Genomic DNA, 115,343 nt, shown 5'->3' on the forward strand with positions numbered 1-115,343 from the left:
TTCTCACGCAAGGGCTTCTCTACCCGGTAACCGAAGGCTGCCATCACCGAGACGTCCCATGCACCATCCTCTAGCAAACCCTCTTCTTCCATAATCCGATGGACATCGTCTCGGCTGAAACCTTCGATCGGACAAGAATCAATCTCGATTTGAGCTGCCGCCGTCATCATGTTGCCAAGTGCAATATACGTCTGTTTGGATGCCCAGTCGAATAATGATCGTGGATTGTCCAGAATTCTCTGGTTATTTTGGAACTTTCCATAAGCCTGACTTGTTAGCTCAAATACGTCGTCCGGCATTCCTTTTGTTTCCTTCAACATGTATTCCGCATAGGGAGAATTATAACTGGCATCGGACCGGGCCAAAATAACAACAAAATGGCTTGCTGTTGCCAATTGCTTTTGAGCGCCGGAAGAAACTTCGGACAGACGCTTGCGCAGGTTCGGATTTTGTACAATCAGAAATTTCCACGGTTCAAGTCCAATGGAACTTGGAGATAATCTGCCGGTTTCCAATATAAATTGGAAATCCTCATCCGAAATTTTGCGGGTATCATCAAAGATCTTTGTTGCATGTCGGAAATGATAAGCCTTTAAAATGTCTTCCTTTTTCTTTGACTTTGCTGTAACTTCCATGGAGCTCCACGTCCTTTTTTATATTTTTTATGTTGAATCGTTAGTCTCTAATTTTGGATTCGCTTAAGTATTAGTTTAGAATCTATATCCTAAAATGAAAAGTACGCACATTATTGTTTCTCAGTTTCCAAAAGTAACTATTGTGTCCTAACAAGGAAAACAGCCGTTGCTGGATCATATATCTTCTCCCCAGACGGCATATTTTCACACATGAAGTTTACAGTTGCTCCATAAATTCATTTTCAGAAATGACGGTATATCCTTCTTGTCTCAGCAATGCTGAGGTGACACCCTCTCCAGCTACCTTGTGGTTGGCAAAACTCCCATCATAGATCATCTGTGTACCACAGGACGGACTGAACTCCTTCAATACCACACATGACACATTCAATTTTCGCGCCCAATCGAGCGTCTGATAGGCTCCCTTGATATACAGGTCCGTGACGTCCTTGCCACTTTTCTCGATCACTTTTGCAATGCCTGCCAGTACGTCCTTGCCTGTTCCACCGATAATTTCAGCCGGTTCCCGTGGAGTGGAGAATCCGCCAAGCAGCTCCGGACACACCATCTTCGCCTGCTCCTGCTCCACAAGCTCCTGAATTTTCTCATCCAGGCTCGCTGTTCCATTGTAACGGCAAGCTACCCCCGCCAGACAAGAACTCACCAAATATTTCATCATTATCTCCTTGTGTTCATTCTATTGATGAACTAAATTGTAACATGTAAGATCAAGCTCTATAACTCGCCTCTGGTGATCATCGTAATTTTTACATCTTCATTGTAGCGAACCCGTATAACATCTTTCGGCGACTCTAGTTTAAATATGGCAATCCCCGGATTATCAACTTCCCTATGAAGAGTGTATCCTTGGAGGTTAACGTTAAATACCTCTTTGATCATCGCCACTACCTGCTCCCTAAGGATAGACTCCTTTACGTCATAAATCTCCTGATGATACGCTTCTACTTCGTCCCAATTAGTAAAATCATTTCGATATAAATTCTCCCCAATTACAGAGTAAACTTTAGTTTCTTCTCCTACAATCATTTGAACTAAATAATGATCATTGAAACTAAGATTAATTACATCTCTCCCAATTTCATCATCTTTGGTACGACTTACCCCCCTAATTTTTAGAGAAGTTTCACCGAATACTGCCTTAACGGCATCCTCCGCATCTGCCAGCACTGCCTGAGATACCTGATCAGGACTAAGCTCGCCTGTAATCGAGATAGCCTGATCCTGTTGCCATACAATCTCCCCATAATTACTCTCATTCACTAATGTTAATGTCGTATGTGATATCGGCTCCAACTCCCCTTGCTTCATACTCACATAACGTTGAACGGATACAGGTTTAAGCGTTGGCGTGCTGCCTATACTTTGTAAAAGCGATGGAACTTGACGCAGGTAACGGTGCTCCAACTCGCTCGGCTGCATCTCTCTTCTCATTTCTACTTCACGCAGATTGCCTGTTGTCGCATCTAGCCATATCTGCGCATACTCCTTCTCACTTTCATTTCCAGCCTCTACATATATTCTGCCGGACACAGGCAAGTCTTCCACTTTCGTAATCTTCAGTTGCTTACCCAGATCATCTCGCATCGTAGTCGCAACATTCCTTCTCATTTTATCCGTTAACAGATCTATGCTTAGATGATCAGATAACTGTAACGCTGCTGTCGGATAGACCTGCTCGATCACAGGTTTCACCAGTTTTCCCTCATCCCAGCTCCATAGGAACAATCCAGCGGCAATAACCACCGCACCCGCGCCGGCAACAAGAGGCCCTCTTCTAAGGCGACGCTTGTGTGACACGTTGCCTACTTGCGGTCTAAACGGTCTGGGCGACCTATAACTTTGCTCCAAACCATCTCCCAGACTCCCCTCCTCCGACTTCTTCATCCACTCCACCTGTTGAAGCACCTTTTGCTTGTGATCCGCTGTAAAAGGAGACGATGCAAACGGTCCCTTCCGGATCTCCTTTTCCCATTGCTCATCCTTGTGTTTCATTCGCTTCGCTCCTCCCATTGTTTCCGTACCTTATTCTTACCTCGGGATAGTCTGGATTTTACTGTGCCTGAGCTGATTTTCAACATCTCAGCAATCTCACTCGTCGTAAGCTCATACTTCAGATTCAGCAAAAGAATCTCCCTAAACTTCTTCGGCAAAGCCAGAACAATATCCCAGATTTCATGGACATGCTCCTTACGCATCACTTCCATCTCAGCCGAAGGATGTGTAGGCTGCTCTGCAATCATGACTCTTTGGCTCGAACCCACACGCTCTGTCTCCATGGGTAAGGTCTCTCCCCACAGACTGCTACGAAAAAATTTGGATTTTCGATATGTAAAAGTCGTGTTTCTAGTAATCGTCAACAGCCATGTTTTCAGTGAGCACTCTCCGCGATAATGAGCAATCCCCGAGTACGCCCGAATAAAAACCTCCTGTGACAATTCATCTGCCTGTTCGGCACTTTTGGTCAGAAAATAAGCGTAATTCCACACGTCGTTTCCGTAGTCATCCATCATGCTGCTAAGTGTGTAATTGTCGATGGTCTGAGCCTGTGCCAGAAATTGATAATCCAACTGTTGTTCACCTCACTTAATATGACTGGATCTATTGTGGTTTGGTTCCCTGTTTTGGACATTATTTCTTATTATTGTAGCAAAATAAAAAACAGCGTGTTCAATATCACTGAACACACCGATTTATTCAAGCAATTCCGGTCATTTGAATGACCGATCAACTTTCTGATCGCTGTTACTCTCAAATTTCTCCTTAATCCTTCATACTTTAACCGCAGCAATCATCAGGAACATAGGTCTTCGATTTTCGTCTTGCATACCAGGAACCTGTTCAATCATTTCCGGTGATGGTTTGGACTCAGCCACCTTTTGAATGGCAAACCCGGCCTTAATAAGTTCATTGATATGTGTTGCCAGTGTACGATGATATTTAACCACATCCTGATTCAGAAAGTTCGCCACACGCTTCCCTTCATCGTGGTAATCATCCACGGGCCAGTGCAGGATCTCACCTGTGGGTCCGTAATGCCAATCCTGCGCAGCGCGAGCGGTGAAGATGGGATGTTCAGAGGAAAGGACAAACGTGCCACCTTGAACAAGACAGTCATTGATTTTGGCATACACCGTGTCTAACTGTTCAATATAATGCAAAGCCAGCGAACTGATCACAACGTCGAATTGTCCCGGTGCAAAATCAATATCTTCAATCGCCATTTGCTCGTACTGGATCTGTGGATCGTACGTCATCTCACGAGCACGCTGGAGCATATTCTCAGACAGATCTACACCAATTACTGAACTCGCTTGTTGCTCGCGTGCATACCGACAATGCCAACCAAAACCACATCCCAAATCCAGAACACGCTTGTCTTTTAAATTCGGCAGAAGTGTCTGCACTTCATGCCACTCTCCAGCAGCCTCCAGCCCTTGAACAGAACGAGCCATCTTACTGTAGTTATCAAAAAATTCCGATTCATCGTATTTATTTTGTTTCATCAAGAGATTCCTCCCGCCTTATAAAATATCAACCTACTCTACCACATAAACGATATTCAAACGCAAAAGTTGCCAAGAGAATTCAAGCCGTGTTATCATACAGAACGAACGTTCAGTATTATTTAATACAGAATGAACATTCAGTTTACTAACGGAGGTCATTATGAATACGAATTGGACGCATCCATTGGAAGGGCAATCGGTAGGCAAAGCTTTTATTAGCTACCTTGTGCCTTCTGTATTGGGGATGCTGGTGGTTGCTTTTAATTTTATTATCGACGGCATTATGGTGGGACACAAACTGGGCTCTACCGCGATGGCCGGGATCGGCATTGCCTCTCCTGTTTACACGCTTTTTGTTGCCATGTCACTGTGGATTGGTATGGGCGGGGCAACGTTGTACTCTAACGCGATGGGTAGAAAAGATATCACATCAGCCAAACAAATTTTTACCAAATCCATTATGCTCATAATGCTCGTTACGATGGCTATTGGTTATACTGCATTTACGTTTAAAGACAAGCTGGTATACTCCCTCGGTGCTAATGCCGAGACTTTCCCGTTTGCTTCGGACTACATGAATATCATGTTGTTGTTCGGATTTGTCTTTACCATTGAAAATGCACTCTCTGTTTTTGTTCGGAACGACGGGAATCCCAACACATCCATGTACGCTCAGATAACGTTTGCTGTGGCCAATATCGTCATTAATTATGTAACATTGTATGTGCTCGAATGGGGTGTACGCGGTGTGGCTATCGGTACAATTGTATCCGCTTCTCTTGCGCTACTTGTCCTGTTCACTCACTTTTTCAAAAAAACAAATAATCTCACGTTCACCCGGTTCAAATGGAATAATAAACTGCTGGCTTCCCTTCTACTTATTGGTTTCCCCAGCTTTCTGGCTGAACTTGGCATGTCGGTCTTCTCTGTCTCTCACAATATCTCCATGGACCGCATTGCGGGTACGGATGGTGTAGCTTCCTTTACCGTGCTGAACTACATTCATGGTGTTGTATTGTTGGCTTTCCTGGGTCTGGCATCCGCTGCCCAACCTCTGATAAGCTATTATCACGGTGCCAGTCAGGTTACACGGGTACAACAAACGATACGTTTAGCCACGAAAACGGCTCTGGCATGCGGTCTACTGTTACTGCTTATTGTTCAAATCGGTGCACCTTATTTCGTGCAAATCTTTGGAAACTTCAGTAGCGGCGTAACGGATAATGCCGTATACGGATTACGTATATTTACATTTGCTTATGTGTTTATGGGTGTTAACTTTGTCATGAGCACCTATTTTCAATCTGTAGGTAATGCCAAAATGGCCATCTGGATTACAGCTGCGCGTGAGATGATCATCATGATTGCACTGATTGCAGTCCTCCCTTCCCTCTTTGGTGTAACGGGTGTATGGCTTGCCGTACCGTTATCTGAGATGCTCGTTCTTGCAACTATAGCCGTATACTATAGAAAACGATCCCTTACGGAACGAATAAACGCGTTGCAGGCTGAATAACGTTATCAGATGAGTTAACGGCATTAGATGGGAGATAAATGAAACGTAGATAACATGCAGGAAGACCCCATAAATAATTTAACAAAAATCTAAACAAGCCCTGCACGATCCATAAAGATCGGTCAGGGCTTTGTTATGTTTTGCACTATATTAGATATAAGCAATTAGATACGTATATCGAATCGGCCATTGCTATCCGTTGTTGCGTTTGCAATTTCCTTAGGGGTAGCTACGCCCTTTCCATTGGCTGAGGGTTGGGCAGGTAGCGCCTCCTTAGCAACGGTTGTACCGGCTCTTTGAGAGCTTTGCTGTGCAATCTGCGCCTCAATCTGCTTGATCTGCTGTTCAAGCTGTTTGGTCTTTGTCTCCTTTGTCTTCTCATCGTCCTTGCTGGACTGGACTTTCTCCAGTTGAGCCTCAAGCTTCGTCTTTTGTTTCTCTAAACTACTTGAACTGTCCGAACTCGAAGATGTCGATATGTATGATGTTGTGGAGCTGGCTGCAGAAGATATATTCATTATGGTTCTCCTCCTCTTTACATGGCTTCACTATATCCCATCCCACTGAAACGTACGTTAAAATCAACTGAAAGGTTGCTGAACGAAGCTATGAGAGTCTGGAATTCAAATAGATGAAATACATATAGCAGCTTTAATCAATAGTCAGTCTAATCATACAGTGTAGGTCCTGGTGCACTCTGATCTGTAAAGTTAGTTGTTTCCCTGTGTAAATAAAAACAAAAAAGACACACTCGATATGATCAAGTGTGTCCTTCGATTGCTTGGCGGCGTCCTACTCTCCCAGGACCCTGCGGTCCAAGTACCATCGGCGCTAGAGGGCTTAACGGTCGTGTTCGGGATGGGTACGTGTGGAACCCCTCCGCCATCGCCACCAAACGCATAGCTTACATTTCAGAGTATCGTTCTCTGAAAACTAGATTCGAAACGAAACATGCGAATTAGACTTGCTATTGGATAAGCCCTCGACCGATTAGTACTGGTCAGCTCCATGCATTGCTGCACTTCCACCCCCAGCCTATCTACCTCGTCGTCTTCAAGGGGTCTTACATACTGGGAAATCTCATCTTGAGGGGGGCTTCACGCTTAGATGCTTTCAGCGTTTATCCCGTCCGTACATAGCTACCCAGCGGTGCTCCTGGCGGAACAACTGGTACACCAGCGGTACGTCCATCCCGGTCCTCTCGTACTAAGGACAGCTCCTCTCAAATTTCCTACGCCCACGACAGATAGGGACCGAACTGTCTCACGACGTTCTGAACCCAGCTCGCGTACCGCTTTAATGGGCGAACAGCCCAACCCTTGGGACCTACTTCAGCCCCAGGATGCGATGAGCCGACATCGAGGTGCCAAACCTCCCCGTCGATGTGGACTCTTGGGGGAGATAAGCCTGTTATCCCCAGGGTAGCTTTTATCCGTTGAGCGATGGCCCTTCCATGCGGTACCACCGGATCACTAAGCCCGACTTTCGTCCCTGCTCGACTTGTAGGTCTCGCAGTCAAGCTCCCTTATGCCTTTGCACTCTTCGAATGATTTCCAACCATTCTGAGGGAACCTTTGGGCGCCTCCGTTACTCTTTAGGAGGCGACCGCCCCAGTCAAACTGCCCACCTGACACTGTCCCCGCACCGGATTACGGTACCAGGTTAGAACCTAGATACGATCAGGGTGGTATCCCAACGTTGCCTCCACACAAGCTGGCGCTCATGTCTCTCAGGCTCCCACCTATCCTGTACAGATCGTACCCAAATTCAATATCAAGCTGCAGTAAAGCTCCATGGGGTCTTTCCGTCTTGTCGCGGGTAACCTGCATCTTCACAGGTATTAAAATTTCACCGGATCTCTCGTTGAGACAGCGCCCAAGTCGTTACGCCATTCGTGCGGGTCAGAATTTACCTGACAAGGAATTTCGCTACCTTAGGACCGTTATAGTTACGGCCGCCGTTTACTGGGGCTTCGGTTCACAGCTTCGGATTGCTCCTAACCACTCCCCTTAACCTTCCAGCACCGGGCAGGCGTCAGCCCGTATACTTCGCCTTACGGCTTCGCACAGACCTGTGTTTTTGCTAAACAGTCGCTTGGGCCTTTTCACTGCGGCCCCCTCGTGCTATTCACACTACCGGGGCACCCCTTCTCCCGAAGTTACGGGGTCATTTTGCCGAGTTCCTTAACGAGAGTTCTTCCGCGCGCCTTAGAATACTCTTCTCGCCTACCTGTGTCGGTTTGCGGTACGGGCACCTTCACCTGGCTAGAGGCTTTTCTTGGCAGTGTGAGATCATGACCTTCGCTACTACAATTTTCGCTCCCCATCACAGCTCAGCCTTACAATGTGCGGATTTGCCTACACATCAGCCTCACTGCTTAGACGGACATCCATCAGTCCGCGTCACTACCCTACTGCGTCCCCCCATTGCTCATAACGGCTTACGGTGGTACAGGAATTTCGACCTGTTGTCCTTCGACTACGCCTTTCGGCCTCGCCTTAGGTCCCGACTTACCCTGAGCGGACGAGCCTTCCTCAGGAACCCTTAGGCTTTCGGCGGATCAGATTCTCACTGATCTTTTCGTTACTCATACCGGCATTCTCACTTGTATAATGTCCAGCGCTCCTTACGGTACACCTTCAACCCTTATACAACGCTCCCCTACCCCTGATGCAAGCATCAAGCCATAGCTTCGGTGGTGTGTTTAGCCCCGTTACATTTTCGGCGCAGAGTCACTCGACCAGTGAGCTATTACGCACTCTTTCAATGGTGGCTGCTTCTAAGCCAACATCCTGGTTGTCTGTGCAACTCCACATCCTTTCCCACTTAACACACACTTGGGGACCTTAGCTGATGGTCTGGGCTGTTTCCCTTTTGACAATGGATCTTAGCACTCACTGTCTGACTCCCGGAAGTAAGTCTATGGCATTCGGAGTTTGACTGAGCTTGGTAACCCTTGCGGGCCCCGCACCCAATCAGTGCTCTACCTCCACGACTCTGTTTTCCGAGGCTAGCCCTAAAGCTATTTCGGGGAGAACCAGCTATCTCCGAGTTCGATTGGAATTTCTCCGCTACCCCCACCTCATCCCCGCACTTTTCAACGTGCGTGGGTTCGGGCCTCCAGTGCGTGTTACCGCACCTTCACCCTGGACAGGGGTAGATCACCCGGTTTCGGGTCTACGTCCACGTACTATGTCGCCCTATTCAGACTCGCTTTCGCTGCGGCTCCGGCTCTTCACCTTAACCTTGCACGGGAACGTAACTCGCCGGTTCATTCTACAAAAGGCACGCCATCACCCCTAAAACGGGCTCTGACTTTTTGTAAGCACACGGTTTCAGGTTCTATTTCACTCCCCTTCCGGGGTGCTTTTCACCTTTCCCTCACGGTACTGCTTCACTATCGGTCGCTAGGAAGTATTTAGCCTTGGCAGATGGTCCTGCCGGATTCATACGGGGTTTCACGTGCCCCGCACTACTCGGGATCCGTCTCGGAGGGAACAGACTTTCAATTACAGGGCTTTTACCTTCTTTGGCGGGCCTTTCCAGACCTCTTCGCTTAACCGGTTCCTTTGTAACTCCATGTGAGACGTCCCACAACCCCAAAGAGCAAGCTCTCTGGTTTGGGCTTCTCCGCGTTCGCTCGCCGCTACTGACGGAATCACTATTGTTTTCTCTTCCTCAGGGTACTTAGATGTTTCAGTTCCCCTGGTATGCCTCACACTAACCTATGTATTCAGTTAGGTGTAACTGGAAATTACCCCAGCTTGGGTTTCCCCATTCGGACACCCCCGGATCAAAGCTTGCTTACAGCTCCCCGAGGCAGTTTCGTTGTTCGCCACGTCCTTCATCGGCTCCTAGCGCCTAGGCATCCTCCGTGTGCTCTTAGTAGCTTAACCATATCGTTTGTGTTCGAGCTGTCACTCCGCTTGTTTTGGACTGCGTCCAAAGCCAAAAGTCGTTCCATTTCGATCACTCGCTCATGCAATCTACCGTTTTTATTGAAACTTGTTATACACAAGTTCAGCTAAAAAGGAATGTTCTAATTCGCATTTACTTTCGTTTCGATATCTAGTTTTCAAAGAACAAGCTCCATGCAAAAGCAAGCTGTTTGAGAGTTTGAGCTCTCAAAACTGAGCAACGAGTGAGTTAAAAGCTTTACGAAGTAAAGCTCGCTTCGGAAGCATGCTTCCTGAAGACTTGTATTTGAATGTTTCCACGCGGGAAACGATTCTCCATAGAAAGGAGGTGATCCAGCCGCACCTTCCGATACGGCTACCTTGTTACGACTTCACCCCAATCATCTATCCCACCTTCGGCGGCTGGCTCCTTGCGGTTACCCCACCGACTTCGGGTGTTATAAACTCTCGTGGTGTGACGGGCGGTGTGTACAAGACCCGGGAACGTATTCACCGCGGCATGCTGATCCGCGATTACTAGCAATTCCGACTTCATGCAGGCGAGTTGCAGCCTGCAATCCGAACTGAGACCGGCTTTTTAGGATTCGTTCCACCTCGCGGCTTCACAGCCCGTTGTACCGGCCATTGTAGTACGTGTGTAGCCCAGGTCATAAGGGGCATGATGATTTGACGTCATCCCCACCTTCCTCCGGTTTGTCACCGGCAGTCACCTTAGAGTGCCCACCCGAAGTGCTGGCAACTAAGATCAAGGGTTGCGCTCGTTGCGGGACTTAACCCAACATCTCACGACACGAGCTGACGACAACCATGCACCACCTGTCTCCTCTGTCCCGAAGGAAAGATACATCTCTGCATCGATCAGAGGGATGTCAAGACCTGGTAAGGTTCTTCGCGTTGCTTCGAATTAAACCACATACTCCACTGCTTGTGCGGGTCCCCGTCAATTCCTTTGAGTTTCAGTCTTGCGACCGTACTCCCCAGGCGGAGTGCTTAATGTGTTAACTTCGGCACCAAGGGTATCGAAACCCCTAACACCTAGCACTCATCGTTTACGGCGTGGACTACCAGGGTATCTAATCCTGTTTGCTCCCCACGCTTTCGCGCCTCAGCGTCAGTTACAGCCCAGAGAGTCGCCTTCGCCACTGGTGTTCCTCCACATATCTACGCATTTCACCGCTACACGTGGAATTCCACTCTCCTCTTCTGCACTCAAGTCACCCAGTTTCCAGTGCGATCCGGGGTTGAGCCCCGGGATTAAACACCAGACTTAAATGACCGCCTGCGCGCGCTTTACGCCCAATAATTCCGGACAACGCTTGCCCCCTACGTATTACCGCGGCTGCTGGCACGTAGTTAGCCGGGGCTTTCTTCTCAGGTACCGTCACCTTGAGAGCAGTTACTCTCCCAAGCGTTCTTCCCTGGCAACAGAGCTTTACGATCCGAAAACCTTCATCACTCACGCGGCATTGCTCCGTCAGGCTTTCGCCCATTGCGGAAGATTCCCTACTGCTGCCTCCCGTAGGAGTCTGGGCCGTGTCTCAGTCCCAGTGTGGCCGATCACCCTCTCAGGTCGGCTACGCATCGTCGCCTTGGTGAGCCGTTACCCCACCAACTAGCTAATGCGCCGCAGGCCCATCCCCAAGTGACAGATTGCTCCGTCTTTCCAGTTTCCTTCAGGCGAAGAAAACAACTATTCGGTATTAGCTACCGTTTCCGGTAGTTGTCCCAAACTTGAGGGCAGGTTGCCTACGTGTTACTCACCCGTCCGCCGCTAAGCATCAAAGAAGCAAGCTTCTTATCAACTCCGCTCGACTTGCATGTATTAGGCATGCCGCCAGCGTTCGTCCTGAGCCAGGATCAAACTCTCCAATAAAGTATTGAAAAGAGCGATAAGCTCATTTTGAATCTGACGAGATTAAAAATCTCATTTGTGCTCCAGTCGATCCAAGCCAAGGCTTGTTTCAAACTTTCGCGTTCATTCTGCAAGCAGAATGTTTACTCACTCGTTGTTCAGTTTTCAAAGATCAAACTTGTTTCGTTACCGAATGTCGTTCTCTTCAGCAACTCTTATATAATATCATGTCCGAACCAACTTTGCAAGCTCTTTTTTTAAGTTTCTTTCGAAGCTTATTTGATTCGCTTGCCGCACCGTGTTTCTCGTGTTTTTTGGCCGGAAATAGAATATACCATGCAGCATACGTACTTGTAAAGAGTTAATTTCTAAAAATATTAATTTTACAATCTAACCCTATTAAAGGCCCTTGAATTTACAATGTTATCCTATGTTCATTTGTGTTATCATGCACACTTGATCTTCACTATCTAATCTGTCTTTCTTCTATATATAAGAAGGTAACCCTCTCAACTCTCTTATTCGAGACGAAAGGGTTACCTTCTATAATAATCTATATTTATTTACGTTCTACTTTATATCCTTTATCCTCAAGCAATTTCACGATACCGTGTTCGCCCAGGTAGTGTGCCGCGCCAACAACAATGAAATACTCCTCGCCTTTGCCGTTTTTCAAGTAACCATCGATTTTGTCCGCCATACCAATGTTACGATCAACCAGCATTGCTTTGTTGTACTCCTCGTTCGTGGAGAAGCTGTTAGTCAGTTCTAGTAATTGCTCGTCATTACCCGTTTTCCACATCTCAGCCATCTGATTCACACTGTTATCCAACACGTCGAAGTTCTCGATTGTCGCTTTCAAAGTTTCCTCTTGTGTTTCTTTGGAAAAGTCGTTAAACATGCCAAGTTGAGATTGATAACTTTCCAACTCAATAACTGGGAGTTTGCGCTCGATTGCTTTCTGGATGAAATACAGATCCACTCCTGCTGACGCTTCGTATCCAGCCGTTGCGGACTTCAAACTTGCGAGTGTGCTCTCTGCTACCCATGGCTTAAATGCATCCAAAGCGTTAGGCTCTAAACCATTTTTCTTCAGTACATCGCCCAGCTTCGTATAGGTTTCACTGGAAATGTGATCTTTCAGTGTTGTTCCATCCTGATATGAACCCAGGCTTAGAACCAGCTTTTGCTGCTCTTCGTCAGCCGCTTTGCTAATATCAATCTCTACCCCAAGATAGTCAGCTTCCGCAAATGCTTCCTCAAACTCCGGACGCAATGGATAGAAGCTCTCATCCGCAATATGCATAGACCCTACCAGATAGACCGTGTTGCCATTGCTTTCCACTTCCCACATGAAGCCACGTCCACCCGTTTGAGCAGTTTCCGTTGCTCCACCTTTGGATACCAGCAGCACGGTGCGTGTTGCAGCATCCCAGCGCACTTCATAACCCGCTGCATCTCCAACGATGCGGATTGGAGCATACGTCACACCGTTGATACGTGTAAGTTTGCTTTTCAGTGTAATCGTTTTGCCATCAATCACAGCCGTAATCGTATCATCTGTCGCAGTTGTTAGCTTCACGTCCATCGCATCCAGTGTAGTCCGCAATGGAACCAAGGTTGTACCTTTATCTAGGATTGGTGCTCCTGTAGCATATTTCACTGCCTGGTCATTGACCTTGACAGAAGTTTCTTGTGGAGCAGCCATAGCCGGTACTGCAGATGTGAGCAAGCCTACCGAGATGGTAAGAGATAAGAGCGTGCGTTTCCAATTCTTCATATTATGTATTCTCCTTTATGAATATAATTTCCAATCATTTTGATAGAATGGACATACTTAGATACTACGGATAAAGGCGGGAATTGGTGCCACTCACAAACGGAGCAGCACTCTTTCCCTTCATTACTCTCAATAGATAAGAAATAACAGAAACGAATCCGTCACATAGTTTCGATGCTAGATATTCGCAAAGTCCAAGCTATTCCATGATAAATAGATACTGATTAGAGCCAGGAAAAAGAATGCTATAGAAACCTTCCGATTCCCCCGCAGCTTCACTCCATATGAGACGAAGAAAATAGCGATAGCTAGTTTAGAGATGCTTTGGTAGTAGCCCTGCTCTGAAAAGGCCGAACTGCTAAACACAATTGAAAGTAGCAGTGTAGAGAGAATTAGTGCTTTAAACCACAGCGGGTCCCTCCAGAACTGTATAAAGAACCCTTTTAACTGCTGCATGACCATCAGCCGCCGCCCTCTCCTGAACTCTACTTAGATCTTATAAGCCTTCATGGCCTTAAATAACTCTTTAAAGGTTGGACGTTTACCGTACATCAGCACACCTGTGCGATAGATTTTGGCTGCAAGCCATCCGAAGATGATAATGGACACAATGAGAATCGCTAATGAAGTTAGAATCTCCCAAGTCGGTGCAACTCCCGCACCGATCCGTACCAGAATCGCGGTCGGCGACGTGAATGGAATGAAGCTTGCGATTTTCAACAACAGAATGTTCGGCGTAGAAATACTGAAGATCGCAATATAGAAGGATACAAGCGACAACATCGTAATCGGCAGAACAGCCTGACCCAGTTCTTCCGTACGGCTTACCATTGAGCCAATGGCAGCGAACAACACGGCATACAGGAAGTAGCCCAGAATGTAGAATATGAGTCCATACACAATAACCGCAATATTCACATCACTCAGACTCATATTGAAATCACCTAACACTGCACGGTTATGCGGCAGCAGGATATTTCCGGCAACCACTGCTCCGAAGATCCCGATTTGCAGCATACCTACCATGAAAATACCGATGATTTTACCAAACATCTGACTGAGCGGGGATACACTCGTAATCAGAATCTCCATAATACGCGAGCTCTTCTCCGCTGTGATCTCTGAAGCAATCATGTTGCCTGTCATCATGGTCGAGGTGAACAGCAGGATGATCAGCAAGTACACCACAATATAGTTAATCGGGCTCATCGCACCTTCTGACTCAGCACCGGCCCCACTTCCATCCGTACTCAAGCTTTGCTCGGTGAGCTTCACAGGTGTTGTAATCAGTTCCTTCTGCTCCGCTGTGAGTACATCCTTCACAACCACATCCAGCTTCACACTCTGCAATGCAGCTTCAATGGATGCAATGATCTGAGGTGATACATCTTCTGCTGAATATAGAATGGGCTGTGGGAACTCCTGTCCAGCAACCGCTTCAAACTTCAGATAGCCATCGGTAAGCCCTGCTTCCGCATCCGCTGCAAGAGCCGCTTCATCCTTGTCTCCACTGGCAATGAATCGATAGGCCTGATCCCCTTGCGCCGACGAGAAACTCTCCAGTTTCTCGGAAACTTCAGGTTGCCCTGCGCTCAGAAGACCAATATTTACAGGATTGCTACTCGAAGCTCCGCCAATGGAACCTCCATTGAATAAGGTAATGAAATATGGAACATTGAGTCCGATTGAGATTAAAAGTGCAAGTACAATGGTCGTCACCATGAATGATTTCGTTTTAACCTTGTTTTTAAATGTAAAACCCGTAATCGTTCCCATTTTATTCATTCGACTCACCTACCTCACGAATAAAGATTTGGTTAAGCGTTGGTTCCTTCAGTTCAAAGTGTTCCACTGTCGTCTGAGTCATGGCTGTTCTCAAAATCTCTTGAGCTGCTTCCACCTGACTAATATGTATCAGGTAACCACGCTCATTCCGCTCGACTTTCTTCACACCAGGCAACTGTTCAAGCCCCTCCACACTTCCAACTGTACCCAGGAATACCTGCTCACGTGGATAACGGCTCTTAATCTCCTTGATCTCGCCTTGTACCACCGTGTTGGAACGATGCAGAATGGTGATCTGGCGACACAACTCTTCAACGTGTTCCATGCGGTGTGTCGAGAACAGAATAGCTGTACCTTCATCACGCAATTCCTTGACAGTGGATTTGAGTAATTCCACATTCACCGGATCCAGTCCGCTGAACGCTTCATCCAGAATGAGAATCTGCGGTCTATGCACTACAGCTGCAATAAAGCCCATCTTCTGCTGATTACCTTTGGATAACTCCTCAATCTTCTTATCGTAATATTCCGGAACTTCGAACCGATCCAACCAGTATTTGAGGCTTTGATCTGCATCCTTACCATTCATGCCACGAAGCCGTGCCAGATAATTAATCTGTTCGCTGACTTTCACCTTCGGGTACAATCCACGCTCTTCCGGAAGATAACCCATAATCTGCTGCAACTCTGTGTTGTAAGGCTTGCCATTGTACAGGATATTCCCCCCGTCCGGGTGAATCAGTCCAAGCACCATGCGCATCGTTGTTGTTTTGCCTGCACCATTGGCTCCGAGCAGTCCGTAAATCTCCCCTTCTTTTACATTGAGCGTAACTCCATTAACGGCTGTTTTGTCTGCATATTGCTTGACGACTTGCTTCAATTCCAATCGGTTCATCATTTATCGTCTCCCTTCGGTTATTTCCACTGTACGGGTGCATACCCGGCAATCCAGAACGCCAGCACTTCATCCAATTCCAAGTTGCGGATTTTCAATACCCGGTTATTCGATAGCTCCAGTCTCTCCTGCGCTTCGCTGACCCGGGTTGTAATGACACGAACCAGCCCTCTTTCTTCCAAAGAAGATTCCACAACACCCGGGATACTCTCTGGCCTTAAGTCTCCTTCATACCAGACTTCTTTCCACTGATCGAGCACCATATCTTTCTCGGCCATACCTAGTGACTGACCACGGTGCATCAAGACGATGTAATCCGCAAGTCTTTTGACTTCATCTGCTATATGTGTGGCAATCAGAATCGTGGTGTCCCCCTCAGCCATGAAGGTACGGAACTGCTCAACCATCACTTTCCAGGCAAAGGGGTCCAGTCCTGATGAAGGCTCATCCAAAAGCAATAATCTGGGGCGAGCTGCAATCGCAGCAGCAATCTCGAATTTCCGCCGCTCTCCCTTGGACATTTTGTTCAGCTTCACATCAACGGGTACTTCCATATCGTGAATCAGTTGATCGAACAACTTCATATCCCATCGCGGGTACCAGTAGGCCCGAAATTCAGCTGCTTCCTGTGCTGTTATCCGATTCTCTTCAAGCCCGGCATTGTCAGCCACAAAACCGATCTGTTGTCTCAGTTCAAGGGGAAGTGGTCCCTCATGTTCCTTCCCAAACCATATAATCTGCCCGGCATCTGGCAGCACCACTTGTTGCAGCATGTTAAGAAGTGTGCTTTTGCCAGAACCGTTATGACCGAGAATAGCAACTACATACCCTTCCGGGATGGTCAGATCAATCGGGCCAATTACTCTGCGTTTTCGCATCTTGGATACACCGTTCAACTGAACTGCTATGGGTTCCATGTATGAATCACTCCCTTACTTCGCGTAAATAGCCTTCAGGACTTCCCGGAACAGGCTCTCCATCTCTTCTTCCGTACAACCTACCGATTTTCCAGACTGCACCGCAGCCTGCATCGCTTCCTGTGCGGCCTTCAATCTATAATTTTCTCTATCGCCGGCTTCTACCTGGGCCACAAATGTACCTGTCCCCTGCTTCGTACGAAGCAGGCCTTCATTCTCCAGATCCTGATAGACCCGTCTAACCGTAATCACACTGCAATTCAGCGCTCCGGCGAACTCACGAATGGACGGCAAATGTGTTCCCTCCTCCAATTGACCCGTTATAATTAAAGATCTTAATTGATTTTCAATTTGGTGGTATAAAGGTTCAGCGCTATTTTCATTAATTTGAATGGGTATTTTCACATCTTGCACCTCGCCCTCCGGTACACTCCAGTCTGTTGCCTGACCGTGCCGGTCTCATCCTGTATTCGTACATAAGCTCAACTCTCATTTTAATTTAAATCCCGAAGAACCAGCTTCTTCAGCGTCAAGCGGCTAAACAACCATAATCCTGCGATTCCAGCCACCAGAGCAATCCACATGATCGGGGAAAGCAACCCCCATGATTTACTCGCATCCATCACCATTCGAAAGCCGTAACTGCCTGACATTCGAATCAATAAGGATATGCCAATCGCAAGGGGTACAAAAAGCGTACTGAGAACCAAGTATTTCTTGCCACTGTTCAGAAACTCTCCGTAAATATATAATCCTGTTACCAAAAGTCCATAACCTGTACAGGTCAGGCTAAAAGCTAGATATTGATCCCATCGGAATCCTTCGGCATGAAGGCTAACCACGTATAACGATCCGTAGAAAAAAATACCATTGTAAGCAAACGCCATTAGAGCTTGCTGTAACCTGGACCACATCACCGCTTGTTCAGGGATCGGGATTCTGCGATAGTAGGCCAACATCTGCGTATAGGAATCCTCCTGTATGTAACGGAAGGAGCGCCTGCAGAACATGAACCCTTGAAATGGCAACATGATTAAAAAGAAGGAATCCACTACAGGATTAATGAAATCTGTCTGTTGTTGTCCCAATAACATCACACCGCTCATGCCGCCAGTGTATATCATGAATATTGCAGACCATAGCCATTGGAGCTTATCCTTACTCGTCTGGTTGCGAGTCAACCACCACGCCTGCTTCCATTCGTTCATATGCATGCCTGCCTTTCAGTTGTCATTCACTCATCTTGCGCACTGTAATCACTGTGTTTACTGTATATATCAATATACACAGTATACAGACCGAATTCTGATCCCGTCAACCCCTAATTTTCCTGAATCAGGAAGATGGGATAGGACACAGTTCAAATTTACGTTAAAATAAATTATAGTCACGGATCAAAGAAAGGAAGATTACAACTATGGATTGGCTGGTCGAGATCGGGTTTGTGCTCCTTTTCCTTATCGTCGTTATCTGGTTGATCCTCCGGGATGAACCTCATCGTCATTCTGCCAAAAAAGGCAGACACCATAACAACGGTTATGCCGACTCTGCTTCGGGATATCCGGTCATTACAGGAGATGAATCCTACGATCGACATGTCAGACACACATCGGATCACAAACATCATGATTCAGATTTTTCATCAGGCATACATTCTCATCACAGCAGCGATAGTGGTAGCAGCGATTCTGGAGGAGATAGTGGCGGTGGAGACAGTGGGGGTGGCGGGGATTAAACATGATTCTCCGATCACAAAAGAAGGGCTGTACCCGTTATTGTGTAAACACAATTCGGGTACAGCCCTTTGCCGTTCTCTAGCACCTGTTAGAAGAAGAGGCCTTGCGATTAAACGAGGTTATAACCACTAGGCAGACTGCGGTTGGCGCGGATCGCACGAATCTCGGCCAGAGTCAGCCGCTCATTCGTGGAGATCAGGGATTCCACGTCATTGCCACGGATAAGATCATCCAAATCTCTCAAGTTGGTGTTGCCGCGGAAGACACGGAATCCCCCCTGAAAGTTAGGCCGTGTGAACACAACGAGTGTTGCATTGGAACTTGTTGAGAAAAAACGCAGGCTCTCCACCCCATCCAAAATATTGTCCAGGTTACGAAGACCCGTGTTACCACGATAGATGCGGCTTCTTCCTCTGTAGTTCTCTTCTGAATACACGGTAAGGCGTGGATACGTTTGACTGACATTGACTGTTTTTTTCATTTTGTTTCCCCCTCTCGAACTCATTCTATGAATGAATGAGAGAGGTAGCGTGGACGAATCTTCTGCTAGATTCGTCCATTTTCATATTTTCAGAAGATCATAGTGACGCACGCACGATTAGCCCGAGGTTGTGCCCCCACTTTTACACGCCGAGAATAGCTTCCCACACCGGACGCGTATGACCACCAGGATATAAGAGATATAGAAGTACATACACAACAACACCTGTTAATGCTGACCCGAACCAGATCATGGACGTGAACCTGCCCCAGCGGCGATGTGTTCCGAACTTCTTTTTAAACCCCAACACCAGTGTTGAAATACCGAATATCGCTGCCACGGTAGCCAGGATAATATGAAAAATTAGAAATATCCGATAAAAGATCTCCAGATCCGGGTCTCCACCCCAAGCCGTATTACCTACGAATATTGTGCGAGACATATAGATCACAAAGAAGATTAGAGCTGCAATCGCACCTGCTACCATGGCGGACTGATGAGCCTCGCGTTTGCCCCGAATAATCAGTACCCATCCAATCCCCACCAGTACTGCACTTATCACAATGAAAGAAGTACTGATCGTAGGTAGCCAAAAATACATATCCATCGTGTGTTCCCCCTCTTGTCAGAACATTGACTTAATTATTTGGCAGCCGGATTGAGTGGCCCCCCAGCGCCCCCTGCAGGATACGAATCATCATCATCTTCCTGCTTCTCTTTCCGATACCATTGGAAAAAGACATAGGCCAGCATGGAGGCGAAGATCCCTTCCTGAATAAACTTCATTACAATGCCGCCGACCTGCTGATCTTCCTTCGCGGAGGACAGGAAGTTGAAGAAGGCCGGTCCACCAAATGAGCGAAGTAAAGCCGTAGAATCCCCAGACACACAATACCGCATGGCTTCAGCCCATACTGCCGGGTTGCTGTACGTCTGATACAACGGCTCGGACGCAAAAATAATCAATCCACACGCAGGCGTGAGCAGCACCATATTCAGAAAAATAAAACCGATCTTGGATAGACCCGAAGCTTGTCTGCCTTCTGGTAACGGATTCAGCAATGTCCACCACATGAGCATCGAGGTGATAAACAGTGCCATATAATACAACCGGTGAACGGTAAAATTCAGCATAACGTAATCATGTACAATCGGTAAGTGATACAGCGAAAACAGCCCGTTAAAGATCACTGCCGCAACGATTGGATGAGCCAGGAACGATAGCTGGCGTGTTGGTAGCCAGCGTACGATTCTGCGCCATACCCAGATCGGCAAACCTTTCATCATCAGCGGCGGCGCTACCAGATAAGAGAACGCCATGCTTACCATGTGAAAACTAAACATCACGTGACCAAGCAGATTAAATGGTCCAGCTTGAGCCAGATAGAGGACAAACAGCCCTGTAATAAACATGATTTTCTGACCGGCAGTCGCAGGCTCTGCATCTTTTATTTGCTCGCTTAACGGTCCCACGAGCACTAAATACGCCGCAGCAATGATCAGAAATAAAGCCAATATAAGTGGACTCCATAAGTCGTTGAAGCTAAAATATTGCAACCCGAGCATACGGGAAACCTCCCCGTGACCTGATTTGGTTGTTGCCTTTATTTCTTTGTGAAGATTCATTCGCCAAAAAGGGGAAAAGACGGCGGCATTGCGCCGCCGCCATCTCTTTTACCACCAGACCCAATAAAGTGCCATAATGATGCACGTAAAGGCTACGAAGAAGCCAAAGGCCATGAACAGGATTGGCATCAAATGCCCTTTATCCTTCATGTGCATCCAGTAACCCAACTGAACGAATACCTGAAGAATAGCCATCACGAGCAAAATAATTATCGTAAAGGTTGTGTTGACCCCTCCGGCAGAAGCAGCCGCAAACGCAATCAGCGTGAGAATAATGGAGAAAACAAACACCACGACGTGTTTCTGTGGCCCTTCCGTCCGGTGACGGTGCTTCACAGGCTGTTGATCTGTCTTATCCTGTGCTGACATGTGTTACCCCACCTTTCCGAGCAGGTACACGACCGTAAAGATGAACACCCAGACCACGTCAATAAAGTGCCAGTACATTGCGGAGACGTATACTTTAGGTGCAGTTACGACCGTCAATCCTTTTTTGAACAGCTGCCCAATAATGATTCCGATCCACACAATACCGAAAGCAACGTGCGCTCCGTGGAACCCGACCAGTGTATAGAATGCTGAACTAAAGGCACTGGTAGTCATGCCAAACTCTTTATGTTTCACATACTCATAGAACTCGTATATCTCCAGCGCGAGGAATCCCATACCCAGTACCACTGTGATGCCAAGCCACAATGCCAGTGCATCTCGCTTGCCCTTATGCATGGCCTGAATTGCAAATACACTCGTCAAACTACTGACCAAGAGAATGAACGTTGCAGCGGCCACGAGTGGCAGGTGAAACAGTTCATTCGCCGTAGGTCCATCATTGGTTTGGCCACGAAGAGCCAGGAAGGTAGCAAAGAGCGTACCGAACAGTACCGTCTCTCCGCCAAGGAACAACCAGAAGGCAATTAGCTTGTTACGTCCCTCCAGCGTTGCTTTCTCCGGTTCATGCGGCAATTTGTCGTTCACCGGTTCGGCATGTGAGGTTGTCATGTTCTAGCCCCCTTCTCATCCTGATCCTCCGGTTCAATATGCCAGCCATGATCATCATAAAGTGAACGCAGTGCCATTGATCCAAATGTAATCAGAAGACCAATAACAACTACAATATAATTGTTAAACAATACATTCATAAACGCATTACCGAATTCATCCTTGCTGAACATCAGACCAAGTCCGGCAATAAAGATCCCCACAGACATTACAAACGGCAACGGCGTTGCTGATGGCATATGAATCGAACCCACGGGTTCTGCTGGTGTCATCTCCGTATGTCCTGCCATCTTTTCCTTCCAGTACGCATCAATTCCACGTACCAGCGGAGTCTGCTTGAAATTGTATTCCGGCGGCGGTGAAGGAATGGACCATTCCAAAGTACGACCGTCTTCCCACGGATCGTTTGGCGCACCAGCCGGTTTTCTCATGGTGATTACGATGTTCGCGAGGAATAAGATAACTCCCACACCCATCAGAAATGCCCCGACGGAGCTGACCAGATTGAGCAGATCAAAATCCTGATTCGGCAAATATGTAACGATCCGGCGCTGCATTCCCATCAGACCGAGGAAATGCTGTACAAAGAACGTTAATTGGAAACCAATCATAAATGTCCAGAATGTCCATTTTCCAAGTGTTTCACTCAGAATACGTCCGAACATCTTCGGCCACCAGTAATGCAGTCCCGAGAACAAGCCGAGTACAAGTCCCCCTACAATAACGTAGTGAAAGTGGGCTACAACAAAGTACGTATCATGGAACTGGAAATCCGCCGGAGCAGATGCCAGCATGACACCGGTAACACCACCCATAACGAAGGTTGGAACGAATCCAACAGCAAACAGGTTCGCCGCTGTAAAGCGGATCTGTCCACCCCACATCGTAAAGAGCCAGTTAAAGATTTTGATCCCGGTAGGTACGGCAATCAACATTGTCGAGATGGAGAATAGCGCGTTGGCTACATTACCTAGACCTGTTGTAAACATGTGATGCGCCCATACCATGAAGCCCAGGAAGGCAATCAGGATGGTGGCAAATACCATGGAGCTGTAACCGAACAGCCGTTTACGCGAGAAGGTCGGAATAACCTCCGAGATGATACCAAATGCCGGCAAAATCAAAATGTATACTTCCGGGTGCCCGAAAATCCAGAAGATGTGCTGCCAGAGTACGGGATTACCGCCCCCTGCTACATCGAAGAAATTCGCTCCCAGTATACGATCAAACGTCAAAAGTACAAGCCCTACCGTGATGGCAGGAAAAGCAAAAAGAATAATGGCAGATGTAATAAATGTCGTCCATGTAAACATCGGCATCCGCATGTAGGACATGCCTGGAGCACGCATTGTAATAATCGTTGCGAGAAAGTTAATGCCCCCGATGAGTGTTCCCAGACCCGCGATCTGAAGACCGATGGTATAGAAATCCACACCATGCGTTCCACTGTACTCACTGCCCGAAAGCGGCGTATATGAGGTCCAGCCCGCATCCGGTGCTCCTCCCATAACCCAGCTCAGGTTCAACAGCAGTCCCCCAAAAAGGAACGTCCAGAAACCAAGTGCGTTAAGAAAAGGAAAGGCAACGTCCCGTGCCCCGATCTGCAAAGGCACGACTGCATTCATAATGGCAAAAATAAGTGGCATGACACCAAGGAAAATCATCGTTGTTCCATGCATGGTAATCAATTCGTTGAAGACCTGTGCCGATACAAAATCATTCATAGGCTTCATCAGTTGAATCCGAATTAAAATGGCTTCAATGCCGCCGATTCCAAAGAAAAATCCACCCGCAACCAAATAGAGAATGGCGATTTTTTTGTGATCGACGGTGGTGATCCAATCCATCAAGCCCCTGTACCTCTTGACGCTATGCGCATGAGCCAAGGTTGTGTACCCCCTTCTTCGTCCTTGCTGTTCTATTCATAGTCCAATTTGTAGTTGGCCAGATATTCGGCAATTCCGTCGATTTCTTCATCCGTCAACCCAAGATCCTTGGGATTCGGCATGGTATTGCCCGGCTTCACGGATTGTGGATCATGGAGCCATTCTTTCATGTTATCCAGTACCGGACTACCTTCTTCCTGTCCCTCACGAGAATTCAGCAAAATGCCTGCGACAGATTCCTTGCCGCCGATTCCCGTCAAGTTAGGTGCTACTGGTCCACCTTGATCGCCAACAGCGTGGCAAGAAAGGCAGTTTGTTTTGAATTTCTCGGCTAATTGAGTATCTTCAGGAAGGACTGCAGGTGCTTTCATCTGATTCACCCATCTGTCAAAGGATTCCTGACTCACTGCTTTTACCTTAAATTCCATGAAGGCATGCGATCTGCCACATAACTCGGCACATTTACCGCGGTAAACGCCTTCATTCGGTGCAGAGAAACTGAACTTGTTAAGTGTTCCATCCGGGTTTGTGTCCATTTTGCCCGCAAGTGACGGCACCCAGAAGGAGTGAAGCACGTCAGCGGTTTTAAGTTCAAATGCGATTTTTGTTCCGGTCGGGATGATGAGATCTTGAGCGGTGGTTACGTCATATTGAGGATAAGTGAATTCCCACCAGTACTGATGCGAGGTGACTTGGACCTTAAGTGCATTTTTGTCATTGGACAGATCTTCGCCTTGTGCAAAAATCGTTTGGACTGTCGGTACTGCCAGCACAATAACCAGCAATAACGGAATGGCTGTCCATATTACTTCCAGCTTGAAATTACCTTCAACCTGTTCAGGCATGTCGGTCTGCCCGGATCTTCTACGAAACCGGATCAGAACATAGGCCGCTATAGCAAATACAATGATGAGCACCACGATCATAATCGTGATGGATAACTTCATCAGATCATATTGGCCTTGCGCCACAGGACCCTGAGGTTTCATTACCGACAAGTCTTCCCGCCCGCATGCGGATAGCAGCAAAGAGAACACCGCCAGCAAGGGGAGAATTCGCTTTGCAACCTGCCACTGTTTCATCATTGATCTACCCCACTTTTTTACGTTTTCGTAGATTACCGTTGTCGTTCAGTAGAAAGGCAACAAAAGGTACGTTTCAGCACGATACGCATAATCCTCTTCATCATACAGAACGCTTACAAAAATAACGCTTCCAGTACTCCCGTGATTTCCTGCTCAGGGCATGTCTGCGCATTCTTCCAATTCATTCTATATGCTTCAATCACTTATTAAATATAAGTTGAGGGTATGATTTTGTCAATCTTTGGACACATGTTCACAAATTGTTCACTTTATGTAAAAAACCGCTCTACAACTTGATTTGCAAACGATTTCAGTTAAAAGTATTACACTCTACATTTGAAAATTTTTGCCAAATTTCGGTGATAAAACTCGATTTATTGGTGATTTTTCTCACATTCAAAACATGCGATATTATGCAAAAGAAAGGTCCGATTTTATGGAAGACCTCTTCCATGTCCATTCAGAAAACATACCTATCGCTCCATACCGCTACATTCAAGCTCAAAACAGCATGGAGCATTCCTCCGAAAGGTTCAATTCATTTCCTCATCTTCACCTTCACCTTAATTCTTCTCATGTACCATTGGTCAGAATCAAGGGGCCATCCCCAGTAATCGCAACTGTATGCTCATACTGCACTCCCCAGCTGCCATCTACCGTCCTTACTGTCCATCCATCTTCATCCCATACAACGGCCCCGGAACTGCCTTTCGTAAATATGGGTTCAATGGTAATGACCATGCCCTCGGTGAGCATCGTGCCCGTTCTGCGTTTGCCATACGGCAACACATTTGGCGGCTCATGAATATATTGACCAATTCCATGACCGATGAGGGGCTTTACAATTCCGTAACGATACAATCTGGCTGTTCGTTCAATGGCACTTCCAATATCTCCGAGCGTATTCCCTGGAACTGCCTGGGCAATCGCCCGCTCAAGGGCCTTCTCCGTGCGTCTCATCAGCTTGCGAATGGATCTGCTTGGTTCACCAATGCCATATGTCCAGGCCGAGTCAGCAAGCCAGCCGTCTTTGTTCACCACCATATCAATGGTCACTACATCCCCACTCGCCAGTTCTTCTTCTCCCGGAAATCCGTGGCAGACCACTTCATTGACAGAGGCACATGTGGCGTACGGATATCCTTTATATCCTTTCTGCTCCGGTGTGGCCCCATGTGCTGCCAGAAACCCTTCCACCCGCTCGTTGATCTCCGCTGTCGTGATCCCAGGTATCATCCACTGCTCAATATGTTGGTGACAACTTCGCAAAATTCGTCCAGCTTCCCGCATGTAGCCAATCTCTTCTTTGGTTTTTAAAATAGGGTCCACATGCATTCATCCTTCCCGCTGTAGGTGTACTCCCATATATATGCAGCAGGAACGCAAAAAAAACCGTCTGCCGGAGCTTATCGCCCGGAAGACGGTTCTATTCATTATCGGAACAGTATAATCAGAGTTGTGTGTTGTTTCAGGACACGGAAGAATCCATCTTGACAAGCTCATGCTCAACCACAGAAGTCAATTCTTCCTCGTATCCACCCGTAATCCGGTATTTTCTCACGTACTCCTTCACGAATTTTTTTGGATCTTTAGGACGGAAAATCCGAGTCATTTCCCTCAAACTTTCTTTGACCTCATTGTGACCTTTCGTTGCCATTGTAATTCCCTCCCAAAACGTTGAAAGTGAATGCTCCGTTTAGAGAATGCCGAATAAGTCTTAAATGCCATCCATGAAGTTGTGTGCGCGGCTTAAAGCAAGCTTTAGGTCGGGAACCTCGCTAGAAAGCAAGTACCTGACACTATAAATACCCGATATGATTCGGAATGAATCATAATCTTATTGTATCATATTCGGAAGTATCTTACGACTTGACGATTTCCTCTAATAAATATAACGGTTTTCATGCCCAAAAAGTTTAATTCCGAATCATATGTTATGAATGCCACCATTCTATACGGAATTAATATATCCAGCATAACACTGAACTATTCGGGGGATATTATCACGGACAACCCATACAGTTAAATTAATGGTATCTAAAAGGAGGCGCCGTTTCATGGAACGCAAAGAACAGGATATGCTGCCCCTTTCACATGAAAAGGTGGAAGTCGACGGAGTATATATCAACGAAGCTGGACGTGAGGAACATCTGCATCGTGGGCAACACTTCCCGGCAGATCCCGTTCTCGGCAAGTCAGAATGGAAGCTGACGGAGTATGCTTTTGATAATCATCATGAAGGACGTACCGATGAAAGATTGGTTCCCAAGGAAAACGATACAGATAAAATGGGCAAGATCACAAACCCTCGCAGACAGATCGAGGGCGGAAGATAATATTGTTTGATTTGTTAGTCGGATAAATTCACAGGTTCAGTTCTGTCCATCTCCTTCATAGCCTAATAAAAAAAGGTTAAAGGAGGCTGGACCGGATGTCCCCCATGAAATCGTCTAGCGGTCTGGATGAAAATATTGCCGGTATGCTCTGTTATCTGTTTACCTTTGTAGGCGGGATTGTTTTTCTCGCGGTAGAGAAGCGGAGTCGGTTCGTGCTATTTCATGCGCTGCAATCCGTAACCGTCTTTGGCATCATTATGGTTGGGCATGTATTATCGACTTTTCTTCCCTTATTTGGACCATTGGTGGCATCCTTGTTATCCCTGCTCGGTGTGGTGGTCTGGCTCATCATGGTGGTCACCAGCTTGCAGGGGAAATGGCTAAAGCTGCCGTGGGTTGGCGATTTTGCAGAGAAACAGATGCGCCATCTGTAACTTTAGGAAGACATGATGCAAAAGAAAAGACGATCCCCCCTTTCAAACAGGGTGTGGATCGTCTTTTAATTATATATCGGCTTCTATATACATTCGTTGTTTAGCATGTAAAGGTGACTTATTCATGTGATTGAACATTCACAACATAAATGATAGATGTCATAAACCATTCATGCTGTAAATCACGATGTATCAACCTGCTTAAATGTTCATCTTGTTAAGGTTAATTTCCAAGACGTTAACATAACAATCATGCTGGATTATAGGTCTAGTTCGGCTATTAAGCCGACTTATCTGCTTCTCCAAGGATGGCATCTGCTTGTTGCTCAGCCATTTTGGCAGCTGTTTCCTTGGTGCCCAGACCGTTGAACAGCAGGTTCATGAAAATCGCTGTGAAGCTTCCTGCTATGATGCCGTTACCGAGCATAATCTGAGCCCAGTCCGGTGCACCAGCGAACAACTCAGGTACAACGGTAACTCCCAGCCCCATGCCTACAGAACAAGCAATGACAAACAGATTTTCATGACGATTCAGATCGACCTGACTACCGATAATTCGGATACCGGATGATACCACCATGCCGAACAAAGCCACCATAGCTCCACCAAGAACTGCCCCTGGAACGAGCTGTGCGAGAGCCGCAATCTTTGGCACAAATCCGATGACCACCAGGATTCCACCAGCCACAACAATGACATCACGTGTCTTCACACGTGTCATCTGTACCAGCCCTACATTTTGCGAATACGTTGTATACGGGAATGAGTTGAAAATACCACCTAACACAATGGCCAGGCCCTCTGCACGATACCCACGGGCCAGATCCTTGGAGGACAGGTCCTTGTCCAAAATTTTGCCCAAAGCCATAAATACACCTGTGGATTCAGCCACGCTGACAATCGCCACCAGAATCATTGTCAAGATAGGCACAATCTCAAAGGTCGGTGTACCGAAGTAAAACGGCTGAACAACATGGAACCAGCCTGCATCGCGAATAGGAGCAAAATTAACCTCGCCCATAAATCCTGCCGCCACCGTACCAACGAGCAGACCAATCAGTACCGAGATGGAACGGATGAATCCAGTTGTAAAACGAGTCATCAAAATAATAAAGACCAACACACCAAAACCGAGCAACAAGTTCACACCGCTGCCAAAATCTTCTGAACCCTGACCACCACCCAGATCATGGAAAGCAACCGGGATCAGCGTCAGACCAATTATGGTCACAACGGAACCTGTCACAACAGGAGGGAAAAGCCTAATCAACTTCCCAAAAAGACCAGAGAAGATCAATACAAACAGCCCTGAAGCGATAATCGCCCCGTAAATGGCAGATACCCCACTGTTCATCCCAATGAGAATCATTGGAGACACAGCTTGGAATGCACAACCGAGCATGACAGGCAGTCCTACACCGAAATATTTATTTCCCCATACCTGAAGCAGTGTAGCCACACCACATGCGAGCAAATCAATGGCAATGAGATAGGTTAACTGTTCCTGTGTAAAGCCCAGTGCGTTACTAACGATCAGTGGAACGACAACGGCTCCTGCATACATGGCAAGCACATGTTGAAGTCCGAGTGAGAACGTTTTGATTGGATGCCGATGCCGCTGAAAAATACGTTCGCGTGCCATATTAGTTCGTGCCCTCCTCGTCCGCAAATGTAACCTGTCCATCTGACAAAGCCCCGATGCGAACCAGTGATTCCACACGGTATCCTGCTTCTTTCAGCAAGCGACCTCCCGGTTGGAATGCTTTTTCAATAACAATACCGATGCCAACCACTTCTGCTCCAACCTGCTCCACAATGCGAGCCAGCCCAAATGCTGCTTCACCGTTTGCCAGAAAATCGTCAATGATCAATACGCGATCCCCAGGCTTCATGAATTTCTTGGCAACGGTAATTTCATTCGTTTCTTGCTTCGTGAAGGAGTAGACCTTCTCCACCAGAATGTCTTCCGTCAGTGTGAGCGACTTCTGCTTCCGTGCAAAAATAAGTGGTACGTTCAGCTCCAACGCGGTCATGATGCCTGGCGCAATCCCTGACGATTCAATCGTTAGCACACGTGTGATATTTTCGCCTTCAAAACGACGAATGAATTCCTTGCCCACTTCCTTCATCAGAACCGGGTCCATCTGGTGGTTCAGAAATGAATCCACTTTGAGTACTTGCTCGGACAGGACAATACCTTCCTGTCTTACCTTGTCTTTTAACAATTGCATTGCAATTCTTCCCCCTGAATGCCCTCCGCACAGAAACCCACATGCCTCTTCGATCTCATGGTAAAAAGCAAAAAGCCCGCCTTTTCACACGCTGCGGAATAACCGGAGACGGGAAAAGACGGACTTGTACGTATATGGACAAGCCGTATGGATGCTGCAAATGTACTGGAAGGACATTAGAGCCGAAGTTCACTCCTGAGACGTCAAACTCCATACAGTCTATCCAGAAACAGATAAAAGCTACTTGAACCTGCTCTTCAGTGAAACTGTCTGAGAATGATCTCATGCCAACCATACAAAACATTGCAACATCTTTCCCGTAGTCCGATCATTCCGGTGATCGGGTAGAGACATGCAGGCCTATTCCTGCACATATACGAGTAACGGCATATTTAATTTTTTGGCTCCATGATTCGTTACAATGTATGATCGCGAACCTGAATGTAAAAGGCTATACATAACTGACAATGTTAGAAGTATACCGAATCGGCGGCATGAAATAAAGAAGTATTTTCATGGAAGTTGCGGAAACTTGTCTTAATTTGCAAACAGGGGGTGATAGGAATCCATTTTTTATGTACAATATGAGAACGGAAGCGCGGATCCGAACGGAGAATGGATGGAACCGCGGCCTACATTATGAATTGAAATGATCAAAGGAGATATGCAGACATGAAAGGCGTACTTAAAGAATTCAAGGAGTTTGCCGTCCGCGGCAACGTCATCGATCTGGCGGTCGGTGTGATTATTGGGGCTGCTTTTGGTAAAATCGTCACATCGCTTGTGAATGATATCATCATGCCTCCGGTAGGAAAACTGCTGGGTGGAATCGACTTCAGTCAGAAAATCATCAACCTGGATCGGGATATGAAAACAGCAAATGGACAGGACATCACCACACTTGCTCAAGCTAACGAAGCTGGGGCTACCGTAATTGCTTATGGTCAGTTCATCAACGTCATGATTGATTTTCTTATCGTTGCGTTCTGTATCTTCATGCTTGTGAAGGGTATCAACTACCTCAAAAGCAAGGAACACAAAAAGCCCGAGCCGCAAAAAACGACCAAGGCTTGCAAGTATTGCCTATCTGAAATCCCAGCCGCGGCTACCCGCTGCTCACACTGTACTTCAGAGCTGGAACCAGAAGGAAGCGGCGCAACAGCGTAATTACAATTGGGTTAAATCGTACACCGATGTGGCTTCCTGATAAATCCTGATGCGAATGCCGAGAACAACTTCCCGACTTGTTAGGGTATATGTATGAAAAGCTAAGCACAAAGACTTAATACGATATGGCGTAGCTTGAAGGTTCCACCGTAAAGGTGGGGCCTTCTTTTATGCCTTACATACATGTATTACATTTACTGCCCCGTTGAATTTCATTCGCCCCATCTTTATGAACTAGAAACGGCGTGGCAGCAAATGCTCCAGAATCGACTTCAGATCCTTATCTTCCTTGTAAACTTCTTCTCCGGTGTCCAGTTCTGTCACGCGAATATATTCAAAGTTTGCCGAAGCATCCACTGGCTTGAACAACAATTGAGCCTCATCTTCCAAACGTACATTGAATCCCATATCCTTAAACATGCTGCTTAACTGACTATTAGCCGGTTCCTGACCTTGCCCTACAAATATAAGTCCTCGAAGGCTTTTACGCTCCTGAGGTTGCGGATAAATCACCTGAAAGTGTACAATGCATTCCATACGATCGTTCCCCTTTCGTTTAAAACAGACTTTGTGAAATTTTGAACTTTAAAAACTGCTATATAAGGAGATACGTTTCATGAGCCCAGAACGTTTCGACATTTATGATGATCAGCAACATTGGATCGGTACAGCGCCACGTAGCGAGGTCCATGCCAAAGGATATTGGCACCGTTCATTCCACTGCTGGATTGTGCGTGACGAAGGCGAACAACGTCAGGTTCTTTTTCAGCGGCGGCGTGATGTTAAGGATACCTTTCCTGGATGTTACGACATTACAGCAGCAGGCCATCTCACCGCAGGTGAACAACTGCAAGACGCCAGTCGTGAGCTGGAGGAAGAATTGGGTGTAGATGTATCTTTCAATGCACTGACCTATCTATTCACGGCTACACAGCAGCTCCAAGGAGAAGTTCGTGGTGTTCCATTCGTAGATCGGGAATTCAGTGCTGTCTATGGATTATGTCTGAACCAGCCGCTTGAAGCCTACGTTCTGCAGCCCAGCGAGGTGGATAGCCTGTATGAGGTGCCGCTGGATGATCTACTCGCTCTGTTCCGCAGTGAAATCGACGTCATTCAAGCTACCGGAGTTCAGACTCAGCCGTCAAGCGATCATGCAGCTTATCAACCGGAGCGTATCGTTCGTGAGATTCGGGCAACGGAATTTGTGCCTCATGGCACTGCTTATTATACGGACGTGCTGGAAGCACTGTATCACGTGCCCAAAGATTGATCATGTACAATCCGGTTCAACCCGATCCAGTTCAATCGAATGTTCATAGCTTCATTTTCTCAAAAATAGCATCACTTCATACCTTTACTATTGACCTGACTGGAAACAGATGCTGTGACGAACATCACTGTCATACCTCAAACCAGCATAAACAGGCGTCTGCCTCTCGGGCAGCGCCTGCTTTATGTACGCAAGTATTGTTTCATCAAGATCAGGAAAGGTACTTTTGTGCTAGATGTTCACTCCATCGGGAGTGAATTCATCAATGATCTGCCTAGCTCTTCCCGCCCTCTCCTGAAGGCGAAGACCAGTACCGTGCTGAGAGTTCTTCGTACCGGTGTCCATAGCGGGACTCCAGTTCCTCACCCATATCCTGTTCCAGCTCGTACAATACCAGTTCTTGAGCAAAATGATTCAGCAGCAACCCGGTCATTACCGGATGCTCCGTCACCACTGCCTGCGTAGCGCATGATTCCCCGCGCATGCCCAGCATGCACCAGCGGCGGTCTATGACCAGAGAGAATTTCCGACCGTTACCCGCTCCATACAAAGGCAACCCCGGCCAAGGGACAGGCTGATCCAGCATGCCTTCACCACCATCACACGACCATAACAGCCGTACACCGCGAGCTTCAGCTTGCTGTAAATCATTACGTAACAGCTCTGCCTCTTCACGCCAGACGTCGACAACAATCTCATGCTGAGCCTCAGCCAATTCACGGCTCAGATTCTCAAACACATTTTTGTCACCCTCAATGTTATAGAAGACAGGCTTCTCCGGTTCACTCTTGGGCATGCTGCTCTGGACATAATCCAGAGAGGTACGCATCTGATCGGAGATCATACGTGTCATCTCCTCAGGCTTCAGCACACTATACTTCGCAGGCTCCCCCGGACTGCACCGCAGGAAACCACGTTGTTCCAGCCGTTGCAGAGTCGCATATACATTGGAACGGGACACGCCCAGCCGCTTCGCAACCTCATATCCTGAAGCTGATCCCTGGCGGGCGAGTTCCACCATAATTTTAGATTCCATCTCGGTAAATCCGAGATGACGCAAATGATGCAGCAGTTGGTCCATATTCCCGTCCCCCCATGCTGTCAGCAACCCGCACTGCCTCACATTGATGCGGCAGAGCTTCTACTGCATCAGATCTGTTCGGCTCCGCAACGCGGGCACCATTTCGAACCTTTGGGCAGCTCGGCTGCACAAATCTGACAGTTCACCATTTCGCGTGAAACCTCGGTCTGTACGTCCACCTTGTTCACGATTGGGTTATTTTCCTTCCAGTAGCGGATGCGTTCGTCCAGTTCTTGCTGACGCTCACGTTCCCGTTGCATCTCTTCATCTCTGCGACGTTCCCACTCTGCATCGAACGCTTCCTTTTCTTCCTGCGTAAATTCCGTACTGTTATATTCGGATTCCGTCTCCAGATCGGCTATGGACGGAATGACCGTGTGATACGGCTCGTCTTCCTCCAGTTCCAATTCGGCTGGCGCATCGTAGAAGTCCGGCTCCGGAGTTTGGTTCTGTGCCACAGCTGCCTCTTGTCTCGCAGCTGTGGTTGCTCCTGCAACGCCTGCAGTTCCTGCTGTAGGTGCTGCTGTCTTGAGTTCACCCAACTTGCGTCCACATTTAGGGCAGAAGTTGGCGTCCAGGGAAGCGACATGTCCACATTCGCACAACCGTTCATTCTTCAACTGTGCAATCTTGTTGCGCAGGCCATCAATCTCGTCCTGCAATTCGTCGCAGAGTCGCGACAGTTCCACCATCTCTTTTTCTGCACGCGTCATATCCTGTGCCCGATAACCCTCATAGAAGATGCGACCCATATCTGTAAAATGGACTTCCTGTTCCTGTTGCAAGCCCACAATCTGGTTGTTCAATTTCCCAATCTCAACGGCGTGCTGGGCACGCTCTGTTGCTTTGTTCGCTCCGTCTTTGATGCGTTGAAGCAGTTTCATGACCATTCCTCCTCTGTCCCGTCAAAACCAATATTATCATTTAAATTTTTAGAGGTTATTCAAAAAGTCCGCTTTGATTACGAAGGATGCCAGAGGCATCATCAGCATCGAATATGGCATTCAGCTGAATAAGAATATGCTTACGAAGTATGTTTCCTTCGGAAACATTGTAGTTGCTCACGTAGTTTTCCCTACGCTCCGCTACTCCATTTCTAGCTTCATTCCATCTCCTCGTTACTGAAAACCAGACTTTTTGAACACATACTTGTGGTAAATTAGCATATTACATCTTTCATGCAAAATGCTCAGGCATATAACTTATACGATATCATGCCAAAAAGTTGCGTAATCTCGTGCAGGTGCCCGTTTAATACCGATACTGGATGAAATCGGGGGCTTTCGTCAAGACCATACGTTCGGGTATAATGAAGCTTTGGCCCTACTTAACCGCCTGATTAGGCAACTAACTCTATCATACCAATTTACAATGCGATTGTGAAAAGGGCAAATGGTTTACTTTTAGCTGGGATAGTCCTATCCCTGAATGCATACAGAGGTGGATGAAACATGTTAAGTCCGAACTCAACGTTCTACCCCCGTCCGCTCGGGGTTACCCCGGCGGCATCCCTGCCCCAGTCCCCGTCTGCTCCGCTGGAGACCAGTCGGCAACTCGTGGGCAATGATCAACAAGATGCCTTTTACTTTCGTTCTCTGGAAGAGGCTGGCATTAAGCTAAATGCACCACAAATCTCGGCAGTCCGTCACGGCAGAGGACCTATTCTGACGCTTGCCGGAGCCGGTTGTGGCAAAACGACTGTACTCGCTGCAAGAGCCGGCTACCTCATAGAGGTCAGCGGTGTACATGCGGGCAGTATCCTGCTGGTGACGTTCACCAACAAAGCCGCCACCGAGATGAAAGACCGGATCGCCGCATTGCCAGGTATACGTCCGGCAGCTGCGAGAGCCGTGCAGGCTCGCACCTTCCACTCTTTTGCGCTGACATTACTGCGTCATTATGGCGTGCAGGAAGAGATTTTTGGCGAGTCACGGGCCCAGCATACGGTGCTCAAGATGCTTTTGCGCCAAAATGGCATGAGTGAAGCCTTCCAGCCTGAAAGTTTGCTGGCGATGCTGTCCGCTTGGAAGATGCAAGGATGGGAAACAACTGACCTGCCTGAAAAATCGCAGGAGGAACGCGATGCCAAGCGTGTTCTGCTTGGTTACGAAGCCTGGAAGCAGGAGCGGGGCAAAATGGACTTTGACGATATTTTACTGCGCGCTGCCGATCTGCTTCGTGACCCGGCTGTCCTGGGGCCGCTTCAGAAACGTTTTCAGTACATTATGGTGGATGAGTTCCAGGATACCAACCATCTGCAATATGAGATTGTGCAAAAACTGGCTTCCGCCCACCGCAACCTGATGGTTGTAGGAGATGATGACCAGACGATCTATACCTTTAATGGCGCACGCCAGGAATCGATTTTGGAATTCGATAAAGTATACCCCGGTGCACGCATTGTGACGCTGGATATCAATTATCGCAGTGATGCACGCATTCTTGGACTCGGAAGCGAATTGGTCGCCCGTAATAAACGCAGACGTGACAAACGGCTGCGTGCCGCCGGAAACCGCGGAGATGCACCACGTTTCGCCACACCATCCAATGCGGAGGAAGAAGCGGCATGGGTCGTGAATCAGCTCTGCCAACAGGTTGAAGAAGGGCAGCACACCTATCGTGATATTGCGATTCTTCACCGGACTGCAAGCAGCAGCCGGGCTGTATTCGAGCAGCTTGTGTTGAAAGATGTGCCTTTTGTGCAGCATGGTGCCTCCCCGGTGTTCTACGACCAGTCTCTCATCAGGCCCCTGATGGATCATCTGCGTCTGTCTCTTGATCCACGAGCCATGGATGCTCTTCCCAGTGCGCTGGGACCGCTCTACGTTTCAAGGGATGCTGGCCTGGAATGGATACAGCGCTGCGAACAACAACAGGCGAAGAAATATCCACTCATCCATCTGGTGAAATGGGACAAGCTGAAACCATTCCAGCAGGAACAGGTCAAAGAGCGCATCAAGCTGATCAAATCACTGCACAAACTAAAGCCAATTATCGCCATTCAGGAAATGCGCAGGCAGTTCTACGACAAGTATATGGAAAGTGGTGATCCCAGCATCTTCACCCATTATAAGGAAACGATGCTGGAAACCCTGGATGAATTCGAAGCTGCCGTCAAAAAATTCGAAACGGTGGAAGAGTTCATCCAGTTCGCGGATGAGTTATCCCGCAGACAACGGGAGATGGAATCTCTACGCCGCGCACAGGACAGTGACGCAGTACAGTTGATGACCATTCACCGGGCCAAAGGACTGGAGTTCCCTTGTGTGTACTGGATCGGAGCCAGTGAGGGAATTGTGCCTCACAGTACAGCACTGCGACAGGATATCCCCGAAGATCAAAAGGCTGCGCTTGCTGTGCAGCAGACAGACGCCGAGCTGGACATGGCCTTGGAGGAAGAACGCAGGCTTGCCTATGTTGCCATCACAAGGGCCAAGCAGTACTTGTATGTCACTTCACCCGCATCTCATCACGGAAAGCCAGCGGATGTGTCCCGCTTCCTGCTTGAAGCCTTCGGCATGGAAGTTCCGGATAAACGCAAACCTCGTGAGGAGAGTCGGACCAGCAGCCCGACTTCATATGGCAAAGGCAATGGATCATATGCCCGTTCGGGGTCGGGTGGCCGTTCCGAAGGTCGGGATGTAGCACAACGCCGTGCCATCAACCACAGTGACCGTCGTGACTTCGAGGTCCACAATGAACGGGATGAGGATCGCCTTGGAGAACGGCGTGGTAGTGGGGAAATTCGCAATCATAAGGCGTTCAGTACCACAGGTATAAGTCCAACAGCTGCGAGTTCCTCCCGTATACAGTCCCACAGTTCAGGTTCAGCCTCGGGTAATGCTGAGCGCACGGAGACCGTTGCGGTCTGGAAATGCAGTTCGTCCACCTGTAAAGCGTGGCTAAGACAGAAACCGGCTGTGCCTTCTGCCAAAACAAACAAGAAGGCATCATCCGGCCCTCCCGCCTGTCCCCTGTGTTCAGGATCGATGGAGGCCGGTACCCGCCAAGTTCCTGTAACGGGGAGATTTGGGAAATAAACGATACGGGATACAGATATAGCTCGTTTCAGGGCGCTTTTTGCTGTTTATTAACAGTAGAAGCGTCTTTTTTCCATTTCAGAATGGGGGTTGGATTATGCAGGACGGCAAACAACATCTGTATGTATCGGTAACTCATAACTTGATTGAACAAACAAAGAACGAATCTACACCCTTTGAGGTGTTGGTGGATGACGAACAGTTGGGCCGATTAAAAGACCTGATGAAGGTGCTGGAGGATGACGATGCCTACACATTGCAACGGGCTCCCGTACCCTACAAATCGGCAGACCACGATGAGGCAACAGAGCAATTTTCGGATGGCATGACTCTGCTGTACACTTTTCTGTATGACCATGGCACGCCGGATACCCGGCAGGCGATTGAGAGCATGAACGTGCTTCCAAGGCTGCAGGATACGGATTATGATGACCCTGGATACGAGAATTCACCACTGAATAAATGACCTGATGCGAAAAAGCATGCGCAACCGCAGATCACGCGGAAGACGCATGCTTTTTAATATTACGAAGAATAACCGTCCCGTACACTGGACTCAATCCAGACGAATCTCCTGGCCTTTCTCAGCGGATTCGTAGATTCCGCACAGCATGCGTGTGGAAGCCACCCCATCCGCAATTGGACTGATCGGCTCCGTCCCGTTCAGGCAACAATCCACAAAGTGGTCGATCTGGTTCTGAAATGCACTATGAATATGGAGACCCGTATTGTCCGTCTGAGGTTCAATATTCAGGATGGTATTATTTTTCTCCGTGACGATGATTGTCTCCGGCTCCAATTCGAACCCACCACGCTCACCGTATAATTTCACTGAAGATTCATCTCCGCGTGCATGCAGGGTAAAGCTTACATCCACCGCCAGCGAAGCCCCATTTTCAAACCGAATGAGTGCATTCGCCATATCTTCCACGTCATTCACAGCTGCGCTGTAGTCGGCTGCTTTGTAAAAAGAAAGATGTTCGATATGGGCACGATTGCCCAGCTTCCGATACGTATTACCACTGACGGAAACAGGCTTGGGCTTGCCCATCAAATACCAACACTGGTCAATGATATGTACGCCCAAATCAATCAGTGGGCCTCCGCCAGAACGGCTTTTGTCAGCGAACCAACCGCCTGGATTACCGTGACGACGCAGAATGGAAGCTTTGGCATAATACAATTCACCAAACTCTCCGGCATCTATGAATCTGCGCATCATCTGCATATTGTTGTCATACCGCCGCACAAATCCAACGATAAACGTACGTCCGCTCTTCTTCACCGCTTCTTCAATCCGCAGTGCATCTTCCACATTGGTTGCGACCGGTTTCTCCAACAGTACGTGCTTGCCTGCCTCCAGTGCAGCAATGGCGAATTCCGCATGTGTATTATTCCAGGTACAGATACTGACGGCATCGACATGCGGGTCCTCCAGCATCTCCCGATAATCGGTGTACACGGATTGAGCATCATACTTCTGTGCCGCAGCTTTAGCCCGCTCTTCGTTCAGATCACAGATGGCATAGATGACAGCATCCTCATTTTTGGCGTAACACCTCATATGAAGATCCGAGATGGATCCTGTACCGATCATTCCAATGTGCAGCATTTGTTTCGTGCTCATCATCGTCCTCCCTTCCTTTTCCACAACTTCCACAACATCACTATCGTCTAGTCTGCCCGCAGCATGCCTTCGTAAATACCCGGGGTTGAATTTTCGATCTTCACAGCACCCAGCGTCCGGGCATAGAAATCTACAGGTCCCGCTGATCCGATAATGGCATAACCATAACCGTCCGCCTTCATCGCATGCATACAGGCCAGTAACAGGGCTGTGCCTACACCTTTGCCCCGTGCATCCTGGCTCACGCCTGTAGGTCCAAAGAAGTTACGACATGTCGCTTCGTAACAGGCAAATCCGATCATTTTCCCATGCTCAACGGCGATGTAACAGGACACGGGCTGACGTGCAAAAGCGACCTCACATTCATCCACCCAAGCTTGGCTAAAATGTGACCTCACCCAATCCAGTACAAGCTGTTTCTCTGGGGCAATGGCTCTTCTAATCACAATGGAGGATTCCTGCAGCTTTCTCAGTCCACTCTCTTGCTCCGGTAAACGATAGAGCGCTACTAACATATCACTCATCTAATCGGTTCCTCCTCGTACTTGAATGTGAAATAGGACAACGGTTTGGCCACCTACCTGAAATTAACCTGATCCTGCTGCCGATAACCTGCAATACAAGCGATATTTCAAATTCAAACTAACATACCGCTTAGATTCATTGCATGCCAACTGCAACACTGAGACGATCTGTCCCGTCTATTAACTTGAAGCGTGGCTCTAAGGAAGATTTTACCGCGACATTACAAAGATTAGAAGGGATGAATATTGATGAATAACAACATGAAAAAAGTAAGTGCGCTGATGGCCCTATCCATGGCATTGGGTGGTGGAGCCGCTTATGCAGCAACCCTGGACAACACACAACCAGTCCATCAAACATCCATTTCAGCAGATAGTAACACAGCTGGTGCAGTAAACGTATCCGTGAATGGTGCATCCATTTCCGATGGTTACTGGAACAAGGATGGCAAAGTAGCCATGATTCCACTGCGTGATCTTACCGAAGCACTGGGTATTGAACTGAAATGGCATAAAGAAAATAAAACCGCGGAGCTGACGCGAGGTGTTCTCTGGACACAGGTAATCACAGGCAAAGATCAATATTCCGTAAATAAAATGCTGCTCACACTGGGTACAGCACCCGAAATCACAGGCGGCACGTTGTATGTACCGGCTTCTTTTGCAGAAAAGGTACTGCATGGACAAGTGAACACAACAGGAAATCAGGTGACGATCTCTAGTGAAGAGGACGTGAAGACGATCACTGAGCGTGGTGTGATTACCAGAATCTCGAACCAGGATAAATATAAGTCCATCCAGATTGGCGGTGCAGGGTTGGATGGCATCGTGCTCAATCTGAGCGATGAGACGAAATTCATCTCCGTTGAGGGGAAAGAGATTGCACTGACTGATCTGGCCATCGGCATGAACGTGGAAGCTGAGCATTCCATGATCACTACCCGCAGTCTGCCACCACAAACCCCGACCTATAAAGTCACTGTACTGGATGCGGCTACAGCATCTGAGGCACAACCTAAAGAGGTACTGGGTACAGCGGGTACAATTGAAGATGTAAGAAATGCAGAAGGTCTTATCTCACAGATTGAGATCACAGGTTCACGTTTAACCGAGACGGCTCCTGACCATGTCGTGCTGAATATCGCTAAAGATACGCTGCTTGTGAACCACGAAGGTGAGACGGTGAAAGCTGAAGAACTGACTAAAGGAACTAAAGTGATTGGGTACTACAGCCCTATGCTAACACGCAGTCTGCCTCCAATCGGAACGGCATGGAAAGTGGTTGTTGAAACACCAGCAGCACAACTGGAAGCGAAATAAATCGATTAATAAACGAGACTGGTTGAGTTGAGGCATATGTTCTATGTTGCTAACGGCATGCATATCTTGGCTTGGTGTCAGGAGGGCGTCGCATCATAATGTCCAGCAGCTGCGAAGTCAATAAAAATAACCTTATCCGCTTGTCTTCCGACAGGCATGGGTAAGGTTATTTTTTTGGGTTTTTGGGTTTGGGTTTGGGTTTAGGTTTTTGGGTTTTTGGAGCGTATTTTCAAACTCGCTTCAAAGCGAAGCACACCTGAACTTGTCCGGAGCAGGCACTTGCAACGTACGCTGTATACGACATGCGCCTGAAAAAGACATGCTCTGCATAGGAATGTAAGAGCAAGCAGAATTAGCGCTGACAAATCTGAGACGTCTTATTCAAGGAATTGAAGTACCTGTAAAAACCTAAGGAATCTCAGCCACGCTATGTGTGAATAAACAGTTGTTTACAGCGTTTTTGTCAGGCTAATTCGGAAAATAACGTGCCTGATGTTCCTTACATTTTCAGAAGAAGACCTGGGGGCCAAATAAGACGTCCTGAGTTCCTTAGAAAATCTTCACGATAAGCGAGATCGCCAGATCAACCACCTTGGACTTCATCTTCAACAATCGCTTCCACTTCAATCTCAACCATCAACAAGGGATCAATGAGTGCGCTAACTTCAACCATGGTGGCAACAGGCTGAATCTGTCCAAAATATTCACCGTGGGCCTTGCCAACTTCCTCCCACCTGGAGATATCGGTCACAAACATTCGGGTTCTAACGACATGCGACATGTCAGCCCCCAACTCTTTCAGTGCATTCTCAATCGTCTGCAAAACGAACCTCGTCTGTGCATACGGATCACCTGCTCCAACGACTACACCATCTTGCATCGCGGTTGTACCCGCCACTTCGATTCGGTTCCCTACACGGATGGCACGGCAATATCCCACCAACGGTTCCCATGGGGAACCGGTAAATACCTGCTGTCTACTCATTTTTCTCGTCCCTCGCTTTGCTTTGGTTGTATGTATCTCATCTGATTAAACATGAATTATATCAGTCCGCCATCATCTCAGACAATAGAATAGATTTTAATTCTATTATAGTGCAACTTCAGTACGTGGTGCCCTGCTTCATGACAAGGTGGTCAGCCAGCATCATTTTTTACACAGAAAAAAATCCCCTGAATGACTGCTCATGGTTTAGATCAAGAGCAGTCATTCAGGGGATTTCAGGAAAATTAGCGTTTAATAAGGACAAAGCAATCCAGATTACAACTTGATATTCGCCTCATCGAAGTATTCTTCCAGGGTTAACCCACTTTTCGCCACATCTGGTGCCAAATCGGTACCGATGTACCGGATATGCCAAGGCTCATAGACGTAACCGGTTATATCTTCTTCACCTTGCAAATAACGGATGACGTATCCATATTCTGCAGCGTGTTCAGCGAGCCACTGGCCTTCCTTCGATGTGCCGAATACCTCTTCCAGCACATTGCCCACACTCGGACTGGATACATCAATGGCAAGACCCGTCTGATGCTCGCTTCGGCCTGGAACAGAGCTTACACGATCCGTGTATTCCTGACCTTTGGTTTTGACATTGTTGTTGTAGATGGACACTTGACGTTGATATGAACGATAACCAGACACCGCACGAAGCTCAATGCCATCCGCTTTTGCACCTGCAAACAACTTCTCCAGTGCCTCCGCCGCTTCCTTGCGCATATGCCGCTTCTCGTGAGGTTCGTCGAAGGAGAACGGTACATTGGGTTCCACCAGATCGTCCGGCTCGTACCCTTCAGGCAGACTGCGTTGTTTGTTCACAATGACCGTCATAGACGTGGCATTGGTCACCACAGCTTCTGCGTCAATTGTTGTTTGCAGTGCGCTGATGCTACGTTTCTCCATCAATGGATCTTCCGCTGTCGCGCCGTTACCATCGTCTGAAGAACCCTGCTCTTCGCCAGTCGATGCATTCCCGGACTCGCCATCCGTGCCTTCACCGCTGTTGCCAGCAGATGATGTATCATCCCCGCCAGCGTTGTCACCATCAGATCCCTTATCCTCCGTAAAATGAACGGTTGTGCCGTCAGACTCCTGTTGTGTGTTACCTGTTCCATTCGGATTCTGGCTCTCCTCTGTGCCTGAACCGTTCTGGCACGCCGCAAGCAATGCTCCGCATATCATCAATGAGGACAGCATAACCACCATGCGGCGCTGTCTTCCTGTATGTGATTTCATGTAAAAACTCCTATCGCAATAATATAAATGTTGTCTAGTTGTCTGCGTGCAGTGTTCCCTGCGAAAGTATACCTTAATTGACAGCGAAGCTCCACCGGTAAAGACCTCCTTTAGAAGAGATCTTCATGAACATATACGGGTTGTACAGCCTGTATGATCGTTTTTTGGACTTTTAGAGAAACATTCCCGCGGAAATGAAATGAATTGAATCATGCAACATGCTGCAATACAAACAAGCAGAGGTGATCTGAGATCTCCCCCGCTCTGATGGGTGTATCATTTGGTTGCCGGGCTGTCCGTCTTCTTCTGGACAGCCTGCCACATCCGCGCCGCTACACGCTCGCGGATCAAATCCAGCCCTGCGGTGGCCGGCAAGCCTTGCAGCAGCGCCGTTAGCTCCGGCAAGGCCGGCGGCTTGCCCGGCTGCGCGAGGCGCACTTCAACGGCGCCAAAACCTGGCCCTGGCTGGTGCATGGCGCCGTCCGCGGCAGCCTCGGCGATCCACTCGCCGACGGCCGCGCCGCCTTCGCCGCCCCGCACTTGCGGGCGGCCAGCCGTTTCCGCTGCGCGGCCGGTGGCGCCGGGATCATGGGCGAGTTCCTCCGCCCATGCCCCAGCACGCCGGCGAGCAGCGCTTCGCGCGGCAAGCCGGCGTGCGCCAGCTGCAGCAGCGGCTCGGCCGCGAGGCACGCGGCTACGGCGCGCTCAGCGGCCGCGGCATGCGCGCAGCTCGGGCGGCCGCAGGTGCACGCCACGGACGCGCTGGCCGTGGCTTCGCCTGGCGAGCCCTCGGGCGCTTGCGCAGCCGGCAGCAGCCCGGCAAGCTCCTCGGGCGCCGGGCCGCCGCGCAGCAGGGCGTACAGCGTCAGCGGGCGCTTGCGCAGCTGAACCAGCACAGCCTCGCGCTCGGCTTCGCTCAGTCGCGCAGGCGTTCCCGTGACCGTGAACACGCCGGCAACGGCTGTTCCAATCTTCCCTGCCTCAGCGGAACCGTGCGCTTCCTGCCCCGCCGCATCCGCTGCTGTATCTACTTCTGCTGTCCATCCACCGGGGGACATATGCAGCTCGATCTTCCATTTTTCGCTCACAACAATCCCCCTTTCTCAACATCTATATTCCCCTGAATGATTAAGGTCACAGCCACGTCTCGCCCTGAAGAGATATCAGGCCACGCAGCTCATCATCCGACATCTCGGTCAGCCAATTCTCACCTGAACCAACGACCTGTTCGGAAAGTGCCTTCTTGCTCTCTATCAGCTCATCAATCCGTTCTTCCAGTGTTCCCTGACAGATCAGCTTATGCACTTGCACGTTGCGATTCTGCCCGATTCGGAATACACGGTCCGTCGCCTGATTTTCAACCGCAGGATTCCACCACCGGTCATAGTGAACGACATGACTCGCCCGTGTCAGATTCAGACCTACACCTCCGGCACGAAGAGACAGGACAAACATGGACGGACCCTCTCCTTTTTGGAAAGTCTCCACCATCTCATCCCTTTGCGCCTTCGACACCCCACCATGCAGGAAATACGGTTCTTCCTCATATCGCTGTTTCAACCTCGACACCAACAGATCTCCCATAGCAACATACTGAGTGAATATCAGGGCCGATTCCCCGTTATCACGGATGGCGTCCAGCAGTTCAAGCAATCGTTCCATCTTACCGGATGCCTCTGCCTTGCCATGATCTTTCCGATTGCTGTCCGCCAGCACCGGATGATCACAGATCTGCTTGAGCTTGGTCAGGGAGGACAGTACAATCCCCTTCCGTGCAATGCCATTTCTGCCGTCCAGACCACCCATCAAATCATCCACCACACGCTGGTACAGCACTGTCTGCTCCGGCGTCAGAGAACAGTAGGATTTCAGTTCAAGCTTCTCTGGCAAATCCTTGCGAATATCCGGATCACTTTTCAGCCTGCGCAGCATGAATGGAGATACCAGTCGATGGAGTTCACGCAAGGAAGCTGCATTTTCTTCGGATGGCCCCAGTCCCGTATACCGCTGGCGGAACGATGAAGCTGTGCCCAGATATCCCGGATTGAGAAACTGGAAAATCGACCAAAGTTCGCTCAATCGGTTCTCTACAGGCGTTCCCGTCATCGCAATACGATGAAGTGTAGACAGGCGCATCACGCTTTGCGCTTGTTTGGTACGGTAGTTCTTAATATATTGTGCCTCATCCAGCACAATGGTGGACCAGTGCAATGAAGCCAGATCCGGGCCATCTCTGCCTGCCAGATGATAGGTCGTCAGTACAATGTCATGCGTCTGTGCTTCAGCCTGAAACTCATTCCCGTGCAACCGTTGTCCGCCATGATGAATATATAGCGACAGATCCGGGGCAAACCGCTTCAGTTCACGCTGCCAGTTTCCAAGCAACGAGGTAGGACACACAATAAGTGCAGGCAAATGATCAGGCTGCTCATTCGCAAGCTGATCCGCCGGGAAAGAATCATCGGATCCATCCAGCATTTCATACTCACGTGCTTCCTCTGCAGCCGCCTGGCGTTCTTCGTGTTTGCGATCCAGCAGACAGGTAATGACCTGAATGGTCTTCCCAAGTCCCATATCATCCGCAAGACATACGCCAAAGCCCAGATCACGCATCGCGGATAACCATTGGAAACCTCGTTCCTGGTAAGGTCTTAGTTCACCATGCAACTCTGCCGGAACCTGACGAGGTTCAATGCTGCGAAGCACCTGCCCATCGAGCAGAAAAGCAAGCATCCCATCGGATTCGGCGCCAAAGACAGAAAGACCCTTCCACGCGGAATCCTCCCCTTCATCCGCAGCCAGATGCAGCCATTCGGAGAGAGGCATATATTGTTCTTCTTCTTTTTTCATATAACGCAGGACTTGGCGAATCTCTTTTGTATCCACTTCAATCCACTCACCGCGGAACATGACGTAGGGAACTGTGGATTCAGCCAAAGCTGCCAGCTCCTCTGCGGTTACGGGCTTGCCATCCAGCATGGGCTCTGCTTTGAATGCAACCAATTGTTCCATGCCCAGTGCCGATGTGGCTCCAGGCAACCGCTCTGTTCCCCGATTCAACATCTGCAAACGAAGTCCTGCACGGCGTTTTCCGGCACGACTCCACTTTGAAGGCATGAGAACGGTTATGCCAGCCTTCTGCAAACGCGGAACCGCATGCGTTAGAAATTCAAAGAAACCCTGCTGTTCCAGCTTAATTCCCTCCGGACGAGCAGTAAGCAGCGCCGTCTCCAGTTCAGGTGCCAATTCTGCTGCTTGACCGAGCGCCATCAATAACTGCTCTGCCGCCGAGGTATATAACACTTTCCCCCGGTCCAGATCTCGCTCCGGATGGGCCCAGATGGTCCGCGCAGGCAGCCTCAGGCTTGGTTCCTGCTCACTGTCCACCCAAAAGCTGACTCCCCATATGGTTTCATGTTCGCCAAGTGGAGGCTCCAGACGGAGCGCCAGCTTCAATTGGCCTTCAGCAGGCGCCATCTCTTCTGCGCCGACGATCGGCATCGACGTTCCACCAACTTCTTGCAGCGTATGAATAAATGCTGTCATATCATCCGTTGGCCCTTGCACCGTCACTGGACGGAACATCGAGATCAGACTGTTCCACCAAAGTTCGGCTACTGACGAAGAGCCGCGTCGATATGGCGTGCGGTAACGGGACAGTTCACTGTCCATGCCCTCCAGTTCACTTGTTACTACAGCATGAATCATGCCACTCATGAATGAAAATAATACCGCAGCTCCTGCTTCTTCACGCGTTTCCGGTTCCAATGAAGCATAAGCTCCAGGAGCAGAAAGCCCAATTGGAGGCATCGCTTCAGCCAGATCACGGAAGCGTTCAATATCATCCTCTGACTGCAAGCGCGGCCGCCATACACCTGTCAATGTCTCTTGCCCGGTCCGTCGCCGTGCTCCGGTCTTTGCTGCGAATTCAGCTGATGGAGCAATGGCTCCCCGCAACAGTAGCTCCTGTGTGAACTGCGCCGCTTTGATCCAGTAACGCATCTCTTCTCCAACCTGAATTCCGGCTGCATTAAACAAACGGTCATCCCATTGCAGCAGCAATCTAAAAGCATCCTTAGGCGAGACGGCTAACCCTTCCAATGTGCGCCCCAACAGTTGACGCCGCTTCGTGTTCTTGGCTTCAGCCGTGTTCCTCAGCGGATTCGGCCAGCGCAGCTCCGCGAGACGCAGAGCGGCAGGCTGAAACAGACGACCCCCGTCGCCAAAATTCAACCGTCTTACCACGTGGCTCCATGCATCCACACGCGGTTCCGATGTTTCACCGGAAAAACAAAAAAATACGTCACCAAGCCATACTCCATACAGCGATTGCATCATTAAAGTCTCCCGTCATCCCTTCGCATTGTTACTCTCCATCATATACGAAAATGACCGGATTTAAAAACCTTTGCCCACAAAAAGTGGTTATTTCAATCGTTATCGGCATAAAAAAATGTCCCTTCTCCCGAAAAGCGGATGAGGAACATTTGGGTCAATCCAAGGATAATACTGAGTATTGAAAGAATTACGGATCATTATCTTACGATGATCTGATCAAGCTGCCCAGCAATACATCCAGGTTCAAAATGCCTGCACGATGATCTGCACAGAACCCGATTTTGTCAAAAACGCCAAGCATGAAACGGCGGTGCTCCTCAGCAGGTTCTTCGAAACGATCGTAACTTACAACAGAATCAACCATATCGACGATCAGAGGTACGAATCCTCCTTTGTAAGGCACCACAATAATACGTGTAGAAGAGGTATCCTCCTGGTCCGGCATGCCTAACAATACACGAAGACTCACTACTGAAACGACCTTACCGTACAGCGAAGCAAAACCTCTGATCTCCGGACTTCCAAACGGGACCGTAGTCACCTGCACCATTCTGATGATCTCATGAACTTCATCAATACGTAGGGCAAAGATCTGGTCTCCTACCGAAAAATTAATATATTGCATTCCCTCATCCATAGTTATCCCCATACCCTCTCATTCCGTATAATCAGACTACTTTCGTCTCATTAGATGTTACTTTGGTGTATCGGTTATTTTTGATCAAATGTTTAGGCTTCAGATCAATTTTGCCAACTTCAACAGGCGTTGGTTACAGTTTTGATGAGAGGGTGGAAATCCGTCGTTTCAAAATTGAGCGTAAGTAACCTGACATTCGATTTATTATTTTATATTCAAAAAAACCAAAGAGTCGGCATTAAGCTGATCTTTGGCCTTTTTTATCCCCATATATTATGGATCTGTTTCTATGTTTTCAAATACTTGGAACAAAAACACGATATTCCTGTGGATAACTTGTTTTTTCACTTCAAAACGACTGTTTTATCGAATGAAAACAGGAGTTATACCTGTTTTGTGGATAAGTTGTGCACATATTGCACACATGTTGTGGATATGTTTAGCGTTTCATGTGGATATTCATTATTTTAATGTGGACATGTTGTGTATTTGTTTGTAAATCTGACGTAAAATCTGAATTTCCACTCCAGTTTATCCATTACTGTGGACACGTTGTGGACATGCTCAAATCCCTTCAGTACAGATACGCAGTTATTCAGTTATTCCACCAATTCACCCTGCCGCATGATCAGCTTGTCATCGATGTACACGTCAGGCTTTTGCACAACAGCATCAATATGTACACCCGCCGCAATCGTTCCACCGAATGTGTTATTGCTTCCAAAGGCGACATGGATCGTGCCATACACCTTCTCATCTTCCAGCACTACACCCGTGATTCGTGCCTTGTTATTGGTACCAATGCCGAATTCGCCGAGAAAGCGACCATCGCCATCTCCAAGGGTGTCCAGTAATTGAGCCCCGTCTGGTCCTTCAGCTGACACCAATCGCCCTTCCTTGACGGTTAATAACATCGGTTCGCGGAGTGCCCCAATTCCAGCAACGGAACCATCTACAACAATACTACCCTCGCCCTTGCCCTCAACGGGAGCAATATAAGCTTCTCCTGAAGGCAAGTTACCCGATTCACCGGGGTTCAAATACATGCCTGTACTTGGTACACCGTTACGATTCTCTATAGAAAAGGAAAGACTATGACCCTGCTTCTCTATTCGCACATGGCGACCTGCGGTTAACAGAGCCGTCACCTTCTCGGTCAACGCCTTCACTTGCGAATACTCAGCTGTAATGGCTCCATTCATGAACATATCCTCTGTCATGCCGGGCATCGTTGCCACTCGGGTCCCTGAAGCAGCGGCTTGTTTGCGTGCCTGGGTATGCGTTAATGAATATCGAGTTACACACACCGCTACATCTGCCCGAATCATGGCCTCTGCAATCGGTGCAGGCGGCTCTTCTCCTGATCTGCTGCGTTCCTCCATAATTAGCAGGACAGACTCCGCGCCAAGTGCTTTTCCTGCCTCATAGATGGATTCGGCCAAATCCCGTTTCATATCGTCTGCGACAACCACCAGATTTTCTCCACTGCGTAATCCCAGACACTCCGTTAGCACCTTTTTACTGATTTCTACACGTTGCTTGCTCATATATTCATCTCTCCTGTCTAGGTTTCAGCTCTTCACAACTCGACTTGACCCCTTTCGACAATCGACCAGGGATTCCTGCATGGCCAAATCTGAACTCACTTCAAGGTATCGGCCCATTCGGCGAGGATTGCAGCTGTCTCCTTATACTGAAATGTCGGAAAGTAATGTCCGTAGGGCACATCTATGCGTTTGACCTGTGAGTTCATATCCTGTGGATAGTGATATTCCCGATCTTCCTTGCCCCATAGGACTAAAGTATGGTTGGTGTGATCATCAGCCCACTCTTTCATCCAGGAAAATGAACTGACTCTTCCCCGCTTGCCGGAGTGGATCCACCGCAACAAATCTGCATTTGCCCCCCCAATTCGAGGGGATTGGAGACTGGAGCGTATCCTTTTGGCCATCATATGGTCCATACCCTTTTTGTCTTCCCCACTGATATATACACTGAACATTCGCTCCCAACTCTTCTCCGATCGAAGACGAAGCAAAGACCGCATCACACCTCTTGGCAAACGGGAAACCCATCTTAGCACATTCGGATTCGAATTGTTGGCAACTGGCTGAAGCAATCCCAGTCGAATGTCTGTCCGCCCACTACGCAACTGTGCGGCAGCCACGATAGCTGCGCCTATCGAATGACCCACCAGCTTCACAGGACCCTCGAACTCATCAAGCGCCTTGAGTAGTGTACCCACCTGACCTTCAAACGCTTCATCTCCCTGATGTACAGGGGATCGTCCGAATCCTGCCAGATCCATTAACCAAACCGGGTTACCTGTCTCTTTCCAAAGCTGTTCTCCCAAAGGCAACATCTCATCGGCAGATTGAAGCAGACCATGCACAATAATCCACGGCTCTCCTTCACCCTCCCAACCGATCATAGCCATATTCCCACTCCGTGACCGGATATAATCTGCCGGAACATCCTCAGGTAACGGGGTATACCGAAGACGGTAGTCCAGATCTGCTGTAACCAACGGAAGCTGTTCCCTGATGTCCGGCCAGGATTGCCCCATACGTGTGAACAGCGCCTCCGTCTCCTCGACCGGGAATGACCTGTTGGTAATAAAAGCAACCGACTCCGCTGGAACACCAGTGAGGCGAGTGCCCCCTGATTTCATTGCACATTGAATCCAAGGCAGTGGTACAGCTCCTTTGGGTTTGGGTACATCCAATTCATGTGCCAGAAGATGCAGCAGTTCCTTCATATTGGGACTGTCTTCCTTGCGTGCCAATAGTGGATAGGTTCCACCTGCCGGGTCTGCTTCCTTGGATAGAAAAACAAGCGTTCGTGCAACAATATCATTCTCCACCAGGGGTAACCAATAGGATGAACCTCCCGGCACTACGGGCATAAGTCGCTTTTGAATCGCCTGAATGAGCAGCCCAATCCCACCCGTTTGCTCCGTTTCCCCAGTCGGGCGCGGTCCAACCACAGTACTCGGATTCACAACGGATAAGGGATAGTTATGCTCTTCCGCATGTTCACGAATAAGAAGATCGGCATGAAATTTCATCTCTTCATATGCACTTTCCTGATCACCCACATGGTCGACCTGAAGATAACCTCCCTGTTCGTTCCGCTGTCCATAGGGACTCATGAAACCAACCACGTGGATAAAGTGTCTCAGTCCTCGGGTACCGTGAATTTCTTGTGCAAGCTGGGCCACTTCTCTCGCCCCGTTCATGAATATCTGCTCAGCTACCTTTCGTTCCAGGGTAACGTCCATCGTTCCCCCGGCATGAATGATTACATTCGCTTTAACAACACGTTCCCGGTCCACTGTGGTAAGTCCAAGACCCGAGATGGATAAATCACCAGTAATAAAGGTGATTCTGGTGAAATCCTTCACTCCATAAGCCTTCAACACCGTTCTGGCACGCTGTTCTGATCGAACCAGCAAGAGCAATTGTGCGTCTCCCTGCGCGAGTTGTTTGACCGTTTCTTTGCCGATAAAACCGGTGCTGCCTGTCATGAAAATAATTGTTGGTTCCATATCAGACGTGCTCAATACCTGATGAATTTTTGTTGAATTTGAAGCTAAGTTATCTTTAGTGGATACTTGGATCTTATGTACGTCCATTCCGTTATCGCTCCTTTTAGTACTATATAGTACTAGTTTTATTCAAAAAAAAGCTTCGTTTACCGAAGCATCTGACAAAACGTACGTGCTGATTGTTCAATAATGCCTACATCACGCGCAGTTCCCGCAAGGATTAGTGAACCTTCCAATGCTGCAATAAACAACAACGCAGCCGGTCCCGGCTCGATTTCTTTGCGAAATTCACCACGATCCAAACCTTGCTGAAACAGCTTCTCCACCATAGGTCTAAGCTCACGAAAGAATCTGGATATGCTCTCCTTCACTTGGGGTGCACTGTCAGGTGTCTGCATATATAACGTGACAAAAGGACAGCTCCCTTCGTAATTCCGGCCCTCAATACCTGCCGACAGCATTGCCATAAATGAGTATATGCGCTCCTCCACTCCTCGCTCACGCTGACTGAGCAGCAGATACAGCTCCGACTCATACTGGGCAATCCAGTATTGTACCACGGCCTGAAGCAATTCCTCCTTGTTTTTAAAGTGATAATAGATATTGGACTTGGATACCCCACTTACTCTTACGACCTCATCCATGCTGACATAGCTGTACCCCTGACGCAGAAACAATTGTGCAGCCACTTCAACTGCCTTGGTCCGGTTCACCGGATTGGAACTCTTGGATTTGGCAGGTCTCGTGTTCATTTTTTGATTTGTCATATTTAGAACTATACAGTACTAATCAATTGAAAACAAGTATTTCTGTTAACAATAGAACCGCTTCCGCACAAACTCATCCATACTTGTCCACATGTAGCGTGTTATACACAGAGGATATCCACATATGGTATTAACTCTGTGTTAAATCCATCATGAGATCGTTAACTGCTTTTGGGTTATCCACACCTCCTCCGGTTGAACCACCAAAAAAGGCCAACCAGAACGTATCTGGCTGACCTTTCGTACAATTCATTTCCCAACCTTTAACAACTGTTACCTGCTTCAAATCGAAGGTTTACTGTCTCCGGCAATCATCGGATCGGTGCCTTGAAGTGGCAATCTGTTCTCCAGCCTTATGGCGACAAACAGGATGATCGTCACTGTAACACCGATTGTTCCTAACAGTACGCCTGTGTTCTCCTGCCCCATAAGGGACAGCGGTAGTGCCAGTACCAGCGGGACAACCGATCTTGTAAATTGAGTGGCAAACGTTGATCTTCCCGACCACTTCATGGTCTCTTCGCGGCTGCGCAAGTTATCAAACATGACTGATCTTTGCATAATACGAGTCCGATTAAACACAAACCCAAGCATAAATCCACAGATTAACGACACCGTAAACACCTGTACCGTGCCAATGATGATATCAATAACACCGATCAGTATAAATAGATACATTGGAATTCGGTGCTCCCACTTACGAATCAGCGTTGCAAGAAAGGCACCAAGGCCCATCGCTGCTCCGATAGCCCCGTAACGGGATGAATCCCAATTGTAGATATCATGGAACAAAATCGGTACGATAAAATTGATTGCTCCCAATTGCACAGTTAATACAACCACCGCCAATATGGTCATGTTCAGTACTTTTTTTCGCACAGCGTCGGAGTAGGTAATCTGCGGAGCCTCCGTTTTTTCTTTCTGTACGTTCTGCTCAGCCTGACCGGATCGGGACAGAATTGGAATGAGCCATGGAGCCATCATCCCCACAGCCAGCGTCACCATCAGTACCGTTGAGATCATCGGCAACCCGCCTATACTGAGTAAAACTCCAGTTACCGCACTTCCTCCAAATGCACCAATTTGAATTGCCGTCTGCAAGTCATGCGAGGCCTTGTGTGATTTGATTTTCCCATCCAACACCATCTGGGACATGTAGATTTCCAGGCTCTGATTGGTCAAAAACAGAATTACGGAGAATACGCCACCAATCAGATATAAGCCATACACATTGGTATTGCCGGCAAATTGAATTAAGAACACAAGCAGAAACACAATGCCCAGGATGCGCGCTAAGCTAAAAATCAGCAAGGGTCGTTCTTTAAGTGCAGTTTTGAGGAAAAAGCTATACTTCTGCAATAAAATAGGTACCAAACTCATGATCGTAATAATAATACTCAGATGAGTAATCGACCCACCCTGCTCCAGTACCGACCAGATGAGGGTAATATTTAGAATGGTATCTCCACATAAGGTAATGGACAGGAAGAGGATGAATAAAATAGTCTGTATCATTGAAGCTGTCTCACCTCAGCAACTTGCAAATCCAGCTTTTGTTCCAGCAATCTTGCGGCTTGTTTTACCGATTCGATGTCCTCAGGACCCTTATATTTGGTACGCACAGACAGCAGACCTGTAATATCGAATCCTTTCGGAGCAGAATGGACCACTCTACCTTTGGCAGCAACCGGATAATACGCCCGGTAACTCACATCGTCTGCTGCCTCACCGCTGGCATTATTCAACACCTTGCCATCACGGTACACAAACTTGATACAGGTTGCGCACTTGGGAGCCGTTCTTTTCGCAAAATGGGCAGCCAACTTCTCCTCCCCCTGAAGACCATAAGCGTTGGCGGTCACCAGATCAGTGCCGTACACATCACGAATATTGCGATAGACATGCCCACCACTGATACGGCAGCTGAACTCCACCACTTTATACTCATCATTGGCGTTCTGCCTGGCTTCAACGTTAAACAGCCCATTTATAAGTTTCAGACCTGTGCATATTTGCTGAGCCATCTCGCAAAGTTCTTGTTCCACATTGGATTCTCCCTGAAAAGGTAGCGTATATTCGTCCTCTTCAAAGTAAGGACCTGGCATTCTGAGCTTGTTATGGACTCCGCCCAGATAAAACCGTCCATTCACAACTACGCCATCCAGCGTAATCTCTTCCCCGGGCAGGAACTCTTCAATCAGCGCTATTGCAGGACATTCCTCGTCAAAATATAGCCCCGATTGCGAAATGGCAAGTTGCGAGATACTATCGAAAGCCTCCTTCAATTCGGCATACGAATGAACGAGCGCAACATGGCTGCTGGATGCGGCCAGTGTGGGTTTAATAATAACCGGATAGCCTACACTTGCCGCCGCTGAAACAGCCTCATCCAACGTATTTACAGCATAAAATTTAGGACAGGCCACGTCCTCCTGCTTCAGGAACTGACGCTGTCTGGACTTGTCTCTGGCAATTTCGGCTGCTTGGACAGGAATATCCTGTCTTCCCAATCCTTCATTCAATCTCGCATTCATTACAATATCCGTTTCCTGCCAGGTAATGAAAAAAGGAACGCCTAATTGTCTAGCCTGCAAGATCATTTCTTCCACATTCTCGTACTTGGGAATATGCTGAACAGACCGAAAGCGCGGATCTTGTTCATATCCAGAAACAGAGGTCCATAAATGGACCTCTTCGAAAATTCTCCCCAGAGCTTCAATATGATCCCCGTGCAGAGAAAAACCTTTTCTCATAAGCAAACCAACGGAGGAACGAGTCATGCCAGAACCTCTTCTTTCGGCTGCTCCACAAACTCCAAAGCGATAATGTACAACGTTCCATTCTCCCCGGCTTTGGAGGAATGCACCGTATTAGCCGGAAGCAGAATGCGGTCCCCAGGCGTGCAATGCAGTTCTCCTTCTTCAGTGAAGAAGGTAATATCTCCATTTATAATCAAAAGTGTTTCGTCTGTAGGATGGGTATGGGATTTGTGCTCCCTGAATGGTGTATCTCTTTGTACCTCTACCGAACCGGTTACAGGCAGCAATTGCATTACAGCTTCTTCAAGTGTTACGTCAGACCCTTTGATATATTGAACTGAACTCATAGTATTCCTCCTCATATGATGAAATGGGCATTGCGCTGTAGCGGAAACTTCGTTGGTATCTGGAATAAAATATTGCAGCCACTCTCGATTATTCGGATCCCCATAGATCCCTAAATGAGGGAATGGATCAATTGCATCGTATTGCCGAAGCAAGCTTCGCACCAAATCCTTGGATTTATCTCCTTTTGGTGTTCCCAAGCCAATCGAATCAAAGACCCATCGGGGTTGAAAGGTAATCATGTATGTATTGGCACGTCTGCTCCTTCTGACCTCATGTGCTGGTGTGTTACAAACGACAAAAATGGGTTCCCCATGAAAGCAAAATTCCCACAAGGGATCCTTCTCTTCATTCGGTATGAACTCTGGCCATTCTTTCAAGTCAATGGTGTGCAGCCGGGTCAGGATGGACCAAAATGTATGCTGATATTCATCGATGGATAGATCTTTATCAATATTAAAGAACGTGACCATGGAGGTGTAGTTTCCAAAGCTCCTTGCCTGCTCCACGTATTCTCTCAATGCCCTTCCCAGTTCTTCTATGGAATGGTCATTCACATCATCAAAAAAGGAGAAACGTAGCTCATTACGGTTAAGTCCCATGGAACCAAATATGCAGGGAAACCGTGGATTATCACCGGTCATGTCCTTCTCAAAATGCTCAAATTCCTGCTTTCTCCAATCATGACTATCCAGTCTCTTCACATCAGCGTTATCTAGCAACAACCCAAAGCCCTCCTAGAATGGTTTTATTGGTGAACCAGGACAAACTTGTCATGTAGTTCTAGAAGTTGTTTTCTAACGAATTCGATATCTGGACCTTCCACAATGGCATATCCGGATCGGGACATCGTATCTCGACCACCTGAAATGGACTGACCCGATGTATAGTTAATTCGAATATCAATGAGTCCTTCCATCGATTTGAAATCTTCTGCGGATGAGATACTTTCGATCTTGCCTACAGCAGATGGGAAGTTAACCGCACCTGTGTACTTGCCTGTATTAACCAAGGCTGGAGCTTCATATATTCCAAGTTCTGTTTGAATGGCTGCATCAAACAAGTTCACCTGATGGGAATTCAACACCATAGGCGGAATGATGACAATGCCTCCAATGCGTGCTCCAATCTCTCCAAAGCAGATCTCCCCATTCGGCAGAAGGAATACCTCTGCATGGAACACACTGTTACGTATTCCGAGTGTCCGTATGATCTCTTCATTGAACGACAGCATCCGTTCCACATATTCATAATGTGTGTTAGCGGGATAACAGATCGTGCCGGAAGGGCGATCATTCTGGACAATCTCAAGACAATTAAACAAATATTCAGAGACGGAGGAAAATACAAGCTCACCTTCTGAAACGATCGAATCAATATGAAACTCCCTACCCGTAATGAATTCCTCAATGAGCACTGATTCCCGATTCCAGGATTGGCTGATATACTTCTCAAGCTCCTCTTGATTATTGAGCTTGTACGTCATGATCGTCGCCCAGCCGCTAATCGGTTTGATAATGATGGGAAAACCAATGCCTGCGACAATCTTTCTGATCTGTACTGCATTGGACGCAATACGCGTCTGTGACGTGTGGATTCCCGCCTGCCGCAATGTTTCCTTCATGATCCATTTGTTCCGAACCGTCTCAGCCTGATTCTTTTGAATACCAGGTATGCCAAAACGTGATCTGAGATACCCACCGGTCTCCACCACATTTTCGGTCGGGGCAATAACGCGCTCCACATCATATTCATCCAAAATGCGCTCAAAAACCTCTTCCACCTGATCAATCCGAGTAATATCCTCCACTTCGAACACAGCACTGAACAACCCTTCTGGTAAAGAATAAAATTGTTCATATCCCTGCTCTACCAACAAAATGTTGGTTGTATCCGATATGTTGGACAACGCTTCGAGAAACCCCGTTTTGGTGTTCATTCGCTTGTCACACAGAAATACAATATCTCTCATAAAGAACTTCACCTCCAATTCAAAATTCTTAACTATCTGTTATATTTTTCTATAATATGGATATAACATGGAACTGTCAATCTAAAAATTACAAATATTTAAAATTCGGCTATTTGTTGCCACGTTGTGTACTAACAACAGGTTGTAGACATCATACAAATACCTCCACCATCTGTATTAGTCGATCTGTTACTTCATATTTGCACTTTTTAACTGGGAATTTTCACATCAAAAAAGGTGACTCCAATTCATCCGGAGTCACCTTTTTTATGTTTTTTCTTATTCCCACATTTATTAATCGAGTGGATGGGACCTGTTATTTTTTCAGACTATCCCAGTTCTGTTGTAATGCATCAAGCAATCCGGCTTTATCCGATTTGCCTGCAACGTAAGCCTGAATCGTGCTGCCATACTCTTGTGGAACGCCTTCAGGGAAACGGTTGAAGTTCCAGCTGAGGGTTTTATTTTCCTGGCTATACTTCATGATCTCTGTGGCGAGGTCACCCAGATCTTCCTCGGATGCCGTGATGGAACTGAACGCCGGAATGAACTTGAATTCTTTCGTCATGTATTGTTTCCCGATGTCCGAAGTTACGAGCCACTCCAGGAATTCTTTTGCTTCCGGTTTCACTTGGGAATTCTTATTTACCACCCAGTAGTTCGGTACGCCGACAAACAATTTGTCATTGGGTTCATTGTTAATTGGCATTGGCAGGATACCCAGATTCAGATCGGGATCAATTCCATCGATCTGTACTTGAGTCCAGTTCCCTTGCTGCATCATCGCGGCTTCTCCACTTGCAAACAACGTAACTTGCGTATTGTAGTCGGTTGTCAGCGGGTTTTTATTGCTATATTTCAGCGTTAAGTCGAGCAAGTTAATCCAGTCGTTGAACACCTGATTGCCAGGGATTTTCTCCGTGCTTTCATTCAATCCCTGGATGAATTTCACCGGATCTGCCTGATTGGCAAATGCCACGTTTACGTTATGATTGCCCAGCACCCACCACTCCTGATATCCGTTCGAGAACGGGGTAATGCCTGCGGCTTGAAGTTTCTGTGCAGCTTGATCCAACTGTTCCAGTGTCGTTGGAATTTCGGTAATACCCGCTTTTTGGAAGAGGTCTTTGTTATAAATGAAACCATAACCTTCCAGCGCGAGCGGCTGTCCATAGAGCTTGCCGTCTTTGGTCATTGGCTCTTTAGCTACTTCGAGCGCATCTTTGGCCCATGATTCTCCAGACAGATCTTCCAGATATTCAAGCCATGTATCCAGTTCACGATATCCACCTACGTTGAAAATGTCCGGTTGTTCGCCTGCGGCAAACTTGGCTTTCAATGCAGCACCGTAATCACTACCACCACCTACGGTTTGAATGTCCAGTTTAACGCCTGGATGTGAGGATTCGTACTCCGCTTTGAGACGATTAAGCGCTTCCGCAATCTCAACTTTGAATTGGAAGATTTTAATGGTTTTGTCCCCGGCAGCAGCTTCGCTACCACCTTGAGCATCCGTGTTGACCGGACTGCCACTCTTGTCCCCATTGCCACATCCCGCGAGCATTACCGCAAAAGCAACCAGCATAAGCAACGTCAACTTCGTCATTCTTTTCATACATACACTCTCCCTATAGTAGTTTCAGTATAACAGTTCCACTAATGCATATTTACACTGGCACTCCGATGACAGAATAACCTTCCCCTGAAGCGTGTTTTCATTCTAACGAACCGAGCGCACGTTATTCGCACCTATTTGCACAGGCTCACATTCTAACGAATCACAGCGACGTTATTTCGTCGATTTGGTCGAATTTTAAGGCTCTGACGCCGTTTTTCACCTGAATAACGTTCCTGAGATTCGTTAAAGTTTGTATTCCTTGATTATCCACCTATTAAGATGCGGTGGATTCGTTAGCGCTTTGAAAAAGGAGCATACCATCACTCTGTACAAAAAGTTCCTGGCTATACACGCTTCTTTCTTGGTCATTTCTCTTTATTGCTCTCTTCCCCAGAAATCATGCCCAAGCTATGCGGGCATGACTTCCCTTTGCACACCTCCATGCGAGGTGGGAGCAAAGGGATCAAGAATGCGTTGCAGGAGCGGAGCGTTCGCCTTTGAAACTCGGTGGCTTCCTTGCCCTAATACATTCTGGCCACCGAGGAGCAACAGCGACCGAAAGCGCAACTTGAACCCGCCGGCGACCCTGCCCTCGCTCCTTCTCTGTCTTACCAATATGGTCTTTAAATCTTTTCTTTCTTGGTCATCTCTTGAAGGAGCTCTTTTCTTTATTACTCTCTTCCCCAGAAGTCATGCCCAAGCTAAGCGGGCATGACTTCCCTTTGCACACCTCCATGCGAGGTGGGAGCGAAGGGATCAAGAATGCGTTGCAGGAGCGGAGCGTTCGCCTTTGAACCTCGGTGGCTTCCTTGCCCTAATACATTCTGGCCACCGAGGAGCAACAGCGACCGAAAGCGCAACTTGAGCCCGCCGGCGACCCTGCCCTCGCACTCATCCTTTAACTGATCCAGCAGTAATCCCCTGAATGATATACTTCTGCATCAGCAGGAAGAAGATGATAATCGGCATGATGCCCAGCACAAGGGCCGGCAAGGCCAGATCCCATTGCTTCGTATATTGTCCGAAGAGCGCAAAAGTCGCGATCGGGATCGTACGCAGGTTGGAGCTTTGCAGGATCAGGGACGGGAGTAGATAATCATTCCAGATCCAGAGTGTGTTCAGAATGATGACGGTTACATACATCGGTTTCATTAGTGGAAATACGATTCGGAAGAACACCCCGTAGGCAGAACTTCCATCCACCCGAGCCGCTTCCTCAATCTCCAGTGGGACGGATTTCACGAATCCGTGGAACAGGAAGACAGACATCGGTGCCCCGAAACCGAGATAACAGATGATAAGTCCCCCAAGGCTATCGATTAGCCCGAGATTACTGGTTACCGTAACAAGTGGAATCATGATAGACTGGAACGGAATCACCATGGCGGCAATGAACATGCCGAACAAAATCCGGTTGAACCGGGTATCGCTGCGAACCATTCGGTACGCGGCCATGGAACTGATCAGCACTAGCAACAGATTGCTGACTACGGTAACGATGAGCGAGTTCATCAGCGCAGACGGGAAGTTAATTTTCTCCCAGGCGTTCGCATAGTTGCCCCATTGGAATACCTCCGGCCATGCAGCCGAATTAGTGAGCAGGTCACCGAAGGTTTTAACCGAGTTCACAAACAGGAAGTAAAACGGAACCAGGAATAAAAGTCCAATGAGTACCATGATAATCTCGGTTAGAATGGTACTGAAGCGGTAATTTTTCGTCGTCTCCATTAGGCTTCTACCTCCTTGCTCTTCGTCAGACGTACCTGAATCATGGTGATGATGGCAACGATTACGAAGAACACGAGTGCTTTGGCCGTTCCGATGCCATATCTGTTGTTCACAAAGGCTTCATTGTAAATATTGAGTGCAACCGACTCTGTTGATCCGAATGGTCCACCTTTGGTCAGCGACAGATTGAGATCGAACATTTTGAACGACCAGGAGATCGCCAGGAACAGACAGATTGTTACACCTGGCATAATGAGCGGAAGAATGATGCTCCGCAGTACCTGCCAGCGACTTGCGCCATCAATCTCGGCAGCTTCCAGCAGATCAGGGGATACATTCGTCAGAGATGAGATGTAGATAACCATCAGATATCCTGCGGTCTGCCATACAAACACAATCACGATTCCCCAGAAGGCGGTTGGTTCGTCTCCCAGCCAAGGAAGGTTGAAGAAGGACCAGCCTGTTACATCGCCTACTGCTGAAAACCCTTTCACAAATATGAACTGCCAGATAAAGCCGAGCAACAACCCACCGATCACGTTAGGCATGAAAAAGATCGTACGCAGAATGTTTCTCGTCTTGAGCGGTTTGGTCAGGAAATAGGCCAGGAAAAAGCCAATTACATTGGTTAGTACCACACCAACCACGGTGAAGCGCACCGTAAACCAAAACGCCGTTTGGAACTTGGGATCATTCGCAAAAACATGTACGAAGTTATCGAACCCTACCCAATTAATGTTCTCGGATACCCCGTTCCAATCCGTGAAGGAGTACACCATGCCAAGCAGGAAAGGGACCACGATGATGAGAATAAAAAACACGATGGAGGGACCCACGAACACGAGCTGCTGTAACAGCTGTGAAGATTTGCGATGCTTCATATCGTTCTCCCCTTCTATAGATGGATGAAATTGGTCTCTTTCTCTATTAAACTCCAATATCGCTGAGGGAAACACCGACCCTCGTGAACAGTTGGGGGTAAAATATTGTCCTATCTTTAACCTGCAACCAGAAGGGGTGGACCGATGTCCAAATACTACAGTATACGCACCAAATTGATTGCCTTCATGCTCATCGCTACCACGCTTCCGCTGCTTGCGTCGATCAGCATGACATTTATCCAGACCAAAACTGCCCTGCGGGAACAGGCTGTTGAAGAGAACAAACGCCTGATCTACCAAGCGTCCACGAATCTCAATAACTATGTGGATAACGTGGCCAGAGCGTCGCTTGCTGTGTATAACGACCCAAACTTCCTGCGTAACTTGGCGAAGATTCCTGGTGATTATCGTGCAGTGGCTGAAGTGTACACTACTTTGCAGACCATCCGTGCGGCTGTGCCGGATGTTTTTCAGCTGTATTTGCACTCTTTTGCTGCCAATCAATCCACCTTAATTACGAATCCCTTTCCGAAGCGGGAGGAACGCAAACAGGCCTATTCCGGCTCGCTCCATGGAAAAACAGGTGGTGACAGCCCGGACATTTGGGTGGAATCGGCACATATGAGTCACACGTACGGATTCAAGGCTGCCTCCCCTGATGATCCTGCAAGAACAGTCATTACCTTGCATCGGGTAATCAAGGATATTCCGTCCACCGAGCGTCTGGGTGTTCTCGCCATTGATCTGAATATGAATACCATTGCAGCCATCTGCGGCAGACTGTATGATCCGGCTAAGGAACAGATCTATGTTGTAGATGGTCAGAATCAGATCATCTACCAAGGACGTTCCGAGGTCAATTATACCGATGCACTGCGAGAGGAAACAGCTAGTGAGCTGAATATCGCACGAAATAACGCGGGTACAGCCCAGAATGTCGCAGGACATTTTGAACAGGATCGTTCCATGTATGTGTACCAGCAGCTTGGCAGCACTTACGCGGACTGGACCATCGTCAAACAGATTCCGAATGAGACGTTATACGCCAGAGCGACCACACTCACGTGGAATAACGCAATGATTGCCATCGCTGCACTTGTATTGGTCATTGTCGCAACCTTGTTCATCTCCATCCGAATCACCGGTCCGCTCAAGCAGCTCATGCGGTATATGAACCAGATCCAAGCCGGACGTCTGCATGTGGATATCCATCTATCCAGCCGAGATGAATTCGGGGTGCTCGCTCGTCATTTCCGGGATATGATGGATACGGTAAATAATCTTATTTTGCGGGAATATCGGCTTGAAATTGCCAATAAGACGAATCAACTCAAAGCGTTGCAAGCGCAAATTCATCCGCATTTTCTGTATAATACATTGCAATCCATCGGTACACTTGCCCTTCAACAGCAAGGACAACGGGCGTATACACTACTTTCTTCCCTATCCAAAATGCTGCGCTACAGCATGCGGGATCAGACCGGCGTGACCTTACGCGAGGAAGCAGAGCATGCCCGGTTATATCTGGAACTTCAGCAGGAGCGGTTCGGTGACCGCCTTGAGGTGGATTTGGATTTTGCCGAAGATACCCTGTCTGTCGAAATGCCGAGAATGACGTTACAACCTTTAATTGAGAACTATTTTAAACATGGGGCAGATATTCAGCCAGGTAAAGGTCACATCTCTCTATCCAGCCGTCGGATCAATGATCATTGGATTGAAATCGAACTGAATAATAACGGACCCTCCATACCAGAAGATAAATTACTGGAGATTCGGGGATGGCTCCATCCAAATCACATATCAACCGGGTTAGCCACGCAAGAATCCGATGAGTCCGAGTCCATTGGTCTACGAAATGTGATGCGCAGACTTCAATTGAACTCACATCCCGGTCACTCAGCCAGACTTGAGGTCAGCAATCGGGAACCCAATGGTGTGAAGATCAGGGTTATACTATACGCGGGAGAGTGAACAACATGAAGGCACTGCTTGTAGATGATGAAAAACATGTCCGCGATGCCATAAGGTTGCTTGGTCATTGGAAAGACTTTGGTATTGATACAATAATTGAAGCGGCAGACGGGGATGAAGCCATTGCCTCCATCACGGCACATCAACCTCAAATCATTCTCAGTGACATGCGTATGCCAGGCAAGGACGGTATGGCGTTGCTCGAATGGATATCCGTTCATACCCCACACAGCAAGGTGCTGGTTATTAGCGGATATGATGATTTTGAACTCGTGAGGCATGCCATCAGGCACGGTGGTATGGACTACCTGCTAAAACCTGTGGAAGCAGATGAGCTGAATGCATCTCTATTGAAGGCCGTTACAGCTTGGGAAGAGGAGGATGCTGTTCGGTTACAATCCACCAAACAATCCATTGTCGTTAATCGAATGCGCCCCCACTATCAGGATCGTCTGTTAACCGAACTTGCCGTCGGAAGAGGCAATAGCCCCTCTCATCTGCAGCGATTGCAGGATGAGTTGTATCTCCCGGGTATAATCCCTGTCTGTAGCGTCGCTGTCACCAGCCTGTCCCATCTGGATGCAGGTTGTCTGGCAAAGTATCGCAGTCAACCCGACTTGCTTGTGTTCTCGGTGCTCAATATCTGCGCTGAGATGTTATCCACCCCAGACGAAGGCGTCATGTTTCGCCAGTTGGATCAGCCCGATGAGATCGTTCTGCTGCATTGGGGTCCCCCCACTTCATTGCAGCCTATTCTGGACAAGGTCAATCATGGATTGGAGCAGACGATTCAGCGCCAGCTTCATTTCGGCATCTCCACCTGTGACTCATATCCTGGCGGCATCTCAGCAGCCTATATGGAGGCAAGTTCAAGGCTGTGGCGACGCAATGCTGTGCATACCAAACAGCGAATTCATGCTTCCCTGGAATCATCCAATGGGAATAAAATCAGGCGCTTGACCGCCTATGAAGAACCTATGCGGATGGCAGCCATGAGCTTGCGGGCTTCCAGTGTATCTGCTGCGGTTGCCGAATGGCTTGACCCAATTACTGATCTTGAGGTTGTCAGTGCCGAGCAGATCCAGCAATGGATCGATGAGTTGGAATGGATGCTGAGCCGCTGGCTTGATGATACGGCAGGTTCGTCATTCAAAGAGGAAGAAGTGACGGAGGAACAGTCTATACCCTTTGCCGAGTTACCATTTGACGCTGAAGGGTTGTTATCCTATCCCCTGCTTCGTTCCTTGTTGGAGCAACGACTGCTTGCCGCAGGAAAAGCGCTCACCGCACATCACCACGCCAATCCTGATCCCATGAGTGAGATTGCACGATATATGGACGCCCATTATCAGGAGGACCTGTCCTTGCAGCAGATTGCCGCGCGTTTCTATCTGAGCCGGGAGTATATTTCCCGAAAATTCAAACAGCAATTTGGCCTGAATTGGTCGGAATATCTCGGCAAATTGCGAATCAATAACGCGAAGCTGCTACTGCAAAACCCCTCCCTGCGAGTCGCCAAAATTGCGGAGATGGTTGGATTCCAGGATGAAAAGTATTTCAGCAAAGTGTTCAAAAAAATGGAGGGCATCACGCCAGCGGAATATCGTAAAACATTATTGGAGGCCGGTACTTAACGGGTACCGGTTCAAAATTTATTTGAGTTAAAAAGAGTACTCCCCTATGACCAGTCGGGAGTACTCTTTTGTATTTTACTTTTAACAGAGAATCACTTATTTCATAACGACGGTTTCGCTCTTTCTGCTCACCGATCCCGTAAGATCACCGCGGGGACAAGACGAATGTAGATTAACTCCCCTGCAAGCTCCACCATCGTCTGTGTAACAATAACAGCAGCAGCCATGGTTGCCCATTCCGGCGGGAGTGCCAGGGCCAGTGGCAGAACGACCAGCGAATTCCGTGTAGCTGAACTGAATATCAACGCTCGTCCTGCGCCTGGATTCAATCCAAACCAAGTAGCAATAAGCCGAGATATCCAAGGCATAATGATTAGAAAAGCAACATAGATCGGGATCACATTCACGATGATCGCCATATCATTGTAGACTTTACCGATCTGGGAAGCGACAACCACGATCAGCGCGAGTGCCATCATCGGAACCGGCAGCCACGCCGTCGCATTCATGACCCGCTCACCACTCGCTTTACCTCTGGAGAGAACCTGTGTAACGACAGCGAGCAACAGCGGAATAACGATCAGGAACAGAAAAGCCTCCACGAACGGCCCTATCTGCATGACCTGCGCCACCTCAGCACCCATCAAAACCCATAAGTAAAACGGCAACAGGATCATTTGTATAACAAATAAAAGGGGGGTTGCGGCCAGCATCAGTTTCTCATTGCCCCTGCCGAGCTGTGTGAACACAATGACGTAATCAATACAGGGGGTTAACAGTACCAGATACACTCCGATCAGAACGCCAGGTGATTGCGGAAAGACCAGTGTAAGCAACCATACGACTACAGGTACAACGATAAAATTAGCTGCCAGTAACGCCCCCATGAATCGAAGATTCGACCAGGACTCTTTTAACTGTAAAAAAGGAATCTGTACAAACATGCTATATAACAGAACAGCAAGTACAGGGGACACAGTGTAGTGTAAAACATTCCCCCATGCCGGTAAACTCAGCCCTATCACTGCTCCTAATAATAGTGCAATGACATAGAACCAGGTTTGCTGTCTCTCCATCGTTTCTCGTGTAAGCATTCTCTTCCTCCACTTCTAAATGGGACATCCTGAGCATGGACATATTTCTGCTCCGTTTCGCGTACATTGGGACAGAGTGCCGTTCCAGCATAACGTCAGAGCACAAGGATCCGTATGATCAACTTGTGAATTTTTTGCGGCTGTTATTAGAATGTGCAAGAACTGGGTATATTCATTGTAGACTGACCCGTGGTTCATTCATTCGTCAAACCAAGGAGGAAACACCATGTCACGTAACAATCCGTACAAGTGGTTAAACGCGATTGGTTTTATCGCTGTAATTATCGTGAACTATCTTTCCAACGCTCTGCCGATCGGGGGCAGAACCAACAAGGAAGTATCGGATATGTACCCTGTGCTACTCACACCTTCTGGCTATGCCTTTGCTATATGGGGTTTGATCTACTTGCTGCTTGCAGGCTTTGTGATCTATCAGTTCGTGCCTGCTTCGTGGAAAAGGAACTCCATCACTCGTCTCGGGTATTGGTTCCTGGCAAGCTGTGCCTTTAACGTAGCCTGGATTTTCGCTTTTCAAAACTTGCAGATCGGTCTCGCTTTACTGATTATTGTACTGCTTCTGTTGTCTCTGATCGTGTTGTATGTAAAAACACGTACCATTACTGTTCCGACCACTGCTGAGATCTGGCTTGTGAAGCTGCCATTCAGCATCTATCTGGGATGGGTTAGCGTGGCTACGATTATCAATACTGCTGTGCTGTTATATAAAATCGGCTGGGATGGTTTTGGTCTCAGCGAACCGACCTGGACGATCATTATGCTCATTGTGGGAATGGTGCTGGCTGTACTCGTTAGCTTCCGTTATCGGGATAGTGTATATCCACTGGTATTCACGTGGGCGTACATCGCCATCGCTCTTAAACAAAAGGATGTCACTTCCGTATATTATACGGCAATCATCATTGCGATCGTACTGGCAATCTACGCGATATGGCTGTTCTTCGCCCGTAATCAGGATCGCGATTGAGCGACTGCCATTCTAACGCAAAAACATAAAGCAAAAAGCCGATTCTGGTCATTTTCATTCGACCTGAAATCGGCTTTTTATATATACCGGCGTGAATGAGGACTGTCCTATTTCAGGGCAATAACTTCAATCTCCACTAGTGCGTCTTTTGGCAAACGTGCCACTTCCACTGCACTGCGTGCAGGATATGGCTGTTCAAAGAACGTGCTGTACACTTCATTCACAGGAACAAAGTCATTCATGTCCTTCAGGAACACCGTCGTTTTCACGATTTTATCCATGCTTGTGCCTGCTGCTTCAAGAATAGCCTTCACATTGCTCAGGGACAGACGTGTCTGCTCCTGTACATCTGCACCGAATTCTCCCGTTTGGGGATTCAGGCCAAGCTGTCCGGACGTGTAGATGAAATCGCCTGCATCAACGGCTTGACTGTATGGACCAATGGCGCCTGGCGCCTGATCGGTAGAGATTGGTTTTTTCATGGACGAGTTCTCCTTCATGTTCGTTATCCTGCTACCGCAAGGAGTCAGGGTTCGAACTCATTTTTGTTGCCTATTATACCACGTTCTACCTCCAGCGAGAAACGCTCCTCACTGGCCACTATGAAGTAAACAATTCATTCAAAGGTTCTTATCCCCGTCCACGCCAAGAACATGAATGACATCATTCGGGTATACATGATTTCCAATCGCTTGCACCAGTGCAATATTCGTCATGGCCTGTGCAATGGTTGCGGCGTGGACTGCCCGGTATTTGTCTGCTCTGCCTTTCATCCAGCGATCCAGCAACTTCATGGCATGAGCGGCCATCTGTTCACCTAACCGCTTCTCATTTCGATCTCCCAGAATTAAGGAAGGACGGAAGATATGCAAAGATTGAAAACCGATAACAGACAATGCATCCTCCATCTCCCCTTTGGTCCGACTGTAAAAGACCCGGGAACCTGCACTCGCGCCCATGGAGGAGATCACCAGCATCTGGGGTACCCCATGTTGCTTCGCAAGCATAGCCGCACGAACAGGGTAATGATAATCCACCTGACGGAAATTTTCCTGACTGCCTGCTTTTTTGATCGTTGTACCCAAACAGCAGTACAGATCATTGATTCCATCGAATAATTCGCCTTGGCTCTCCAGCTGTTCCCAATTCACCACATGCTGTTCCAATTTGGGATGTTGCAGCTCAAGCGGACGTCTAACCAGAACGCGAACCTGACTGTATGCCGAGTGCTCCAACAGATGATGAACCAGCAATTCGCCTACAAGTCCCGTGGCTCCAATCACCATGGCTTTCCGTTCGAGACGATTCAAATACATCCCTCCACTTCGCCATCTTTTTTGAATTCATACCAGTGTATATAGTTCATTACTATTTTAACAGTACGCGACGTCCAAGGGTAAACGTAAGAATGAGCATGACTACACCAACCCCCACCTGAAATCCATAGGCTGAGATCCAGGCCAGCGCGTCGGACCAGTTCTCCATCTTTTCATACAACCAGCCACCGAGCAGCGGCCCAAGAAATGAAGTCACTCCCGTCAGAGCCGAATACACGGCGACAAACATCGGTCTTTCACTTTTGGGGGTGTCTCCGATCGTAAAGTTAAATGCCAACTGATTGAATCCACCCACCCCGATCCCAAGAAAGATATGAGATAGAAATAGTGCAATCAATACGGGCATGAACGACATTAATCCCCACGACAGACAGGAGAGTGCAATGACCGGTAATGTCCAAAATAGGAGGGTTTTGTTGCTAAACCTGGCATTCAGATTGCCCCAGACATAGAAACCTGCCATCATAACCAGCGTCTGGACCACCGTGATCAGGGATACAGTCTGATAATTAATGTTTAATAGATCGAGCATAACATAGGAATAAAGCGGAACAATCAAGGTCTGGATCAATAACCAGACAGCCAGAAACAGCGTTGCTTTCAGGAATGAACGATCCTGGAACGGCTTGATAAACATCCGCCAGAAAACCTTTTCGGTAGAACGCTCGAATGGTACATCCGGATAAAAGAAATAAATGACTGTATTGGCAATAGCGCAGATCCAAACCGGAATAAACAGGATCAGAAAGCCTATTTCTCCGGGGTAACGGTCCAATACAATACCACCTGCGAATAAGCATACGCTTCCAAGAGCATTCAGAATCGTATTTCGAATTCCGAAGTAACGCCCTCTCACCTTGGCAGGTACGATGTCGCCAATCAGTGAAGTCCAGATCATGCCGCCGATCGTATTCGATATAAAAGCAACCGTATACACACCAATATATACGCTTACCCACCACTCTTTGGGGAAGATAAACGGGATCAGTCCCGTCGCACTCCATAAGATACGATGTGTGCCCACAAATAAAAGCAGCATACGTTTGCGACTGCGAATACGTTGCATCCAGTAAGCTGCTCCGATCTGGGCAATGTTTACGAAGGTCGTAATGGCGAGCACAAAACCGATATGTCTCGACCCGGCCCCAAGGTATAGCAGAAACCCGGTTAAGAACGGGCCTCCCAGCAATGTCTGTAAAATAATTGCCGGTACACCCTCCCATGTTGCAATTGATAAATTTGTGCGTTGTGTCGAACCCTTGCGCCGTGGTTTGCTTGCTGACGGGGGAGGGTTAACGTTGACCGTCTTCTGTATGGGGATACACTCCTTAGACCGGGTCTCAAAAGCCGGTCGATGCTAGTTGTCATCCCAAATTCTACTCACGGCGCGGAGGTTGTCAACTCATTTTTTCACGGTTCAACGGAAGATAGAGATGGAAGGTGCTTCCCTTGCCTTCAACGCTCTCAAGTTCAATCGAACCTCCCAGTAATCTCGCCAAATCCCGACTGATCGAGAGACCAAGTCCGGTACCACCAAATTTCCGACTAATCGACCCGTCAGCCTGCTGAAATGCTTCAAATATGGAATGATGCTTGTCCTCAGAAATACCAATACCGGTGTCCTGAACGGAGAAAACGAGCCACCCATTCTGAATACCTGCATTCTTCCTCTGCTTGGTACTTACAGTCAGCGTGACCTTCCCTCGGTGAGTGAACTTGATGGCATTCGACATCAGATTCCGCAAAATCTGTTGAACCCGCTGGGGATCAGACCAGAGTGTGTCGGGCAGTCCCGGCTTCTTATCCATCTGCAACTGAATACCCTTTTTCTCGGCAACCAGTTGGAAGTGGCTCATGGCATCTTCGGTAAGTTGTGCCACACTGATATCCTCCAGTACTATATCCAGTCGCCCCGCTTCCACTTTGGACAGATCCAAAATATCGTTAATGAGTGTGAGCAGTTCCTGTCCGGATTGGTCGATCATGGTGGCGAAACGTACAATATCCTCGGGGTCCATCGTGTCCGCGTTCTCGCTGATCATCTGGGCAAAGTTAATAACACTGTTCAATGGTGTACGCAACTCATGTGACATATTGGCGAGAAATTCGGATTTGTACTGTGAGGCGATCATCAATTGTTTCGCTCGTTCCTCCAGTACAATCTGGGCTTTCTGTAGCTCTTCCTTTTGCACAGATAATAGCCGGTTCGTACTTTGGATAAGCAAAATCCGGTTCTGTTCATTCTGAAAATCACGTAATATAAATGCAAACATAAGGCTTAACAAGATACCTGCCGGAAGCGTGTAAGGCATAATATGAGAGAAAAAATATGTAGCCGGGATGACGCCAAAGATAGCGATGCCCACACTATTGACCACATTGACGATAATTACAACAAGGATGCCTTTTGTGATCAGTCTGAAATCGCTGCGTCTCATCCATATATTTAAACCCGCACATATTACACCGAGTAAAGTCATATTAATTACCGCTGCCACCGTAGCATCCGTGATACCAAACGTTAACCTGGATAAACCTATCCCTACACCCACAATAATTACACTATAGGGTTGTCTGTACGTTAGAACGGCAACAATTATAGGAACATAACGAAGGTCAAATACCACTTCATCCGTGAGTTGAAATCCAAAAACCGTACTGATCCAGCCTGCAAAAACAAGGACAAGCACTGAACCGATCTGCTTCATCCGGGAAGAAGCACGTATGACGATATATTTATAGAACACACTGGCAAGATAGGCAATCGTTATAAGCATCCCCATATTCAATACGAACATTTTCAAAAATTGCATTTACTCACTCCTGTTGTCCCGACTTTACTGGCCTTGTTACCATCGTCCGTATGTGTTTCTATCATATCATGTCCATTGAAATTACTGCATTCCTTCTTCGTCAAAAAAGTACACAAAAATACACAAATCAGGATTCAATTTGTGTGCGGAACGTAGTAAAATATATTGTTGTTCAAATTTGAACTACTATATAGATTGAACTAAAGAAATAGATATTTGCTAGGGGCATGTTCATCGGAACATGAATGAAAGGAGAACGCTGTTGTGCAATTGTTAAAAAGTAAATCCTATTGGCTGTCATTAAGTTTGATGTTGTCATTGGCTGTCATGGGGCTATTCTATGATATTCTTAATAGTCCGGAACGCGGGTTCGTAATTCTTAATTCCTCGCTTGACCAGATCATTCCCTATGTACCCGCCATGTCCATTCCATATTTGGGCTGGTACCCATTTGTATTCGGTGTGCTCGCCTACCTGTGTGCCAAGGATCGTCTGACGTATTATCGCGTCTTGTTATCCATGAATATCTGTGTCTGGATCTGTTATCTCATCTACTTCAACTTTCAGACCATGGTACCGCGCCCGGAACTGACGGGTACAGGCCTGGGCGTATCTGTTCTCGGATGGCTCTACAGCCAGGACCGCCCGTTTAATTGTTTTCCAAGTATTCATTCGCTGCACTCTTATCTGGTTATGCGTGCCGTTCTCTCGGTTCCAAGCATTCGCAAACCCATTAAGCTGTTGGTGGCTGCAGGAGCAGCGACCATTATCGTATCCACGCTTATGATCAAACAACATGTGATCTATGACGCCTTGGGTGCCATCATACTCGGCGAATGTGTTCTCACCATCATAACCGGCCTCGCTCTACACCGGAGACGCAGAAAAGAATCGAAGTGGACAGAGGGGATCAACTGATCCCTCACTTCGATGGTTTCTGAAGATGCTGTTGTCGTCTCCATTCATCAATAAACAAACCTGCAAAATAGGGGTCCCATTGGGTCCCTTTTCCTTCTTCCAAAATCGTTAGCGCTTTCTCGTGACTCATCCCATTCCGATAAGGTCGATCCGACGTCATGGCATCAAAAGCATCCGCTACTGCTATGATGCGGCCAAAAAGGGGAATATCTTCACCAGCCATCCCATCCGGGTATCCTTTGCCATCATATCTCTCATGGTGAGACCGTACACCCGGCAGAAAGTCCGCCATGGCATCAATAGGCTCTATCTGTAACAGAATGCTCTCTCCCTGCACGGGATGTGTGCGAATAATCGCGAATTCTTCATCGCTCAGTTTTCCATCCTTCAGCAGTACCTCATCCGGTATGCCGATTTTCCCGATATCATGGAGTAGAGCTGATTTGTACAATAAATCCGCCTGTTCCTCATTCATTCCGCTCAGCTTGCCAATCATCAGTGAATACTCGGCCACCCGCATGGAATGCCCTGCGGTGTACTTATCTCGAGCGTCCAAAGCCGCTGCCAGCATCGAAAAATAACTTTGCAACAACTGTCGATTGCGTTCCTGCCTCATCTCAAGCCGATTAATCATCATATTAAAGCCGGAGATCAGTGCAGAAAATTCATCCGCATACAGATCAGGAGCTCTTCTACCGAGGTCTCCCTCCTGAATTCGGTTCATCTCCTGTGTCAATTCAGCAACCGGATCACGAACATCCCGAATCAACAGCCAGCTTCCCACCAGTGCAAATCCAGCACCAAGCACAACGATGACAATCCCCCACAGAATGTACTCTCTCGCAAATTCTCTGTCCATATACTGAAGCCGGATTGAGGTAGCGAGGAAAAATAAAAATAACGGGAACAATCCGATGAGTGATGTACTTAGCTGAAATTTACGCTGGATCGATACCAGGATACGTCCTCCCAGTGAAGGCTCCATCCCGTATTGGATTTTGCCTCGATGACGGACCTCAAGTAACAAGGGTCTTATCGCCCTCACCGTCAGGTAATACTCAATGAGCGCATGCATGATGGCAATCAAAAATGCACATGCGGCAGCCACTACTATGTATACGTACGGGAACTCAAGCCACCCCGTGGATATCATCCATATGGTTAATCCCGCTGCCGGAATCGAAAAACCAAGCATGTGCGGACCCATAATTCGATATATGGTCTGTCCCGGGAAACGATGAATTTTCTCGTACATATGGTTCAATTCGTCTCGCTCGTGATGCTCGGAAGTGAAAAATTGTCTTATGGGTCCAAGCTGCACCCACAGCGTAATTAACTCTGCAACCAGCATGAACAAAATTGAAATCAGTACAATGCCGATGAGTCGAACAAATTGAATATCGGGTATTTGTAATGTAGATACCATAACCACTGTACCAACAACAAAAACAGCTGCCAGTGAACCGATCAGATAATTGCGTATCAGGCGAAAGATAAATGAACGGTATGCTTCCAACTGAACCCCTCACTCTCTATGTGCAAACCCGTTCTCCCTTGATATGCGGGAAAATTAGGGTATTTCCTTCTATTTGTTTATCGGTTGCACCGCCAAAAAAAATTAATAAAATTCAATGGATGGGTACCAAGATCTCCACTGTCGAATCGTTTCAAAAATTTGGCCCTGTCCTGTCTTCTGGTGGTAATCTGTAAAACACGAAAAGGCTGCTCCACAACCGGAGCAGCCTTTGGTGATATATCCTATATTTATCCTTTGATCTTGGCAGCCAGAATCATCGTACCCCTTGGTTCATCCCCCATGGCATCCGGTTCTAGCGTGATCGCAACCGTGTCATAGTCGTTGGCCGAATCCAATGTGTAGTATACCGCACCCGTCCCATCACGACTAAGGAACGTCCCCGCATTCTGAGGCGTATCTCCCTTGATCAACCACACCTGAAATGCCTCATTGCCTTCCAGATTCGGCAGGTTCTCAGCCTGCACAACCAAGTGAGTGCCTTTGCTGTCAATTACGATGGTTGCGAGACCCTGAGCTACAATATCCTGCGTTGCAGGATTCAGCTTCACTGCCTCGCCAGTCTGCATGCCCTGTGCAGGTTCCAGCGCTGATGCCAGCTGCTCTTGCAGCTGAGCATTCTGCGCCTGTACCTGCACCAATTGCTCTTGTGTAGCCGACGAGCCCGCCGCTTGCTGCGTCAGCGAGTCGATCTGGCTCTGCAGCTGCGCCGCGTACACGCCAAGCACCAGCGCCGCTGCCGCAAGGCCGGCGCTGGCCACGCGCCAGGCGCGGCTGCTGCGCGCACGCGCGCGCCCTTGAGGCTGCCATGGCTGTGCCTGGGCAGCCTCTTCTCCCCGGGCCGCAGGCACCGCCGTTACCGGCGGCAGGCCTGGCCCGGGCTGCGCCGCACGTTCGTGCTGCGGCGCAAGATCCTCCTGAAGCACCACGGGTGCTTCAGGTTCTGCAGGAGCAGCCGCCGGCTTCGCCTCGGCGCTCTCCTGCACATGTCCGAGCACGTTGCCCAGCACGCGTGCTCGCATGCCTGGCGGCGGTGCTACAGGTTCCGCCGCAAGTGGCAGGAAGCCAGTCACTTCCTGCAATTCCCTCACCTCCTGGCGACAAGTTTCGCAAGTTGCCATATGGGCTTCAAACGCTGCCACTTCCTCTGCTTCCAGTCCGCCCAGCACATACATCGGTGCCAGATCAGACCACTCCTCATGTCGCTCTATCATGGATGTATGCCCTCCCTTCCCGCGTCCGGATGCAATTCAGCATCGGCCAGCAACTTTTGGAGCTGTCGCATGGCAAGCCTGACACGGCTCTTTACTGTACCCAGCGGAATCCCGAATCGGCTGGATACTTCCTGCTGGGTTAATCCCGCATAATAAATCGATTCTATAACTTGCTGCTGATCACCATTCAGTTGGGACAACGCTTCTTTAATCCGAGTGCCTTCCCATTTACGCTGCACTTCTTCTTCCGTATTCGTATGCTCATCGGCATAGGCCGCCAGTGTCTCGTGTTCAACTGAAGTAGCCGCTGCCCCTTTCGATCTCCGCCTCAGCATGTCCACTGCTATGTTGCGCGTAATCGCAAACATCCATGTGGTCAGCTTCCCCTGTGAGGCATCGTATCGTTCAGCATTATTCCAGACCCGCATAAAAAGTTCCTGAACGGTCTCTTCGGCCGTCATGGGATCGCCAACGATCCGATAGGCAAAAGAATACACCGCTCGCTCATAACGGTCATATAAAAGCTCCAGTGCGGAGGAATCACGTTCCGCAATCTGTCGCATTAACCTGCTGTCCTCCATCGATTCAGTCATGCGAGGGCCCCTTTCTGTTTCTTCCCTCTTATTATAACCTACGCAGAATCTTTTGAAGAGGATTACCTCAATTGAGAAATAGTTTGAAAAAATTCTGTTTATTTTCAAACGAATATTTCAGCTATTGTCTTGAAGGATTACCCGAAAAACATGTTTTTCTGTTCGTACTTTCCTTTTTATTGCAATAAATTACAACCTGTGGTATAGTATAAGAGTTGTATTAAACAACCTCATATGATTTCTGTCTTCTTTAAACCCCGGAATATTTTCTTCATGCTGCGACCGCAGCGAATTAAGCACATTCAACCTATGAAGATTGAAGAACCTGCATCACAATAACCCGGTAGTACAGAGTTTCACAAGATGTTCCCATTCACACTGGCGCGGTCATCGGAGCCGCAAGGACAAAAGAGAGGTAGGGCTTTTGTTGTTTTGGATATCACTTATTCTTGAGAAGATTGAAAACATACACAAAGCACCCGGAATTGGGTTCCGGGTGTTTATCCATGTCTACATACACATTTCAAGCACCGTCTACACACTGTCAGACCCCGTCCCTCAGGAGAACAGTCTCTCCTTCCGCCTATCGGGCTCACCAGACGCTAACGAATCCTGCACACCTTATATTGAGAATTTCTACGGTATGTAAAATCTAACAAATCTCAGCAACGTTAATCCATGTCACTTCACGAGTATAGGCTCCAAATGTGCCCAAATTCAGCCCATAAGACGTCTACAATTCGTTAAACTTTTGAAACGTCAGAAATTCATGGAATAGAGCCTGTGGAGTTCGTTAAAGAACGATTCACAAAGTAAAAAAGGGACACCGCAGGATGAGATCCTACGCTGTCCCGCTCTGAAACATGGGTACGTTATGCCCCAACATGGAACACAGTGTTTATTTAGAGTTGATGAGTCAGCCCCTATCGTAATGATCCACGATCAGCGAAAGGCTCTTTGCATTCGCAACAATTAGATGAACATCGTTTTGGAGATAATAACCAGCAGGATGAACAGTACAAGGATCGTACCCATGGAACCCCAGCTTCCGCCGCCATGCCCATAGGATACGCCGCAACCCTGTTGATAACCGTGCATCATTGGAGCCTGATTGGCATGGTGTCCGTATCCATAGCCATATCCCATTGGCATTGTTCCACAACCATATCCATACCCATGCATTTCATGACCTGTGTATTGGTATCCTTGCATATGCTCATAACCTCCCATATGTCCGTATACATGCCCCTGTCCGTTCGGTGAATTCGGTTTTACTTCGCTCATTGTTCATTCCTCCTTAACATTTGCCTACACCCCTAAGCTATGTATTCAGCCTACCTCTGGACCGGGCTATCGCCCTACTTCCGACAAAATGGGCGTTTAGCCGTTAAGTAACCATCTCTTTTTTAGAAAGAATAATCCGTCCTTGCACACTCGTAATCGCATTCAATTCTTCCGTTCACCATAAGCTATCTCCTCTCCCTGGCTCTCCACCATGCTTGTCCTCTAGAAAAAAACCCCACCGGTCGCCCGGCAGAGCTCGCCATATTATACCCAGAATGATTTAGTAATGATTACGAGAAGAATGAACAGAACCAGGATTGCTCCGGTTGATGTCCAGCCGCCATAGCCTACGCCTTCAACTACATTGCTCATGCAGAACCCTCCTTTACGAATATATTAGGGTCCAAGCCGGTTATTAGATCAGGAATGCTTTAGAAATAATGACCAACAAGATAAAGAGAACCAAGATCGCGCCAGTCGATGTCCATGCGCCGCCGTATCCACCTACTACTCCACTCATGTAAACCCCTCCTTTGATTTGAGGTACAGTTCACTATATGCACCAATCACACATGGGACCGGGCTCAGGTCGAAAATGGGCTGTTCTTTTCACAGATTATTCTCTGAACATACATACAGGATTAGTTCTCAAGGTCTGTCAGTTATGTTCAAACACGTTTAAGTCATAAATAAATCTCACGGGTATATCAACCGTATGTATGTACACCAAACATTTGAATAAAAATGTTACGAATTACGATGAAGATTTCATACGAATTAGCGGTGGGTACATCAACGCCACTTTGATTGGAGCTTCATTGGTAGTTGCCGATTAAACTGTTAAATGAGCATACAAAAAGGCCAGCTCTTGAAGAGACTGGTCTTTTGGACATTCGATTAAAGGATGTGGCGTATTTACATAACTAACAACCAACCATATATATTAGGAATTAATTGGGTCTTGCCTGAAGTGACGTCAGTTTATCCTGTACCGATTGTAACTTCTGTATACTTGAGGCATCCGGTTTGTCACGACGGTCGTCAATTTTGACGGATGTGGACACACGCTGGGCACCTGACAGAAACGGTGCTTCATGCAGAGCCGCAATTGCTGTAAAGATCTCATTAAGCGGTCCCTCAATAATGGTGCTCATGGAAGTCAACTGATATGTAATGCCCCGCTGATGTTCCAATACCTTTTGCATGTCCGCCACATAACTGCTTAGACTCGTTGTACCCGTTCCGATTGGAATGACAGTCACTTCTGCTATTGCCATTTTGCTCCGCCTCCTCTGGGCCCCGTGAACAACCGCTGCCGCTTATTTTAGTCGAAACTTGACTACTTTTATTCTACCAGTTGAATGCGTTACAATTCAAACTGACGTGAACACGTCATTCAAAATGTTCAAAAATTTTTTTTGATAAATCTTCAAATCTTCCAGTCCTTTTCCTTTGCGGATTCCTCGCTTAAATGGTATACTCGGAATTACGTTTTACTGGTTCTGCCCACTTTACAAACACAATATGTTGGGTTACAGTATGTTGACAGCTACAAAATGTAGTAACGCTAGATTTCTCCGCTTCTAATAGTCACCTTCTGCATTCTCGCGAAAAACAGGATGAAATCACCTCCAAAGGCACGTCCCTGTAGGTGTAAATCGCTTTCTCGAAACAGAGTTGACATGGAGGTTAACGGGGCTGTTTGGACTGCATCCGGTATCCTCAAACTACAGGCACATCTGCATATAGACAAAAGCTTACATAAGCACCCTTCTCTGTCGATACTTGAACCTTCGAGACAGCAAGGAAGCCAGAGCATCCATGGGCATTTTCAGCCGCGAGGCGGGAGAATGCTTTTTATATGAGCATGTTCTGCATTGTGCTGCTTTGTGCGCTCAAGTTGAGCGATCTAAGACATGATTTGTCGCCGCCGTTTCAGTCCGCAAAACGTAACCCTATTTCTTTTTCTCACCGTAAGAAAGACACTCAATTCTTTATATAAAGAATTTCTCCAATTTATCTCTTAAACATGCGAAAGCGAGGAATATTCATGCCACAAGTTGTGACCAAGCCGAACAACCGCCAGCTTGCCTTTGATGATATGCGTATCTCGGTATATGCCGACCGTATCCTGGAAGGACTGGACATGCTCGACAAGGAACGTCTGGTACGCGGGGTAAACAGCAAGCTCCGCCGTGATGAAGTTACCGGAGACGAGATCAGCAACGCTTTTATGATGAGCGCACTGGAACTGGTAACTAAAGAGGAGCCTAACTGGAAATTTGCAGCGGCACGCTCCCTGCTCACTTCCCTGTACAAAAAAGCGGCTACCAACCGCAGATACAAGTCTTACCCGGACGAGCCTTATGGGGCATTCCATCCTCTTCTTGTAGACCTCGTGAAAAAAGGCATCTACCGTGAAGAATTGCTGGAATGTTACACCAAAGAACAGATTGATGAACTTGCGGAGTGCATTGACTATCGCAACGATCTGCTCTTCGATTATATCGGCTTGCTCACACTGGCAGAACGTTACCTTGCTCACGATTTTGACGGAAAAGTAATGGAGTTGCCTCAAGAGCGTTATATGGTTATTGCGATGTACCTGATGCATCAGGAGCCTGCTGAGAAACGTATGGAACTCGTCAAGGAAGCTTACTGGGCGATGAGCAACATGTATATGACAGCAGCTACACCTACGATGTCCAATGCGGGCAAAAAAGTGGCTGGACAGCTCTCTAGCTGCTTCATTGATACTGTGGACGACTCACTTGAAGGTATCTTCGATTCCAATACAGATGTAGCCCGTCTGAGCAAAATGGGCGGCGGCATCGGCGTTTACCTTGGTAAAGTCAGAGCTCGTGGATCGGATATCCGTGGACACAAAAACACAAGTTCCGGTGTAATCCCTTGGATTCGCCAACTGAATAATACAGCGGTCAGCGTAGACCAGCTTGGTACACGTAAAGGTGCCATTGCCGTATATCTGGACGTCTTCCACAAAGACATTCTGGCCTTCCTTGATCTGAAGCTGAACAACGGTGACGAACGGATGCGTGCACATGACGTATTCCACGGCATCTGTCTGCCTGACCTGTTCATGGAGCGAGTAGCCAGCCGCGGTGAGTGGAGTCTGTTCTGCCCGCACGAAACGAAAAAAGTGATGGGCTGGAAAGATGAGAACGGTCGTGCACTCGGACTGGAAGATTTCTATGATGAAACTGTAGGCGCAGGCGCGTTCCGTGAGAAATATGAGGAAGCGGTCAACCACCCGCTGTTGTCCCGTATCACGGTTCAGGCGATTGATATCATGAAACGTGTGATGAAATCCCAACTGGAAACAGGTACGCCGTACATGTTCTACCGGGATACCGTTAACCGTTCGAACCCGAACAGTGCACACGGCATGGTATACTCTTCCAACCTTTGTACCGAAATCATGCAGAACCAATCTGCGACTGTAGTTGAAAAGGAAGAGCTCGTTACCAAGGATGGACAAACCCGCATCGTGATTTCCAAAGTACCTGGCGATTTCGTAGTCTGCAACCTGAACTCGATTCACTTGGCACGTGCTGTACCTCATGATGTATTGGAACGTCTGGTACCGATTCAGGTTCGTATGCTGGACAACGTTATCGATATCAACAACATTGAAGTGCTGCAAGCCCAATACACCAACAGTCAATACCGTGCGGTTGGTCTGGGAACCTTCGGACTTCATCATCTGCTTGCTCTTGAAGGCATTCGTTGGGAATCGGAAGAAGCTGTCACATATAACGATAATCTCTATGAAAAAATTAACTATCTGCTTGTGAAAGCCAGCATGGAACTTTCAAAGGAAAAAGGACATTATCCGAAATTCCAAGGTTCCGATTGGCAAACAGGCAAATACTTCGACCAACGGGAATACACAACTGGTGAGCGCGTGGGCGAATTCGTTACAACAGAACAATGGAAAGAACTGCAAGCACAGGTTCAGCAAAACGGTGTCCGTAACGCTTGGATGTTCGCCATTGCACCAAATGGTTCAACGTCCATCATTGCAGGTTCAACAGCCAGCATTGATCCACTTTACGAACTGTTGTCCTATGAAGAGAAAACGACATACAAGATTGCCAATCCGGCACCTGATCTGTCCGAAAAAACGATCTGGTACTACAAAACAGCATTCATGGTCGATCAACATGCTTCCATTAATATGGCTGCTGCTCGTCAACGCCACGTCGATCAGGGACAGAGCTTCAACCTGTATGTTCGTCCGGATATCAAAGCAACGGAATTCCTGGAACTGCACTTGCACGCCTGGAGAGCCGGCATGAAATCTACGTATTACGTTCGTAGCCGGGCATTAACCATTGAAGAATGCGATTCTTGCGCAAGCTAAGTTTTATCCTTGATGGAGCAGATTGACTAGATTCACGATGACCACCAGGGCATCCTGTTTTGATTGCAAAATGGCGTTGCCCTGGTTCTTTTTTGCCTAAAACACGATCACAGCATCGCAAGATGTTGATATAGATGCCACATTATATATAAAAGAATTAATGATTACACGATAACGAAGAGGACAGAACAAAGCTGAAGAAGCGGAGCTAAAAGCTTTCTGAAAGAAAGCTACTTCGGAAGCACACACCTCGCCTTTATCACCGGATTTTCCCTTTAAAAGAGGGAATCAATAAAATCAGGGGATAACAGTGATCGGAAGGTTGTTCTGTCATCGTAGTTATGCAGTGTAAATTCATTCAAGGAGTGAACGGACGATGCAAGTACAGAAAATTTTTAACACCGAAGCCCCTAACCAATCCACCCGTATTATTGAAGGTGAATGCTCCGGTATCCTGAACTGGAACGACATTCGCATGCCACATATGTACAAATTGTACAAAGTACTGCTGCTCAACCACTGGATTGCAGACGAGATTCCCATGTCCAAAGATGCTTCCCAGTTTGCTCAACTGGATGAGGAAGAACAACGTACATTCAAAATCAACATCTCCCTGCTCGCGGTACTTGATTCCATGCAGACGATGTTTGTGGGTGACGTAAAACGTTACTTTACCGATTCTTCACTCGAAGCGATCTCGGCCATTATTGGACAGCAGGAAGTTGTTCATAACCAATCGTATTCCTACGTCCTCTCTTCCATCGTATCTGATCGGGAGCAAAAGGAAATTTTTGAATACTGGAAACATGATCCGGTGCTGCTCGACCGCAACCGTTTCATCGCTGATATCTATCAGAACTTCCGGGACGAGCCGTCTCCACAGACGTTCTTCCAAGCCATGGTGGCCGATCTGGTACTCGAAGGAATCTTCTTCTATAGTACATTTGCCTTCTTCTACAACCTGGCCCGTGACCAGAAAATGATGGCAACCAGCCAGATGATTTCCTATATCCAGCGAGATGAAAATCAACACTGTTACTTCTTTGCTGAAGTGTACAAACAGTTGCTGGTGGACTTCCCTGAACTGAACACACCTGAAAACATGGAATATGTATACACAACCATTAATCGTGCGGTTGAGCTCGAAACCAACTGGGCACATTACACGCTCAGCAACGTACGCGGCATTGACCTGAACGAGCTGGAAGATTACATCAAGTACATCGCCAACAAACGTCTGCGTCTGATGGGTATGGAAAAAGCATATGAAGGTGTGGATGTAAACTGCATGCCTTGGATCAAACCATTCTCCGATGAAGCACTGAATGCAACCAAAACCGACTTCTTCGAAGCCAAATCCCGTAACTACGGTAAAGTTGGTGACGATAACGGATTTGACGATTTGTAAAATCTTCTGATCAAGTATCCCGATATAAATAAGCACACATTAAAGCACTCCCTTTGATAGAATGCCTTCATGGCTATCTGCATGCGGGAGTGTTTTTTTGCCTCTTAACCCTGTAAGATAGTTTGTAAAAGACTCACATCCCTCCCAACGAAATGAGGCCTATTCATGGAAAGAGAACTGCTGGAACAAATCAACTTGTGGCATGAGCAGGACCAATTCAGTCTCATTATTGAACGTATCGAGCGTATCCCCGTCTCAGAACGGGATTATGATCTGATTGGTCAACTCGCCAGAGCCTATAACAATGACGCACGTTACCGCGAAGCCATTCAACAACTAATGTCTGTCGCGGAACAAGGGGTAAACGATCCGCTCTGGCAATATCGCTTAGGGTACGCGTACTGTTATATCGCCGACTATGAACAAGCACTATTGGCGTTTGAGAGAGCTAACGAACTTCAGCCACATGATGAATCAACCCTTGAATTTCTAAGTCAGATTCGACCTTTTACCGAGAAGATGCGACGGGATCGACAACGCCATGAAGAACACGTTACAGCATGGGAGCAGCGTGGCACGTTGAACCATCTTCGTGCTGCTTCAGGAACGTACGACCCAGTGACATTCTGGAAGCAGAGTGATTATGCACGGGATAACCATGTGTCGGCCCCCTTTGACGAAGACATGATTGTATCGCTTGAACATGAATTTGGTTACAAGCTCCCTGCCTCCTATATTCAGCTTATGCATACCCAAAATGGTGGAATCCCTACACGAACGGTGTTCCCAACCGAAGAGGCAACCTCCTGGGCTGTGGACCATATTGAGATTTCAAGTATTTTGGGGATCGGCCGGGACAAGATGTATTCCCTTGGAGGAGAGTTTGGGAGTCGGTTCATGATCGAAGATTGGGGATACCCTGACCTGGGGATTGTGATCTGTGATTGTCCATCCGCTGGCCATGATGTCGTTATGTTGGATTATCGCTTCTGTGGTCCTGAAGGCGAACCCTGTGTCGTTCATGTGGATCAGGAACATGATTATGAGATTACATATCTTGCGCCGAATTTTGAAGCTTTCATCCGTGGATTGGTCGATGAGGATTGGTATGACCTGTCTGACGAAGAGAATGAGGACTAAACTTCAGGAGGGTCCGGCCATATGACAACCCGTATCTATTTTGCTTCCAATCAACTTGGCGAAGTGGCTGCCATTTCATTGCAGGACGCGCTGAATGAACTTGAACTGGGAACCCTTGAAGACTATCAACGAACGGATAAAGGGGTTATGGGGCAGACCTTGCTCATTCGAACTTCCCGTGGAGAGTATATTCTGAAAGGCAATCCTTTATATGCAGGACAGTTACAGGAAGAAAAGTTCTTTGTAGAACAACTGGCGAAACATACGTCCATTCCTGTCCCTGACCCCTATTTATTACAGGAAGATACCGAACTTCTAGGCTGGAGTTATGCCATCATGCCGCGCCTGCCCGGAAATCACCTGTATGATCCAGCATTCCAGGCTTCACTGTCACAGCAGGATCAGGAAGAGATCGCCTGTATGCTTGCCCATACTTTGGCTGAGCTGCACCGCTGGAAGGTGCCTGACGCCGGGGAATATGATCCTGTAGCGCAGCAGATTGTTTCCTTTGCAGGCGATTATCTGGACTGGTTGTACGGAACCATTCGCCACTGGTTACATGATGCGGAGCAATACTCGGTGATTACGGATGACGATGTTCAGTGGGTGGACGAGCAATTCAAAAATGCTGAACCGGCATTTCGTTCCAAAGCTGTTCCGAGTTTTGTCATGGGAGACTTCAAGGTCGAGAATATTCTGATTCAACATGTGGACGAGCGTTCAGGTTGGCAGATTAGTGGTCTGTTTGATTTTACAACGGCCTATTTCGGAGACGGCACAGCTGACCTAACCAAAATATCCACCAGGTATGTTCGTGAGGGGCAACCAGAGCTGGCCGCACAATTCCTTCGCTGCTACCGGGATCTAGTCTGTGCAGCAGATGAGGAGAAATGCGAACACTTCCGCACACGTCTCAGTATGCATCTGCTCTATCAACGTATCTTGTGGTGGGGGGAAGCCAAAGCGACAGGACAAGTGACGTGGGCAGCCGACCTGCCTTTTGCAAAGTGGGCGGAGCAGTCCATCGATTCAATTCTTGCATTGCTGGATGAGTAGATTTGGACAGGTCGCTCAAGGATAGCGGCCTTCCAAACTAACGTATGTATCATATATGTCGACCAACATCTGGACGCACGGATAGAACCGCCAAAGATCAATAATGATCTCTGGCGGTTTTGGTCATCTCACTATATCTCAGTCAATGATGGAATCTTCAACTTAAGCCTGTGCGACGGGTGACTCCTGATGTTTCTGCAAAAACTCCAGCATCCGGCGATACACGAGAATCTCGTTTGCCTTTCTGGAGAAGCCATGGCCCTCATCGTCCAGAACGATGTATTCCACATCAAGTCCCTTCGACTGGAGCGCAGCCACGATCTGATCGGACTCGGCCTTCACGACCCTTGGATCATTGGCCCCCTGAATGACCAGCATTGGGTTAACCATCTGATCGAGATACGTAATCGGTGAATCCTTCGTTAAACGTTCGCGGTCACGGACAGGATCACCCAGCCAGTTATCCATCATCGGCTTCCAGTCTTCCGGTACGGATTCCAGGAATGTGAACAGGTTACTTGGCCCAAAAATATCAACCGCAGCCCGGAACAGCTCCGGATGGCGTCCTGCCAATAACAGGGTCATGTATCCCCCATAACTTCCACCTACCACAAACAACCGCTCTGGCGAGGTAATTCCCTGATCAAACAGCCAGTTGATCCCGGCAACACAGTCCAGTCTTGGCCCTTCGCCCCAATCTCGTTCAACTAATTTGACGAACTCCGCACCATATCCGGTACTGCCCCGGAAATTCGGTGCAAAGATATGATAGCCCTGCGCGAGCATCATCTGGAACATCGGCCGAAAAAACTTCGCTTCGGAGGCTTGCGGCCCACCATGAGGCCAAAATACAGTGTATCCATTGGCCTGCTCTGGCTTTGCTTTGAACAAGAGAGCTTCAATCTCCAGTCCGTCATAGGATTTATAACGAATAACGTCAGGGTACACGAGATCACTTGGGTCAAGTCCAGTTACCCGATTGGCCGTCAGCGACTCCCATGAATCAGCACCTGCCATTTTGCGATAAATGTTATGCGGCTGGATTGCTCCACGTCCGAGGATATACACATTGCCAGCCTTCGTCACGTTCACCTGCTCTATCGTATCCAGCGGCATATCTACGCGCCGAGGCTCATCGGCATTTTTGCCTAATACGTACATACGATTCTCCGGCCCTGTAAGTGTCCAGAAATATAAGGTCTCGGAAGCCTGATGCCAGCGGATAAACTCCACATCTTCCCCTTCGATTTTGCACAATGAACGGAATTCGCGGGTATCGATACGGTACTCAGCCACATAGGCATATGTGGAGTCATCATTGGTAATGAACAGAAGGCGATTGTCATCTGCAAAAATCAGATCGGATACCTGACTATGACGTTCTGAGGATGGCAAAATTACCATTTCTTCATCGTTACGATACAGATGCGCCGTCTGATACGTATTCGAGTACATTTTGAGAATGACATAACTCTTCTCGTCAGGACTTACGGCAACCAGGCTGCTCGTAACCTCTTCTCCACTGTATAACAGTTCGTCTTCACCTGTCTCCAGATCGATGCGCCGTGAATTCAGATAGTTCGGATTACCCGCGCTGGTGACATAATAGAGACGTTGTCCATCCTCGGACAACTCTGAGAAATAACAGCGATCATTCGGTTCCGCCGGAACCACAGGCAATGGAACCCCACCCTCGGGTGGAAGTGCATACAGATGATAGTTCTCATCTCCATCCCGATCAAACGCGGTAAGAAGATGCCGTCCTTGCGGGTCTGCTTTGATAAATTGACTGCTCTGATTCAAGTACGTTAAAGGATACGGATACCCTCCAGGCAAATCCATTGCCCAAATATTCGGCTGACCGTTCAGATTGCTGTCCATGAACAAACGTTTCTCGTCTGCCGATACGGCAAAATGCGAAATGCGGTACGTCTGAAAATATTGCTCAACATCCGGTTTAGGGAACTGAATCATGACAAACCTCCTTGGAATTGAACCAATGAATTTAACATTGGTAAATTAAGGTACCATTTGTCCATATTATAGGTAATGCCAATGTTTAGACAATAGATATGTGAGTTACAATCTCGAATTTTCTTTATTTTCACATGGAAATCATGGATAAAAGGTCATATGAGCCTTATCTTCACGGTAATAATCCAACCTTTGCTTCATCGTGCCTGTATGCAATTCGAACAGATGTCCATCCGGATCGGTAAAATATACAGAAGCAGCATCCCGCGGATCTCTTGGCCTTCCAGGTAGAATGTCCGCCCCGGCTGCTCGAAGTTGCTGCACAGATTCGTCGAACTCTTCTTCTTTAACAGTAAAAGCAATATGAGTATAGGTTCGTTCCGTATAATTGCGAATAACATCCTCCTGATTCAGGGCGATCCACAGACCGGCCAACTCGAAATAAGCCAGTTTGCGTCCTTTCACTTGAATTCGGGCACCGAGAGCCTGCTCATAAAAGGTAATGGACCGTTCCAGATTGGATACGGAAAAGCACAAATGATTAATTCCTTGAATATTCATGTGGCTCCTGACACCTCCATCGATTTAAGGATCTATCCTTATTATGGTATATTTTGCGCAAAAAACAACCGCTGTGCCTGCTCCTCTCGCACATCCTTCTGGGCGAATGCATAGGTTATCCGTATCAATGAACGTTCGAGGAGGATGTAAAGCGAATGAATCCTGTCTATCCTTTTTATGGTGAGAAAACGGTCTGCAAAGAGCAAAAGCTGGCATTTCCACCCCAGCATCAGGACCAGCAACCCGGTCTGGAAACCCTGATGGTACCTGAACCAATTAGTGAAGATCCTGCTTATATCGGCAGCTGCAAACTCGAAGGCAAAGTTGCCATTATTACGGGTGGTGATAGCGGAATTGGCCGGGCAGCAGCCATCGCTTTTGCCAAGGAAGGTGCGGATATCGTCATCGCTTATCTATATGAACGGACAGATGCGGAAAGGACTCGTGAACGGATCGAAGAGCTGGGACAGCGCTGCCTATTAATCGAGATCGATCTCCGCCTAAAGAAAAACTGTGAGGCTGTCATTCGCACAACGATGGAGACCTATGGAAAGATCGATATTCTGGTCAACAACCATGGCGTGCAATATGTGCAACCAAGCATTGTCGATATTACGGAAGAGCAGCTATACCATACCTTTCAGACGAACGTGTTCGCTTATTTCTTTCTGATCCAGGCCGCTCTCCCCCATCTGTGCAGAGGTGCCTCCATCATTAATACGGCTTCCATTACAGCATACAAAGGTAACGTCCAGTTGATCGATTATTCCTCCACCAAAGGAGCTGTTGTGTCGCTCACTCGTGTACTTTCCCAATCCCTTGCAGCACAGGGAATCCGCGTGAATTCTGTTGCACCTGGTCCCATCTGGACACCTCTTATTCCTGCCAGCTTCTCCGCGGAGGATGTGCAGGTATTTGGAACGGAGACACCTATGGGTCGGGCTGGTCAGCCATATGAACTGGCGGCAGCTTACGTCTATCTCGCCTCCCGTGATTCATCCTACGTCACAGGTGAATGTATTCATGTCAATGGCGGCGATATGGTGACGACATAGGCTAGTGTGGAATGTGGGTGATATCGTTAACCGATGTCACTCCACTTGGTAGAAACGTACAGATGATTAGCCAGATCGGGATGGACCGTATTTTTGAATATGTGCTGCTGATGTCAGGTTGGATTTGGCAGGTGTGGCAGGATATCGGTTGTCCGGTTGCGAAGAGGGTTAGGAGTATGATCCGGTGATGCCGGAACCTGACATCTTGTGACAAGGAGCTGAACAACCTGATGAACTTTGATCCACTCTACCAACCGTACCCCTCGTACCGCGTGCCCGTGTATGCCAAGCAAGGCATGGTCGCCACGTCACAGCCACTGGCTGCACAAGCCGGTCTGGATGTATTGAAAAAAGGCGGCAATGCCATCGATGCCGCCATTGCAACTGCGGCAGCACTCACCGTGCTGGAGCCCACCTCCAATGGCATTGGAGGCGACGCTTTTGCCCTCGTCTGGACCGAGGGCAAACTGCATGGCCTGAATGCCAGCGGCCCTGCGCCTCAGGGCATATCCATTGAGGCGCTTCAAGCGGCAGGCCATACGGAGATGCCGAAGCTTGGGGTTGTGCCGGTGACGGTGCCTGGCGCACCGGCGGGTTGGGCTGAGCTGAGCCGCCGTTTCGGGCGGCTCACGCTGGCGGAAGCGTTGGAGCCAGCTATCCGCTATGCGGAGGAAGGTTACCCGCTTGCCCCTGGGCTGGCCCGCCACTGGGCAAGGGCAGCCGAGATCTATGCACGCCAGGGTGATGCGAAGGCAGGGCGGGCGTGGTTTGAGACATTTGCTCCAGGCGGGCGTGTTCCCGCAGCTGGAGAGATGTGGCGCTCGCCGGATCATGCGGCGACTTTGCGCCAGATTGGCGAGAGCGAAGCGCGAGACTTTTACGAAGGAGAACTGGCCGAACGCATTCATTCCTTTATGGCGGAGCACGGGGGTTATCTGACTCGTGAGGATCTGAAAGCTTTTCAGCCGGAGTGGGTTGATCCGATCTCCGTCTCCTATCGTGGATATGATGTATGGGAGATTCCGCCGAATGGACAAGGCTTGATCGCTCTGGCGGCACTTAATCTGCTGAAAGGTTACGAATTCGATGAGAAAGAATCTGTTCTGGCATATCATCAGCAGCTCGAAGCCATGAAACTGGCATTTGCCGATGGGGAGAAATACATTACGGAAGAACGCAAAATGGGCGTATCGGTCGAGGAACTGCTATCTGAGGCATATGCGGAAGAACGGCGCAAACTCATTGGTGATACTGCACGTGCACCCGAGGCAGGTGATCCACGAGCAAATGGAACGGTCTATCTGGCTACAGCGGACGGTGAAGGCAACATGGTTTCCTTTATCCAGAGTAACTATATGGGCTTCGGGTCTGGACTTGTTGTGCCGGGGACAGGCATTGCCCTGCAAAATCGTGGACACAACTTCTCACTGGACCCGAATCATGCAAACGCTCTGGAGCCTGGCAAACGCACATATCATACAATCATTCCGGGGTTCCTCACCCGTGGCAACGAAGCGGTCGGGCCATTCGGTGTCATGGGTGGTTTCATGCAGCCACAGGGTCATGTACAGGTGGTCATGAATACAATCGATTATCATCTGAACCCACAAGCTGCCCTGGATTCTCCACGCTGGCAGTGGACGAAGGGCAAAACGATTCTCGTGGAACCAGGTTTCCCGCAGCACATTGCACAGGCACTCGCTCGCAAGGGACATGATATCCAAGTGGCACTTGATCCATCCCAATTTGGACGCGGTCAGATTATCTGGCGCAATCTGGACAATGGCGTATTATGCGGCGGTACGGAAACGCGAGCGGATGGCTCCATTGCGGCTTGGTAAGCTCATGCCATTTCATTTATAAAGACAAATGTGGATATCACGACCCGCTTCTCATATCCGCTAGTTCATTTCAAAGACACAATAGAGATGATTCATGTGATCTCTGTTGTGTCTTTTTTGTCTTTTTAGAGTTTTTAACATCAGTAAACAACAGGCTGTAGTTATTCAAGCCCCCTTTTAACCAAAGAAATGTAAAACTAATGTATAATTCATGAAATATTTTTATATTTACGTAAATTTTCACTACATACCATAAATCACAATGCCTCTCTGTCCGATATAGATAGAGGGAAATCAGCAAAAAGTGACTATAGAAATGAGGGTACCACACATGAAAACAAACAAGAACAAACGCGCAGGTCTAGTTCTCACATTAATGATGATCCTGACGATACTGATCCTGGGGGCATGTTCAGCTAATAATACAACAACGGCAACAGACACAAGAACAAAGGTCGGGATCGTGCTCACGGAAGTGGGTCTGGGTGACCGTTCTTTCAATGATGCTGCTTTTGATGGGCTGGTTCAGGCCAGAGACGAGAAAAGCATTGTCTTTGACTATCGTGAACCGGGCGATAAATTAACTGCCGAAGCTGCATTTGAAGAGTTTGCGGAAGCCAAGTTCGATCTGATTATCGGCCTGAGTGATACGATCCAAGCAGATATGGAGAAAGTTGCAGCCAAATATCCTGACCAGCAGTTCCTCGTGATTGATAGTCAGTCCGAATTGCCTAACATTGCCTCCATCTCCTTCCGGGCGGAAGAAGGAAGTTATCTGGCAGGTGTGATTGCCGCTATGGCCACAACCGAAAATCATGTTGGTTTCCTTGGTGGGATGGAGATCCCGCTCCTTCGTGATTTCGAGCAAGGTTTTAAGCAAGGTGTTCTGGCTGTCAAGCCGGATGCAACCGTGGATGCCGTCTACGCAGGGGACTTCGGTAATGCCGATCTGGGTGAACAACTGGCTGCACAGATGATTCAGGACAAGGGCGCTGACGTGATCTATGTGGCTGCCGGTCTCACAGGTGTTGGTGCACTGACGGAGATTCAGAAATTAGGGAAATACGCCATCGGTGTAGATACCGATCAATTCTTTTTGGCGGAAAAAGCGATTCTGACGTCCATGCTGAAAAATGTGGATGTCTCCATCTATAATGCCGTGAACACGTTTATTCAAAACAACCATACCTTCCCTCAAAAGGAACTCGTGGAGGGGCTGGCGGAGAACGCCGTGGGTCTGACTGCTCTACATAATATCACGCTCAGTGATGAACAACAGAAAACCTTCGAAGATCTGAAAGCCAAGATCTCTTCCGGTCAAATCAAAATTATGCTTGATCAATAACCCCATCGGATACAAGGAGGTACGCCCATGAAACTACAGGGAAAACTAATACTTAATGCTCTAATTTCACTACTTCTATGCCTTGCGCTGGTCGCTTATATCATCATGCAATTGCTCGGTATGAATGCCAAAAATCAAAATCTGGTACCAGCCATGCTCAAGGTTAGTGAACTGAATGCCAATCAGATTCAGACCCAGCAGGCGCTGGATGTCTATTCGTTCTCCATGACAGCGGGAAATCAGGACGCAGTACTCCGCTTGCTGGATGAAGGTCAAACGATGATTCAGGAGCTTACGGACGGATTACTGGAAACGGATCAGCAATTGCAACTCATTCAGTCCATCCAGACAAAATTAGAAGCTCTGAACCAGGGAGCTACCGAAGCAATGACCGAGATGAACAGTGCGGAAGCGAAACGTTACAGCACCCGGGTTCGCGGCATACAGAATGATATCTATTCGTTAGATGAGATGACTCGGGATCGTTATGATCAATATACCGTTGATTTGGAGCGTGACATTCAGCAAACGTGGCAAGTCGCTCTTGGTGGAGCCATCGTATTGCTTGTCGCCGTAATGTTGTTCAACATGTATACGTCACGGCAGATCGCCCGGCGTATTCGTACACTCAAAGACGCCGCGGGACAAATTGCGAACGGTGACCTGACCGGACAATTACCGGAAGCTCGGGGCAAAGATGAACTCGATGATCTGAGTCGCTCCTTCGGTATCATGACCCATAATATCCGTGGCATTATTCAATCGATTGGCGCAGCTGGTCATCGTGTCGATCTGATGGCGCAAGATATTGACCGCGGCAACGATACGGCCCAAGCGATCGTGCAGCAAGTATCCCGCACCACGGAGGAACTCTCGATTGGTAGTCAAAAGATTGCCGAGGATCTGAGTGAAACGGTGATGGTTGTGGACAAAATGCAGTCTACCTTCAATAGTAATCTGGAGGCCACCTCCCAATCGGTAATCGATGGTCGCGAAGTATTAACTACCGTTGAGGAAGGTAATAAGGCTGTAGCGGAGCAACTCCGACTGGCCGAAGTGAATCGTATGGCGATGTCCGAGGTGGAACAAACGGTGCGGGAACTGGAAGAAAGCGCAGTTCGAATAACTACGATGACTGCGTATGTATCGGAGATTGCCAAACAAACGACCATGCTCTCGTTGAATGCCTCCATAGAGGCTGCTCGCGCTGGAGAAGCCGGACGTGGATTCGCTGTTGTTGCCGGCGAGGTGAACAAACTCGCCGAACAATCTGCGCAATCGGTTAAGCATATCTATGCCGCCGTGGGCGAAATCACGACCTCCATGGACAAGGTGAAGAACTCTGTTGCACAGAGCATGCAGCTATTCGGTGAACAGGAACAAGCCACCAGCCAGACTCGTGAATCCTTCTCTGCCATTCGTGAAAGTGTGGAGCGCATTAGTACGGGTATCCACCAGCTTGCTGAGGACATGCAGCACTCCAATGAACTCAGTACACAAGTGCAACAGGCCATTGAAAATATCAGTGCCATCACCGAGCAGTCGGCGGCCAGCAGTGAAGAGATCACCGCCTCCACGTCGGAACAACAACGTTCCTTCGCTGATGCAAGCGTCAAGGTGAAGTCACTGCGTGATATCAGTGCGGAGATGCATCAGGAACTGCTTCGATTCCGGCTGTAGGCAGGATGTCGGGATAATTCGGGCTGTAAGCAAGTTGGCCGAAGAATTTGGGCTGCGTGCATCCCAGCATGCAGTGCCCTGCTTCATGACAAGGGTGAAAAGGTAGGTTGGATGCAGGTCAGATGTAGGTTGGATGTAGTTTATATGCTGTTAGATGCTGATTATAGGTGCGCTATAGGTAGGTTTAGGTGGGCCTGGATCATGCAGCGTGAACATACAAACCAATAAAGGGGAGCCTCCGTCATGAATTATGACAGGGCTCCCCTTTTCAGTAGCTAATCGTTGTTTCATCTGAGATTTTTTTCGTTTTGGCGATAAGAAAGTATATAAATTGCACTAAACATTTCCACTAAACCGAGAGGACAGACAGATAATAAGAAGCGTAGCTACAAGTTTTCGGTAAGAAAACTAGCTCGGAAACGTATGCTACGCCTAGAACCTCTGAAAGAAAGCAACTTCAGATGCATATGCTATCCCGGATTTCCCCCTTTATAAAAGGAATCCTAAAATTCTGGGGTTAATGGGGTTAACAGCGATCGGAAAGTTGTTCTGTCCTCGGAATGTCCAGTGTACATGATCTGTTAGTTCAACAACTTATATAGATAACAAGACATCAACGTTTCAGATCCAAAAGTGTAACGAACCGAGCAAGCCTTATTGAGCGATTAATTGGGGATTATAAAATCTAACGAATCTCAGGCACTCTATTTCCTGATTTAGCCCGGTTTTTCGAGTGTTTTCTCTGAAATACACAGAAATAACGTGGATAGGGTTCGTTAGTTTTGCTCCTCGATGTAAAACCGTGGTATAAGGTGTCTCAGGTTCGTTATGACCCTGGGCATTGATCATTTGTGTTGGGTATTAGGTGTTGGATGTTGAGCATTTGAGAATTGATGCATGAGCATTGGGCATTGAGAAGTGACCATCAAGAGTGTGCATTGAATACTGAGTACTTGGTACTCAATGGATAGTGAGCAATATGCACTCGTCTACTTTTAGTGTGCTGGAACACTGGCTCGTCGGGTCACTTGCGGTTTGGAAATGACGCGTCATAGACAGTTAGTTATCCAATCGCGATCTTGCCCCACACCTGCACCATCCTCAGAGTGCGTCGATGATGTCTCCCGCCAGCAGGGACGATGGGTCACCGCGCAGCAGTGCTGCTCGTTCGGCGGCCTGTCCGTGGAGATATACGCCGAACGCGGCGGCTTGCTCCGCGCTGAGCCCTTGGGCAAGCAGACCGGCGATGATGCCGGTCAATACGTCCCCGGCACCGCCAGTCGCCATGCCGGCGTGCCCGGTGGTGTTGATGTACGCCTCGCCAGATGGCGTTGCGATGACCGTTCGTGCTCCCTTGAGCACAAGGGTCACGCCCTGCTCGCGGGCGTACTGGGCAGCGTGTCCAATGCGGTCACGCTGCACCTCTTGGGTCGACATACCCAACAGTCGACCCATCTCGCCAGGGTGCGGCGTCAGGATTGTCGCCGCACTTCGCTTACCCCAGTCGCAAGGCCCATGTGGGCCCGCGTCTGCCAGCATGTTGAGGGCGTCCGCGTCAATGACGAGCGGACGATCCGTATGTTGCCACAGACGGCGAAGCCAGTCTGTGTCGCCCTTGAAGCGGCCGAGGCCCGGGCCGGTCGCAAGCACGTCGCGGCTCTCCGCGAGACGCAGCACGGCGGAGGCGGAAGCCGCGTTCCATTCGCCGCTGTCTCCATCGGCGGCGGCGGCAAGCATGAGCTCGGGCACGGTGCCGATGACATGCGGCAGCAGTGCCGCGGGCAGCGCCCATGTGGCGAGCCCGCAGCCTGCGCGCAGCGCGGCCTTGGCCGAGAGCAGGCCTGCGCCGCTCATCGGCAGACTTCCTGCGGCCAGCAATACGTGGCCGTAGGTGCCCTTATGGCCGTCCGGTGCCCGGAGGCGGCCTGTATCCACGCGCAGCGCACCGCGCAGCACCTCGTCCGTCAGCAGACGGACCGAGGGGCCATGCTCTGGAGCAAGCCGCGTGGGAATGCCGATGGCGCGCACCACAATGCGCCCCGCGGCAGAAGCGCCCGGGTACTGCACCAGCCCGCGCTTGAGCAGCGCGAGGCATACCGTCACCCGGGCTTGAATGCAGGGCTCGTACACCTCTCCGGTGTCGGCGTCCAGCCCGCTTGGCACATCGGCGGACACGATCGGCTTGCCGCTGTCGTTCGCCGCCTTAACCAACGCCGCGTAAGCTCCCCGCGGCGCCCCCCGCGAGCCGGTGCCCAGCAGCGCATCCACGATGCCTGTGCACCGGCTGAAGTCCACGGCTTCGCGCCCGTGGACAAGAGCAGGGATGCCGAGCTTCGCGGCGGCATCCCGTTGCACTGCGGCTTCGCCTCGCAGTGCCTCAGGGGCATCGGCGTAGACCAATGTCACGCCAAGCCCTGCTTCAACCAAATGGCGCGCGGCCACCAGCCCATCGCCGCCATTATTGCCCTTGCCGATCAGCATGTACCACTGCTGATCTCCCGGGTGCTCCATCACCAGCGCCGAATCGGCGATGATGTCGCCACCATAACCTTGCCGATCGCCTGGCCCAGTGTGTGCCCGCCTCGCATCACCTTTACTGCTATAACCAAGCTGCCCTGAATTCGCAAGCCAGCCTGCTTCCTGCCCTTCCCGGCACAGCTTGATTACTTCCTCGGCTATAGCGCGGCCTGCATTCTCCATCAGACTGGCTGCTGGAATACCAAGCTGATGAATCGTATGCTCGTCCACAGCCCTCATCTGTTCAGCAGTCACGATAAACAACGCTCATCCCTCCCGTGCAAGCTTATCTCATACCTAAAAGCAACAACTCCACACTTAAACGCTGATCCTGTATGTGTCCGGCTATCTTGCCCTTTCCCTCATCCAGTTACCGTAATGCACTCCACGCCTCATCTGAAGCTTTATCGATCCCGTTTACGAAATCTTAAGATTCAGCCCCAGACTGTTTGTCTACGCTTAATACCCCACCGTAAACCGCGCCTGAATAAACTGCGGATCGTCCAGTTCGTCCACCAAAGCCGCTGCAAAATCACCAACGGAAATCGAGCTTTCCCCGATATCATCCGTGATCACACGGTTCATCCCTACTCGGAACTGACCTGTCCGACGTCCTGTTGTGATTGTCGCAGCAGGGCTCATGTAGGTCCAGTGAATACCCGATGCTTCAATCAGCTCATATGCATCTGCATGTGCTTTCGCCAGCGGTTTGACTTCTTCCGGGAATCCCGGCGTATCCATCAGCATATCACCGGAATCCGTGAGCAAACTTCCCGCTCCACCAACCACTACCAAACGTCCTGCTTTTGCCCGGCGCACACCCTCGATCAACGAACGTGTCACTTCCAGCATCTCTTCTTCTCCACCGAATTTCGGCCCATATGCACTCACAACCGCTTCCTGACCCGCTGCAAAATCAGCCACCTGATCCGGGTTAAGCAGATCTCCCTGTTCTACACGCAAACGCTCATGCACCATCTCAATTTTGGATGGATCACGTACCACTGCTGTCACTTCATGTCCACGATCCATCAGCTCCCACAGTATCGTCTTGCCAATCGCACCGGTTGCTCCAAAAATGGCTACTTTCATATCAATTCCCTCTTTTCTATAGATATTATCTCAACAACTTACCGTTATTTTAATACTTAATCCCATTGTTATATACCTTAAACGGCTCACGCCATCTTAAACCGGATGTGACATCTTGTAAACGTTAATGTTATTCATTTAACCTCTGATACTATGCACCAGGCCACGGATAACACTTCACCCACCACTTTTCCGTTCCCTATCATTACCTTAACCATCGCCAAAAAAAGCCGCATTTGCGGCTTCAACATCACGTATTTATCTTACGTAGAGACTCTACTGTAGGTTAGAAAATCAACAGCCTTCTGCGCCCAGAATCGCTCCGAATAAGCCTCATGTGCCATATCCTGTACAATATGAAGCTCAATCCTGCCTACAGCTCCAGACAATCGCTTGTTTTCCATAATGTCTCGATACAATCTTTCCGTCTGCTCTACAGGGCACAATTGATCCTCTTGCCCATGAATAAATTGAATATCCACCTTACTGAGCCCGGATATATAAGCTATTGGACTTCGATCCCGCAGAGCAGATGGATCATGCAACAGCTCACCGATTTCCGTTTGCAAGAATGATCTCAGCTTCGCTCCGCCACCGTTGTATAGTCCTTCCAGATCCGTGAACGGTGCACAGGCAACCACATTACTCCATAGCGCCGGACTTTTACCTGCTACCAGCAATCCCAGATAAGCCCCATAGCTTACGCCATAGAGAGAGACGTTTGAATAGGAAGATAACATCTGCTCCCGCATGAACTGGATGACATCTGCATCCACGCCGCCCCAGTCGTTCTGAATGAGCATCTTGTAATCCGTGCCAAACCCTGAGCTGCCGGGATAGTTCAACCCGATGACCCTCACTCCTGCCTGATATAATCCTCTGATGACCGGACTAAAACTGTCAAACAGGCAATTATGAGGCCCCCCATGAAGATAGATAACCACCTGTTCAGCACCCTCCGGGTGCATGTCCATATACGGAATCACGTCCTGTCCATAACGAATCCTTCCATAGATTACATCTGCTTCCTCATCAGGATGGCTGTCAATTCTCTCATCTCTCTCAACCGGAAAAGGGGTAATCGTACTGATTTGCTCTGAAAATCGGTATAATCCCGGCGCTGGAGGGCGGACGATAGATTCATATTTTCCGATCAATCCCTGCCTGTCCCTGCTGAGCACAGCCTGTGTCAGGATTCCCGGATAATCATGTAGCTCAAATCTCTTCTCTCTGTCCAATGTATATTGAACATATTGCCATCTGCCAGAGGTTATCCCTTCACAGAGCACGAGCGGTTGATCTGGATCGAGTTGCATTCTGATCAGTTCAGAGAAGGGTTCGTTATCCCTAGAACATACGTGTACCGTACCCTCTCCTTGCCTGATCCACCCGGGCTGAAAACCATGTTCCACAGGAATGGATACCGCTACGAGGTCACCCTGCTTATCCATCACAGGGTAGGCATACTCCGTATATGGTATTTCGGATGATGGAAGGATGTCTTCGGAATACGAATACACTCTTCCGAATCCACCAACGTTTACGCCAACCTCTCGTGTGGTTGCCGACCAGAATACAAATTGCGGCTGATGCAGATCAGGAGTAACCCATCTCGCTTCATCCTTGTCCGGATCATAAAGACCTATACGAACAGAGCCTGACCGATGTCTAATGGAAAACAGCAGCAGTAATTGGTCCTCTTGCCGAGCAGCTTGCATCACAGGAAATGGAAACTTCACATATCGGCTCTGAACCAGAATTGCATGCTCCTCATTCTCGTATATATGTAGCCATTTCCCCGCCTTGTCCTGTGTAATCACCAGAACCTGATTCTTGCCAATGAACTGCATATGCTGCGTGTGCTGCTCTGATGCTGTCCCGTGTTCAGAAAGGCTCTGCCTGCCATCAATGCGGCCTGTATCATCAATACTGCACCATTCGCATGTATTGTCATCATAGCCCAAAAGCATACTAGTGCGTTCCTTATTCACACTCATCCGTGTCAGGAATGGATCGCCCAACCCGATTTCCTCCTCTCATTCCAGTGCTTTAACTGCCCCCATCCCTCCAACTGTAATTCCAGTTGATTGATATACTGATCTTGCGTGTATGCATCTATAGGTGTAACTGTCCCCAATCTGCCTAACGTTTCCCGAATCAACCTGATCTGTGGCAGACTGGCAACCGGTAGCCCCTTCATCAACAGACGGTACACCCGGGATGCCTGTTCCTCTAACCCTTGAGTAATGAGCGCCCCGGCGATTTCCACCGCACGACCAAGCAGTTTGGAATGAACCGTGTTTGTCTTCATACGTAACACTTGAATCAACAGTTCATATTCCTGCTCCTGCTCACCAAGCTGTTGATGTAATACCATTTTTAATTGCAGCACATGCCCCAGCCAATCTGCGTACGTATCAACACATCGCTTCTCCGCAGCCAGCAACGTCTTACCTGCCTCTGCATAGTGCCCCGCCCGGAGCTGCAACCCCGCAATATTGAGTAGTGTCTGAATCTGAAAAACTCGCTGATCGGGTCCCTCAGGAAGCTGTCGTATACGCTGTCCGGCCTGACGCTCCAACATAATTGCAAGTTCTACATTGCCCTCCTGCATCTCAATTAATGCTTCACCATTATCAAGCGCAGCCCATTTCCCGGTACGATACGTTTCCGTTAGTTCTTCATGGGCAAGGATCTCCCGAGCTTTCGAATAACAGTGTCGTGCTTCGGCATAATGCTTCCCGTTTTTGGTCAACAGCTGCCCCAGCTCAAACCAGAGCACTGCCTGCTGTGTCACTGACAACCGTTGAAATAACGAATTGTGTTCAAAAAATTGAAAACAGGACATGTAACGGGCCGGATTATCCGATCTGGACAACAAAATCCAGGCCAGCCTGTTATAGAGCGCCAATGCGGCCTCTTTCTTCTTCCCTTCATCCTTGCTTACCGTCTGTAAATGTTCCTCTAACAAACGTCGGGTCTGATCAGGTGTATCCCTGACAAGGGATACCGGAAGTTTGGCTATGTCCTCAGGATTGCTCGCTATGGTTGGATATCGATGAAAAAAAAGTACGACACTTACTCCCCTTAATTTCTGTCGATACAGGATATAGTGGATGGCTCCCAGATCCGCAGGGTGGAGGTAGGAAGATACTTCAACCAGAACCCATTTCCTATTGCCAGGTGTCCACCCTGATCTTTGGAATCTCAATAACGCATTTTTACATGCTACAAGGTCATCTATGGGTTTAACCGGATTTAATTGATAGATCAGCGGGAGAGTAGCATACGGATCATCAACCGCGATTTGGATAGCTTTATCTTGCCAATGCATTCTCAATTTTTGAATTTCATCTTTAACTGCATCCGATGCCCCTTCAACGACAAACAACCCGGGTTCATGACTCACACGAAACCATTTACTTCTCAGATCGTGATAATCCGTACTTTCCAGGGGGAGAGGCATCATGAAAGCTCACTCACTTTCGTGATCCGGCATACATGTATAAGTCCAGGCACCTGTTGTAAATTCAGTGCCTTCATCAATTGATAACTGCCCCGGTTGTTTGCATCCAGTGAGGCTTTAATCCGCTGATCCGGATCTGAACTGCACCGATGGAAGCCATAGGCAGCAAGCCAACGGGCCCAACCTTGACGTTTTGCTTCAGGTATCGTGAAGATATGAGCAAGGAGTATACTGCCGAACTCATCGCTTAACAGGCAGCCCCCGATCTTCCTTCCCTCCAGTTCCACAAGGCCGGAACCCTTCAGCAACTTGCCATACACCCCCTCATCAATATCTCGGATAGCTTGGTGAGCAGCTTCCCAACTTGGACAGGTAGGATCACTGTCCTGGAGCAAGTGTGCCAGAGAATCCGTCTGCCCCTCCGCAGACATCCAAACCGCGTCTTCATTAGGCATAGCCGGCACAGGAACGTCCTTCAGCTTGCCGAAAAACCGGTATCGATGGGCCAGAACATCTGCCCGGTATCCAAGCTTCTCCCACGGAAATGAAGCAGGCGTGGTCGCATAGAAAGAGGACCATGTCATTTTTTCCAAAACGGATAACATTCGATCTTCCCAATAAGAATTGGAATGCGTTTCACTCCATAAATCCAGTGTATACTGCCCTTCTCCCTGATCAATTACCATGAGCGAAGACAGGATATCCTCATTATCAGGTTCAACGGCATAATAGCGATCACCCGTCTTTCCCGATTCATGCTGACATTGCGGCAGAAGTTCAGACATGGATGTTAGCATCATACACTTTTCCCTCCCTGTCATAATCAAAACCTGAATAAACCAGTGGTTCGGATGCAACAGACGGATAAAACCGGCGTAGCAGGAATGTATAGATCCCCATATAACCTGTCATATAATCCGGGGAGAAGGACTCCATGTCCTCCAAAGGCCACATCCAGATGTCCTCCCGTTGATCACTGCGCAATACATACAAGCTCTGTGTGTATTCCGCTAGTTTGGTTTCATACCTGCCTGGGAACCTGCGATTGGCCATGAGCAGAAAATCTCCGTTACCTGCAATTCCGTGACACTGCCCAAAAGAAGCAAATACCGTCGCCTGTGCCACTGCATCTGCTGCTTGAAGTCCCAGTCTGGTACAGAGGGGATCTTGCAAAATATCAGCCGCTGCCATTAGAAATCGACCAATACCCGCCGATCCATTACACCAGTGCACCCAGAGTGTATCCGGTTTTTCCGGCGATGCGGGCCACAGACTCACGCCATTCTGCCCTCCATGACTTGTACGATCAAGTGTATGTACAATTCGCTTCACAGCAGAATAGTACGCTTCCTTCCCTGTACGCTCTGCCAAGGCGAGTAGATAATACCCGATGCCTGCAATGCCATGAGAGAATCCAAGGGAATGATGACCTTTTTTGTCCGATTTATCTTTTACTTTCCACAAACTCAATGATTCGTCTGTCTGCTCTTCTTGTTCCAATATATAGACACCCAGTTCCTCTGCTCTTGTCAGAAGTTCAGGGCGGCCTCCAATACGGTATATTTCAAGCAGCATCAGTCCCAAACCCGCAGCTCCATGACTAATATTGGTCTGCACCGGATCATGTAGGGCGATTTCCAATGCCAAATCCTCTGCACGTTGAAGCAGCGATGGATCATTTATTCGTTCAGCCGTCTCTGCCATTGCCCAGGGTACAGCGCCATATCCAAAGTATAATGTTACAGGTGTCTCATCTGGAACGTAAGGGTGATTCGTCAAAATCCATTCCAACACTTCATACGCATATTGATGGTATTGTCTGTTCTCTGTAATCTGACCAAGCTGATTAAAACCAAAAATCATCCCTGTCCAGCCAAAGTTAAAATTCGCCGGATGGAACATCTTGCTCATGCTGTTTTCCGGGAACAGTTGATGGGGACTATTGAAATCAAGAGAAGTATACAGTGTGTTTACCATACGCTCCGCCTGACGGAGCACTTCTTCTGGCTCCATATTGCATTCATCCTTCTCTATTACATCCCTGCTTCCTCCTGAACGGACCTCTTGCTGCTCCAGTAATGCAACCAACGTTTCACGAATGTCTGATAACTTCACATATCCGCCAGACATGATCTCAATACCCAGACTTCCCAAGCCACGAAGTTGTGTATTACTTTGATGATCCAGATAAGCTTGTGCAGCTTCCAGATGAGATTGCCGATATTTCAGATAGGGGTCGATGGATGAAGCCATGTAATAAAAGACGGCTCCCAGTGCATACAGATCATCCGCATAACTGGAGCGCCTGCTGTGCTCACGCCCACGTGGCACATAACCCGGAGTATGACCAGTCAATGGATCGGCATGGGTCTCATCACTTCTAACATAAGCCAGTTCAAGATCAATCAGGCGTACACTTCCGTCCGTCAGCACAACAATATTGTTGGGCGTCAGATCATTGATCACAATCCCTTTATCGTGACATTGCTGTACCATATCCAGAATATGTACACCCATCTGATACATATCCGCCCGGTTGTAATCTACAGCTACATGTCTGCGATGGATATATTCACGCAAGCTGATACTTTCAAAATACTCCAGGATCAGGTAGCGATTATTTTCAGTACTAAACAGATCAAACGGTCGTGGGGTAACCCCCGTATCCTTCATCAGATCAAGCACCCGATATTCATTATCCAGATAGTCATGCGCAGACCGTCCACCACCGTCTACACGCATACGGTAGACTGCTTCTTTCATGACAGCCTGTTCATACGATGTGCCAGAGATAAGAAATACTCCGCCCTTGCCGGATTTCTTGAGTACACGCCTTACACGAATGTTTCGTATACCAAACTCATTGTTATTGGAATCGGCATGACGAGAAGTCACCTGATTTGTCTCCATGTCCTGAATCCGCAGCAATTCCTCGGGTTCATTCACCCAATCCGGCTTATATCTGCCAGGCGTTCTTCGATCCTCCTCCAGCTCACCTTCTGGATTCTGGATAGCATATACTTTTGCACCCGAGTAACGGTCATAGTAGAAACGATCCGTGAATGCACCATAACGGTAAAATACACACTGGCTACCAAGGTATGCCCGATCTGTCGGAATAGCTGGTCCTTCCAGATCACCTGTACATGAATGCATTAATTCAAGTAACTTCAAGAACTGTTCTTCGTCTCGTGCGTAGATGGTGACACATTTCCCAGTCTGAGGGAGAGGTATGGAACCGTTAGATGTTTCAATCAGTTTCAGCCCACTGCTCACTACTTTCCATTGCACTTCATTTTCTGTGAGAACAGGTGCAATACGGCGCAGCAATTCAGCTCCTTCCACAGGAATAACCGATATATGGATTTTCCATCCCTGCGCGGGAAGCCTTAATTCCTTCGGTCTAAAACAAATCCAATGGCCGTCATTCGACCATTGGATGGATTGGGGAAGTTCCCGGATTATATGTTCCAAAGCGTTCTCAAAGGCGTCCTTCTTGGGGGTTACGCTTGCGAATTTCAATGAGAATCACTCCTTTTTGGATAAAGTAAGAGGGGGAGGTACAATTATTTTAGTAATGCGCGAAAACCAAAGACTTATCTTTCAAATGATTCAGTGAATAGAGCGTGTAAAGAAGTTCCTAGCTCTCGACAACGATTGTTTGTGAGCTAGTCCAGCTGCACACTGTACACAAGCTTGTTTCCTCAAACATGTTGTTATCCTCTTCAACCTCTAGTGCCATCAAATCCTGTACAGATAAAATTTCCTTGTTTTCCATGATAAATTACCTCCCATTTGTCTCCCCCTCTTATAAACCAAATTCTACATAAATTTTGAATTTCCTTCTTTTTAATTGAATTATTTTACATAAATTATTCATTGAATCCATTTATTCGCCTGACTATGTCAAATTACTTGTTTCCTCGGACTAAAAAGAGGTGCAGTATGACATCAGATTCCGTACTACATAGAGGTCGTTTGTTGCCTCGTGCGCTTGCTCCGTTCTTCACGGAAAGGTCGAACAAACAGGCTTGCCATGCCCATACAAATAACAAATGTACCAATCCCCATGTACACCCATGAAGGGTTGTACGTTTCAATGAACCATCCTCCCAGTAACAAACCAAGTGGATTACTAACACCACTCATCAAAACACCCATGCTGTTCATGACACGTCCTCTTTTTTCTTCCGGTGTGGATAAAAGAATCGATGTAACCAAAGGTACGTTCACAAGAGCAAGTCCCAGCATCAACAAAAATGAACACGCAATAGCGATATACAGGTTAGGAAACATCGGCATGAGCAGCAAACTTGTACCTGAGATAAGATAACTAATCAAAAACCAGTGAGCGAGCGAGAGCCTTTTGGCATATTTGCCACTGAGCAGAGAGCCTGCAATACTGCCAGCGGCAAAGGCTGACTGAAGAAGACCGTAGCCTTGTGGTCCGGCTTGCAGCACCATATTGGCAAAAATCGGCGTGAAAATGTGCAGTGGTGCACCCGCAAAATTGATAATGGCTCCAAAGATAATGCAGCAGGCCAAAATTTTACGGGAAAACAGGAAGGTAATTCCCTGCATGCTATCTTTGACAAAACCAGAGACTCCTTTTTGTTTCACGACTTTGGTTACAGGGATGCGGATAAAGAAAATGGATATGGCGGATAACAGAAACGTAACTGCATAGATAAACAAGATGGACTGAACGGAGATGAGCGCAATCAATATCCCCCCCATGGCGTATCCAAGCAATTCAATCGTTTTGGAGGAAGAGTTCAGTAATGCATTAGCTGGAGCTAATTGTTTTGTAGGTTCTGGCAAAATTGCGGGGATGACTGTCTGGGTAGCGGGATTAAACAAAAATCCAAGGATGGCAATGAGCAGATTGGCTGCGTAAATATGCCAAGGAAGCATGGAACCTGTCATGAACAAAAGCGCTAGAAGACAGGCTATACCTGCGCGCAGTATATCTGTCCAGATCAAAAGTTGTTTCTTCGGCAGGCGATCGCTGATCGTAGCCAGGGGGATGCCTAGAAATGCATAGATCAGATAAGGCAGCATCGGAATCAGTGCAGCAGCGAGTGCCGACTCCGTTAATTGCAGGATATACCACATCGTCGCCATAGAAAATAAAATCTGTCCTGCCCCGGAAATCAATCTGCCGACAAGAAGCACTACAAAAGAAGGAAGGCGTAAAACCGCTCGATAGCTGTCGCCGCGAATCTCACTTTTCATCTTTTTCACGCACCTCTCCATCGTACGTAACAGATTCATCATCACTATTACGATGCAGACGCGCTACTAAACCAGAATCTCGAATGGTTTGTTGTATCTTGGCTTTTACCCGTTCCAGTTCGGCCGTATACTCGCGTATCTCGTTTAATAAGGTCTGATGTGTTCGTATGCCTTCCCTAATCAGCATCGCAGTTGCGTCAGAACGGTTTTTGGCTACCTCAAGAAATACAAGCTGATCAATAATATCAATCTCTTCCTGGCTTAGTCGAACGGAAACCACCCCCTTGGCTCCCGAAAGGTTTTTGTTCGCCTGCTCTACAGATCGTTCCACCATCTGGTTAAATTGAGTTTTCTGGTCATTGTACATATTCATTTCCTCCATTCTTAATAAGGAATCTGTATATTGTAATTTGTAAATCGTAAATTGGTTATAATTTACATTATACTTGTAAATAAATGGTTGTAAAGCAAAAAACCTTTGGATATCCAAAGGTTCGCTGAATAGGTTATTTAATTAGTTCGCTACTCTCCCTGTCTCCACCACATACCCTCCGATTTCGGACTAGTATACTCAAATCCAAACTGAGCATACAGGCGATCCGCAGGAACATCCGCCAGCAAACTGACCAAACCTCGAGCAGGCACAACATCACGCAGATAATTCATGATCTCGCTCATGATCAGTTTTCCATAACCCATTCCCTGAAGATCCGGGTGTACAGCAATATCGACGACCTGAAAAAAGCAACCTCCATCTCCAATCACTCGCCCCATACCTACCAGCATATCCTCTTCACGCAGACATACGGCAAACAGGCTATTCGGTAGTCCAATCTCCGCCCCTTCCCTGCTCATCGGACTAAGGCCGGCAATCTGTCGCAGGGAAAGATACTCCCCAGCTGCGGGTGGTGTGTGTTCAATATTCACATGGTCCATGAATTGTGCCCCTTTCTGCTTGAATTCATCTACTTCCTGTGTAATAGTGAGAGAAAGCTTACGTGAAGCGTGTTTCATGATACGTGAAGTTGCTGCAAAGGAGGAACAAGTGTGTTTCAACGTTGGATTGAAGATCTAACATCGCGCCCAGGCACTGTGGCTGTGCTGCTTGGCGTCATGGCTGTGCTTCTGGGGATATACATATGGTCTGCCACTGAAGTTCGCCGCAGCCACGAAAGGCGAATGCGAAGGATACGAGATACATTATACATAAGTACAGCCCTCTTGGGACAACTTACCATCCAGGAAAATCGGAATAATGAACCATCGGAACCCGAACATAACGATCTGATCACAGCAATGTTAGCCTGCAAAGCCGCATCTAACCTTTCCCCTCAACTACAGGATCAGATTCGTGACTGTATCAAGGAACATGACCCTGCCAAACTCGGCCTTATGCACAGAGCACTGGAACGAGAATGCACCGTATTATCAGATGAACTCAGCCGGGATACACATGCAGATCATTGGGGCACAGCGGTCTGGACCATCCTTCGGCCGGTAGCCGAACCAGCCGCATTAGCGGCTACAGGGTTTCTGGTTACAGATCTGGTATTAGGTCAACGGATGTTGGATGTGCCTGTAGACTCATGGGAGAGCATATTGCCATGGATTCGCGCAGTTTCCCTAATGATCACCATCATATATGGTTACCTGCTCTGGGCCAGCCCACGTCGGGATAAGCCACGTACAGTATTTAAATTGCTCTCCTTGGTGATCGCGCTATGCTCCTTACTCCACCTGATTGGAATTGTTGCTGCGCCCTATGCCTTGGGATTACAGTTGATTATATTCACATCGGGTTTCGCGTTGAATGGGACACGCTCTCGCAGTGATCGCCCTTATGCAGGGCATACGGAGCTGGAACCAACGAAGCAAACCTCTACGGAGATGGAAGTGAATACACGTCGTAAATCAGTTCCCAATACCGACGAATAACTAACGCATTCAGCCGATTTTCTAAGGAACTCAGGAAGTCTTAGTTGACCTCTGCGTCCTCTTTCAACATTGTAAGGAACATCAGACACGTTATTTCCCAAAATCGATCGACAAAAACGCTAAAAAAGTCGATCATGTACGCCTTGGCTTTCAGTAGGTTTGACGTCACGATCTTCATTCTGCAAGTCTGTACGCAAAAAGGGCTGAAGCTACGTTGTAGTTTCAGCCCTTTTCTATATTACTAATTTTGTCTTGCGAAGAATGAAACGCTAGCACTAATTACTTTGCTTATTTGGCTGCAACATGTGCAATGATACGTCCTTTTTCGTATGTGACCGTAACGTTATAACCATCTGCCGTTACACTGTCGAATTCACCTGTAATTCCATTCGCAGTGATTAACGTAATATCTTTGGAGCCTTCAATCTTATAGTTGGACAAGTCCAGATTCAGGCTTCCTCCATCAATATAGAGCTTTCTGCCGACATTCAGTTGACTGTTGCCATCAGCGACAACCAATTCCAGCGTGCCCTTATCCATGGTGAAGTTTCTATTCAAGTTTAATGCTCCATCCACATTCACAACAACTGTTCCGTTCTCTACATACAGATCACCTGTACCAAAAGCCGTTGCAGATTCAGCTACCAGTGTTCCTGCTTGCAGTAAGGTTCCGCCTGTGTAGCTATTTTTTCCTGTTAGTGTAAGTGTTCCTGTTCCCTTTTTCGTGAGCATTCCACTGCCGGTGATATTATTTCTCCACCAGTCTTCTGCATTAAACCGTCCTTTGGAAGCATCCATATCCACAGTTACATTGTTTAAGAATGCACCGTATCCATCCGCAGCCGTGACCAGATCAATTCTACCCCAGCCCTTGGATTCATCCAGTACAGGATATCCAGAGTCAATGGATGTTGTATACAATACTTGTCTGCGCTGCTCATCTGTTAAATACGGTTGACGTGTTTCCAACAGCGCTTCTGCTCCTTGCGGTACAACGGGAGCCAAACCTTTAGTTCCTGTTTGTGGTAGACCATATGTCATCTTCTCTCTATAGAAGGCTTTATTGGCATCATGATCTTCCCATTTGTGTACATCATAAGCACTCTTAAATGTGTAATCCTCTGTTACGGTGTGTGCATATTCATACAGACTCATATTTTTTTCCTTGGCTGCAGCTCCAAATACTTCTCCTGCATTCTCATAGCCTTTCGCTAACACTTCTTTGTTCTCAGCCTTATTAAGTGCATATGCCGCCATGGCTGTGGATTGTATTCTTCCTCCTATAACATCAAGCGGTGAGTGCATGCCCGTTATGACTCGATTCTCGCCCAACTGAGCTGCTCTCGTTAACAATTCAGCGAATCGTTCTGGCGTAGCGTATGCCAAAGGAAATACGGATAAATAAGCTGCACTGGTATGTCCGCTCGGGAATCCGCCATCTTTTCCTCTTCCATCCTCAGCAATTCGTTTGACATAAGTTAAGGCAGGAATAAGCTTAACGTTAGTTTCGTATTGCTGGTAATGTTTTTCTCCGGTTGATTTGGTGCCGCCTGAAGCCAGAGGTACTTCTTTTTTCTCACCTTCGCCCATGGTTTCCCATACAGGCAGCCCTTTGCTATCAACAACTTCTTTCACTTCTCCATTGGAATTCATTCTCCACGGTCTTGGGGAAGAGTAGAAATATTTAGAGGGATTAGATGAGGCAGGAATTTTGAATCGAACCAGATCAACCAAATTAACCAGGTCTGAAAGCTCCGTTTTTGCATCCCAATCTCCAATACCTTGGCTTTCATCTTCCACCGTTTCTTCGGTCAACACCTTATTCATATCGTCCACCGTTCGTTCAACGTTTGTCTTTGGCTTGATGATATCTACATACGTGTTAGCCAACGGACCAAAGCCCTCCATCACACTATAGATCTTATCCCTTTGATCATCATAATAGGCTGCCAAAGCCTCCTCATCCGTGCGGTTTTGTGTGACCTTCTCTACATATCTGATATTGGCTTCCCAAGTCGCTTTGTTTCGGATTTCTTCATTTGCATATGTTTTCTGATCAGCGACGGGTACGGTTGGATCATTCTTAAAGCCGTCATAATAGGGGGACGGTCCATCTCCATACTTTGCATTCTTCCCATCAGCCCCAATTTTGGTTGCCGCTGTTCCGTCTCTCCAATCTGCTTGATTCATGGACCATACTTGATCAAAACCGTCCAAAATATCAATAAACGGATTGGTTTCCGCAATATTTTTCAAGGTGTCGTCTCCAGCATTGGCTCCGTCCTTCACGGCGGACAACCGGGCTTCATCTGCTGGAGGATTAACATTCAGTACGGCTGCCGTTCCTTTTGGCTTAGCTGGTTTGGCAGCCGTAGTCGCATCTGCTTCTACCGCCTTAACGAGTGCTGACACGGCTTCGGCACGAGTAATGGAATCAAGCGGTTTGAAGCTTCCATCTGCATATCCGGCAATAATTTTCGCTGCAGCAGTTCCACCTACAGCCCCCTTACTCCACGCCGCAATAGAAGATGAATCGCTAAATACATTTGCTGCTGTTTCATTCGACTCCAAATTTAGAATACCAGCAATGACTTTAGCTGCTTCCTGACGTGTAATCGGATCTTGCGGCTTCATGGTGCCATCCGCATATCCATCTATATATCCATTCGCATTTGCGATCGAAACTGCTTCGTAATACCACGCACTCTCCGACACATCGTTAAAGGTAATTTCAGCTTGTCCGGAATATCCAAACGCTCCATTTACCAAATTCATAAATTCTGCTCTGGTAATATACGTGTTTGGTTTGAATGAACGATCCAGGTAGCCCCGAATTAATCCTTCATCGCCCCATGCTTGAATATTTGCTTCCGCCCAGTGTCCCTTAATATCGGAGAACTGAATCTTCTGATCGGCTGCAAAACTCTTCTCTGCAAACGTCGGACCTACCATAGACAACATTAGAAGTAGTGCCAGTGACTTTTTAAGTGGTTTTCTCATGGCTTACTAATACACGCTCCCCTAATCGTAAATTCATTTTCACTTCTGCGTCAGCATATGAGGACGAAAGTCTCTATCCAGATGTCTGATCTGCCGTTAATGTAGCATTAGGGAGCATTTCGCATCTATAGAACATATTCCGTTTTATATCAAAATCGTACGTTCCGATGATTTCCAACCCCAAAAAACAGAGGAAATACTAGTTTCGTTAATTAAGATATCTTTTTATGTAAACGCTTTATTAAATTGGTGTAAAATATGAGCAAGACGTTTGTTAAATTTCGGTCAACATGATTTCTCGTCCTCGGCCTGCTATATAATGATGAAGTTGTCTAGATATGAGGAATTGAAGGGGGAAAAAGAATGCGTACGCCATTTCAGTCTGTGAGATCCAAGATGGTTCTTTCCTACCTCGCTGTCGTTCTTGTCATTGCGCTTCTTTTCGGCTCCATTTTCTATCTCTTCTTCTCCCATCAATACAGCAAAGAGATCCGAATCAATAATCAATTGTCGCTGAAAAGCACGGTTAATACTATTGAGAGCTCCGTAATCCAGAAGGTGAATCAGGTCTACCTGTCCCTGGCACTCGGTAACGCTGCAAATATCAATTTGGATAGCTTAAAAGGAAACCACAGCAAAATTTTGGACATCGAACAGTCCCTCATAAATATGGTGCAAAATTATTCCGATCTCATTGAAGCTATTCATGTGTACGATGCTAAGAACCACTTCGTTGTCTCATCTATATATGGGCTGATGCTCTATGAGGACACGCCTTCAAGCGCGGATCATACGACGGAATGGATTGCTGCGATGAAAGAAACCGAAGAAAGCTCCTTATGGATGCAGACTCGCATGGTTCCTCAGGATGCATATATCGAATCGCGGGGACAGAGCAACATGAGCCCTATCATTTCCTATGTCCACAGTTACCCGTTTCAATCTTCTGGAAAAGACAGCAAGGTCATGATTGCGATTGATATCAAAGAGTCAGCAATCAGTCAGATCATTAAAAATATGCTCCCTGCTGACTATGCGAATACATTAATCATCGATCAGGATGGAACTGTCATCTCTGCCGCAGACAAAACGTTAATAGGCAGTGCTACGGAAGAGAATCTGACTCAGTCACTGCTCTCTCTTCATTCTTCAGATGAGAACTTCGCGCCTGTATTTAACCATGACTCTTCTGTCGTTACGCAAGATCAATTTAAAGGAAATGCATGGCGAATCTATACGACCACGCCTAATGGGAGCTTCTACTATAAGCTGGATAGCTTGAAGGAAATTTCAGTTCTACTAGGCTTATTGGCTGTAGCGGTTGGGATCGCGATGTCGTCCATCTTCACCAGGGCCAACTATAGTCCACTAAAACAAATCCTGAATAACATCAAGAGCCGGATGGATAGCCCAACCAGCCTCAAGCAGGACGAATACCGGTTCATCGATACAACGTTTAACAGCCTGTCCAATAAAGTTGATAGTCTTGAAGAAACCTTGCAGGCCAATCATAAGATGATTAAGCATAGTATCATGCTGAACATGTTGAATAACCGATTTACACCGGAAGAGCTGACAGAGCAACTGCAATCTGTGCACATTTCAATGGATTACTCCCGCTTCCGCTGCATCGTCATTGACCCCGTCAATGAGAAGTGGAAAGATCTACAGCCACGACAGTTGCAGCATACGTTGTACACGATGATTCAGCAACTTGAGATGGCAGACATGGAAGAAACAAAGCTGCTCGCAGAGGAATTGCAGGATCACAAAATCGGTGTAATCATCTGTACCAATCAATCCGAGGAACCTCTCTCTGATCACATTATTAACTTTATTCACACGGAGGCAAGAAGCAGATTTGGCCTTGAATTTGTACTTTCGTTAGGCGGCTGGGTAGAGCACTTCACGAAGATTCACACAAGCTATCATCAGGCGAATGCCTTGATTCGATACGCCTACTTCTTTCCCGATCAGTCCGCCATTCAGGATCTTGATCTGCTGAACAGGGAAGCCAGCGGTCTGGAGATTCCGGAATCATATCTCATTAACTTCGAGAAAAAATTGCAGACTCGGGATATGCAAGGTTCGGTTCAGGTCATTCAGGAATTGGTAGCGATAATAAAGGAAGGCTCCTATTCAGCCGAATACAGTCGTATCATCTTATTAAAAACGGTATCTATATACGCTGAATGTATTCAACAGATGCGCCTGCAACCTGCCGAGGCGAGTTCATTGAATTTGTACAAACAATTTTCATTGTTCTACAATATCAATCGCTATTCGGAATGGATGATCCATCTCGTGACTGAATTTGTGATGCACATGGAGAAACGAAGCGAGGTACGGAGTGTGGATACCATATCGGCGGTCAAAGCCTATATTCACGAGCACTTGTCGGGCGATCTCACGCTGGATCATGTCTCAGAGCAAGTATTCATCAGCCCTAAATATCTCAGTAAACTCTTCAAAGAAGAAACCGGGATTGTCTATTCCGAGTATGTTACGAATCAGCGAATGGAACGCGCCCGGGAACTCATGACACAACGTGAAATTACGGTTGAGCAGGTCGCAAGTACGGTCGGTTACCGCACTCCTGCCTATTTCATTAAGAAGTTCAAAGCAATTCACGGCTGTACGCCAAAAAACTTCATGCGCAGTCTAATGGAGCAGTAATCTATATAGGTTGAATTTAACATTTACACAAAAACGGAGAGGACAGAAAGAACCTGAAGAAGCGAAGCGTTCGCCTTTATTCCCGGATTTCACCCCTTTAGAAGAGGGATCAAAAGAAATCTGGGAATAACAGCGATCGGAAGGTTGTTCTGTCATCGGAGTGTCCGTGTAGATATTATTTGATTGAACCTATATAGAATTTAAAATTAGGAAAGGAGCTGCTATGAACCTCAACCTTTCAAAAAAGCTATGTCTATATTCCACAATACTTCTCCTTCTCATATTAACTAGTGGTTGTACCTTTCTAAACAGGGAAACAGCACAAGTACAGCAGCAGGACCATCTAGCAAGCGCTGAGAAGAATACAGCTCCACAGTATACGATATCTTGGACCATGCATCAGAATATCCCTGTTCCTGAGGACGCGGAGATGATTGCCTATATTGAGGATCGGTTTGATGTCGATCTGGAGGTGTGGAACCTTGAGAACAAGCGGTATGAGGAACTGCTGGACCTGGAGCTGGCTCAGGGAAAAATACCGGATCTGTTCCGAATCAGGCAACCACATGATCTGCTTAAGTATCAAATGCAAGGCGTGTTAGCGGAGATTCCCCCTGAAGCACTTGAACAATATGCGCCAAATATTGTACAGCGAATTCGTGATTATGACTCACGTTATTTGGAGTACGGAAAAATAAATGGCAGCATCTATGGAATTCCGGTCATCAATCAGACCAACATCTATCGGACTCCTGTCGTATACCGAGAGGACTGGCTTAAGAAGCTGGGTCTGGACGTTCCGAGAACATTAGATGAATTTGAAACGGTTATGTATGCTTTTGCCAAAGACGATCCGGACGGAAATGGTAAACAGGATACGTATGGGCTATCCAGAGAGGGCTTAAATGTCGTATTTGGCGCCTTTGGACAATCTGTATTTACCGAGCAACTTTATTTTAATGAAAAAAACAATCAACTCGTGATCGGCGCTTTGGAGCCTGAGATGAAACAAGCCTTGGAGTATATGCAGAAATGGTATCGGGATGGGATTATTGATCCGGAGTTTATCACGGGAGAGAATAAAGGTGGCTATAAACATCTGTCCCACACTTTTATTAATGGCAAAATCGGGATGACCTCGATGGGAAATTACTATCATTGGAATCAAGCGGGAGATTACAGTGTCCTCAATGAAAATGGTGAGGAAATCCCACTCGAGCCCTCGTTCAACGTCAGTGAGCTACTCCAGAAGAATGCAGCCGCCAAGATTGTATTCGGTTCACCGGTTAAGGGTCCTGATGGACATAGCGGTTCCAAAGGGAATAATCTGCTCATGAATTTTATTGCTATAGGTGCTGAGGCTGCAAACGAGCCGGGAAAACTGGAGAAAATCTTGGAGATACTTGATTATGTAAGTGCCAACCCCGATCCGGTCGAACAGATCAAAATGGAGTATGGCCTTCCAGGAAAGCACTGGGATTGGAGCGCTGCAGATTCAAAATCGTTCCACTTGCTTCGTCCATACAGCCAAATGGAGAATTACACGAATATGATCGGCTCAAGTATTGGCATGATGGTTCCAGGTGCCCCCTCGGAAAAACGTGAACAATGGGCTGCATCTGCAGGGTTGACCGAGAATGGTATCTATAATCGCCTGGAGGTTGCAACCCCTGCCCTGATTCAATATTCATCGGAGTTGATTCGTATGAGAGACAGAGCATATATCTCCATCATCACCGGCGATCAGCCTGTGGGGTATTTCGATACTTTTGTGGAAGAATTTAAGGATGCAGGTGGGCAACAGGTACTGCTTGAAGCGAATCATTGGTATAAGGCGCGTAAGGAAACAAGTCGCACGCAATAGGCAGGACATATGGGAAGCGTCACATCAAAAAGCCACTACACTACCATCCTTGCTTCCCTGACGCAACGCACTCTCTATCCCTTCGCACTCGCATTCGATCCGCGGAGTGGACGGGTTGAATTGCTTCGTGCCGTGCTTCCAGTTTTGGAGGCGCTACCTGAGGGCGTGTTCTCAAAACGCTTGCGTTCGGTCCGCTCCATCTGCACAATCTGACCTTCGTGCACCACGATGTGTAGAGA

94 protein-coding genes, 3 rRNA genes, 1 pseudogene and 1 riboswitch (2 of these 99 running past the window's edge) are annotated in these 115,343 nt (G+C 47.9%); of the genes and pseudogenes, 25 read left to right on the forward strand and 73 right to left on the reverse strand.

The window, feature by feature from the left end; genetic code table 11:
• The 5 genes from ACX9NY_RS20570 to ACX9NY_RS20590 form a co-directional block, all read right to left on the reverse strand.
• Positions 1 to 635: the 5' portion of an NAD(P)H-dependent oxidoreductase gene (locus ACX9NY_RS20570; RefSeq protein WP_472474777.1), read on the reverse strand. 43 nt of this gene lie to the left of the window's left edge; only the first 635 of its 678 coding nucleotides appear in the window; its start codon is at positions 633 to 635; its stop codon lies beyond the left edge, outside the window.
• A 217-nt stretch (positions 636 to 852) separates the two neighbouring features.
• On the reverse strand, positions 853 to 1,311 hold the full coding sequence (locus ACX9NY_RS20575; protein WP_472479364.1) for a 2-thiouracil desulfurase family protein: 459 nt from the start codon (positions 1,309 to 1,311) through the stop codon (positions 853 to 855).
• A 59-nt stretch (positions 1,312 to 1,370) separates the two neighbouring features.
• The gene (locus tag ACX9NY_RS20580; protein ID WP_472474779.1) at positions 1,371 to 2,648 is read right to left on the reverse strand and encodes a hypothetical protein; all 1,278 of its coding nucleotides are present in this window, start codon (positions 2,646 to 2,648) and stop codon (positions 1,371 to 1,373) included.
• Positions 2,645 to 3,223: an RNA polymerase sigma factor gene (locus ACX9NY_RS20585; protein ID WP_472474781.1), complete on the reverse strand. Its 579-nt coding sequence runs from the start codon at positions 3,221 to 3,223 to the stop codon at positions 2,645 to 2,647. Before ACX9NY_RS20585 ends, ACX9NY_RS20580 begins: the two co-directional genes overlap by 4 nt.
• A gap of 201 nt (positions 3,224 to 3,424) precedes the next feature.
• A complete protein-coding gene (locus tag ACX9NY_RS20590; RefSeq protein ID WP_472474783.1) occupies positions 3,425 to 4,159 on the reverse strand; it encodes a class I SAM-dependent methyltransferase in 735 nt (244 codons plus the stop codon).
• A gap of 163 nt (positions 4,160 to 4,322) precedes the next feature.
• Between ACX9NY_RS20590 and ACX9NY_RS20595 the strand changes: the two genes are divergently transcribed.
• On the forward strand, positions 4,323 to 5,678 hold the full coding sequence (locus ACX9NY_RS20595) for an MATE family efflux transporter (protein ID WP_339258674.1): 1,356 nt from the start codon (positions 4,323 to 4,325) through the stop codon (positions 5,676 to 5,678).
• Positions 5,679 to 5,842: 164 nt separating this feature from the next.
• Here the strand turns inward: ACX9NY_RS20595 and ACX9NY_RS20600 are convergent, their stop codons facing one another.
• From ACX9NY_RS20600 to ACX9NY_RS20645, 10 genes are all read right to left on the reverse strand, one after another.
• Positions 5,843 to 6,196 (reverse strand): FlxA-like family protein, encoded by a 354-nt coding sequence (locus ACX9NY_RS20600; protein ID WP_472474785.1) that lies wholly within the window; start codon positions 6,194 to 6,196, stop codon positions 5,843 to 5,845.
• Positions 6,197 to 6,457: 261 nt separating this feature from the next.
• A 5S ribosomal RNA gene (gene rrf / locus ACX9NY_RS20605) occupies positions 6,458 to 6,574 on the reverse strand.
• A 74-nt stretch (positions 6,575 to 6,648) separates the two neighbouring features.
• A 23S ribosomal RNA gene (locus tag ACX9NY_RS20610) occupies positions 6,649 to 9,574 on the reverse strand.
• A 342-nt stretch (positions 9,575 to 9,916) separates the two neighbouring features.
• A 16S ribosomal RNA gene (locus tag ACX9NY_RS20615) occupies positions 9,917 to 11,468 on the reverse strand.
• Together the 16S, 23S and 5S rRNA genes form the textbook arrangement of a ribosomal RNA operon.
• 538 nt (positions 11,469 to 12,006) lie before the next feature.
• A complete protein-coding gene (locus tag ACX9NY_RS20620; protein WP_472474787.1) occupies positions 12,007 to 13,227 on the reverse strand; it encodes a TraB/GumN family protein in 1,221 nt (406 codons plus the stop codon).
• A gap of 489 nt (positions 13,228 to 13,716) precedes the next feature.
• Positions 13,717 to 15,012 carry an ABC transporter permease gene (locus ACX9NY_RS20625; protein ID WP_472474789.1) on the reverse strand — a complete coding sequence of 432 codons (1,296 nt, stop codon included), beginning with the start codon at positions 15,010 to 15,012 and terminating at the stop codon, positions 13,717 to 13,719.
• Positions 15,005 to 15,907, reverse strand: a complete 903-nt coding sequence (locus tag ACX9NY_RS20630; protein WP_339242897.1) for an ABC transporter ATP-binding protein — start codon at positions 15,905 to 15,907, stop codon at positions 15,005 to 15,007. Before ACX9NY_RS20630 ends, ACX9NY_RS20625 begins: the two co-directional genes overlap by 8 nt.
• Positions 15,908 to 15,927: 20 nt before the next feature.
• Complete coding sequence (locus ACX9NY_RS20635; RefSeq protein ID WP_339258667.1) at positions 15,928 to 16,824, reverse strand: ABC transporter ATP-binding protein; 897 nt, start codon at positions 16,822 to 16,824, stop codon at positions 15,928 to 15,930.
• 15 nt (positions 16,825 to 16,839) lie between these two features.
• Entirely contained in the window at positions 16,840 to 17,229 is a 390-nt protein-coding gene (locus tag ACX9NY_RS20640; RefSeq protein WP_339261296.1) for a GntR family transcriptional regulator, read from the reverse strand.
• 89 nt (positions 17,230 to 17,318) lie between these two features.
• Complete coding sequence (locus tag ACX9NY_RS20645) at positions 17,319 to 18,032, reverse strand: hypothetical protein (protein WP_339258665.1); 714 nt, start codon at positions 18,030 to 18,032, stop codon at positions 17,319 to 17,321.
• A gap of 209 nt (positions 18,033 to 18,241) precedes the next feature.
• Between ACX9NY_RS20645 and ACX9NY_RS20650 the strand changes: the two genes are divergently transcribed.
• A complete protein-coding gene (locus ACX9NY_RS20650; RefSeq protein WP_472474792.1) occupies positions 18,242 to 18,559 on the forward strand; it encodes a hypothetical protein in 318 nt (105 codons plus the stop codon).
• 110 nt (positions 18,560 to 18,669) lie between these two features.
• Here the strand turns inward: ACX9NY_RS20650 and ACX9NY_RS20655 are convergent, their stop codons facing one another.
• The 9 genes from ACX9NY_RS20655 to ACX9NY_RS20695 all read right to left on the reverse strand — a co-directional run bounded on the left by ACX9NY_RS20655 (position 18,670) and on the right by ACX9NY_RS20695 (position 26,294).
• Positions 18,670 to 19,041, reverse strand: coding sequence for a hypothetical protein (locus ACX9NY_RS20655; RefSeq protein WP_105601396.1), 372 nt, complete (start codon positions 19,039 to 19,041; stop codon positions 18,670 to 18,672).
• 142 nt (positions 19,042 to 19,183) lie between these two features.
• Positions 19,184 to 19,648, reverse strand: coding sequence for a DUF420 domain-containing protein (locus tag ACX9NY_RS20660; RefSeq protein ID WP_339258662.1), 465 nt, complete (start codon positions 19,646 to 19,648; stop codon positions 19,184 to 19,186).
• Between the two features lie 35 nt (positions 19,649 to 19,683).
• On the reverse strand, positions 19,684 to 20,607 hold the full coding sequence (ctaG, locus tag ACX9NY_RS20665) for a cytochrome c oxidase assembly factor CtaG (protein WP_472474795.1): 924 nt from the start codon (positions 20,605 to 20,607) through the stop codon (positions 19,684 to 19,686).
• Between the two features lie 108 nt (positions 20,608 to 20,715).
• Positions 20,716 to 21,036, reverse strand: coding sequence for a cytochrome C oxidase subunit IV family protein (locus tag ACX9NY_RS20670; RefSeq protein WP_278297054.1), 321 nt, complete (start codon positions 21,034 to 21,036; stop codon positions 20,716 to 20,718).
• A gap of 3 nt (positions 21,037 to 21,039) precedes the next feature.
• On the reverse strand, positions 21,040 to 21,666 hold the full coding sequence (locus tag ACX9NY_RS20675) for a cytochrome c oxidase subunit 3 (protein ID WP_047840264.1): 627 nt from the start codon (positions 21,664 to 21,666) through the stop codon (positions 21,040 to 21,042).
• Positions 21,663 to 23,513: a cytochrome c oxidase subunit I gene (ctaD, locus tag ACX9NY_RS20680; protein WP_442033705.1), complete on the reverse strand. Its 1,851-nt coding sequence runs from the start codon at positions 23,511 to 23,513 to the stop codon at positions 21,663 to 21,665. The genes ACX9NY_RS20675 and ctaD overlap by 4 nt, the downstream gene beginning before the upstream one ends.
• A gap of 71 nt (positions 23,514 to 23,584) precedes the next feature.
• Positions 23,585 to 24,637, reverse strand: coding sequence for a cytochrome c oxidase subunit II (gene coxB, locus ACX9NY_RS20685; protein WP_339304342.1), 1,053 nt, complete (start codon positions 24,635 to 24,637; stop codon positions 23,585 to 23,587).
• Positions 24,638 to 25,210: 573 nt separating this feature from the next.
• Entirely contained in the window at positions 25,211 to 25,972 is a 762-nt protein-coding gene (gene map / locus ACX9NY_RS20690) for a type I methionyl aminopeptidase (protein WP_339239360.1), read from the reverse strand.
• Positions 25,973 to 26,105: 133 nt separating this feature from the next.
• A complete protein-coding gene (locus tag ACX9NY_RS20695) occupies positions 26,106 to 26,294 on the reverse strand; it encodes a hypothetical protein (protein WP_017690840.1) in 189 nt (62 codons plus the stop codon).
• A 400-nt stretch (positions 26,295 to 26,694) separates the two neighbouring features.
• Between ACX9NY_RS20695 and ACX9NY_RS20700 the strand changes: the two genes are divergently transcribed.
• Both ACX9NY_RS20700 and ACX9NY_RS20705 read left to right on the forward strand, forming a co-directional pair.
• Positions 26,695 to 26,973 carry a transposase gene (locus ACX9NY_RS20700; RefSeq protein ID WP_091018633.1) on the forward strand — a complete coding sequence of 93 codons (279 nt, stop codon included), beginning with the start codon at positions 26,695 to 26,697 and terminating at the stop codon, positions 26,971 to 26,973.
• A gap of 95 nt (positions 26,974 to 27,068) precedes the next feature.
• Complete coding sequence (locus tag ACX9NY_RS20705) at positions 27,069 to 27,407, forward strand: DUF4870 domain-containing protein (protein WP_076332729.1); 339 nt, start codon at positions 27,069 to 27,071, stop codon at positions 27,405 to 27,407.
• A 280-nt stretch (positions 27,408 to 27,687) separates the two neighbouring features.
• On the opposite strand, the gene ACX9NY_RS20710 is transcribed toward ACX9NY_RS20705, so the two are convergent.
• Together ACX9NY_RS20710 and ACX9NY_RS20715 are read right to left on the reverse strand one after the other, a co-directional pair.
• Entirely contained in the window at positions 27,688 to 29,049 is a 1,362-nt protein-coding gene (locus ACX9NY_RS20710) for a nucleobase:cation symporter-2 family protein (RefSeq protein ID WP_472474800.1), read from the reverse strand.
• A 1-nt stretch (position 29,050) separates the two neighbouring features.
• Positions 29,051 to 29,638 (reverse strand): xanthine phosphoribosyltransferase, encoded by a 588-nt coding sequence (locus ACX9NY_RS20715; protein WP_036613196.1) that lies wholly within the window; start codon positions 29,636 to 29,638, stop codon positions 29,051 to 29,053.
• Between the two features lie 300 nt (positions 29,639 to 29,938).
• Positions 29,939 to 30,038, reverse strand: a riboswitch (purine riboswitch).
• A gap of 272 nt (positions 30,039 to 30,310) precedes the next feature.
• Between ACX9NY_RS20715 and mscL the strand changes: the two genes are divergently transcribed.
• A complete protein-coding gene (gene mscL, locus ACX9NY_RS20720) occupies positions 30,311 to 30,805 on the forward strand; it encodes a large conductance mechanosensitive channel protein MscL (RefSeq protein ID WP_339239358.1) in 495 nt (164 codons plus the stop codon).
• Between the two features lie 234 nt (positions 30,806 to 31,039).
• On the opposite strand, the gene ACX9NY_RS20725 is transcribed toward mscL, so the two are convergent.
• Positions 31,040 to 31,342, reverse strand: a complete 303-nt coding sequence (locus ACX9NY_RS20725; protein ID WP_017690846.1) for a hypothetical protein — start codon at positions 31,340 to 31,342, stop codon at positions 31,040 to 31,042.
• A gap of 79 nt (positions 31,343 to 31,421) precedes the next feature.
• On the opposite strand from ACX9NY_RS20725, the gene ACX9NY_RS20730 reads away from it, so the two are divergent.
• Positions 31,422 to 32,075, forward strand: coding sequence for an NUDIX hydrolase (locus tag ACX9NY_RS20730; protein WP_472474803.1), 654 nt, complete (start codon positions 31,422 to 31,424; stop codon positions 32,073 to 32,075).
• A 274-nt stretch (positions 32,076 to 32,349) separates the two neighbouring features.
• On the opposite strand, the gene ACX9NY_RS20735 is transcribed toward ACX9NY_RS20730, so the two are convergent.
• Positions 32,350 to 33,156: a TrmB family transcriptional regulator gene (locus tag ACX9NY_RS20735; RefSeq protein WP_339258654.1), complete on the reverse strand. Its 807-nt coding sequence runs from the start codon at positions 33,154 to 33,156 to the stop codon at positions 32,350 to 32,352.
• 68 nt (positions 33,157 to 33,224) lie between these two features.
• A complete protein-coding gene (locus ACX9NY_RS20740) occupies positions 33,225 to 34,040 on the reverse strand; it encodes a zinc ribbon domain-containing protein (protein WP_472474805.1) in 816 nt (271 codons plus the stop codon).
• 567 nt (positions 34,041 to 34,607) lie between these two features.
• Here ACX9NY_RS20740 and ACX9NY_RS20745 point away from each other — a divergent pair.
• Positions 34,608 to 37,196, forward strand: coding sequence for a UvrD-helicase domain-containing protein (locus ACX9NY_RS20745; protein ID WP_472474807.1), 2,589 nt, complete (start codon positions 34,608 to 34,610; stop codon positions 37,194 to 37,196).
• Positions 37,197 to 37,293: 97 nt separating this feature from the next.
• On the forward strand, positions 37,294 to 37,662 hold the full coding sequence (locus ACX9NY_RS20750) for a hypothetical protein (protein ID WP_124117824.1): 369 nt from the start codon (positions 37,294 to 37,296) through the stop codon (positions 37,660 to 37,662).
• A 90-nt stretch (positions 37,663 to 37,752) separates the two neighbouring features.
• Here the strand turns inward: ACX9NY_RS20750 and ACX9NY_RS20755 are convergent, their stop codons facing one another.
• Both ACX9NY_RS20755 and ACX9NY_RS20760 read right to left on the reverse strand, forming a co-directional pair.
• On the reverse strand, positions 37,753 to 38,823 hold the full coding sequence (locus tag ACX9NY_RS20755; protein WP_339261295.1) for a Gfo/Idh/MocA family protein: 1,071 nt from the start codon (positions 38,821 to 38,823) through the stop codon (positions 37,753 to 37,755).
• Between the two features lie 47 nt (positions 38,824 to 38,870).
• Complete coding sequence (locus ACX9NY_RS20760) at positions 38,871 to 39,347, reverse strand: GNAT family N-acetyltransferase (protein ID WP_339258650.1); 477 nt, start codon at positions 39,345 to 39,347, stop codon at positions 38,871 to 38,873.
• 249 nt (positions 39,348 to 39,596) lie between these two features.
• On the opposite strand from ACX9NY_RS20760, the gene ACX9NY_RS20765 reads away from it, so the two are divergent.
• On the forward strand, positions 39,597 to 40,667 hold the full coding sequence (locus ACX9NY_RS20765; RefSeq protein WP_339258649.1) for a copper amine oxidase N-terminal domain-containing protein: 1,071 nt from the start codon (positions 39,597 to 39,599) through the stop codon (positions 40,665 to 40,667).
• 583 nt (positions 40,668 to 41,250) lie between these two features.
• On the opposite strand, the gene ACX9NY_RS20770 is transcribed toward ACX9NY_RS20765, so the two are convergent.
• From ACX9NY_RS20770 to ACX9NY_RS20840, 15 genes are all read right to left on the reverse strand, one after another.
• Positions 41,251 to 41,652, reverse strand: a complete 402-nt coding sequence (locus ACX9NY_RS20770) for a RidA family protein (RefSeq protein ID WP_339239350.1) — start codon at positions 41,650 to 41,652, stop codon at positions 41,251 to 41,253.
• A 276-nt stretch (positions 41,653 to 41,928) separates the two neighbouring features.
• Entirely contained in the window at positions 41,929 to 42,903 is a 975-nt protein-coding gene (locus tag ACX9NY_RS20775) for a M15 family metallopeptidase (RefSeq protein WP_339258647.1), read from the reverse strand.
• Positions 42,904 to 43,295: 392 nt separating this feature from the next.
• Positions 43,296 to 43,991 (reverse strand): hypothetical protein, encoded by a 696-nt coding sequence (locus ACX9NY_RS20780; protein WP_472474810.1) that lies wholly within the window; start codon positions 43,989 to 43,991, stop codon positions 43,296 to 43,298.
• A 46-nt stretch (positions 43,992 to 44,037) separates the two neighbouring features.
• A complete protein-coding gene (locus ACX9NY_RS20785; protein ID WP_342571740.1) occupies positions 44,038 to 47,241 on the reverse strand; it encodes a DEAD/DEAH box helicase in 3,204 nt (1,067 codons plus the stop codon).
• 202 nt (positions 47,242 to 47,443) lie between these two features.
• Complete coding sequence (locus ACX9NY_RS20790) at positions 47,444 to 47,866, reverse strand: chemotaxis protein CheW (protein ID WP_339239346.1); 423 nt, start codon at positions 47,864 to 47,866, stop codon at positions 47,444 to 47,446.
• A gap of 611 nt (positions 47,867 to 48,477) precedes the next feature.
• Positions 48,478 to 49,425: an aminopeptidase gene (locus ACX9NY_RS20795; protein WP_342571738.1), complete on the reverse strand. Its 948-nt coding sequence runs from the start codon at positions 49,423 to 49,425 to the stop codon at positions 48,478 to 48,480.
• A 95-nt stretch (positions 49,426 to 49,520) separates the two neighbouring features.
• Positions 49,521 to 51,512 (reverse strand): alpha/beta fold hydrolase, encoded by a 1,992-nt coding sequence (locus ACX9NY_RS20800; RefSeq protein ID WP_472474813.1) that lies wholly within the window; start codon positions 51,510 to 51,512, stop codon positions 49,521 to 49,523.
• Positions 51,513 to 51,571: 59 nt separating this feature from the next.
• Complete coding sequence (locus ACX9NY_RS20805; RefSeq protein WP_062837307.1) at positions 51,572 to 52,138, reverse strand: TetR/AcrR family transcriptional regulator; 567 nt, start codon at positions 52,136 to 52,138, stop codon at positions 51,572 to 51,574.
• Between the two features lie 336 nt (positions 52,139 to 52,474).
• Positions 52,475 to 53,707: an MFS transporter gene (locus ACX9NY_RS20810; RefSeq protein ID WP_472474815.1), complete on the reverse strand. Its 1,233-nt coding sequence runs from the start codon at positions 53,705 to 53,707 to the stop codon at positions 52,475 to 52,477.
• Positions 53,704 to 54,972 (reverse strand): ATP-grasp domain-containing protein, encoded by a 1,269-nt coding sequence (locus ACX9NY_RS20815; RefSeq protein ID WP_472474817.1) that lies wholly within the window; start codon positions 54,970 to 54,972, stop codon positions 53,704 to 53,706. The genes ACX9NY_RS20810 and ACX9NY_RS20815 overlap by 4 nt, the downstream gene beginning before the upstream one ends.
• Positions 54,969 to 56,021 (reverse strand): YqcI/YcgG family protein, encoded by a 1,053-nt coding sequence (locus ACX9NY_RS20820; RefSeq protein WP_472474819.1) that lies wholly within the window; start codon positions 56,019 to 56,021, stop codon positions 54,969 to 54,971. Before ACX9NY_RS20820 ends, ACX9NY_RS20815 begins: the two co-directional genes overlap by 4 nt.
• Positions 56,022 to 56,044: 23 nt before the next feature.
• Positions 56,045 to 57,268, reverse strand: a complete 1,224-nt coding sequence (locus ACX9NY_RS20825) for an ATP-grasp domain-containing protein (RefSeq protein ID WP_472474821.1) — start codon at positions 57,266 to 57,268, stop codon at positions 56,045 to 56,047.
• Positions 57,269 to 57,584: 316 nt separating this feature from the next.
• Positions 57,585 to 58,883: an ABC transporter substrate-binding protein gene (locus tag ACX9NY_RS20830; protein WP_472474823.1), complete on the reverse strand. Its 1,299-nt coding sequence runs from the start codon at positions 58,881 to 58,883 to the stop codon at positions 57,585 to 57,587.
• 894 nt (positions 58,884 to 59,777) lie between these two features.
• Positions 59,778 to 60,614, reverse strand: a complete 837-nt coding sequence (locus tag ACX9NY_RS20835; RefSeq protein WP_253429649.1) for a carbohydrate ABC transporter permease — start codon at positions 60,612 to 60,614, stop codon at positions 59,778 to 59,780.
• Positions 60,614 to 61,495 carry a carbohydrate ABC transporter permease gene (locus tag ACX9NY_RS20840; protein WP_036607341.1) on the reverse strand — a complete coding sequence of 294 codons (882 nt, stop codon included), beginning with the start codon at positions 61,493 to 61,495 and terminating at the stop codon, positions 60,614 to 60,616. The genes ACX9NY_RS20835 and ACX9NY_RS20840 overlap by 1 nt, the downstream gene beginning before the upstream one ends.
• 144 nt (positions 61,496 to 61,639) lie before the next feature.
• On the opposite strand from ACX9NY_RS20840, the gene ACX9NY_RS20845 reads away from it, so the two are divergent.
• A complete protein-coding gene (locus ACX9NY_RS20845; protein WP_472474826.1) occupies positions 61,640 to 63,469 on the forward strand; it encodes a cache domain-containing sensor histidine kinase in 1,830 nt (609 codons plus the stop codon).
• 5 nt (positions 63,470 to 63,474) lie between these two features.
• Entirely contained in the window at positions 63,475 to 65,103 is a 1,629-nt protein-coding gene (locus ACX9NY_RS20850) for a response regulator (RefSeq protein ID WP_472474828.1), read from the forward strand.
• Positions 65,104 to 65,231: 128 nt separating this feature from the next.
• Here ACX9NY_RS20850 and ACX9NY_RS20855 read toward each other — a convergent pair whose 3' ends face one another.
• Positions 65,232 to 66,197 (reverse strand): arsenic resistance protein, encoded by a 966-nt coding sequence (locus ACX9NY_RS20855; RefSeq protein WP_342571732.1) that lies wholly within the window; start codon positions 66,195 to 66,197, stop codon positions 65,232 to 65,234.
• A 226-nt stretch (positions 66,198 to 66,423) separates the two neighbouring features.
• On the opposite strand from ACX9NY_RS20855, the gene ACX9NY_RS20860 reads away from it, so the two are divergent.
• Positions 66,424 to 67,182 (forward strand): tryptophan-rich sensory protein, encoded by a 759-nt coding sequence (locus tag ACX9NY_RS20860; protein WP_339239327.1) that lies wholly within the window; start codon positions 66,424 to 66,426, stop codon positions 67,180 to 67,182.
• A gap of 107 nt (positions 67,183 to 67,289) precedes the next feature.
• Here ACX9NY_RS20860 and ACX9NY_RS20865 read toward each other — a convergent pair whose 3' ends face one another.
• The 4 genes from ACX9NY_RS20865 to ACX9NY_RS20880 all read right to left on the reverse strand — a co-directional run bounded on the left by ACX9NY_RS20865 (position 67,290) and on the right by ACX9NY_RS20880 (position 71,332).
• On the reverse strand, positions 67,290 to 67,664 hold the full coding sequence (locus tag ACX9NY_RS20865; RefSeq protein ID WP_017690870.1) for a RidA family protein: 375 nt from the start codon (positions 67,662 to 67,664) through the stop codon (positions 67,290 to 67,292).
• A 138-nt stretch (positions 67,665 to 67,802) separates the two neighbouring features.
• Positions 67,803 to 68,468, reverse strand: a complete 666-nt coding sequence (locus tag ACX9NY_RS20870) for an oxidoreductase (RefSeq protein WP_339242893.1) — start codon at positions 68,466 to 68,468, stop codon at positions 67,803 to 67,805.
• Between the two features lie 82 nt (positions 68,469 to 68,550).
• Positions 68,551 to 69,840 (reverse strand): MFS transporter, encoded by a 1,290-nt coding sequence (locus ACX9NY_RS20875; protein WP_445252806.1) that lies wholly within the window; start codon positions 69,838 to 69,840, stop codon positions 68,551 to 68,553.
• Positions 69,841 to 69,916: 76 nt separating this feature from the next.
• Positions 69,917 to 71,332 (reverse strand): ATP-binding protein, encoded by a 1,416-nt coding sequence (locus ACX9NY_RS20880; protein ID WP_472474831.1) that lies wholly within the window; start codon positions 71,330 to 71,332, stop codon positions 69,917 to 69,919.
• A 264-nt stretch (positions 71,333 to 71,596) separates the two neighbouring features.
• On the opposite strand from ACX9NY_RS20880, the gene ACX9NY_RS20885 reads away from it, so the two are divergent.
• Positions 71,597 to 72,250, forward strand: a complete 654-nt coding sequence (locus tag ACX9NY_RS20885) for a phosphatase PAP2 family protein (protein WP_339258625.1) — start codon at positions 71,597 to 71,599, stop codon at positions 72,248 to 72,250.
• 4 nt (positions 72,251 to 72,254) lie between these two features.
• On the opposite strand, the gene ACX9NY_RS20890 is transcribed toward ACX9NY_RS20885, so the two are convergent.
• The 8 genes and pseudogenes from ACX9NY_RS20890 to ACX9NY_RS20925 all read right to left on the reverse strand — a co-directional run bounded on the left by ACX9NY_RS20890 (position 72,255) and on the right by ACX9NY_RS20925 (position 78,152).
• On the reverse strand, positions 72,255 to 73,766 hold the full coding sequence (locus tag ACX9NY_RS20890) for an HD domain-containing phosphohydrolase (protein WP_339239323.1): 1,512 nt from the start codon (positions 73,764 to 73,766) through the stop codon (positions 72,255 to 72,257).
• Positions 73,767 to 74,014: 248 nt separating this feature from the next.
• A complete protein-coding gene (locus ACX9NY_RS20895; protein ID WP_445252957.1) occupies positions 74,015 to 74,635 on the reverse strand; it encodes an anti-sigma factor in 621 nt (206 codons plus the stop codon).
• 258 nt (positions 74,636 to 74,893) lie between these two features.
• Positions 74,894 to 74,998: pseudogene (locus ACX9NY_RS20900) on the reverse strand (zf-HC2 domain-containing protein); the annotation flags it as partial.
• A complete protein-coding gene (locus tag ACX9NY_RS20905) occupies positions 74,995 to 75,591 on the reverse strand; it encodes an RNA polymerase sigma factor (protein WP_339239322.1) in 597 nt (198 codons plus the stop codon). The gene ACX9NY_RS20905 and the pseudogene ACX9NY_RS20900, both read right to left, overlap by 4 nt.
• A gap of 972 nt (positions 75,592 to 76,563) precedes the next feature.
• Positions 76,564 to 76,875, reverse strand: a complete 312-nt coding sequence (locus ACX9NY_RS20910) for a hypothetical protein (protein WP_017690878.1) — start codon at positions 76,873 to 76,875, stop codon at positions 76,564 to 76,566.
• 264 nt (positions 76,876 to 77,139) lie between these two features.
• Positions 77,140 to 77,247, reverse strand: a complete 108-nt coding sequence (locus ACX9NY_RS20915; protein ID WP_017690879.1) for a hypothetical protein — start codon at positions 77,245 to 77,247, stop codon at positions 77,140 to 77,142.
• A gap of 43 nt (positions 77,248 to 77,290) precedes the next feature.
• Positions 77,291 to 77,395, reverse strand: coding sequence for a hypothetical protein (locus ACX9NY_RS20920; protein WP_017690880.1), 105 nt, complete (start codon positions 77,393 to 77,395; stop codon positions 77,291 to 77,293).
• Between the two features lie 430 nt (positions 77,396 to 77,825).
• Positions 77,826 to 78,152 (reverse strand): MTH1187 family thiamine-binding protein, encoded by a 327-nt coding sequence (locus ACX9NY_RS20925; protein WP_017690882.1) that lies wholly within the window; start codon positions 78,150 to 78,152, stop codon positions 77,826 to 77,828.
• 773 nt (positions 78,153 to 78,925) lie between these two features.
• On the opposite strand from ACX9NY_RS20925, the gene ACX9NY_RS20930 reads away from it, so the two are divergent.
• The 4 genes from ACX9NY_RS20930 to ACX9NY_RS20945 all read left to right on the forward strand — a co-directional run bounded on the left by ACX9NY_RS20930 (position 78,926) and on the right by ACX9NY_RS20945 (position 84,863).
• A complete protein-coding gene (locus tag ACX9NY_RS20930) occupies positions 78,926 to 81,259 on the forward strand; it encodes a ribonucleoside-diphosphate reductase subunit alpha (RefSeq protein WP_339239321.1) in 2,334 nt (777 codons plus the stop codon).
• Between the two features lie 376 nt (positions 81,260 to 81,635).
• Positions 81,636 to 82,667, forward strand: a complete 1,032-nt coding sequence (locus ACX9NY_RS20935; RefSeq protein ID WP_105601435.1) for a ribonucleotide-diphosphate reductase subunit beta — start codon at positions 81,636 to 81,638, stop codon at positions 82,665 to 82,667.
• A gap of 165 nt (positions 82,668 to 82,832) precedes the next feature.
• On the forward strand, positions 82,833 to 83,807 hold the full coding sequence (locus ACX9NY_RS20940) for an SMI1/KNR4 family protein (protein ID WP_339239320.1): 975 nt from the start codon (positions 82,833 to 82,835) through the stop codon (positions 83,805 to 83,807).
• Between the two features lie 21 nt (positions 83,808 to 83,828).
• Positions 83,829 to 84,863: a phosphotransferase family protein gene (locus ACX9NY_RS20945; protein WP_339239318.1), complete on the forward strand. Its 1,035-nt coding sequence runs from the start codon at positions 83,829 to 83,831 to the stop codon at positions 84,861 to 84,863.
• A 162-nt stretch (positions 84,864 to 85,025) separates the two neighbouring features.
• On the opposite strand, the gene ACX9NY_RS20950 is transcribed toward ACX9NY_RS20945, so the two are convergent.
• Complete coding sequence (locus ACX9NY_RS20950) at positions 85,026 to 86,837, reverse strand: S9 family peptidase (protein WP_472474836.1); 1,812 nt, start codon at positions 86,835 to 86,837, stop codon at positions 85,026 to 85,028.
• Positions 86,838 to 86,978: 141 nt separating this feature from the next.
• The gene (gene fosB, locus ACX9NY_RS20955) at positions 86,979 to 87,398 is read right to left on the reverse strand and encodes a metallothiol transferase FosB (protein ID WP_124117873.1); all 420 of its coding nucleotides are present in this window, start codon (positions 87,396 to 87,398) and stop codon (positions 86,979 to 86,981) included.
• 155 nt (positions 87,399 to 87,553) lie between these two features.
• On the opposite strand from fosB, the gene ACX9NY_RS20960 reads away from it, so the two are divergent.
• The 5 genes from ACX9NY_RS20960 to ACX9NY_RS20980 all read left to right on the forward strand — a co-directional run bounded on the left by ACX9NY_RS20960 (position 87,554) and on the right by ACX9NY_RS20980 (position 93,319).
• On the forward strand, positions 87,554 to 88,453 hold the full coding sequence (locus ACX9NY_RS20960; RefSeq protein ID WP_339239316.1) for an SDR family oxidoreductase: 900 nt from the start codon (positions 87,554 to 87,556) through the stop codon (positions 88,451 to 88,453).
• An 11-nt stretch (positions 88,454 to 88,464) separates the two neighbouring features.
• Positions 88,465 to 88,641, forward strand: coding sequence for a hypothetical protein (locus ACX9NY_RS20965; protein WP_472474838.1), 177 nt, complete (start codon positions 88,465 to 88,467; stop codon positions 88,639 to 88,641).
• Positions 88,642 to 88,683: 42 nt separating this feature from the next.
• On the forward strand, positions 88,684 to 90,294 hold the full coding sequence (locus tag ACX9NY_RS20970; RefSeq protein WP_472474840.1) for a gamma-glutamyltransferase family protein: 1,611 nt from the start codon (positions 88,684 to 88,686) through the stop codon (positions 90,292 to 90,294).
• Between the two features lie 331 nt (positions 90,295 to 90,625).
• The gene (locus tag ACX9NY_RS20975; RefSeq protein WP_472474842.1) at positions 90,626 to 91,639 is read left to right on the forward strand and encodes a BMP family lipoprotein; all 1,014 of its coding nucleotides are present in this window, start codon (positions 90,626 to 90,628) and stop codon (positions 91,637 to 91,639) included.
• A 27-nt stretch (positions 91,640 to 91,666) separates the two neighbouring features.
• Complete coding sequence (locus tag ACX9NY_RS20980) at positions 91,667 to 93,319, forward strand: methyl-accepting chemotaxis protein (protein WP_472474844.1); 1,653 nt, start codon at positions 91,667 to 91,669, stop codon at positions 93,317 to 93,319.
• A gap of 1,101 nt (positions 93,320 to 94,420) precedes the next feature.
• Here ACX9NY_RS20980 and ACX9NY_RS20985 read toward each other — a convergent pair.
• From ACX9NY_RS20985 to ACX9NY_RS21030, 10 genes are all read right to left on the reverse strand, one after another.
• Positions 94,421 to 96,100, reverse strand: a complete 1,680-nt coding sequence (locus ACX9NY_RS20985) for an NAD(P)H-hydrate dehydratase (RefSeq protein WP_472474846.1) — start codon at positions 96,098 to 96,100, stop codon at positions 94,421 to 94,423.
• A 195-nt stretch (positions 96,101 to 96,295) separates the two neighbouring features.
• A complete protein-coding gene (locus tag ACX9NY_RS20990) occupies positions 96,296 to 96,928 on the reverse strand; it encodes an NAD(P)-dependent oxidoreductase (protein ID WP_339239310.1) in 633 nt (210 codons plus the stop codon).
• A gap of 263 nt (positions 96,929 to 97,191) precedes the next feature.
• Positions 97,192 to 98,949: an alpha/beta hydrolase family protein gene (locus tag ACX9NY_RS20995; RefSeq protein WP_472474848.1), complete on the reverse strand. Its 1,758-nt coding sequence runs from the start codon at positions 98,947 to 98,949 to the stop codon at positions 97,192 to 97,194.
• On the reverse strand, positions 98,931 to 100,397 hold the full coding sequence (locus ACX9NY_RS21000) for a tetratricopeptide repeat protein (RefSeq protein WP_472474850.1): 1,467 nt from the start codon (positions 100,395 to 100,397) through the stop codon (positions 98,931 to 98,933). Before ACX9NY_RS21000 ends, ACX9NY_RS20995 begins: the two co-directional genes overlap by 19 nt.
• Positions 100,394 to 101,194 (reverse strand): hypothetical protein, encoded by an 801-nt coding sequence (locus tag ACX9NY_RS21005; RefSeq protein WP_472474852.1) that lies wholly within the window; start codon positions 101,192 to 101,194, stop codon positions 100,394 to 100,396. Before ACX9NY_RS21005 ends, ACX9NY_RS21000 begins: the two co-directional genes overlap by 4 nt.
• Complete coding sequence (locus ACX9NY_RS21010) at positions 101,172 to 103,916, reverse strand: lanthionine synthetase LanC family protein (RefSeq protein ID WP_472474854.1); 2,745 nt, start codon at positions 103,914 to 103,916, stop codon at positions 101,172 to 101,174. The genes ACX9NY_RS21005 and ACX9NY_RS21010 overlap by 23 nt, the downstream gene beginning before the upstream one ends.
• A gap of 118 nt (positions 103,917 to 104,034) precedes the next feature.
• Positions 104,035 to 104,172 (reverse strand): hypothetical protein, encoded by a 138-nt coding sequence (locus tag ACX9NY_RS21015; RefSeq protein WP_161799395.1) that lies wholly within the window; start codon positions 104,170 to 104,172, stop codon positions 104,035 to 104,037.
• A gap of 185 nt (positions 104,173 to 104,357) precedes the next feature.
• A complete protein-coding gene (locus ACX9NY_RS21020; protein WP_339261290.1) occupies positions 104,358 to 105,629 on the reverse strand; it encodes an MFS transporter in 1,272 nt (423 codons plus the stop codon).
• Positions 105,619 to 105,996 (reverse strand): ribbon-helix-helix domain-containing protein, encoded by a 378-nt coding sequence (locus ACX9NY_RS21025; protein ID WP_472474856.1) that lies wholly within the window; start codon positions 105,994 to 105,996, stop codon positions 105,619 to 105,621. The genes ACX9NY_RS21020 and ACX9NY_RS21025 overlap by 11 nt, the downstream gene beginning before the upstream one ends.
• Before the next feature lie 155 nt (positions 105,997 to 106,151).
• Complete coding sequence (locus tag ACX9NY_RS21030) at positions 106,152 to 106,565, reverse strand: GNAT family N-acetyltransferase (protein WP_339239304.1); 414 nt, start codon at positions 106,563 to 106,565, stop codon at positions 106,152 to 106,154.
• A 111-nt stretch (positions 106,566 to 106,676) separates the two neighbouring features.
• Between ACX9NY_RS21030 and ACX9NY_RS21035 the strand changes: the two genes are divergently transcribed.
• Positions 106,677 to 107,564 (forward strand): hypothetical protein, encoded by an 888-nt coding sequence (locus ACX9NY_RS21035; RefSeq protein ID WP_472474858.1) that lies wholly within the window; start codon positions 106,677 to 106,679, stop codon positions 107,562 to 107,564.
• A 288-nt stretch (positions 107,565 to 107,852) separates the two neighbouring features.
• Here ACX9NY_RS21035 and ACX9NY_RS21040 read toward each other — a convergent pair whose 3' ends face one another.
• On the reverse strand, positions 107,853 to 110,564 hold the full coding sequence (locus ACX9NY_RS21040) for an S-layer homology domain-containing protein (RefSeq protein ID WP_472474860.1): 2,712 nt from the start codon (positions 110,562 to 110,564) through the stop codon (positions 107,853 to 107,855).
• 363 nt (positions 110,565 to 110,927) lie between these two features.
• Between ACX9NY_RS21040 and ACX9NY_RS21045 the strand changes: the two genes are divergently transcribed.
• Positions 110,928 to 113,240, forward strand: coding sequence for a helix-turn-helix domain-containing protein (locus ACX9NY_RS21045; protein WP_472474862.1), 2,313 nt, complete (start codon positions 110,928 to 110,930; stop codon positions 113,238 to 113,240).
• Between the two features lie 394 nt (positions 113,241 to 113,634).
• Positions 113,635 to 115,104, forward strand: coding sequence for an extracellular solute-binding protein (locus ACX9NY_RS21050; RefSeq protein ID WP_472474864.1), 1,470 nt, complete (start codon positions 113,635 to 113,637; stop codon positions 115,102 to 115,104).
• Between the two features lie 74 nt (positions 115,105 to 115,178).
• Here ACX9NY_RS21050 and ACX9NY_RS21055 read toward each other — a convergent pair whose 3' ends face one another.
• Positions 115,179 to 115,343: the 3' portion of a YezD family protein gene (locus ACX9NY_RS21055; RefSeq protein ID WP_472474866.1), read on the reverse strand. The gene runs 75 nt beyond the window's last position; only the last 165 of its 240 coding nucleotides appear in the window; its start codon lies off the right edge, out of view — the gene reads right to left on this strand; it ends in the stop codon at positions 115,179 to 115,181.

This window comes from Paenibacillus sp. CB74 (genome assembly GCF_055687625.1).

Coding starts and splice junctions, on each gene's coding strand:
- ACX9NY_RS20925 (WP_017690882.1), bottom strand. CDS start 78,152: ATGGCAATAGCAGAAGTGACTGTCATTCCAATCGGAACGGGTACAACG.
- ACX9NY_RS20770 (WP_339239350.1), bottom strand. CDS start 41,652: ATGAGTAGACAGCAGGTATTTACCGGTTCCCCATGGGAACCGTTGGTG.
- ACX9NY_RS20795 (WP_342571738.1), bottom strand. CDS start 49,425: ATGAGCAAGCAACGTGTAGAAATCAGTAAAAAGGTGCTAACGGAGTGT.
- ACX9NY_RS20650 (WP_472474792.1), top strand. CDS start 18,242: ATGGATTGGCTGGTCGAGATCGGGTTTGTGCTCCTTTTCCTTATCGTC.
- ACX9NY_RS20920 (WP_017690880.1), bottom strand. CDS start 77,395: ATGAGTGGAGTAGTAGGTGGATACGGCGGCGCATGGACATCGACTGGC.
- ACX9NY_RS20800 (WP_472474813.1), bottom strand. CDS start 51,512: ATGGACGTACATAAGATCCAAGTATCCACTAAAGATAACTTAGCTTCA.
- ACX9NY_RS21050 (WP_472474864.1), top strand. CDS start 113,635: ATGCATCAGAATATCCCTGTTCCTGAGGACGCGGAGATGATTGCCTAT.
- ACX9NY_RS20850 (WP_472474828.1), top strand. CDS start 63,475: ATGAAGGCACTGCTTGTAGATGATGAAAAACATGTCCGCGATGCCATA.
- ACX9NY_RS20945 (WP_339239318.1), top strand. CDS start 83,829: ATGACAACCCGTATCTATTTTGCTTCCAATCAACTTGGCGAAGTGGCT.
- ACX9NY_RS20815 (WP_472474817.1), bottom strand. CDS start 54,972: ATGACTCGTTCCTCCGTTGGTTTGCTTATGAGAAAAGGTTTTTCTCTG.
- ACX9NY_RS20700 (WP_091018633.1), top strand. CDS start 26,695: ATGGAACGCAAAGAACAGGATATGCTGCCCCTTTCACATGAAAAGGTG.
- ACX9NY_RS21015 (WP_161799395.1), bottom strand. CDS start 104,172: ATGGAAAACAAGGAAATTTTATCTGTACAGGATTTGATGGCACTAGAG.
- ACX9NY_RS21005 (WP_472474852.1), bottom strand. CDS start 101,194: ATGATGCTAACATCCATGTCTGAACTTCTGCCGCAATGTCAGCATGAA.
- ACX9NY_RS21040 (WP_472474860.1), bottom strand. CDS start 110,564: ATGAGAAAACCACTTAAAAAGTCACTGGCACTACTTCTAATGTTGTCT.
- ACX9NY_RS20880 (WP_472474831.1), bottom strand. CDS start 71,332: ATGCAATTTTTGAAAATGTTCGTATTGAATATGGGGATGCTTATAACG.
- ACX9NY_RS20785 (WP_342571740.1), bottom strand. CDS start 47,241: ATGATGCAATCGCTGTATGGAGTATGGCTTGGTGACGTATTTTTTTGT.
- ACX9NY_RS20675 (WP_047840264.1), bottom strand. CDS start 21,666: ATGACAACCTCACATGCCGAACCGGTGAACGACAAATTGCCGCATGAA.
- ACX9NY_RS20730 (WP_472474803.1), top strand. CDS start 31,422: ATGAGCCCAGAACGTTTCGACATTTATGATGATCAGCAACATTGGATC.
- ctaD (WP_442033705.1), bottom strand. CDS start 23,513: ATGGATTGGATCACCACCGTCGATCACAAAAAAATCGCCATTCTCTAT.
- ACX9NY_RS21000 (WP_472474850.1), bottom strand. CDS start 100,397: ATGATGCCTCTCCCCCTGGAAAGTACGGATTATCACGATCTGAGAAGT.
- ACX9NY_RS20940 (WP_339239320.1), top strand. CDS start 82,833: ATGGAAAGAGAACTGCTGGAACAAATCAACTTGTGGCATGAGCAGGAC.
- map (WP_339239360.1), bottom strand. CDS start 25,972: ATGCATGTGGACCCTATTTTAAAAACCAAAGAAGAGATTGGCTACATG.
- ACX9NY_RS20710 (WP_472474800.1), bottom strand. CDS start 29,049: ATGGCACGCGAACGTATTTTTCAGCGGCATCGGCATCCAATCAAAACG.
- ACX9NY_RS20625 (WP_472474789.1), bottom strand. CDS start 15,012: ATGAATAAAATGGGAACGATTACGGGTTTTACATTTAAAAACAAGGTT.
- ACX9NY_RS21025 (WP_472474856.1), bottom strand. CDS start 105,996: ATGTACAATGACCAGAAAACTCAATTTAACCAGATGGTGGAACGATCT.
- ACX9NY_RS20590 (WP_472474783.1), bottom strand. CDS start 4,159: ATGAAACAAAATAAATACGATGAATCGGAATTTTTTGATAACTACAGT.
- ACX9NY_RS20760 (WP_339258650.1), bottom strand. CDS start 39,347: ATGAGTGATATGTTAGTAGCGCTCTATCGTTTACCGGAGCAAGAGAGT.
- ACX9NY_RS20645 (WP_339258665.1), bottom strand. CDS start 18,032: ATGAACGAATGGAAGCAGGCGTGGTGGTTGACTCGCAACCAGACGAGT.
- ACX9NY_RS20765 (WP_339258649.1), top strand. CDS start 39,597: ATGAATAACAACATGAAAAAAGTAAGTGCGCTGATGGCCCTATCCATG.
- ACX9NY_RS20790 (WP_339239346.1), bottom strand. CDS start 47,866: ATGCAATATATTAATTTTTCGGTAGGAGACCAGATCTTTGCCCTACGT.
- ACX9NY_RS20845 (WP_472474826.1), top strand. CDS start 61,640: ATGTCCAAATACTACAGTATACGCACCAAATTGATTGCCTTCATGCTC.
- ACX9NY_RS20705 (WP_076332729.1), top strand. CDS start 27,069: ATGTCCCCCATGAAATCGTCTAGCGGTCTGGATGAAAATATTGCCGGT.
- ACX9NY_RS20975 (WP_472474842.1), top strand. CDS start 90,626: ATGAAAACAAACAAGAACAAACGCGCAGGTCTAGTTCTCACATTAATG.
- ACX9NY_RS20870 (WP_339242893.1), bottom strand. CDS start 68,468: ATGGTGATTGGAGCCACGGGACTTGTAGGCGAATTGCTGGTTCATCAT.
- ACX9NY_RS20750 (WP_124117824.1), top strand. CDS start 37,294: ATGCAGGACGGCAAACAACATCTGTATGTATCGGTAACTCATAACTTG.
- ACX9NY_RS20990 (WP_339239310.1), bottom strand. CDS start 96,928: ATGAAAGTAGCCATTTTTGGAGCAACCGGTGCGATTGGCAAGACGATA.
- mscL (WP_339239358.1), top strand. CDS start 30,311: ATGAAAGGCGTACTTAAAGAATTCAAGGAGTTTGCCGTCCGCGGCAAC.
- ACX9NY_RS20830 (WP_472474823.1), bottom strand. CDS start 58,883: ATGAAAAGAATGACGAAGTTGACGTTGCTTATGCTGGTTGCTTTTGCG.
- ACX9NY_RS20600 (WP_472474785.1), bottom strand. CDS start 6,196: ATGAATATATCTTCTGCAGCCAGCTCCACAACATCATACATATCGACA.
- ACX9NY_RS20660 (WP_339258662.1), bottom strand. CDS start 19,648: ATGGATATGTATTTTTGGCTACCTACGATCAGTACTTCTTTCATTGTG.
- ACX9NY_RS20935 (WP_105601435.1), top strand. CDS start 81,636: ATGCAAGTACAGAAAATTTTTAACACCGAAGCCCCTAACCAATCCACC.
- ACX9NY_RS20755 (WP_339261295.1), bottom strand. CDS start 38,823: ATGAGCACGAAACAAATGCTGCACATTGGAATGATCGGTACAGGATCC.
- ACX9NY_RS21045 (WP_472474862.1), top strand. CDS start 110,928: ATGCGTACGCCATTTCAGTCTGTGAGATCCAAGATGGTTCTTTCCTAC.
- ACX9NY_RS20860 (WP_339239327.1), top strand. CDS start 66,424: ATGTCACGTAACAATCCGTACAAGTGGTTAAACGCGATTGGTTTTATC.
- ACX9NY_RS20620 (WP_472474787.1), bottom strand. CDS start 13,227: ATGAAGAATTGGAAACGCACGCTCTTATCTCTTACCATCTCGGTAGGC.
- ACX9NY_RS20725 (WP_017690846.1), bottom strand. CDS start 31,342: ATGGAATGCATTGTACACTTTCAGGTGATTTATCCGCAACCTCAGGAG.
- ACX9NY_RS20670 (WP_278297054.1), bottom strand. CDS start 21,036: ATGTCAGCACAGGATAAGACAGATCAACAGCCTGTGAAGCACCGTCAC.
- ACX9NY_RS21030 (WP_339239304.1), bottom strand. CDS start 106,565: ATGGACCATGTGAATATTGAACACACACCACCCGCAGCTGGGGAGTAT.
- ACX9NY_RS20950 (WP_472474836.1), bottom strand. CDS start 86,837: ATGATTCAGTTCCCTAAACCGGATGTTGAGCAATATTTTCAGACGTAC.
- ACX9NY_RS20735 (WP_339258654.1), bottom strand. CDS start 33,156: ATGGACCAACTGCTGCATCATTTGCGTCATCTCGGATTTACCGAGATG.
- ACX9NY_RS20715 (WP_036613196.1), bottom strand. CDS start 29,638: ATGCAATTGTTAAAAGACAAGGTAAGACAGGAAGGTATTGTCCTGTCC.
- ACX9NY_RS20970 (WP_472474840.1), top strand. CDS start 88,684: ATGAACTTTGATCCACTCTACCAACCGTACCCCTCGTACCGCGTGCCC.
- ACX9NY_RS20865 (WP_017690870.1), bottom strand. CDS start 67,664: ATGAAAAAACCAATCTCTACCGATCAGGCGCCAGGCGCCATTGGTCCA.
- ACX9NY_RS20855 (WP_342571732.1), bottom strand. CDS start 66,197: ATGCTTACACGAGAAACGATGGAGAGACAGCAAACCTGGTTCTATGTC.
- ACX9NY_RS20630 (WP_339242897.1), bottom strand. CDS start 15,907: ATGAACCGATTGGAATTGAAGCAAGTCGTCAAGCAATATGCAGACAAA.
- ACX9NY_RS20575 (WP_472479364.1), bottom strand. CDS start 1,311: ATGAAATATTTGGTGAGTTCTTGTCTGGCGGGGGTAGCTTGCCGTTAC.
- ACX9NY_RS20810 (WP_472474815.1), bottom strand. CDS start 53,707: ATGATACAGACTATTTTATTCATCCTCTTCCTGTCCATTACCTTATGT.
- ACX9NY_RS20840 (WP_036607341.1), bottom strand. CDS start 61,495: ATGAAGCATCGCAAATCTTCACAGCTGTTACAGCAGCTCGTGTTCGTG.
- ACX9NY_RS20905 (WP_339239322.1), bottom strand. CDS start 75,591: ATGACTGAATCGATGGAGGACAGCAGGTTAATGCGACAGATTGCGGAA.
- ACX9NY_RS20980 (WP_472474844.1), top strand. CDS start 91,667: ATGAAACTACAGGGAAAACTAATACTTAATGCTCTAATTTCACTACTT.
- coxB (WP_339304342.1), bottom strand. CDS start 24,637: ATGATGAAACAGTGGCAGGTTGCAAAGCGAATTCTCCCCTTGCTGGCG.
- ACX9NY_RS20775 (WP_339258647.1), bottom strand. CDS start 42,903: ATGAAATCACATACAGGAAGACAGCGCCGCATGGTGGTTATGCTGTCC.
- ACX9NY_RS20915 (WP_017690879.1), bottom strand. CDS start 77,247: ATGAGCAATGTAGTTGAAGGCGTAGGCTATGGCGGCTGGACATCAACC.
- ACX9NY_RS20910 (WP_017690878.1), bottom strand. CDS start 76,875: ATGAGCGAAGTAAAACCGAATTCACCGAACGGACAGGGGCATGTATAC.
- ACX9NY_RS20745 (WP_472474807.1), top strand. CDS start 34,608: ATGTTAAGTCCGAACTCAACGTTCTACCCCCGTCCGCTCGGGGTTACC.
- fosB (WP_124117873.1), bottom strand. CDS start 87,398: ATGAATATTCAAGGAATTAATCATTTGTGCTTTTCCGTATCCAATCTG.
- ACX9NY_RS20595 (WP_339258674.1), top strand. CDS start 4,323: ATGAATACGAATTGGACGCATCCATTGGAAGGGCAATCGGTAGGCAAA.
- ACX9NY_RS20635 (WP_339258667.1), bottom strand. CDS start 16,824: ATGGAACCCATAGCAGTTCAGTTGAACGGTGTATCCAAGATGCGAAAA.
- ACX9NY_RS20960 (WP_339239316.1), top strand. CDS start 87,554: ATGAATCCTGTCTATCCTTTTTATGGTGAGAAAACGGTCTGCAAAGAG.
- ACX9NY_RS20835 (WP_253429649.1), bottom strand. CDS start 60,614: ATGGAGACGACGAAAAATTACCGCTTCAGTACCATTCTAACCGAGATT.
- ACX9NY_RS21020 (WP_339261290.1), bottom strand. CDS start 105,629: ATGAAAAGTGAGATTCGCGGCGACAGCTATCGAGCGGTTTTACGCCTT.
- ACX9NY_RS20580 (WP_472474779.1), bottom strand. CDS start 2,648: ATGAAACACAAGGATGAGCAATGGGAAAAGGAGATCCGGAAGGGACCG.
- ACX9NY_RS20965 (WP_472474838.1), top strand. CDS start 88,465: ATGTGGGTGATATCGTTAACCGATGTCACTCCACTTGGTAGAAACGTA.
- ctaG (WP_472474795.1), bottom strand. CDS start 20,607: ATGCTCGGGTTGCAATATTTTAGCTTCAACGACTTATGGAGTCCACTT.
- ACX9NY_RS20655 (WP_105601396.1), bottom strand. CDS start 19,041: ATGAAAAAAACAGTCAATGTCAGTCAAACGTATCCACGCCTTACCGTG.
- ACX9NY_RS20825 (WP_472474821.1), bottom strand. CDS start 57,268: ATGAGAGATATTGTATTTCTGTGTGACAAGCGAATGAACACCAAAACG.
- ACX9NY_RS20695 (WP_017690840.1), bottom strand. CDS start 26,294: ATGGCAACGAAAGGTCACAATGAGGTCAAAGAAAGTTTGAGGGAAATG.
- ACX9NY_RS20740 (WP_472474805.1), bottom strand. CDS start 34,040: ATGAAACTGCTTCAACGCATCAAAGACGGAGCGAACAAAGCAACAGAG.
- ACX9NY_RS20930 (WP_339239321.1), top strand. CDS start 78,926: ATGCCACAAGTTGTGACCAAGCCGAACAACCGCCAGCTTGCCTTTGAT.